This is a genomic window from Methanosarcina horonobensis HB-1 = JCM 15518 (genome assembly GCF_000970285.1).
Classification (GTDB): Archaea; Halobacteriota; Methanosarcinia; order Methanosarcinales; family Methanosarcinaceae; genus Methanosarcina; species Methanosarcina horonobensis.
Window position 1 is genome coordinate 3,687,335 of the sequence record NZ_CP009516.1, and the last position, 115,343, is coordinate 3,802,677.

Sequence of the window (115,343 nt, forward strand, 5' to 3'; positions counted from 1 at the left end):
AATTTAATTTCACAGCAAAGAACATAAAAAAGCATAATATTCCTATGAAACTATGAAACAGTCAAAATTAAGCAGCTATTCCGAATAACTTGTTTATAAAATTGGCTTCAGCAAGAACACATCGATTTAAAGTATCAATCTGTCCTTTTTATCATATGCATGATTTCAATTCCTTTTAAAATCTTAATAGCCGTATAAAAGACTGAAAGCCTAACATTGGACGAACTATCTGTTTTATAGATCTATAATCCTGTTCAACAATATTATTCAAATACTTAATTTGCCGAAGGCTTACGTTTTTACAGACCTTCCGCAGATCTCTCCTCAAAGATAATATCTTTCACAATTTTTCCCCATTAACCTTACTATCTTGTTCTTAACTTCATTCATATTTGCAATTTCAATTATTACTTTTGAGTCCATTTCAGTTTTGATTTCTGTAATCTCCCTAATTAGCGTGAAAACCCATTTCAACGTGGGCTTCTGAGTTTGTTTTTTAAGCTGGTCCGGTATTATTTCCCCTTTTTCTTTTAACTTCTCTCTTAGCTTCCATTCAGCTACCGAATAAATCATTAGGGTTAAGACCATTATCATTGACAGTTCTTCAACTTGACATTGTCACATTATAAATATACTTTTATATCATTTCGTGAAATCGGTGATGCTCTATGGGAATCCATAGAACCCTATCTTCCTCCACAGAAACCACATACAGGAAAGTCACGTACAGATAGTTAATGAACGGTATTTTGTACGTCGTTATGGCAGGTTGTACGTGGAAAGATGTTACCTGCCGCTATGGCTCTAACAGTAGTTCCGATTGCTTGTGGTTCAGAATGGCTGAAATAGCTTATTAGTCCGCACTTTTTATCCATATATGAAATGTTACGAAATTACCTGGCAAAAATAATAATTCTTGAACGATTCCTCGTACAGATAATTAAAAACTACATCTATTCCAAAAAACCTCGTTAGCTTCCGCTAGCCATTTTATGGTTAACAGACTCCTTAATTGAATACAAATGAAAATGAATTATAAAATATTGGGAAAAAAATAGTAAATTGATCAGGGTAGTTACTTATGACTGCAACTGTTGCTAAAACGTGAGAATTAAATTTTTAGTACTATTTTAAATGTGGTATAAACCCCGGAACTTCTGCCATATAGCGGGAATATGCTTCACCAAACTCCTCCAATGCCTCTTTTTCCTCACTTTTGCCAGCCTTTTGTACATATATACGAAGATTGGAAACATAATCAGAGTCAATATTGTGGGCCATTGTATCAGAAATCCTATCATCACAAGTATGAAGCCGTCATATTGAGGATGACAGACATAGGCATAAGGCCCGGTAGTTGCCAATTCATGATTCTTCCGTGCCTTGTATAGCACATCCCAGGCTGAGGAGAGGAGATATAGCCCTCCTAGAATGAAAATATAGCTGATGAAATGAATCAGATTTAGATGAGGATCTCCTTCCATGCCCAGAAGGTCACTCCATAGATGTCCGGCATTGTGAGAGTATATATCCAGCTCTGGATATGACTTGCCAGCCACCCTGATAGCAGGTAGATGGTCAGAGGAAAACCGTACATTTCGGTAAATAACGCAACTGTGAAGGCTGCAAATCCTCCAAGGGAGCGCCAGTCACGCGATGTTTTAGGATGTGTGAAGCTAAAGGCAAACATAATGAATATAAGGGAATTGATGATAACCAAGGACCAGAGACCATATGCAGGTGCATAGCTCATATTAACTTCTCCTGATTGTGTTCATGCTGACCTGAACCTTGCTGCTCTCCTGCGCCCTGTCTGTTCCTTTTCTTCTCCCTCTCCTTCATGCTCATGCTTTTCCTGACCGTGCCCTCCATGTCCTCCTCCACACCCTCCATGTCCTTCGTGTCCTGAGTGCATGAAAAGGTGCATCAGAATGAAGACACCGAATATTATGTAACTAGAATATGCCAGAAGGTGCGCCCTATGCTCGGTAACCAAGTAGAATGCAATAATAACTAAACTGAAGAACGCGATTACCTTTATGATGAGATTATCTCTTGAACTGGAATTCACCCCATTCACCCGGAAAATTCCCATTTTTATTATTTTAAATAATCTTTAATAAAAATTACTTTTGTGACAAAAACTGAAACTCTTAATCGAGCTCTGTTCTATTTAGAAGCAAGGCATTGATCGTCACTAGCAAAGTACTTCCAGCCATGGTAAGGGCTGCAATCTCAGGCCTCAACAGCAGCCCAATTGAAGGATATAAAGCTCCACCGGCGATCGGAAAAGCTATGAGGTTGTAACCTGCCGCATACCAGAGGTTCTCAATCATCTTCCGCCTGGTAGCTTTGCTTATGGCTATCACCTTTATCACATCCAGGGGATCGCTATGCATAAGCACAACATCTGCAGACTCCAGGGCCACATCCGTTCCCGCACCAATGGCTATACCCACATCAGCCTGTACCAGCGCTGGGGCATCATTAATGCCGTCTCCTACCATAGCCACCAGCTTGCCCTCCTGCTGGATCTCTTTCACCTTGTCAACCTTTTGGTCTGGCCGAACCTCGGCAAATACCTTCTCTATCCCTAAATCTGTGGTAATGCGTCTCGCTGTAGCCCAGTTATCCCCGGTGAGCATGATACTTTCGATACCGAGAGCCTTGAGCTGCTGTACGGTTTCCCGTGAGGTGGGTCTAGGGGCATCGGCCACGGCGATAAGTCCTACCAATCTGCCATCCTTGCTGATGTAAATCACTGTTTTACCCTGTTTTCCTAACTCCTCGGCCTTGGTCTTTATTCCCCCCATAGCTATTTTCTGATCCTCCATCAGGCTGAGATTACCCATGAGAATTGTACTACCCTCAACTTGGGCCTTTATACCCTGGCCGGTTACCGCTTCAAAACTGCTTGCTGTGAGTGGGGCTGTTCCCTTAGCTTTCTGAAGTATCGCCTTGGCAATGGGATGTTCCGAACCTTGTTCCACAGAAGCTGCAATCATAATCAGTTCGGATTCGGTCACTTCAGGAGCAGTTACCACATCCGTCGCCTCAGGCTCACCTTTAGTGAGCGTTCCTGTCTTATCAAAGATTACGGCCTGCAGCCGGGCAGAGTCCTCTAAAGCTACAGCACTTTTGAAAAGGATACCTCGCTGGGCAGTCATTGTAGTAGCTACCTGAATAGCCATAGGAGTGGCAAGACCAAGGGCATCGGGACAGGCTATTACTACTACTGTAACAGCGAGAGTGAAGGCAAAGACCAGAGACGCATTGGCGAAGAAGTACCAGATTATGAAGGTAAGGGGCCCAAAGATTATAGCTGCCACAGTGAGCCATATAGCTGCTCTGTCGGCCAATACCTGCGCTGGAGGCTTCGATGCCTGGGCAGCAGCTACTAATTGAACGATCTGAGCCAAAGCGGTGTCAGCTCCCACTTTCGTGGCCTTGAACTTGAAGGAGCCTGTCTGGTTGATAGTTGCGCCTATAACCTCGCTTCCTGAAATCTTATGAACAGGTACGCTTTCTCCCGTAACCATGGCTTCGTTCACTGAAGACTCTCCTTCGATGACTATACCGTCTACGGGTATCTTGTCGCCTGGCCTGACCACGACAGTATCGCCAACTTTGACTTCAGCAGTTGAAATTTCCATCTCTTTCCCATCCCTGATAACCTTGGCCATGGAAGGTGAAAGTTCCAATAGGGCACGGATAGCTGAGGATGCGCTGCCTCTGGCTCTGAGGTCGAGCCAGTGACCTCCCAGGATAAAGACCATTAGCACAGTCGCAGCCTCGTAGAAGGTCTCGGCCTTAAAGAAGAATGTAGCACCAACACTGAACACATAAGCAGAGAGCACAGAGATCGTGACCAGGACCGCCAGGTTTGGAATGCGATTCTTTATAGCATGCATCGCGTCCACGTAAAACATCCATCCACCATAGAAGACGACGGGCGTGGCCAACAGAAGCATGAAGACGTTAGGATTCAGCCAAAAGGGAACGGGCAACTCTATTCCGGTCAATTCTCGCACTAACATCGAGTAAGGTAGAATGAGCAGGGTCAAGGGTATTGAAACCAACAACCTGCGATACATATCCTCGGCCATGGATTCGATATCGCCATGTATTCCCTTGTCTCTTCCTGGTATGGGTTGAGACGTACCATTTCCCGGAGCGCCGTGTTCCTCGTGAGCGCTCTTTCCATGATCAGGTTTCATGCTCTCCTCTAATATCATGAGGCCTGAAGACACGGCAGTGATAACCGCATTCAGCCACTATATGCTGAATTCCTCCTACGGTGATGAGGCTTTCATCGTACTCTACAATAGCCACTCCGCTTACAGGGCTGACCTCGACATGTTTGATGCCCGGATGCATACGGAGATGTTTTTCAACTGCCAGTGCATCCCCTGGATGAAGGAGCCAATCAACCTTGACCACAGCTTTTTTCAATCGTTAAACCCCCTTCTGCTACAAAAATTCGAAAAACATTCAATAGAGATAAGCTCTGCTAACGAGCCGCCCTGCCAATTAAATTGTTAGCTGATCTTCATTACTTTGCAAAATAGTTGTAGATATAAGCAAACAGCGCTCCCACAATTAAACCGTAAATCAGCATCCAAATGGCGCTAATCACTGCACCCAATACTGTAGGCGTATATCCGGGGTGGAAGGGTGCGATTATCTCTAAGAATTGAAGCCCCCGCCCAGTTAATACTACAAAGAGAGCGAATATCAGGCTGATTACACCCGACGCAATGCCACTTGCCAGAGTAAATGCTTTTACATCTAACTTCACAGATTTTCCCCCTCTTTTATTTAATAATTATTAATTTGATATAATATATATTCATCAATTTTAAAACTTGGAATTTTGTCTTAAAACACAAGTCAATAATCCAATATAATTATAGAAACCGAATTCTGAGGAATAGTATGGCCTGGAGAGATTATGGAGAACTGTTTGTAAGGTATAAGGAAAATCCTATACTTACTATTGAAGATTGGCCTTATCGGGCTCACTCGGTATTTAACCCTGCAGTAACTATGGTTAATGGTACAACTCTATTAATGGTGCGTGTAGAAGACCACAGGGGTTTTTCTCACTTAACAGCAGCCAGGAGCAAAAACGGAATTGGAGACTGGGATATTGATAGCGAACCAACCTATCGTCCAGACCCTTTAGGCTACCCTGAAGAAATATATGGTATTGAAGATCCGCGTATAACTTACATAAATGAGATGGAAAAATGGGCTGTAGCATACACGGCTTTTTCGGATTCAGGTCCTTTAACATCTCTTGCCTTTACAGAGGATTTCTACAATTTTGAACGGATAGGAGCTATACTGCCGCCCGGGAGTACAGACGCTTCTATTTTCCCTGTGAGGTTTAATGGCAAATGGGCAATACTACACAGACAAGTATCTAGTGTGATGGGTGCGAAAGCAAATATCTGGATCTCCTTTTCTCCGGATATGAAATACTGGGGAGATCATCAGGTTCTTATGCATACTCGGGAAGGCGGATGGTGGGATGCACATAATATAGGTACATGCCCGCAGCCAATCCGTGTACCTGACGGGTGGCTAATCATGTACCATGGAATACGTCAGACAACACCTAAACTGAGTTATCGGGTTGGACTGGCTCTTCTTGACCTTGAAGATCCCAGAAAAGTGCTTCGCAGGTCAGAAGGATGGGTTTTTGGACCTCGTGAGATGTACGAACGCATTGGAGACGTTAGCGATGTAGTTTTCCCCTGCGGATGGGTCCTGGTGGATGATGAGATTCGTATCTATTATGGAAGTGCGGATACCTCCGTATCAATGGCCAGCGCAAAAGTGAGCGATATTCTTGAGTATATCCTGATGCCCTGATGAACAATGTCCTGAAGAATAATGATGGTTCGAAGAAAACAAAGGAAAATCCATTGATCCTGAAAAAATTATTTGAATATTCCATAAAAACTGAAAATCTGTTTCTTTGGGTTCTGTGTTAAAGGACTTAAGCACCTGAGGTACAATGATAAGTACAATAGCTGTAAGTACAATAGCTGTTGAGACAAAATTCTGTTTTAGGCAATTAAAAGTTTAATTTTTATTTATCTCTCAATTCAACCGAATAATCTAAATATAATTATTCAGTTTCAAAACAGAATGGATAACTCAAAAAACAGTGCAATATTTTTCTTAGAACTTTACGTATACGTGGGGAGCTAGATAGAGCTATTCAGTAAAATAGGAGCTCAAGCAGGTAGAGAATACTCACTTGAAAATAGAATTTATCCCTACCTAATGCTAAGAAAGTCGAAGGCTTTTATGTCAACCGCCTTTTTATTTCTTCAAATTCTTCCTCAGTAATTTCGCCTTTTGCATACCTTTCCTTTGCAATATCCAGTGCCGACTTCTCTTCGCCCCGGGACTTATTCTGTTCAAGAAGTCGTTTGATTAGTAGATAAGCTAGCACAATTATAAGAATCCAGAAAAGGAGTCCGAACAACATACCTCCAAACCCCATCATACCGTAACCGTAATCACTCATATATCCATCTATTGTAACCACTCCCCAAATTTCTCTGTCTCAATATTGGAATTTTCTGTGATCTTAAGGACATATCTGCCTGAAAAAACTAGAAATCAGAACGATTATTCAGGCTTGCTTAAGGGGGGTAAAGCACACTGCTACTCCTTTAAGGAGCTTGCCAATATCTGCTGCTTTAGCGCTCTCAACAAAAACTCCTCTTGTTCCAGATATAATTACAGTCCATTCGCCACCGCTGTATATCCAGTAATGCTGAGGTGTCCATTTCATCTTATAGAGCTCCGCGTAAGCACTTGCCAGAGCATCAAATATCATATTTACGGCTCCGCAGAACTTGGCTGTCATCTCAGCCATTTCTTTGGGCATCTCAGTGTTGGCCTTATAATCCACAAGTTTTCCATCGGGACTGAAAATCCCAGCTGCCATTACGCCCTCAAATCTCAGAAGCTCATCTAGCGATAGATCGCACTCTTTTGTATCCATACATTAATCCCCCAATTAAATGGTATATTTGCAAATTACTTGCTAAATCTTAGATTTAGAGGAAAGTCTGCTTTATTCCTCTGATGCTGATCATAAGCCCGCTGGTTCTTCGCTTTTTTGTACAAAATTATTTAGCGGGCTTAATAGTCCTTTAAACTTAGTTTTTGCATAAATGAATAAATGATTGACAATATTATTATATAATAATATCAAATTAAAAAAAAGAAAATTAAAATCTTGGGTCACGAGGATGGGTTACTGAAAATATAAGCACAAGATCCTCTAAATTTTTCTTAAACAAAAGTAATGCGCTCTTTTTTCAGATTCGATCAATAACTCACGGACATTACCAATTAAAGATGCGTCAGTTTATTTCTATTTCGTCACCCAGGGCTTAAAATATATAGTTAGAATTTTGCGGATCATCCAAGGCTTGGTATAAATCCCGGAACTTTTGCCATATAGCGAGAATATTCTTCGCCAAATTCCGCTAATGTATCCCGCTCCTCCCGTTTTGCCAGCTTTTTATACACCAACACCAGGATAGGGAACATCACTAGAGTCAATATTGTGGGCCATTGTACAAGAAATCCCAGCATAACAAGCACGAAAGCAACATATTGAGGGTGGCGCACATAGGCATACGGCCCGGTGATTGCAAGTTCGTGGTTCTTTTGTGCCTTATACAGCACACTCCAGGATGAAGATAGAAGATATAGTCCTCCAAGGATTAGAACGTAGCTGAATAAATGAATCGGACTGAGGTGAGGGTCCCCTGTCATGCCCAGAAGGTCGCTCCAGAGATGTCCAGAATTGTGAGAGTAAATATCCAGCCCCGGGTAGCGGTCTGTCAGCCATCCTGATAGCAGGTAAATGGTGAGAGGGAAACCGTACATTTCTGTGAAAAGTGCAACTATAAACGCTGCAAATCCTCCAAGAGAACGCCAGTCGCGCGATGTTTTAGGTTGCATGAAACTTAAGGCGAAGATAATAAAGATTAAAGAGTTAACTATGACCAGAGGCCAGAGACCATATGCTTGAATAGTACTCATTTTAGACTCTCCTTGTCGTGTTCATGCTCCCCGTGTCCGTGCTGACCTGTATATTCATGCACTTCGGCATCCCGTTCAACTCCTTTTTCTGTGTCACTAAGTTTGTGTTTTCCACTTCCATGCCCAGAATGTCCTCCATGTTCTCCATGTCCCCCATGCCTTCCACACATGAAAAAGTGAAGAAGGATGTAAGCAAGGAAGAATATGTAGCTGGAATATGCCAGCAGGTGAACTTTATGCTCTATCAGCAGATAGAATGCAATAGTAGCTAAACCGAAAAGCACTATTGCCTTTACGATGAAATTATTTCTTGAATTGCAGCTTGCTCCATTCATTTGGAGTTTCTCCTTTTTTCAGTTGTAAGAATGATCGTTTAATAAGAACCACAAGTAAGAGAGTTTCTGGACAATTTTTTCTAGAAACTAGAGTTATATTCATATCATTAAGATCAATAACTCGTCTTGAGGTTCTTTTGCCCACAACCGAAAAATGATTATATAATAATTATAAAAATACCACTATTAAATTTTATTCATAGCGGCAAAAATTGAACCTTTCAATTGAGTTTTGCTTTGCTATTCACGAAAGCTTTAACAGTATATTGAGGTAAAAGCATGGAGGAAAAATTAACCGATGAAGAGAAAGAATACTACTCACTCACTAGAAAGGCGTTTGCTGCATTGGCTCCTTTTTATGATATTATCGCTGCACCTTTTTCCGGAGTGAGAGATAGAGTTGTGAGTCTTACAAATGCTCAAGAAGGTGCTAAAATATTAGATGTTGCCACAGGAACGGGAAAACAGGCTTTTGCGTTTGCAGAGAAGGGGTATGAAACTGTTGGAATTGATCTTTCTAATGCCATGCTTAACGTGGCCAAAAAGAAAAGTAAATTTAAAAATGCGAGATTTGAAGTTGCTGATGCAACAAATCTGCCATTTGAGGATAATAGTTTTGATGTTTCTTGTGTGTCGTTTGCTTTACACGATATGCCTTTGAGTATAAGAAAAAAGGTATTGAGAGAGATGGTCAGGGTAACCAGAACTAAAGGAATTATAGTAGTTGCTGATTATGGTTTACCAGAAAGCAAAATCAGTAAATTTTTAATTTACCATTTCACTGTTCTATTTGAAGCCGAATACTACAAAGATTTCGTTAGATCGGACCTTGAACCGCTGCTTAACAGAAATAGAATTAAGATAATAGAAAAAGTTACTGTATTACATGGAGCTGGAAGAATATTGAAAGGGATAAATAATAAATTATAAGGACTCACAAAGTTGAAATAAGAAATCAACGTTGACAAATAATTATCTGTTTAAAAGACATATTTAACGATCAGGCCCCGAAACTCAAAACGACTTGTCTTAATCTCAAACTTCGGATGACCTTTTCACTTTTGGTCAAGAGAATAGTTCTTAAACGTTTATTGATGTGAAGATAAAATTGGTTTTAGAATAAACTCAATAATTGATCAAGAATGAATAACTGAATATATCCCAACCAGAAGCCCACCTGCAAACCCAAAAATACCCAGTAAAGAAATGTTTCCTTCTCCCCTGATTATCAGGTATGCGGAAGCAATAATTACTACAGCTAAAAACAGATTTTTTGACATTTCATCAAGCAAGCGATATTTTTTAATAACATCGCCCTTGCCCTGTAGCTTCTCTATTCTGTATCCGCGTATGGTTTTGATAACATCATCAATACCGATAGGGATATTTTTAAGCGTATTTAAATATTCGTCAGCTTCAAACTGGATACCTTCCACTATCTTTCCCGGAGAATAACGCTCTTTCATTGCTTCAGATATCAACGATTTTGCTTCATTCATAATACTATAGTTGAGATCGAGTTTAAGGCATACACCTTCGATAAGCAAAACAGCACGTTCCAGCGTGGAAAACTCCGCCGGCAGAGAGATATCGTGTTTTAACGCAAGTATTGCATATCTATCGCTTTTTCGCCCCTGGGCTCCGTAGTGCTGGTCTGCTATCAGATCGTCCATGTCTCGTTTAAGGTTACGAATGTCAACATCTTCTTCGGTAAGGTTACCAATTCTTAAAAACATATCAGTTGCCATATCAACTTTCTTTTTGTATACGGCATAAAAAAAGTCCAACATATTCCGCTTTAATTCACCATCAATCGTTCCAACCGCTCCAAAATCAATAAATGCGACGGAACTATTCCGGGCTATAATATTTCCGCTATGCGGGTCAGCATGATAAAATCCGTCTAAATATACCTGTTTTAAATAACTTGAACCTATGATCCTTGCATACCTTGACTTTGTTTCCTGATCAACACCAGTTAAATCTTTAATTTGAATGCCTTCTATGTAATCCATGACCAGGATATTTTCGCGGCAATAATCCATATATGCATCCGGAATTATCACATCTCTGACATCTTTGAAGTTTTCCTTCATCCTTTTCATGTTTATGGCTTCAAACCTGTAGTCAAGCTCTCGATGCAGCATTTCTCTAAACTCGTACAGGAATGCATCAAAATTGAAATTTTTACCCGTTCCGATTATTTTAACCAGAATCGGTTTCATGTCCTCGATAATAGCAAGGTCAAGATTGATTGTATCTATAAGGTTCGGGCGTTCAATCTTTACGGCAACTTTCTTGCCTTTCAAAAAAGCTTCGTAAACCTGCCCAATTGATGCACTTGCAATGGGTTTCGTGTCAAAATCATCAAATATGTCCAGTATATCACCACAGTGGTAACAAACAGGACTATGTACGTGTCCTCCTTCCGACATTCCACATATGCATTCGGTTTCGAAGGATTTTCGCATTATATTAAAATCAAGAGGTTTGACCCTATCCTGTAGCTTTTCCAGTTCCTGTACATAGGTAGGGGGAAGCAGATCGGAACGTTTGCTCAATGTCTGGCCAAGTTTGATAAAAGTGGGACCGAGTTCTTCAAAAGCGAGCCTGAGTTTTACAGCATTACTGCGGTTTTTCAAATCAACGGAGCATGTACATTCTTTGTTTGATATGTAATCCCTGTGGATATCTTTGTACAAAAGTGAGAATAAATTGTACTTTAAGAACACTTTTGTAATAGTAAGGTATCTTTTTGCTTTTTCAAGCATAAACATATATTAAGAACTTTAGGTAAATATAAATTCGACTTAATAATTCTCATTTAATGTCTTATCTTATGAAGGACTGCAAAAGAAATAAAACACTGGAATAACTAAAATTTGGCTCCAAGTATAGATTTCAATCTGCGAGAAAACGGGCAGTTAACTCAGAGAGAATCCCCAGAATCATTACCAGGGTCACAGCCAGCAGGGCGGTAGACCATAACCTGGCATCATATACTTTCAGTAACTTTCTTGCATTTTTTGAGCTCAGTAGAATCCCGGAAGAGAGCGCAAATAATATTATTGTTATCAAGCTCACAGTTATCCAGTGATGGCCCGTAATTTCTACCAAAAACTGTCTGAAATCAGTTGATAAATCGTGAGCTATAATGATGCAACCGGTTAAAAAGATAGTAATTGAGGCTGATGCGATGAATGTTCCCGATTCCTTCATGTCAGACCTCCGCTCCAATTTTTCCGGTATTTGATATGATCGCTCCCATAAGGAACATGAGCAGCACCATAAAGAGTGCCAGATAAGCAGTTGTTCCCAGAGCACGCCTGAAACTGACATCATTCAGAAAAGTGTCTCTATCAAGAACATAGAGTGTAAGTGATAGAGCAAGAGCGATTACAGGCAGAAAGACAAAAACATGCTCTTTTGCCTCCATTATAATTTCATGTGCCCAGGGATAAGGACCTTCCAGGATTACAGGTTTTATCCTGGAGCCGTAGACCGTCAGGTAATTGTAACCACCTGCAAGCCAGCATCCTGCAATCACTAGAAGTGTAGCAAAATAGCTTGCTATCCTGACTCTTGTGAGTGACCTGTCTGCCGGATACCTGACTTCCAGAAGTACCCAGACCAGAGCAAGAGCAACCAGACCTCCGGATATCGAGTGCAGGAGAACCAGACTCTTTGTTCCTTGAGTTACTCCGTTATATAGACCCCAGCTGGCATCAACGAATAGAATTGGAGCCAGGGAGTATCCCATTATTTTGTGCAATCCTCTGTAGCTGGCCCGGTTCTTTAAAACCAGACTTGGAATTATCTGTAGAATTACAATAAGAACGATGATCAGACCCAGCTTTCCGTGGACAGATGATAGTACGGGCTCTCCATGCTGCAGCCTCATCAGCAGACCATAGATAAACGATCCCAGGATAAAGGCTCCAAAATAAATGCCGCTCCTTCTATGAAGCCTGAAGACGTTCCCAGGGATTCTCTTTATCCTTCCTTTGAGCATAGCTCCGGTTGTAAGAGCATAAGTAATCAGCAAAAGACTGATGATAGCTATCAGAGCGTGGCCTATCCAGCTTTCGTACAGAAAGGCAATGCCACTAATAACTAAAAGTAAAATCAGACCTATGTATATATCTGATGCCTTTTTATCTGATATCTTTTGTCTTGGTTTCGGTTCTTTGGAAATCTAATCCCCCCGGTAATACCTTTTCCAAAGATTTTCAAATATATCGGTTACCTTACTGAACTTGGAGTCACATATAACTCACTTAAAGAATGCCTCAGAGCATCACTGTCCTAACGAACTCTTTTGTGGACATTCTTTTAGGACAAAAAATATAGTCATAATTAAGTATGGTTATAATAAATAAGATAATTCATATAATATTACTTGCCTATGTCATTTTAAAATCCTTTGACATCTGTTTTAAAAAAGTCTTGAATCTCAGCAGGTATATCTTTCAGATCTGGATTTGATCCCAAAAGTATAATGCCGTGATGAGACCAATACAATAAAAATATGATTGCATATGAGGAAATTATTTTTGTAGCTCTCCTCACACTGCTGGCAAGCCTGATCGGGACTCTGGCCGGATTCGGAATATCCACAATTATGGTGCCTGTTCTCCTGACAGTCCTTCCTCTGCCTCAGACCCTGCTTTTTGTAGGCATAATTCACTGGTTTAATGATATCTGGAAAATGCTCTTATTCCGGAAAGGCATAAGATGGAAACTCTTTCTTGCCTTTGGACTTCCCGGTATCTTCACGAGTTTCATTGGATCATCTTTGTCCCTGAGAATTTCCCAGGAGATTCTCTCAAGAGCTTTAGGAGTATTTCTTCTGGTCTATGTTCTTTTTATCACCTTCAACCGAACCTTTAAACTTAGCCAGCGGTTATCAGTAGCAGTATCCGGTGGAGCCCTGACAGGATTTTTTGCAGGCATTTTCGGCATAGGAGGGGAAATAAATGCAGTAGCCCTGAGTGCTTTCAATCTGGAGAAAGCCATCTATATTGCAACCGCAGGTGCCATATCATTTATGATCGATTCTACAAGGATAGCAACCTATATAGGAGGCGGCATAAGGCTGAACCCTGCCATTTTATCAGGCTTTTTTGTCTTCATACCCATGTCTTTAATCGGGGCAATGATCGGAAGAAAGGGAGTTGAAAAAATACCTCAGGAAAAATTCAGGAACTTTGTTGCAGTTTTCATATTCTTATTCGGGATGAAACTGGTGCTGTTTCCATAGTTTGATGGGAACCTTTGCTCTATAACTTTTTACACGATCTTTGTGCTCTATACCGAGTTTTCCAGGAAATTTTTGCCTCTAAATTAACGTTTAAATATTAACAGCGAGTTTGGTGTTTTACCAGTTCACAATTGTGAACTTAAAAACGTGAAGCTATTGCACAAGACAGATGTAAGCTAGAAAATTTTTAGCAGTCTTAGATATGTGGGAGGAAACTACCCGGAAATAAAGGTGCCCGCAATTGAATTTAGTAAAACTTGCAAATAGAGGTCTTTGAACAATGAAGTTACCTGAGATTTACCATCATGATGATCATTCTCATAAAGATGATCACGATCATCACAACCATAGTCATGACGGGGGAGACTTCACTGATTATACGGAAGCCGTGTCTGAATACAAAAAAAGTTTTCCGACGAAGGCAGAAGTGTTAGAGCATACACCTGATCCAGCGGTTAAAAAGATGTTATTGCAGATGGAGAAGGTCGGCTGTGAAACTCCTTTTGATCGTTTTGATCAGCAGAAGCCACATTGTAACTTCGGTATGGCGGGGATATGCTGCCGCAATTGTAATAACGGACCGTGCAGGATCACCAGAAAAAGCCCTAGAGGGGTATGTGGAGCGAACGCAGACCTCATTGTCGCAAGAAACCTGTTAAGATGGGTTGCTGCAGGCGTGGCTGCCCATGGTGCCAGAGGGCGAGAAATTATGCTTGCCTTAAAAGCTTCCGCAGAGGGTAGCCTGAGACTACCGATTGCAGGCGAGGAGAAATTAAGAAAATCCGCTGTTCAGTTAGGCATCGATATTGAAGGAAAAACAACAGACGCAGTCGCTTTGAAGGTTGCCGCCGCTCTCCTTGAGGATTTATCCAGAGCAGTGCCCGAAAAACATAAAACATTAAGTGCTTTTGCAACGCCGGAGCGAATAGAGGTATGGAAAGATCTGGATATTCTCCCGGTTGGCGCTTATCACGAAGTGTTTGAAGCTCTCCATCGGACAACCACGGGGACCGATGGGGATTGGAAGAACGTTATGCAGCAGTTCCTGCGATGCGGTCTCGCCTTTGCCTGGACCAGCGCCCTTGGATCTTCAATTGCCATGGACAGTCTTTTCGGCCTGCCTGAGAGAAGCACGGTCAGGGTGAATGTCGGAGCTCTAAAGGAAGGATATGTGAATATCGCAATTCACGGTCACTCCCCTCTTCTTGTAAGCGAGATTATAAAGCAGGGGAGAAGTGAGGAGTTTGTATGTCTTGCAAAAGAAAATGGTGCTGAAGGAATTCAGTTTTACGGCATATGCTGTTCTGGGCTCTCTGCAATGTACCGCTATGGCGGGGTAATACCGTTATCAAATGCAATTGGAGCAGAGCTTATACTCGGGACCGGTGCGCTTGACCTCTGGGTGGCCGATGTTCAGGACGTCTTCCCGACAATCATTGATGTGGCAAAATGCTTTAAAACAACGGTAGTTACGACCAGTGATTCGGCAAAGCTGCCAGGGGCAGAACATTACGGCTATGACCATATTCATTCAAACCTGAAAGAAACGGAAAATTTGGCGAAAAAAATAATCCGAAGGGCAATTGAAAGTTTCGCAGCAAGAAGGGATGTCCCGGTTTTCATTCCCGATTACGAGGTTAACGCAGAAATAGGCTTTTCACTGGAGTACGCTGTAAGCCGTTTTGGAAGTATAGATGTTATCGCAGATGCATTGAAAGAAGGCAAGGTCGCCGGTGTGGTAAATCTGGTAGGATGCAGTAATACAAGAGTTGTTTATGAAAAAGCAGTTGCTGATGTAGCCACCAAATTAATCGAAAATAACATTCTGGTTCTCACCAACGGCTGTGCCTCATTCCCCTTAATGAAACTGGGTTTCTGCAACCAGGAGGCTCTTGACAGAACCGGAAGAGAGTTGAGAGGATTTTTAGAGCCTGACCTTCCTCCGGTATGGCATATGGGAGAGTGCATTGACAATGCCAGAGCGTCTGCGTTATTCAGGGCTTTATCTGACGCTTCAGGTAAAGATATCAAAGACATGCCGTTTGCACTTGCAAGCCCGGAGTGGTCAAACGAAAAAGGTCTGGGTGCTGCCCTTGGTTTCAGATTACTGGGCGTAAATTCATACCACTGTGTGCATCCTCCTGTACAGGGCTCGGAAAACGTCATGAAATACCTGTATGAAGATACCGGAGAGACCCTGGGCTCAGTAATGGTAGTGGAGTTAGATCCTTCGAAGCTCGCCGACAGGATAGTATCGGATATTCAGGAGAAAAGAAAAGCTCTCGGATGGAAGTAAGGACGATATTGAATATATAAAACCAATAAAATTTTAATCGGAGTAGTTAGGATGAAAAAAGCAATTGTTGCAGTTGTGTCGGCTGTCATAATAGCGTCCTTGTTGTTCAGCCTGGTCGGTTGGGGCAATGATAAAGAAGAAAACTCTGCACAAAATGAAATCAAGACTGTGAAGATCGGTTATCTTCCAATCACCCATGCCCTTCCATTATTTGTTGAAAATGATCTTCCAGCAAATGATTCCAGGAACTTCAAAGTGGAACTGGTAAAGTTTGGTTCCTGGACTGAGCTCAGTGATGCGGTAAATAGCGGGCAGGTTGACGGTGCTTCTATGTTGATTGAACTTGCTATGAAATCAAAGGAGCAGGGAATCGATCTGAAAACCGTTGCCCTGGGACATAGAGACGGTAATGTGGTGGTCGTATCTAAGGATATCAATGAGGTTGCTGATTTGAAAGGAAAAACTTTTGCAATTCCTCACAGGCTTTCAACTCACAACGTTCTTCTATACAAGATGCTGAAGGAAAATGACCTTACAGTCAATGATCTGAATATTGTAGAGCTCCCACCACCGGAAATGCCAGCTGCTCTTTCCGAAGGAAGAATTTCAGGCTACGTAGTTGCAGAGCCTTTTGGAGCAGTAGCGGTAGCAAGCGGCAACGGGAAGGTATTGTTCGAATCCCGGGATTTATGGAGTGGTTCCGTGTGCTGTGGTCTTGTACTTAGAAACGATTTCATTGAAAACAACCCCACAGTTGCAGCGGAATTTGTAAAGGAATACGTCAGAGCGGGTGAAAGAGCCGAGTCCAAAGACCCCGAAGTTCTGGATGCTGCGAGCAGGTATATGAAAGTCGAACCTGAAGTACTCGACCTATCACTCCAGTGGATTTCCTACAATAACCTGAAGCTGGAAGAGAAGGATTACAATGAACTATCCCAGTATCTTGTGGAAATGGAGCAAATGAAAAATCCTCCCAAATACTCGGAATTTGTGGATAATTCATTTATTGAAACGGTAAAGTGAGAACAATGGAAAGACTAAAAAAGGCAGGTACCGTCATTGTAAGCCTCACTTTGCTGGTTTTACTCTGGGAAATTGTGATTCTTACCGGAAGGTATGAATCATCCCTCCTTCCTTCCCCCTTTAAGGTTCTGGAAGGCATAGCTGAACTGATCAACGATGGAACCCTCGCTACTCATTTCCAGGTCAGCCTGTTAAGGTTCCTGACCGGGTATTTGACGGCATCAGTTACAGGGATTTTCCTGGGTCTGACTCTTGGATATTACGGAAAAATGTGGGCTTTTATCGATCCTGTGGTGCAGGTGTTAAGACCTGTTTCGCCAATTGCATGGTTCCCGTTTATAGTTCTCTGGTTTGGCATTGGGGATTTGCCCGCTGTCGTGATCATTTTTATAGCGGCTTTTTATCCGGTTCTCCTATCAACCATTTCCGGAGTTAAAAAAGTAGATCCGATATACCTTAAAGTAGCTCAGAATTTCGGTATCAAACAACCAGATTTGTTGTCAAAAATTATCTTTCCGGCAGCTTTTCCAATGATTACAAATGGTCTGTATATGGCATTGGGGTCAGCCTGGGTATTTCTGGTTGCCGGAGAAATGGTTGGAGCTCAATCAGGACTGGGATACTTGATAATTGATGCAAGAAATTCAATTCGGTCAGACCTTGTACTTGCCGGGATTATCTGCATAGGAGTGACAGGGTTTTTACTGGATAAAACGATCAGGCTTCTGGAAAACCGGGTGCAAAAGCAATGGGGAATGTCCCCAGAAAGGGTGAGTTGATATGTTTATTTCTGTTGAAGGAGTATCAAAAACATACGAGCTAAAGGACAAAAGTAACTCCGTAGCTCTGGAAAAAGTCGATTTATCAATTGAAGAAGGGAAATTCATCTGCCTGCTTGGTCCGAGTGGATGTGGAAAAACAACGCTCTTGAATATGATAGCAGGTTTTGATAAACCTTCTACTGGAGTTATTAAGATTAACGGAGGTGATGTTAACCAGCCTTCAATTGATAGAATTGCTATATTTCAGAATTTTGGACTGCTGCCCTGGAGAACAGTAATCAAAAACGTAGAGTTGGGGCTGGAATCAAAAGGATTCGATGAGAAGAAGCGTCGTGAGATAGCTGAAGAATATCTCGAACTGGTAGGATTGTCGAATTACAAAAAACATCACCCTAACCAGCTTTCAGGTGGTATGCAGCAGAGAATTGCTATCGCAAGGGCTCTCGCGGTTGACCCGGAAATTCTTTTTATGGATGAGCCCTTCGGCGCCCTGGATGCAATGACAAAAATGACCATGCAGGATGAAATCGAAAGAATCTGGCAGGAGAAGAAAAAAACAATCATATTTGTTACACATGATATTGAAGAAGCAGTATTTTTAGCGGATAAAATTGTTGTTATGACAGCTGGTCCCGGAAAAGTGAAAAAAATCATTGATGTGCCGTTAGTCAGGAAAAGGGACAGAACCAGTCCTGATTTCCTGGCTATACGCGATAAGGTGTTTACGGAATTATGAGGGCTCGGAATTATAAAGGCTCGTACCCTGCCTCCCGAACAGCAGCTCTAATTTGTTCAAGGTCGGTTCTGGTCTCCTCGAATTCCACAACTGCTTCTTTTGTTTCCAGATTTACATCAACCTCAGTTACGCCCTTTACGGAAGCAATAGCTCTCCCCACTTTAATTACACAATGATTGCATTCCATGCCTTCAATTCTTATGATTTCCTGTGCCAGAGAAACTGCCCCCTTTCTCTTAATAAACGTAAGTTTTGATTCGGCCGGTTTTGCCGAGTTATATAAAAGTAAAACGGATATTGTAAAATGTCATTCTGTACTGTATTAATTTAAATTCCTCTTTATTAGAGCCTTTGCATTGAAAAACTTACTTTCGTTCTCAGTCTCTGCGCAATAGAGCAATGAGAGTTATAAGGATTGATCCTCCAAACCCGATAAGTCCTACCCAGGAAAGAGCACCTCCGTTCAGTAATATAAAAGTCGAGACAACGAGCAGGACAACAAGGAAAAACTCAGTAGAGAAAACACTGCGTTTGCTTTCTTTTTGTTTTCCTTCAAGGAATCTGTCCCCCATGTCTTCCATTTTGTCGACAAGCTCCCTGATCGCGGCCCTCAGTTCGGCTTTTTCATTCACTGGCTCGGCGGAGAATTCGATGTGCAGAGCAGGTCCTTTTGTGGCATTGAGTTTCTTGTAGGCATCCATAAGGACAGGGATTGCAATGCTTTTAATATTGTACCTCGGGTCAAGTTCGAGGCAGACTCCTTCTATAAGCAGGATTGCCCTCTGAAGAGTTGAGAATTCGCCGGGGAGTCGGATATCGTATTTCAGGCCCAGCTTTGCATAATTGTCGCTCTGGCGGCCTTCAAGCCCGTAGTTCTGGTTTGCAATCAATTCATCCATGTCCTTTCTGAGCCTGCGGACATCCACATCTCTTGCGTCCGCACCTCCTATTTTCAGGAAGCTCTGTGTTGCCTCTTCTACATCCCTGTTATTGATGGCGTAATAAAATTCAAGCATGTTCTTTTTGAGCTCGTCATCTATACTGCCAACAGCCCCGAAATCGATGAAAGCAATGGTGTCGTTCTCCTCAACCAGCATATTGCCGCCGTGGGGATCTGCATGGTAAAAGCCGTCAATATAAACCTGCTTCAGGTAACTCTTGGTAATCGTGCGAGTATATTCGGACTTTTTGCTTTGAGGCACCTGCATGTCAATTATGTCTTTAATCTGGGTTCCCTGAATAAATTCCATTGTAAGGACATTTGCCGAACAGAAATCCGGATAAATTTTAGGTACAGCAACATTTTTCACATTCTTAAAATTATCTTCAAAACGTCTCATATTAACAGCTTCAATCCTGAGGTCAACTTCCCGTGTAAGCATTTCCCGGATTTCCAGCAAAAAAGCGTCAATGTCAAAGTTCTTTCCTATTCCCAGGACCCTTTTCACTACAGGCTTGAAGTCGTCAAGAATCGAAAGGTCAATATTTATAATGTCAATCAGGTTCGGACGGAGAATCTTGACAGCTACGGGCTTGCCTTCAAGGACGCCTTTATAGACCTGAGCAATAGACCCGCATGCAATCGGATCAGGGTCAAAGCTGTCGAAAATCTTAATAAAGGCTCTGGCTTTTCTTTCCCTTGCAGCTTTCAGCTGCTCTTCACTTTTTTTCCTGTTTCTTTCCTCAGGTATCTGATACTCACACACGCATGCAAGATCAAGAGATTCAGCCATCTCTTCAAAAGGCACAGGCTTAACCTTATCCTGCAAATTCGACATTTCAATGACATATGGCTGGGGCACAAGGTCAGGCCGCTTGCTCATAGTTTGACCCATCTTGATAAAAGTGGGTCCGAGCTCTTCAAAAGCTTGCCTGAGTTTTACTGCTGTCTGCCTGTTTTCAAGGTCAAAATCACAGGTACAATCGGTATTTGAAATATAATCGGTGCGCAGATCCCGGTAGAGTTCGGGAATAAGATTGTACTTCAAAAGAACTCTTGTAACCTCAAGATAGCGCTTTGTTTTCTCCAGCATTCCTTTATGAATTAGTTTTTATTGTTTAATAGAGTTTCTTTGGAATATTTCTTGGGAGCACATCGATTTTGGGCTTTTGAAGAGCTGGATAAATTGATTATATGTATTATCGGATGTTTTATTGATTGAAAAGACAATTATGAATTAAATTGGATAATTGCGAATTATATTAGATAAATTAATAAAGTTTGATACAACAATAACAGTGAATGTTACTCGCACCCATGTTGCTTACTATCCTCACACAATCGGCCGAGTATCTTTTAAAAACAGGTCCTTCAATAGTCCTGGGAGTTGTCCTTGCCGAATTTCTTGTAAGCTTCGGCTGGTTCTACAAATTTGATTTTCTGGTAAAACCGGTCACAAACTACGCCCATCTCAAAAAAGAATGTGGAGTAAGTTTCCTTACGGCTTTTGCATCCACCTCCTCGGCTAATGCTTCACTTAAAAGTATGTATGACGGAGGAATCATAAAGGAAGATGAACTGATCATAGCCTCGGTTTTGAACTCCTTTCCTGCAATTGTCATGCACTGGAGAACCCTGCTTCCGGTACTTGTACCCCTGCTCGGGACAACAGGGATAATCTATGTCGGACTGATAACGCTCGTAGGTTTTGTAAAAACTCTAATCGTAATTATTGCCGGACATTTCCTGCTTGAAGAAAAAGATGTACATTTTGAAGACTTTGAAAAGAAAGATTCTCCTACATTGAAGACGGCTTTTAAAGAAAGCCTGGGGACTTCGAAGAAAACCGTAGTCAGGATTTTCAAAGTGATGGTGCCGGTAACAATCCTCGTTTTTGCTCTGACAGACCTGGGAGTCTTTGATTCCTTTGGCTCGTATCTCAAACCCATCTCGGAATACCTACCCGTACCTGTGGAAGGACTCCCTGTAATTGCAGCCCTTTTTGCAAGTCATCTTGCAGCCTATACCCTTTCGGCAAACCTTATGGAACAGGGAATCTTAAACGGCATTGAAGTAATAATCGTCCTCCTAATAGGCAATATAGTAACAAGCCTCGGGACGCTGAGAATTTATATTCCGCATTATGTAGGGATCTTCGGTCCCAAAATAGGGATGAAAACCATTCTGATTTCCCAGACCCTAAGAATATTTGTTATGGTTGGAATCACAGGATTCATTTTAGTAGTTTTTTAAAAAATGAAAATCAGTTAACGAAGGAGAAAGCTGCCTGATGTTACAGCTCTTCCTGAGATTATCTCTTTGTTTCGGAATTATATTGCGGTAATCGAAAACGATTTAACATATTCATCACAAAGCATTTTGCAGAGAAAATGACACATTTTGAAGCGACATGTTTTGAAACTCTTGATTATATTAAAAACTCATATAGTGCCCGGATCTGCCAGCTAGAAGAGGAAAAGAAAGCCGGAAAGAAGATAGTTGGCACTTTATGCCTGTTCGTACCTGATGAGATAATCTTTGCGGCAGGAGCAGACCGCGTTATACTCTGCGGGGGTAAGAATGATGCTGTGTCCATAGCTGAGCAGTACTTGCCAAGGAACATATGTCCACTTATCAAGTCTTCCTTTGGCTCGATCGTAAATAACGGTTATTCAGGTGTAAAATCCTGCTCTCACTTTGGTCTTGTAGATATGGTCGTCGCCGAGAATACATGCGATAGCAAAAAAAAGACTTATGAATTAATGGGAGACTATGTCCCGACTTATGTACTCGACCTCCCTCAGAAACCTGAGGGCCCTGCTGCCGTAAAATATTTTCTGGAAGAGCTTAACAAATTCAAAGGCATCATGGAAGAGCTGACAGGCAATAAGGTCACAGTCGAACAATTAAAGAAAGAAATAATCTCCTCGAACGAGACAAGAAAGCTGCTACACAGGCTCTATGACCTGCGAAAAAGAGAGTATCCCCCAATCAGCGGTTTAGATATGATAAAGGTCATGCAAAAGCAGTATGTTTTATCGGCAGAAGATTTTAAAGAAGCACTTCGGACCCTCATTAACGAAGCAGAGCAGACCAGGGCTGATTCCATTGCTGGTTCTAAGGATGAGTTTACTCACAGGCCCAGAATAATGATCTCAGGCTGCCCGATGCCGGGCGGGAGTACCAAAGTTCCGGAAATTATAGAGAACAGAGGTGGTTTAATTGTCGTGGAGGAAAGCTGTACGGGCACAAGATCGTTCTGGGACCTGGTAGACGAAAACAAAGATCCCATGACTGCGCTTGCCGAACGCTACATCAAAATACCATGTTCCTGCATGACTCCGAACGACAGGCGTATCGATAACATTCTGGAACTTGCAAGAGAGTTTAAAGTCGATGGTGTGGTGAACTATACCCTGCAGTTCTGCCACGGTTACAATATCGAGCGGTACAAGGTACAGCAAGCTCTGAAAAATGCCGGAATACCCGTACTTTCAATAGAAACGGACTACAGCGACTCGGATGTTGAGCAGATAGGACTTCGCGTGGATGCTTTTATGGAGATGCTTTCATGATCTCAGTGGGAATAGATTCGGGTTCTGCCACTACAAAAGCTGTCCTGGTAATTGACGGCAGGATCGCCGCTAATAATATACGTCCAACAGGGTTCGATTTTTTATCAGCCGCAAAAAATGGGTACGAAGACGCACTCACCAATGCCGGAATCGACAAAAAAGATGTAAACGGCATATACGCAACCGGATATGGTAGAAACAGCATAAAGTTTGCCGATAAAGCAGTAAGCGAGATCACAGCCCATACAATGGGCGTCTATCACCTCTATCCGGCTGTCAACGGGATTATTGACATCGGAGGCCAGGACAGTAAGATTATCTCGGTAAGTGACGGTAAGGTAACTGATTTTCTAATGAACGACAAATGTGCGGCTGGAACGGGTAAATTCCTTGAATATACCGCAAAGGCGCTTGAAGTACCGATAGAGGAACTGGGTAGCCTGGCTCTTGTTTCAAAAGAACCTGCCAGCATTACAAGCATGTGTACCGTATTTGCCGAATCTGAGGTTATATCTCTCAGGGCAAGAGGATTTAAAAAAGAGGATATAGCGGCAGGGCTCATTGAAAGCATCGCCAGAAGGGTTGCGGTTATGGTCCGGCAGGTAGGATTAAAACAAAACGTGGCTTTTGTAGGTGGTGTTGCAAAAAATGCGGGCATTAAGGTGTTTCTGGAAAAAGAACTGAATATTTCGCTCTACGTACCTCCTGAGCCACAAATTACAGGAGCGCTTGGAGCTGCACTGTACGGCGTTAGTAAAAAAGTTAAGTAAACCCATTTTGCTTAATTTTGATAAGATCTATAATTTCCTTACTACCCAACTAATAAATTTAAGAAATAACCGATTTTGTAATGATGCTTGAATAGGGGTTTATAAAAAAGTTTAATAAGCAATAAATCTATGTTACAAGCTGTGTTACTTGATATAGCCTATTCATAATTCATAGATTATTCCTTTTAATTAATTTACGTCATCAACTTTTGGGATAAAAGAAAAATTTGGCTTAAATAAAAAAAGAAGAGAGAGTTAACAATTAACCTCAAAAACAAGTTTGGACGTGAAGTTATCCTTCATTATTTCCCATTTAGTTGTCGGGTATCCTTGAAATAAGACTGCGTTTCTGATGAGTTTAGTCCGGTAACAAAAAATGCTTTCCTGAAATTAAGGTAATAATCATCATATCTATCGCGTTTATGCGAGTCGTTGAAAATTGCCTGCTGAGAATTGGGATACGAATCGCTGATCCATTTACCCATCTGCGTGCTAAAGTCCTGGTCTTCCGTGCCAGACCACACCATGACCTCACCGGTATAATTTGACCGGTTCAGACTAAAATGTGGAGTTGGGATTGTACCATCAACGTTAGCTTTTAAAAAGTCAGCAAGGACAACCCCCGTCCATTCACACATTAAATTTACTTCCTGAGAAGAAGCAGGATTATACTCCTGTAGATCTGCACCTATCAACTCATACATCCTTACCTTTACCTCCAGTTCGGAGGGAATACTAATTATGAAACTAACGAAAGGAAAGTTATAGGGAGGATTAATCCATTTTTTAAAATACAGATATTTGTCTTTTAACTTAGATCCTTCAACCTGGCTTTCAACGACTCTGGTTTGTGATTCTTTATCACCTTCCAGACCTAATTTGAACATAGTAAATGCTAGAGATGTCCTTGTCTCATTCCGGGATAAAACAAAGTAGACTTTTGCTGCTTCTGGATTCTGCTCATACAAATTATTAGCAAAAGTTACGTTATGTTGCTGTGCGATATCTGGAGCTCCGCTGAACTCGATAAGTGCACGGGAAACATGAGAACCGTATTTGTCCAGGTATTGCTGAACTAAAAATCCTCCACCTGATCCACCATAGAGCATTATTCTTCCATCATGGGGAAGAAGTCCCTTTTTTTGCATATCCTGCCTTACAGCTTCTAGATCTTCAATTTGCTGGGATGAGCCATATAACTTTAAAGCAAGATTATAGTTGACTGTCCCGTTTTTATAGTAAACCTCCGGAAACAGTGTTGGATTAACTCCACGGTTGCCTATGAGTACATACGAAAGCCCTTCCAGGTTATTTTCAAAGTACTCAAAATCATCGGGAGAATTAATCATCCCCACCGCTTCCTGCTGGTTATCAAAAAGCCAGAAAATGACTTCTTCACCCTGCTTGAAGTTAGGGCTCAGGATATAAAAGTCCGTAAAATTTCCTTTGGAAGGGTTATTATGATCGATTGGTAACTGTAAATAGTAATGATGGCTATCTGGTGGCATCTCTGGATAGTAACTTCCAGTAGCAAGTCTCGTAGTAGGTACAGAAGTAAATTCTTTATATTCATAATATCCATATACAAGGCTTCCCACAAAGATAACTAACGTTATGAATTTGAAAAACTTAAGACCTTTCATTTTATACTTCAACTGGATAACCTCGTCCATTATTGATTTCATACAGAAATTGCACGTCCCACCTTCAATTTATGTGATAATCCAAAGTCCAGATTTTAGATGATATATTCTGAAAAACTCCATTCCAGTGACTGTTACCATTTTAATATTTCAATTACTACGATTTAGTATACTCTGATTATAGTACAAACATCTGCAGAATGCCCTCGATTAATTGACAACATTTCTTAATGAACGTGGAGTTCAAAAAACTTTTGAAATTATAATAAATGTCAATTGATAGCAGCATTAAATCCATGTGTAAATAAGAAAACCTTAAGTTTAGACAGATAACATGAACTAAAGTGAAGTAAGTCGTAAAACCAGATTACCAGTAAAATTTAAAAATTTTTTACGGTTTTGCCCTAATCTTCCTGAAAACATCCTTAAAAGCCAGATTTTTTTCTTCTATGATAGTAAACCCAGCCTTTTTGATATTCTCCAATGTATCCCGGGTCGTTTCATCCCCTATAAGGAAATACATAAGCGGGTTGATCAAATCTTCAAACCACGCAATAAGGCGGTTGCTGCTGCGCATATGTTCAAGGGCAATCAGCTCCCCTGAAGGCTTGAGGACTCGCCTCATTTCTTTTAAAGCCTTCACCGGATCAGGAACCGAACAGAGGACAAAGGTTGTGATAACATAATCAAAGGTATTATCCGGAAACTCCATATGTTCGGCATCCATAAGGAGAAGAGTGAGGTTTTGCATGCCTCCGGCTTTTTCTCGAGCTTTTTCAAGCATCCCTTCACTGTTATCGATTCCAATCACGTGAGCGGCCGCAGGATAGTGTTCCAGATTCCTTCCGGTTCCCACTCCTACTTCCAGGACTCTGCCTTTGAGGTTTGAAAGCGCTTCTTCCCTCCACCTTCCGTATAAGAAAATCTCTATCGGCGCCTCTATCAAGTCATAGATCCTAGAGATTCGGTTATATTTTGAGACTACGGACATTACATGAATTTACGCTTTCATGCCTGATATATTGCCCGGGAAAATTCCCGAAAACCGATTCGTATTTAAGTATTTGAAATAATACCACGCTTCGGATTTCACGTTAAAGACCAACAAAGACCTGATAAAGGAAAATAAAGATTACTCGAGATTCAGGGCTGGCTCACAATATCATCTCACAATACCATCTCACAATATCATTTATCTCACAGGAGTCATTATTACATAGAGATTCTTACAATACGGATCTATTCCATAATCTCATAACACAGATCTATTTCAAAATTATACAGAGGAAACCCGATGAGCAATATTTTACGCAGAGGCAGGCTTGAAGCTGCCCAGGATGAGGAAATTTTACGTTACACCTCCTCAATGGAGGCTGACAGATGGATTTTTAATGCTGATATAGTGGTGGATCTTGCCCATACGGTAATGCTGAGAGAGCAGGGGATTATAAAAGAAGAAGACTGCAGCAAAATCCTCACCGGGCTTTTGAAGATAAGGGAAGAAGGCATGGAAAAGCTCGACTTCAGCTACGAAGACATACACATTTCACTTGAATCCAGGCTCATCGATATGGTCGGAGAGGATGTGGGAGGCAGGATGCATTCGGGGCGTTCGAGAAATGATGAGGTCGCAACCTGTATCAGGCTGGCTCTCAGAGAAGAACTTCTCGACCTGCTCGAAGAAATCTTTGCCCTCAGAAAAACTCTTGTCGCCCTTGCAGGAAAACATACAGAAACCCTAATGCCCGGCTTTACTCACCTTCAGCATGCCCAGCCGACTACCCTTGCTCACCACCTCTGTGCACACGAATCTGCTCTCGGCAGAGACTTTGACAGGGTGCAGGACGCTTTTTCCAGGGTTAACCTCTGCCCGCTCGGAGCTGCCGCGTTTGCATCTACTGGCTTTAACCTGGACAGGAAAAGGACACAGGAACTCCTTGGCTTTGAAGGTCTGCTGGAAAATTCAATGGATGCGGTCAGCAGCAGGGATTTCCTTATCGAATGCGCATCTGTGTTTTCTAACCTTATGATTAACCTGAGTCGGATGGCTGAAGAACTTGTAATCTGGTCTTCGTCCGAGTTCAATTTCATTGAGCTGGATGATATATATGCCTCCACTTCTTCGATCATGCCCCAGAAGAAAAACCCGGATACTGCGGAATTAATGCGCGGAAAAACAGGAGTTGCTGTAGGTGCCCTTATGTCCCTGCTTACAATCTGCAAAGGCCTGCCACTCAGTTATAACCGAGACCTGCAGGAAGCAACTCCCAATATCTGGCGCTCGGTTGAAACCGTAAGGGCTTCGGTCAGAGTAATGGGAGGGATGACCGGGACTATGAAAGTCCACTCCGAAGTGCTTGCAGCCGAATCAATCACTGGTTTTACGACAGCTACCGAACTTGCTGATACTTTTGTTCGGGAAACGGGAATTCCTTTCAGGACTGCTCACCAGATTGTCGGGATGCTTGCAAAGGAAAGGGAAAAGCCCACAATGGAAAAAATAGATTCTGCGGCTGAAGTTGTTCTCGGAGAATCGCTTTCGAGCAGGGGGTTGACGGAAAAGATGGTAAAGGAAGCTCTCAACCCGGTCTCCAATGTAAAGAGAAGAAAGATTGTGGGAGGTCCTGCTCCTGAAGAGATGCAGCATTACTTATCAAAGAGGCAAACTGAACTTGAACTGAATGAGCAGGAGATTGCAACCCTGAAAGATATAACAGACTCGGCTTTTGAAAACCTGCTTGCGGTAGTTGATGAATACAGGAAAATCTAAGCGCGGCGATTTTAAGTACGAAAAAAAACGTTTAAAAAAACACGTTTAATTTTAATATTATTTAGACCTCTTAGTATCACACACATTCTTAGTATCGAACACATTTACCGTGTTACATCACTTTTACAGCATTACAGCACATCAAAAACTCAGCAGAAAAGGGATTATTCATGGAATTCAAACAGGGCGATCGGGTACGCATTGAAAAGAACGGCACTGTCTACGAAGGCAAAGTAATGCCGTCCATGGAAGGGTATATTACTATAAAAATGAAGAGCGGTTACAACGCCGGTTTTTCTATAGATAAGGTAAGGATAACCCCTCTGGAAAATAACGGAGAAACTGTAAACGGAGGCAATGGACAGAGAAATGGGCTAATAGAGACCGGAATGACAAAAGAGAAAGTCTCCAGGCCCGGACTCCCGAAGATTGCAATCCTTTCCACAGGCGGGACAATTGCCAGCAAAATCGATTACAGGACAGGTGCAGTTACATCCCAGTTTACTGCTGACGATATTCTTGCCGCAATCCCTGAACTGAAGGAAATTGCAGACTTTAAAGGCAGGGTGATCTCAAGCATCCTCTCCGAAAACATGGACTCCGATTCCTGGCAGAACCTTGCAAAAGCAGTTGTTGAAGAAATCGAAGCCGGGGCTGATGGAATAATCGTTACTCACGGAACAGATACAATGATGTACTCTGCTGCAGCCCTTTCCTTTATGATAGAAACTCCGGTACCTATCGTTTTTGTGGGTTCCCAGAGAAGCGCAGACCGTCCCAGCAGCGATAATGCCATGAATGCGATCTGCGCAGCAAAAGTTGCCATAAGCGATATTGCCGAAGTCGTGGTAGTTATGCACGGCACAACCTCGGATGACTTCTGTGAGATCCACCGCGGAACGAAAGTCAGAAAAATGCATACCTCCCGCAGGGACGCTTTCAAGTCCGTGAATTCTTTTTCGATAGGAACTGTGGATTACGGCACAGGAGAAATAAAGACATTTATTGACTATACCAGACGCGGAGAAAAGTCCCTCAAATTCAAACCCGGAATGGAACCGAAGTGCGCCCTTGTCAAGTTCACTCCCGGAGCAGATCCCTCAGTTCTCGACTGTTATATTGATGGCGGCTACAGGGGGCTTGTTCTCGAAGGTACCGGTCTCGGGCACGTCTCTACGAAATGGATTCCTTTTATCCGGAAGGCTGTGGACGCAAAAATGCCTGTAGTAGTTACATCCCAGTGCCTTAACGGCAGAATTTGCGACCGTGTTTACGATACAGGCCGTGATATGCTGAAAGCCGGTGCAATCGAAGGAGAAGACACTCTTCCCGAAACTGCTCTTGTCAAGCTCATGTGGGTACTTGGTCAGACCAATGATTTTGAAAAAGCTGGCAGTATGCTCAGAGAGAATATGAGCGGAAAAATCAGTCAGTGTACTGAAAGATAAAAGTCTAAAAGTCTGAGAAAATGGTTTTAAGATTAGATAATGAGCCCCTAAAGGGGTTCATCTGTAACTTCTTCTTCCGCGATAACTTTTCTTCTTATCTGCGATAACTTTTCTTCTTATCTTTATTTACCCTGAGTTTTGCTTCCCAGGTGAATGAACTATAAAAGATTTGACTCGTACAAATTTATTCGCTATAAAATGGAAGGAGAGAGAAGTCAAAAAACTAGTCCGGCTACTGTGATAGCCTAATCATAGTTTTTCCGGATTGACAGGCTGACAATAACCGCATGCATGTGGAACAAACCTCTAATTTTTAAAAAATCACTTCAATGTGAACGTTATCACGCTCAACATATTTAAATAACAAAAAGCTATACTGTAGTGTGCTAACAGGTGTCATGTTAGCTGATAGCAGGAAATTATAGGCAGGTGTGTAGTAGATGTTAGTGTTAGGAATTCAGGATCCACAGATCTGGCTTGCATACGTTCTTTGTATCTTAAGCGCGCTCGGATGCATGGTTTACGGGGCATTGAACTGGAGAGGCGGGGAAGAAGAACAGACAGTCAAGAGTGGAGCTCAGAGAACAGCGGTTCAGGATCAGTAAAACCGATCAGGGATTAAGCTTAACTCTTTCTTCAGGCGGTCTTTAGTACGCCTGCGAAAAACAGCAGTTAATACTATTTACTATTCTGGAATGATTCTTATGGCAGTCAGTACTTCAACTCTTATCCTGTTTGTTATTATTTATCTTACGGCCACTTTTTATGTTGCCTACCTGGGATACAGAAAGAATTCCCAGACAGAAGGGTATATGCTCGCCGGTCGAGGTGTGCATCCTGCAATTATGGCTCTTTCCTATGGAGCTGCGTTTATCAGCACTTCTGCAATAATAGGGTTCGGAGGAGTAGCCGCTTCTTTAGGAATGGGACTTCTATGGCTTGTGTTTATGAATATCTTTTTTGGGATCTTCATCGCCTTCGTTATTTTTGGTCCTCCTACCAGACGTATGGGACTGAATCTTGGAGCCATAACTTACCCTGAGTTTATAGGAAAACGCTTCCAGTCAAAGTTCATTCAGGCTTTTTCCGGGCTTCTGATCGGCATTTTCATGCCTCTTTACGCCGCAAGTGTTATCATAGGAGCCGGAAGATTCCTTGAGACAACTCTGGGAGTCAACTATAATATTGCTCTTATAATCTTTACCATTATAATCGCTTCTTATGTGATTAAGGGCGGCCTTCTCTCAGTAATGTATGTTGATGCCATGCAGGCCATCCTTATGCTGCTGGGCATGGGTTTTCTGCTTGTCTTTACTTACATTAAACTCGGAGGGGTAGTTGAAGCCCACCAGGCTCTTACCAGTATGGCAAACCTTGTGCCTCAGGCCCTTGTAGACCAGGGACACAGGGGCTGGACTTCGATGCCTGCATCCGGCTCTCCTATATGGTGGACAATGATTTCCACAATCATAATGGGCGTAGGAATAGGTGTGCTTGCACAGCCTCAGCTCGCAGTCAGGTTCATGACTGTAAAAGACGACCGTTCCCTGAAAAGGGCAGTTGCTGTCGGAGGCCCCTTCATCCTTATGATGGCTGGAGTCGCTTATGTTGTAGGAGCTCTTTCCAATGTATACTTCTACAGGACTACAGGCATGATTTCCCTTCAGGTCGTGCCTGAGGGAAATACGGATCTCATAATGCCCACATTCCTGAACCATGCCATGCCTGAAATGTTTGTAGCACTCTTCATGCTCAGCCTGCTCTCAGCTGCAATGTCTACCGCAGCTGCCCAGTTCCATACAATGGGCACAGCCATTGGGTACGATGTCTACCAGCAGAGCCTTATGAAAGGCAAGTCCACAGCGACAGTCCATGTTACAAGACTGGGAATTGCCTTTACCATCCTGGTCGCGGTTGTTCTGGCATATATCCTGCCAATAAGCATTATTGCCAGAGCCACTGCCATGTTCATGGGCCTGTGTACGGCTGCTTTCCTGCCCCTGTTCATTGGAGCACTTTTCTGGAAGCGCACGACAAAAGCCGGAGCAACTGCAAGCCTTGTAATCGGATCTTTAAGCAGTCTCTTCTGGCTGACTTTCGTCCATGCAAAAGAAGCAGTTCCTCTGGGGATCTGCCAGGCAATTTTCGGAAAGGCAACCTTACTTTCAGGCACCTGGACCGTTGTAGACCCGATCCTGATCGCAACTCCACTCTCTCTCCTTGCACTGGTCGCAGTAAGCCTTATGACACCTCAGTTTTCACCCGAATTCCTGAAAAAGGCTTTCAGGCTCAGGTTTGAGGACGAAGAAGAGGAAATATCAGAATCAGCATCACACAAAGCAGTTGAATCTACAGGCGTTTAAGACTGCTCCCTTAAAATCAGGCGCATTTTTATGCGCTATCTCTTTTTCGATTCATTTTCTATTTAAGTTTATTAAATAAACAAAAAGCAGACCGTCCTGCGGTATGAGTGTTATTCCGGCACCAGAGTTGTCAGGTATCTAACATATTCTTTATACTTACTACGGGCAGGCGAGTTAAAGCGGCGCACGAGCAATAGAGAATAGTAGAAAGTGTATCAGGGAAGAAGAAAAGAAAAAAGAAAAAGATCCTGTTTAAACCGTCCTTAGTAAAACAGTATTTGATGGAGTGTGGCGTAGCGTAAACCATTATTATTTTACATCTTTTTCCCAATATAAAATACATATCCATAATACTGTTTGTATTTTGAATATAGGTCTGCCTCACGCCTCATAAATGCAATCATATCCTCAACGGTTTTATTTCCCGCATGTATTTTCAAAAATTCTTCTTGCCTTGCTTTTTGCGGAATAAGATAATTGTCTATCCAACAATTCTCAGGCAGCGTAAATGCGGCAACAGGAATATAACCTGTTTTTTGCATGATGGAAATATTATGCCCTATTGTGCTAATTTCAGGAACTGCGTCTAACCACCACTTCTCAATTTCAGCGGGGCGCTCATCAGTAAACCATGACTCATATGTTACGGCAACATAACCATCTTTTTTGAGGAACCCCTTCCAGTGATTCAAGCCTTTTTCAAAACCTACATTGGCAATAGCCCCCTCAGACCATATAAGGTCAAATTCGTCATTCTGAAACGGCAAATTATCCATTGAACCGACAATACCTTTTACCCTGTTCTGCAAACCAAGTTTTCCGGCTGTTACGTTAAGTTTATCAATCGAGCCGGCGTAAAGGTCGAGGGCGGTGATGGTTGCTTCTGTATTTTGTGCCAGAACCATTGTTTGAGCGCCTGTGCCGCAACCTAAATCGGCAATTTTTGTTTTGTTTGAAAGATTGTCGATAAAACCTAATGCTCTGATGGTTTCTTCGGGGCTGCCGGGTCCCTGCCGTTCAAGCTCTGTGAAAAATTCATTGATGAGGGCAAAATCAAATTCGTGGATTGTTATTTCTTCCATTGTTCATACTCCTTATCTTCTAAATTATACCTTTGGTTTTACTCCTTTTGTTTCCGTGGGGAGGCGTTTTTATCTATAAAGCGCTCAATGTGTGCCGCTAATAGCTTAGCGGCCTCTTTCTTGTCAGGCGTTGTATCTGAAATGCTTACCAGCAAATAAAACGGCGCGTAAAACTCAAGCGCAAGCTGTTTTGGGTTACTTTTGTTCCAAATGCCTTGTTCCATCATTTCACGGAATAAATCTTCCATATAGCTGACCGGCCCGCTTACAAGGCATTTTTGATACAGTTCCATTATTTCCGGGTTTCTGTATTGCTCCAAAGTCAACATTTTTCGGAAATTACTGAAAAATTCGTCCTCCGTCAAAAAATAAAACTGCGCCTCGATGAAAACCTTGATTTTATCCACAGCAGTATTGCGGTAGGCCGATGGTGATTTATCAAATGTTTCCTCCGGTACTTCATACTTTTTCGCTCTTTCAACATCTATCTGATATATACGCTCCACAATGCTGTCGAATATATCCCGCTTATTCTTATAGTGCTTGTATAAAGCCCCTTTTGTCATGCCAAGCTCTCCGGCAATATCGCTGACCGAAGTAGCCTCATATCCATCCTGCGCAAATAAACGAAGCGCAGTATGCAAAATGTTTTCTTTTGTGGTGGCCATCTAAAAATTCTTCCCATGAAGTAAACTATCGTTCACTATTATTAAACTATCGTTCACTATTATAGAAAACGATAGTTTACTTGTCAATATGGTTCACAAAAAAGGCATAGCAAATTTCGCTTCCGTTTTGGCATACTGCTTTGTCCCCCCATCGACAAATCTGTTTACTCATTCTACTTATTAGGACGAAGAATAAAAAACAGGTGTATCGCTTATTTGAACTATACGCCTGTTTTCAGACATTTTACTTGGCAGTGCCCATAAACAGTTTAAGTTTTTATACTGTCTTATGCAGGACTACCATTTGCTAGACCTTTTTTAATAGATTTTTTGATAGATCTTTTTTGATGTATGGTTTTTCAGGTTTTATTTTCTTTTCTGACAGGCAGGGTCTGCCCCCCATGAGGCATGAGGTGAACCTTTGCGTCGGGATTTTCCGAAAGGACAGCAGACAGTGCGTCCTGTACACTTGCCATAGGGGTAAAGAATGCGGTTCTGGCTTTTTCTTCAGGAAGCTTTGAGACCAGGTAAAGCTTGAATTTCTTTGCGGCTTTTGCAACAATCGCACTCTTGTGGCCTCCGAACTCGAAGCATTGCTTGAAACGTTCTATTGCATCTTCCGGATTTTTACACTCCATGTTCCAGCACTCATAAACCTGATTTCCTATTCCTTCTGCACATTCCGCTACAAGGATAATCGAACCGCCATCCTTCACAGCCTGGGTTGCGTTGTCCAGAGCCTTGTTTGCCTGGTAGAGATTGATGTCTTTAGGATAGCCTCCGCAGGAAACGACTACAGCATCTGCAGGTTCTACGGGAACTTTATACATTGCATCCACAATCTCTACCCCTTTCCTGTGGGCTTCGATAAAATCACCTGCAACTGCAGCAACAATTCCTTTCTTGCTGTCAAGCACAACATTAAGAATAAACTTCAGGCCGAAGACTTTTGCAGCTTCCTCCATATCCTGCCTGACAGGACTGTCTACCCTTCCGGAAACCGCATTTTCATCTATCATCATTTTATGGTTGGTAAGCACAGCTTCCTCGGAGCTGACACCGGGAAGTACGGACTTTGCTCCCCCGCTATATCCTGCATAGTAATGGAACTCTATTCCTCCAGTTCCAATAACGAAATCAGCATCGAGAACTTCCTCAAAGATATCAATGGGAGTGCCACGGCTGGTTGTTCCTATCCTTCTGCATCTGGAAGTATCGTGCTGTATGCAACGGGTTTTTTTGTAGATATCTTCCCCAACCAGTTTCTTTGATTCTTCTTCAGTTTGCTGGCGGTGGAGTCCGAGAGCAAATATAATAGTAATGTTCTCATCCTTTGCTCCACCAAGGTAAAGCTCTTCAAGTAAAGGAGGAAGAATTTTTGCTGTAGGAGTGGGCCTGGTAACATCGCTTACGATAATTGCAATCCTGGACTTTGGGTTTACAATCTCGGAAAGTCTCCTGCTCTTGATAGGATTCTCGAGAGCTTTCCTGATTAAAAGACCTTCATCTTCCTTTTTTTCGGGTTCTGAAGGCAGGATCAGGCTGGAAATATTTTTTTCAGGGATATTCAGCTCAGAAATCCCATTTCCGAAAGCAAGTGGAATCTTTTTTATATTTGTCATCATGTTCATGCCGATGATTTCGTATTGATAATATAAAACCATATAGGTAAACAATATTAAGGATTAAAATTGTGATTTAAACTTCAGTCAAACAAACAGTACAAGCTTTACAGGTCTATTTCTTTTTGCACCTTTGTTTACCTGTTATCTCACTTCCGGACAGGTAGAGTCCACCCTCCATCGGGTACTATGTGAACTTTTGCCTCAGGATTCTCTGCAAGAATATTTTCAAGGGCTTCCTGTACGCTTTTTGCTGGAATGAAGAAAGCTCTTCTGCTTTCCTCTTCGGAAAGTTTTGAAACAATATAGAGTCTGAACTGTTTTGCAGCTTTTGCAACGATTGCGCTTTTATGTCCTCCGAACTCGAAGAACTGCTTAAATCGTTCTATAGAGTCGTCCGGGCTTTTGCATTCTCTGTTCCAGCATTCATAGACCTGGTTTCCAATTCCTTCTGCACACTCAGCTATGAGTACAATCGAGCCTCCTGTTTTCACGGCAGGGACAGCATTTTCCAGGGCTTTTGTTGCCTGATAGAGGTTGATGTCTTTGGGATAGCCACCGCAGGAAACAATTACTGCATCAGCTGGCTCTACGGGCACTTTATACATGGCATCTACATATTCTGCCCCTCTCCTGTGAGCCTGGACAAAGTCCCCGGCAACGGCGGCAATAATTTCTTTTTTGCTGTTAATTACCACGTTCAGGATAAAATCAAGACCTGCAGTTCCTGCAGCTTCTTCAATATCTTTCCTTGCAGGGCTGTCGATTCTACCCGAAAGGGGTTCTCCTTCGAAAAACTTGCTATAGTGACTGTGGAATGAAAGTACGGCTTTTTCCGAACTGACTCCAGGAAGGATGGACTTACCCCCTCCGCCATAACCTGCATAATAATGGAACTCAATTGTTCCGGTGCTGATAATTAGATCTGCATCCAGAACTTCTTCAAAGACCTCAGTCGGAGTCCCAAAACTCGTTTCCCCTATGTGCCTGCACCTGTCTTTATCGTGCTGGATAAATCTAATACTTTTGGAAATATTCTCACCCAGGAGCTTTCTGCACTCCTCTTCAGTCTGCTGGCGGTGAAGTCCGAGAGCAAATACAATAGTGATGTTCTCGTTCTTTGCTCCACCAAGGTAAAGCTCTTCGAGTAAAGGAGGGAGAATTTTTGCTGTAGGAGTGGGCCTGGTAACATCGCTTACGATAATCGCAATCCTGATTTCAGGGGTTACAATCTCCGAGAGTCTCCTGCTCTTGATAGGATTCTCGAGTGCTTTCCTGATTAAAAGAGCCTCGTCTTCTTTTTGTTCAGGTTCTGAAGGCAGGATCAGGCTGGAGATATTTTTCTCAGGGATATTCAGCTCAAAAACCTCATTTCCGAAAGCAAGTGGAATCTTTTTTATATTTGTCGTCATGTTCATGCCGGTGAGTTCATATTGATAATATAAAACCGTATAGGTAAACAATAGCTAAAGTATGTGTTAAATGCGATTTAAATCTGTGCTTTAGAGCCGGAATCAGATCGTTTGAGAATTTAGAAAACACTGTTTTTTAACTTTCACTGGCCATTTTCACTAGTCTTGACCACTCTTCTATTACTTTTTATTATTTCAATAAAATAAAAAAGTTCATTGCAAAAAAATAACGTATCTTTGGAAAATGCCCTGAGATGCTCCCGGGCACACTTATTAAAGAAAATTTCCTCTAAAATCTAGTGCTAATTGAAAACCTCATAGTTGGGGGAGTTTTTTGGGAGATAAAACAATATTAGTTATAAGGATTAGAAATGCTCAAAAAACCGGAAACTAATTCAAATATATCTTTTGAGCAAATAACTGTTTAAGCAGAATAATGCGCTTAAAAACTACTTTACTTAAAATAGATCCCAAAGTCTCTAAAAAAATAAGAGGAAAGCCTACAGGAGCTGTTTCTGAAGACTGTCGAATCAAAAGCTATAAAAGTTCTTAATGAATGTAGAGATAATTATAATTAATTCTGGTGGTTTAGTGAGGAATTTCAGTCGTCTAAAAACGTTCACTTTCATACTGCTTATGTTAATATATCTGTTAACCGGAGAAGCACATGCATCCCTTGATACAGATAGTTCAGAAATGATTGAGAATACTAATCAGGGTAGAATTGTCCTGTTTTCACAGAACTACTCTGAAGTAAACGGTCTTCCAGCCAATGTCTTTATCGCGAAGGTTCATAGAGAAGAGATCTACGATAAATTGTATTCAAGTATATATGCAACGCAAGAATCAGAATTATGTTTTGATAATACTTCAAACGGACTGAAGTATACTAATATAAGAGATTCTCCTTTAATCCCATGCAGTCTGCTGCCAGGTATTGATGTCATTTCTTGTTTTGGAATCAATGAATACCTGGGACATTATAGAAGCGATCTGGATATTTTTACCTTTTGTAAATGTACTGCTGTCCCTATAATTCACTACCTCGAAGAACCAAGACAGGCAGGAGCTCTGTATGTATGCAATCTTACACCAATGGTTAGATGTTCTTATGAAGTTTCAATGGATGTAGACGCTGATGACCCTGAGAGTTTTGTTGAGCTGGACGGTCCGGGTTCAAGGATAATAATTCACGAGATCGATAATCAGATCCTGCTTAAAAGCTATTATAGAGATCCATCTGGAGAGCTCAAACATGAAGAAGTTATTCTTGGTGACGCATCAGAAAGAGTAAACTTCAAAATAATCTTTGATGGTTATAACAAAACAAATGCAATTTACGCAGAAGACGGCAGTTCCATAGTCACCCCATTCTATAATCTCGACAGGCAAAAGCTGCCTTATATCGATTTTTCAAACGGATATATCAAATTCACGACTTTTATCCTTGGAGAAGGGACTTACCTTGATGTTGATTTATACAACATAAACCAGACAGCGGAAAGAAAGTTCATAACTGCAATCGGGAACAGCAGGATAATCCCGTTCGGACTTGACGGACCGATGAATGGAACTGAAGAAGGAATTGATTACCTGAAGAGCAAGGGATATAGAGGTACTCTATGGTTTGATAAGGGACTGCTTGAGAAATCCAACGAAAGAGAGATTAGTTACCTGCGCAGCCTGGTCGCTAACGATTCATGGGAAGTTGGCATACACTATACAAAGGAGTTAAACAACCTTCCTCTTGAAGAAGCATACAGAGTAATGAATGAAGAGTATTCATACGTATACGAAAAAGTGGGCAAAAAACCGACAAACTGGTGCTGCCTTAGAAACCGCGATAACCTTACACATGCAATTTATGCATACGACAACCTGGGAATGACCTGGAGAAACGGAGACGCAGCAATTCACGCAGAAAGGGATGTCGGAAACCTGTACGATGATACATGGGAATGGTGGGAGCCAGCATCAAAAGCAGGCATGTCCTATCCGGTGTTCTCCCATCAACTCGATGTAGAACCTGCAATAAAGTACTCAATCAGCCGCTCAAAGTTCCGGGAATGGGTTGACAACTATTACGCAAACAACATGACCGTAGTGTCGTTTTATGAATACAACCAGATAAGCCGCAACACATACGATGCAAACTTTGGAAATCTGCAGTACGATGAGAACCTGCTTTCATTCGACGCACATACAGATGGGTTCAAAGCTCATGTGAACATAAACATAACTGCAGGAAACGACACACAGGTCTACGATACTACCCTTGAACAGTACCTTGATTACAAAACCGAACAGGACAGGTCAATTACTTTCTGGGTTGAGGACGGCCACAATTATAAGGTGTATATAAACAAATTAGACTAATGTATAAAACCCAACCGCGGGAGGCACGAAATAGCAAAGGAAGGTATAACCTGTTCCCTTCGTATTGAGCTTTCCGGGGTTAACTCTTTTATTATGTAAGTGCATTCTCTGTTAGCCTTTTTTTCTTTTCCTTTATTTTTCTTTATTTTCCTTTATTTTCTTAAATACGATATAAATGAAGTATAACAGCCAGCATATCTCCAGTTATAACAGCCAATAACTTCTAATTCTAAAGGTCAACAAACTTCTACTCCTAACAATTAGCACACTTCGAACTTTAACAGTCAACGTACTTCCCTAACAGCTGCCGTGCTTTTAATAAATTGTAAATAATTCCTGCACTGATACTATTAATGACTGCAAACCTTCTTACCGAAAAATCTATGTCATAATAAAAATATTTATACATAACTGAATGGAGGGGGTTTCCTGACCTGTGAGGTAAGAAGGAGAAAGGAGTAGCAGTTAACCGGGGAGTAATAACAATGGACAAAGAAAGAATTTCCTATCACGAGTCCGTTCAAAAAATGTATGAGCGGATAAAGAAAGATAATATGACAAATGTTTGGGATCGTTATGAGGCTCAGGGAATAGGCGGAGTTCCGGACAGGAGATGCACTTTCTGTATGGCAGGAGCCCGCTGCGACCTTTGTTCCAACGGCCCATGTCGTTCGGACGCTGAAAAGGACAAAAGAGGAGTCTGTGGGATCACCGCTGACGGAATGGCAATGCGGATGATGCTCCTCAGAAACGTAATGGGGGCTTCGACCTATCACTATCATACCGACCAGACTATACGGACTTTGAGAGAAACCGCAAAGGGTAAAACCCCCTACAGTATCAGAGAACCTGAGAAACTGAGGACATTTGCAGGCAGGCTCGGGATAGAAACCCTCGGAAGTGATTCCGAAATTGCCCTTAACCTGTGCGACTTTGTGGAAAAGGACTTCAGCAGGCCTGCATACGAGCCAAGCAGGATTGTTGAGATACTTGCCCCTCCCGAAAGAAAGAAAAGGTGGGAAGAGCTGGGAATATTCCCGGGAGGGATCTACGGGGAGATGATGTTTTCAACGAGCTCCTGCCTGACAAACGTTGACGGATACTACGCGAGCCTGGCCCTGAAAGCTATGCGTCTTGGAATTGCGATGGCATACCAGAGCCAGATCGTAAACGAATACTGCCAGGATATCCTTTTCGGAATCCCAAAACCTCATATGATGAGGGTTGACCTCGGGGTGCTCGACCCAGGGTATGTAAACGTACTTCCGAACGGGCATGAACCTTTCCTGGGCTTTGCCATGGTTCAGCTCGCAAGAAAACCTGAATGGCAGGAAAAAGCAAAAGCAGCCGGAGCAAAAGGACTGAGGATCATTGCCAGCATAGAAACCGGGCAGGAAATGATCCAGAGGTGGGAGGAAGACGATGCTTTCTACGGTTTTACCGGCAACTGGATTTCCCAGGAGGCTGTGCTTGCAAGCGGGAGTGTGGACCTTTTTGCCGCAGACATGAACTGCTCGCTTCCGGTAGCTCCTCTCTATGCTGAGAAATACGGGTTCAAACTCATGCCCGTAAGCGAGCTTATAGCTTTTGAAGGGATTAACGAGCGCCTGAACTATAACCCTGCGGAAGCTGGAAGACAGGCAGCAAAACTCCTGAATATGGCAATCGAAAACTTCAAAAACCGAAAAAGCTCGGTAGAACCCGTATCAAATCTTCCGGTAAAAGAAGCAGTCGTTGGTTTTTCAACCGAGAGTATACTTGATGCCCTGGGAGGTACCCTTGACCCGCTCCTTGATGCTATAAAAAGCGGTGCGATTAAGGGAGTAGTCGGGATGGTCTCCTGCACTACGTTAAGGGACTACGGGCAGGATGTACACAGTGTTGCCGTGGTAAAAGAACTGATTAAAAGGGATATACTTGTCCTGTCCATGGGCTGCGGGAACGGAGCTATGCAGGTGGCAGGCCTCTGCTCCCCCGAAGCCAGGGAGTTTGCAGGAGACAGCCTGAAGGCAGTTTGTGAAGCCCTTGGAGTCCCTCCCGTACTCAGCTACGGGACATGCACCGATACCGGCAGGCTTGCCGACCTTCTCGGAGCCATCTCCGCAGTCCTGGGAGCCCCTGTCCCTGACCTCCCGGTTGCTGCCGCAGCTCCCGAATACATGGAACAAAAAGCCACAATCGATGCCATCTTTGCCCTGGCCCTCGGGCTCTATACCTATGTGAACCCTGTCCCGACCGTCACCGGGGCACCTGATCTGGTCAAACTGCTAACCGAGGACTGCCGGGAAGTTACAGGCGGGATACTGAATGTGGAAAAGGATGCCGTTAAGGCAGCTGACGGGATAGAGCAGCACATAATGGAGAAGAGAAAGAAGCTGGGGATCTGAGAGCGGGACTTGAATACGGGATCTGAGAGCAGATCTTAAGAATTGGAGTCTTGAAAAAAGAGGTTTAAAAAACTCATACTTATCCAACCTCTTTTACTTTCTATTTTTAAGCTAAATGAACCGGAACCTGAGAATCAAAGTTCAATAAATTCTCCCGGTTCCAGGATAACTACTTTCGTGTCAACTTTTGATTCCACAGCTTTCCTGAACTCTTCAGGATCCTGCCTGATGACATCAAAGGTGTTATAGTGCATTGGCACGACAATCTGAGGCTCGATCAGTTCCACGGCTTTTACGGCTTCCTTTATGCCCATGGTAAACCGGCCTCCTATGGGCAGCAGGGCGATTTCGGGTTCGTAAAGTTCCCCGATAAGCTGCATATCCCCGAAAACCCCCGTATCTCCTGCATGATAAATGGAATGCCCGCCAATATCTATCACAAACCCTGCCGGGCTGCCTCCGTCGAAACTGAAACAGGAGGCATCAATTGAGGAGGAATGAAGCGCATGAGTCATGGTAAGGGCAACGCCTTCCACTTCCATTGTACCTCCTTTATTCATGCCTTCGGCAAAGACTCCCTTCGATTTGATATAATTTACAACCTCGTGGATCGAGATGATCCGGCAGCCAGCCCGGGTTCCGATCTCGATGGTATCTCCAAGGTGATCACGGTGTCCATGAGTCACAGCTATGATATCGGGATTCAGTTCTTCAGGAGTGCAGGGAGCTTTCGGGTTTCCGGTAATAAAAGGGTCGATCAGTAATTTCTTTTCGGCTTCGAACAAAAATGCAGCATGCCCAAGCCAGGTAATTTTTAAGTCAGCCATCTCTTTGCCTCTTCTCCTTATGTTTTGTCAGAACGTAACAATGCGTAATGTAATTTTCGATAATAATCGGATAATTATTATACAACACACTGTTCAGGCTACATTGGTCAGGCCGGTATCAGGAGCATGCCGAAAGGCGAGTACAGAATAATATTATACAGAATAATATTAATATCTGCCCTTAAGTGTAATCAGGTAAGAATGTTTGAGTGTAACCGGATGAAAATGAAAATCAGCCTTGTAATTCACGGACCCGAAGTAATCGATTCGGGAGAAGCGAAAATAATTTTAGAAAAACTTTCCTGCCTCGGCGAAGTGAAAGCAGAGCTTGGCGGGACCATGGGGAAGGCGGCTGTCATTGATGCAGGGCTTGAAAAAATCATAGATACAAGCAGGCATCTAAAGCCAAGCGCCTGTATTGAATTGTTTTTTGAGACTGCAGACCTTGTTTGCCTGCTGAACAAAGGAAAAACTTTTGAAACCGGCAGAATCTTCGGATCAAAGGTTGCTTCTCGCCTGAAAGAACCTGAAAAGAAACCCCTGATCCAGATCGAAAGCCCTGGTTGCTCCTTCGGGAAACTCATTCCTCTGAACAAAAGAGCCGACAGCTGCATTGAAAAGCTCTCCAAGACCCTTGAGATTCCTGCAGAAAAACCTCTGCCTTTTCACGACGCAATTTCAATACAAAACTGCTCGAATACCGGAAAAAGCCGCACTATCAGAGAAATTGCAGGAGTTCTTCCCGGAGAAAATATCTTTGTAAACGGAATCGTAATTGGAAAAGCCCTGTCTTCAAAAATAAGAATAATCTCCGAAAACGGTTTCATTACCTCAATCGAAGGCGGAGAAATAAAAGAACACGGGCTTGAAAAGCTCCACAATTATGAGAAAAGGAATCCTGTTGACCTTGCCGGAGCCTGGATAAAAAGCGGGGATATCCGAAGAAGCAGTTCCTTATTCCCGGATGCCCTGAAACAAAACGCCAGTTCCCGAAAATCAGATTCTACTTTCCTGGCAGGAGCAGGAAAAGTTGTGCTTATAGACCACACCGCCGAAAACACTTTTGAACTGGCTGCCGGAGCTAAACTTGCGGTTACGGTTGGAGATGATACTACAGCCATAGCAGGCGATATCCTCTACAGGCTCGGGATTCCGATAATAGGGATCACTGACGGAGACTGCGATAATGTTACCTGTGAGCCAAAAACCTTTCCTGGATCGGTTATTCTCAGGCTGGTGCCCGGAAGCGACGATATAGTGGGTGAGAGGGTGAAGCAGGAGCTCTTGAACGGACAAAACTCAGCTATTTTTGAGAACCTTTTAGCCTTTAAAGAAGATGTGCTGAAACTGGCAGAACCATCAATAGAGGCTGTTTTTGAATATTGAGAACTTCTGACCAAGATAACCTTACTCGCTTTACCGGGTCATTCACTTCTCCTTTTTGTGAGGGGCCGCCAGACAAGCTGGCAGAGGCACACTATAGTCCATAAGAAGAATACGGCTACGTGGGTCAAGAAAATAGTTCTCAGGCAGACAGGCTGCAACCTGTTCGGCTTACGGACAAAATAGATAGATAATGGAGACAACATAGATAGAGACGTTTAAAGGGAAAAAATACTTGGTTAAGATAATTTTCAGATAAAAATATAACAGAAATTATAGGTTCAGGGGGAAGGACTTGAAGCTTAATATCGAAACTTCCAGGCGCATAGAGCTGATAGATATCACCTCGGATATACAGGAAGAAGTCAGAATAAGCGGGGTACAGGAAGGCGTATGCATAATAAGTACAAGGCATACGACTGCAGGCATTATAATTAATGAAAACGAAAGCGGACTCAGGGAAGACATTCTGAATCTGCTGGACAGTCTCGTGCCTCAGGGAGCCGGGTACAGGCACGATAGAATCGACAATAATGCTGATTCACACCTCAAAGCCGTACTGCTCGGATCAAGCGAAGCCCTGCCGGTTGTACAGGGAAAACTGGAACTCGGTACCTGGCAGAGTATCTTTTTTGCCGAGATGGACGGACCCAGGCACAGGACAGTAAATGTGACGATTTTAAAGGCCGAGTAATAGCATAAAAGCTGGTACAAGTTGCGGATAGAACAATAAAAGAGTAAAAAAGTAAGAAAAGTAAAAAGAAAGTCCTTAAAGGTTGTCTGAAGAGACTGCCTGAGAGGGTCTTCCAGCTTTACTGAAATCGTCCAGACGGGTCTGTTTTTTTCTGCATTTCTCGCCAGGGATTTCTACAGGATACTCGCCTGTAAGGCAGCCAATGCACATGTCGTTCTTATCGCACTCAAGAGCTCTCATTAACCCATCAATACTGAGATACCCGAGAGAATCAGCGCTTATTAGCCCTTCGACCTCTTTTATGGTCTTGTACGAGGCGATAAGTTCCTGCCTGGTTGCCATATCGATCCCGAGATAACAGGGAGCAATAATTGCCGGGCTTCCGACCCTTGCATGGACTTCCGAAGCACCTGCTTTCCTGACCATATCTATGATACGTCTGGAGGTTGTGCCACGGACAATGCTGTCATCGACCAGGACCACGCTTTTGTCTTTGACGTTGTCCTGAATGGCGTTCATTTTAAGCCTGACTGCAGTTTCACGCAGGTCCTGTCCCGGAAGAATGAAGGTACGCCCTATATAACGGTTCTTCATAAGCCCTTCTAGGTACATGATTCCGGATTCCCTTGCATAGCCTATTGCCGACGTGATTCCCGAGTCAGGGACAGGAGAAACGATATCTGCATCTACCTGGTGTTCACGGGCAAGTTCCCTTCCGATCCTTTCCCTTACTTTGTAGACAAGTTTGCCGTCTATGACAGAGTCGGGCCTTGCAAAGTAAATGAACTCAAAAACGCAGTGTGCCGGATGGGGCTCGTTTGTGAGCTGGTGGCTCTCAAAACCTGAGCCTGTAAAAACCATAACCTCGCCCGGTTTGACATCCCTGACAAGGGTGCCGTTCAGAGTGTCTATGGCTACGCTTTCGGAAAAGACTCCATATCCGCCGTCAACCTCTCCGAAACAGAGAGGCTTGAAACCGAAGGGGTCCCTGACAGCATAGATAACACCGTTAATGAAGATAACAAGAGAGTAAGAACCGACAAGCTTGCGCATTACATTCCTGATAGACTCGATGGGGTCGTGTTTTATCAGTTCTTTCACAAGCAAATGGCCTATAACTTCGGTATCGGAATCGCTGATAAAAATCCTGCCTTCGTTTTCCAGCTCGTCTTTAAGTTCTCTGGCATTTACCAGGTTCCCGTTGTGAGCAATAGCAACTGTTCCACCCTTAAAGTTCAGGATAAAAGGCTGACAGTTTTCAATTTTTGACCCGCCAGTCGTGGAGTAGCGGACATGCCCGACTCCTGCATTCCCGATCAGACGCCCAAGAGAATCCTTGTTATATACATCAGGTACAAGCCCCATTCCTTTAATAGAAAGCGGACAAGTGCCGTTATGCACCATTATACCTGTTGATTCCTGTCCTCTGTGCTGGAGGGCATAAAGGGCATAGTAAAGCTTGAACGCGACAGCATTTGATATGGGTCTGTCTCCAGGGAGGATTATGCCTGCAACCCCACATTCTTCTTTCAATTTTGACCTCCGGTGCAGGTAAAAAATAGAGAAAATTGAGCAGGCAGGCTTAGTATTTGCACTTTGCCTGCCATTTGTAAGTTCTCATGCGGGATGTTTTTCCAAAGCCGCATGAAGTACACTGTTTTGTATGCACGTTTAATGAAACGCTGCCGCAACGCCTGCATTTGGCGTGGGTGCGCTTCTGCCTTTTTCCCATTGATGCCGTACCTTTACTCATTCCTAAATCTCCTGATAAAAATCAATTATGTGATATTCGATAATTCGAAGCGATTTCGTTTTTCTGAATTCATCTCAGTCATACAGATTATGCTGCTCACCGAGGTTTAACGATAATAGATGAAGTGCTTGATATAGATTACGGAGATACGTATACGACGTTGTCACCGCGAATAACGACACTGCTGAATTTACTTACGACTTCTCCTTCTCTTAGTTCCTCAGCATTGTCAAGCACGAGATTCATGTGAATATCGTATCCTTTCAGCTCGCCCCTAAACTCACGTGCGCCTTTCAATCTAACTATTACAGGTGTGTCCAGTGCGTTGTTCAAAATATCCAGAGGTCGGTTTGCCATCCTTACAATCCCCTTAAAACATTATAAATCAAGTCATTCTCTATATCAATATAAATAGTTAATCCAGACTTAAACTGATCGCCGCGCTTAAGTATTTGATTATTTGCATCAAAGTCGCAAATACAATATATAAATGTATCGAAGAAATATCTTCAATTCAGTTTTCAATTTATAAACGAACGCAAAATATAAGAAAAATGCTATTTCTGAAGAAAAAACACTATATTACTGAAACGCTTTCACTTAGCTCTCTCTGGAAATGGTTCTAAAACTCCGTTAAACAACGCTTTTAGAAAATGAATTTTCATAATATCAAAAAACTTCTCTATAGCCCGGTTTTCCGGAGCAAATCCTTAAAAAGATCATTTTCTTCGAAAGTCAGATGCCTGAAATCTCTTACTTTCCAGATAGTCCAGAAAAGGAATCCAGAAAAGAAAACGAGAATCAAAAAGAGGAATACAATGACAGGAAAACCCCCAGTGCTAAAAACACCTATTGTAATGACTATTGCAGGTTCGGATTCAGGAGGAGGAGCAGGAATTGCTGCTGATCTCAAAACTTTTGCAGCATTAGGAGTCCACGGAACCTGCGCCATTACTTCCGTAACAGCCCAGAATACCACAGGAGTTCTTAAGGCATTTGACCTTGCCCCTGAAGCTGTTGCGAGCCAGATTGAGGCGATCTGTACGGATATGGATATTAAATGGGCAAAGACCGGAATGCTAGCCTCTTCAGAGATAGTAAAGGAGGTTGCAAAGCAGGTAAAAAAATACAGGCTTTCCCTTGTGCTTGACCCTGTAATGGCTGCTGAAGCCGGGGGAGATCTCCTGCGAAAAGAAGCTCTTTCAGTCCTTACTGAAGAACTGTTGCCTCTCTGTAAGGTTACAACCCCAAACGCTTCCGAGGCAGGTACACTTGCGGGAATCCCGGTCAAATCGCATGAAGACGCAAAACTTGCGGCAAGGAAAATTGCAGACCTTGGGGTTGAAGCTGTCATTATTACCGGAGGGCATATCGACGCAACTGATCTCCTCTATGAGTCAGGCACAGATAGCTTTACCCGCGTTCCGGGCACTTTTGTCAAAGGAGGAACACATGGTTCGGGCTGTACTTATTCTGCATCAATAGCTGCCTGCCTTGCATATGGGGACAACCTGGAAACCGCTGCTAAGAAGGCAAAGTTGTTCGTGGAACAGGCGATTGTAAGAAGCGTACCTGTTGGACAGGGAGTGGGACCTGTAAATCCCCTTGGGAAGACCCTTGAGGATAAGGAACGCTACCTTGCTCTGAGAGAGGTAAAAGAGGCAGTTTCAATTCTTGCAGACAACCCTGAGTTTGCAGAGCTCATTCCTGAGGTTGGCTGTAATATAGGAATGGCGATTCCAAGCGCCAGAACTTACGAGGACATAGCGGCTGTAGAAGGCAGGATAGTGAAATATGGGGGAAGGGGGAAGCCTGTCGGCTGCGTTAGTTTTGGAGCCAGCAGATACGTAGCAAGCGTTATTTTTGCAGCGCTTCGCGAGAAGCCTGACATTAGAGCTGCAATTAATGTAAAATACTCGGAAGAAATCCTTGAAGCCTGCAAAGAAATGGAACTTGGTATCTCTTCTTTTGACAGAGCTAAAGAGCCAGGAGATATCAGCGCCATGGATTGGGGGACTTCTGAGGCAATAAGAGAGTACGGAGGAGTGCCTGAAGTGATCTATGATAAAGGAAAAGTAGGCAAAGAGCCTATGGTCAGACTCCTCGGCAAAGATGCTTCAGAGGTGGCAAAGCTTGCAGTGGAGCTTGCCAGAAGGATCGAGTAACAGCCAGTAGAAGGCTGGCAGTTTTTTATTCCCATGATTCCAAGTTTCAATACTGTTTTACTACTTTAGTTTCTATAAGGTATAAAAGAGAGGTTTGTAGATCATATATGAGAAACGGATAACGCTTAAATACATCAAAGTGCGATTTTGTACGGAAACGCTGTGAGGAGATTTTTATGGAGCAGACAAAGATTATTCTTGACGAAAATGAGATGCCGAAGAAATGGTACAATGTCCTTTCCGATCTTCCCTCTCCAATTGACCCGCCTCTGGACCCCAGAACCTGGCAGCCCATAAGCCCGGATGCTCTTGAGCCTATTTTCCCAAAGGCACTGATCAGGCAGGAAATGAGCAGTGACAGGTATATTGATATCCCCGAGGAAATACTCGATGTTTACAGGCTCTGGAGACCAAGCCCTCTATTCAGAGCTCACCAGTTGGAAAAAGTCCTCAAGACCCCTGCAAAGATATATTATAAGTACGAAGGAGTTAGCCCTGCAGGCAGCCACAAAACAAATACCTCCATTGCCCAGGCTTACTACAATATGAAAGAAGGCACAGAAAGGCTCACAACCGAGACAGGAGCAGGGCAGTGGGGAAGCGCACTTTCTCTTGCCTGTAATTACTTTGACCTCGAATGCAAGGTCTATATGGTCCGTTCCAGTTTTTACCAGAAACCTTACAGGAAATCCCTTATGACACTCTGGGGAGGAAATGTTGTGCCTTCCCCAAGCCCGGATACGGAGTTCGGAAGGAAGATCCTGCAGGAACAGCCTGATACCCCCGGAAGCCTAGGGATTGCAATTAGTGAGGCTGTGGAGGATGCAATAGCCCACGATAACACAAAGTATTCCCTTGGAAGCGTGCTCAACCACGTTGTGCTACATCAGACCGTAATAGGAGCCGAATGTAAGAAACAGCTCGAGCAGGTCGAAGAGTACCCTGATGTGGTCATCGGGTGCTGTGGCGGAGGAAGCAACCTGGGAGGAATCGGGCTTGAGTTCATAAAAGACAGGCTTGAAGGAAAGAACAATGCAAGAGTGGTTGCAGTCGAACCCTCAGCCTGCCCTTCCCTGACAAAAGGGGAATACAGGTATGACTTTGGGGACACTGCCGAGATGACGCCTCTTCTTAAGATGTACACCCTCGGGCACAAGCATGTGCCTCCTGCCATTCATGCCGGAGGACTTCGCTATCACGGCGACTCTCCGATCATAAGCAAGCTCTGTGCAGAAGGGCTTATGGAAGCTGTTTCATATGATCAGAAAGAGGTTTTTGATGCAGCTGTTCAGTTTGCCAGGACAGAAGGAATAGTGCCTGCACCTGAATCTTCCCATGCTATCCGCTGTGCAGTTGATGAAGCTCTTGCAGCCAAACAGACAGGGGAAGAAAAAGTTATTCTCTTCAACCTTAGCGGACATGGGCACTTTGACATGACATCCTATGACAAATATTTCAGTGGAGAACTTGACTGACCCATCGTAAGGATAAAGAGATTTTATTAAAAACCCAAAAACACGAAAAAAGTAAAGCCTGAGGTACACAAGCCAAGATAAGAGCTGAGTTTTCAGGCTAAAACACGCAACTGAAGAGTATAGAACAGGGATGCCTTCAGGCATCTCTATATTTCAGATGTTTAAAGAATTTATTTTTTACAAATCAAGAGGTTTCCTGTTCAGGATATAATGGATCATCTTCTGATTGAGTTTGCTTTCTCGGATTATCTTCTCTGTGATTTTGTCGTTGGGAACTCCTTCTGCTTTCATATTTCTTATTTTACTCATAACTGAAGGAGGTACGGTGTAATATTCGTTTATGTCTTTTCTATGACCCCAGACATCTCCTTCAAGCAACTGAATTTTTTGCATTTCCAGAAACATCTCCATAGACTTTGAGATAGTCCGCTGATATGAGTTCGGAAGCTGGACTATTTCGAGCTTGGGACATGTTTCAACAAGCAAAAAGATATCCTTATTCGAAGGCCTGAACGCAAGATGAATTACCTTTTCGTTCGGGTTTAAGGAGAGAATTTCATCTCTTGAACTTACAACTCTTATTTTCATACTATTCCCCCGACCCTAATTAAATAGTGAATGAAGTTTATTAGACTGCAATATTTAAATATTTTTCTATGTTTTTTGGCATTTTTAGAAGCAGTTGTTTTAGAATGTTTAAAGAATAGAAATCAGTAGAAGTAAAGTTAGAATTAAGTAAATAAGTATAAATAAATAAGATCTCTAAAACTAAAATATTTTTTTCATATTGTTGCCATAAATATAAAAAGTAAGTTTTGAATTTATCTCAATTTTTCCAGAAGAATACACAGAGAGTTTTCATTGGGAAAAATACCAAAAAAAGAGAAAAAGTATTTCAAGGCTGGAAATTACAGCCTTGAAATCCATCCTGAAAAGAAGATTTCAAAAATATGGAAAACTTTTTAAGACCAGGTCTTAGAAAGTTAACCGTACCCTTCAACCCAATTAGTCTTCACGGGCACAAAATAATAACCGATTGGTCCCGCAAGTAACGAATAGAAGGGAGGCTAATGTGCTTCAGGACAGTTCGGCGCCTTTTCTGCTGAGAATGTAGAGAATCATGTCTGAATTCAGCTTACTTTCTCTTGAAAGCTTTTCGGCAATCATCTCATTTGAAAACCGGTCGGCTTTTAATTCCTGAATTTTCTCAAGAACATTCTGAGAGACATTATAATATTCGTTTATGTCCTTCCGATGGCCCCATACATCCCCTTCAAGAAGATTTATTTTCTGCATTTCCAGGAACATCTCTATTGACTTTGAAACGGTCCTTCTGTAAGATTTAGGAAGCTGTATGGCTTCGATTTTAGGACATGTTTCAGCAAGCATGAATACATCCTTGTTAGACGGCCTGAAAGCAAGGTGGATAACCTTTTCATTCGGGTTTAGGGTAGGAATTTCCTCCCGTGAACTAACTACTCTTATTTTCATATTTAATCCCCACTCTTTATCTAAGAATCAAATCTTTATTTATTTAAAAATCAAATTTTGTTTACGCATTTACATTTTATATACATATCGATTAGCAGAAATATTATTTAGAGGGTCCGTGCCTGAAACGAGTCCTAATAGCGTCAGCATGTGCCTGTAGACCTTCTTCCTCAGCTAATGCGATTACAGTTTCTTTCAGACTTTCAAGTCCACTCTTGCTGATTTTCTGAATACTGGAATATTTAAGGAAGTGGTTTATGTTCAGACCGGAGTAAAGCTTCGCATATCCTGCTGTGGGGAGCACGTGATTGGTGCCGGAAGCATAGTCTCCGACCGGAACAGGAGCATAGTTCCCTATAAAAATCGATCCGGCATTTTTAATCCTGTCAAGCACGAAATCTGAATCTTCTACCATAATTTCAAGGTGCTCCGGAGCAAAATTGTTACTGAAGTTAATACACTGCTCGAGAGAGTCTGCAGTCAGGACTGCCGCATTTTCAAGAGAAATTTTTACAATCTCACTTCTTGCAGTATTTTCAGCTTGAACAAGCACTTCCTGTTTCACAGCCTCTGCGAGAGTTTCCGAAGTTGTCACAAGCACAGAGACCGCATTTGGGTCATGTTCTGCCTGGGCTATGATATCCGAAGCAGCCATGGCAGCATCTGCAGACTTATCTGCTATAATAAGGACTTCACTCGGACCTGCCGGGAAGTCAATCTCGGCAATATCCCTTACCTGCATTTTGGCAGAGGTTACAAAAACATTTCCGGGACCAACAATTTTGTCCACCTTCGGGACAGTTTCGGTTCCGTAAGCCATTGCTCCTATTGCCTGCACGCCTCCGAGCTTGAAAACCTTATCTGCCCCTGCAACCTTTGAAGCAGCAAGCGTAAGAGGGTGAACAGAGCCGTCAGCCCTCGGAGGAGTGCACACGATAACCTGCTCAACTCCTGCGACCCTGGCAGGAATTACTGTCATCAGCACGGTAGATGGATAGGAAGCCCTTCCTCCAGGAGCATAAGCACCCACACTCTCAAGAGGTGTTGCCTTCTGTCCAAGGACAATCCCTGGCTGAAGTTCCATAAACCAGGTAGTCTCAGGCATCTGCGCCCTGTGGAAAGCCCGAATGTTTTCAGCTGCAATTTTAAGGTGTCCCAGCAGTTCAGGACCGATTCCTGAAAGGGCTTCTTCAAACTCTTCTTCGCTTACTTCGAAATCTGCAAGTTCAACTTTATCAAACTTCTTTGTATATTCCCTGAGAGCGGCATCTCCTTTCATGCGCACATCGGAAAGTACGGCAGAAACGGTTTTTCCCACATCTGCAAGCCCGGATCCCCGGGAAATTAACCTCTGCATTTCAGCTTCCGAAACATCAGACAATTTTTTGAATAACATGTGACCAACTCTGAGATTACCTGGTAAAACTGGATACAAACTGATCCCGATAAGTTTGGAATAAGTCTGGTATAAACTTAGAATCTGATATTATCTGCTCTCATTAAATCCCTGATCTCATTTAATATTTTACCCTGGCCACTGCAGAAATAAGCAGAAAGGTAAGAAAATAATGGTTATTCTGAAAAGAGCAAAGTTCAATAGAATTTAATTAAAACTTCATAACCTGTACAACCATACTCGCTATACCGAGTCATTCTTTTGTGGAGAGCCGCCAGACAAGCTGGCGAAAACGTTTGATTTAATTGTGAATTTAAAACCTTTTCAGCGCGGAGCAGGGCAGGGAGAGAAAACTGAAAGTTTCTTCTCCGAATTCCGGAATAGAGAAAATAATTAATCCAAAAAAGCAAGGAATTAAAAAATAAAAAAGAAAGACCAAAAGAACCTATGTCATAAAGAAAGTCAATAATCACTTATTGTCCTCTGTCTTTCGGGAAAACCTTTTTCCAGGGACTCAATATCAGAGCTTTCAGGCACTGTTTCTTTTCTTCCGATCTGCTTGAAGACCTTTTCAGCAATCTTTGGTCCTACAAGCGTAGCTACCTGTTCAGGAGAAGCCCTTGCAAGGTCTGCTGTGGATTTAAAGCCTGCCTCATAAAGCTTCCTTGCTCTTACACGTCCCACGCTTCTGATATCGAGAAGGTCCATAAGTTCAGGGGCTGCTCCGTACCGGATCCGTTTTTCAAGCTCTGCAGCTTCTTTTGCCCCTTTCAGGTCAAGGAGCCTTGCAAGCTGGGCTGTCACGTGCATAATCCATTCTGCAATATCTGCAGTTGCATGAATGTCTCCTTCCCCTATGCCGAACTTTAAGCAGATCTCGTTTTCAGGTTTTTCATGGATCCAGTCCATCAGAAGGAGAGAAGTTTTTACCTCACTCAGGAACCACTCGTATTCGGCGATGTTGAAGGGGTTTGGAACCTTTGAGAACTCGTCTGCGTGGGCCATTACGTAATCGTTAATATCCTGGTAGTCCTGGCTCCGCATATACATAAGGCGCATATCAGGCGTACTGCAAATCAGGTGCAGCAGGGTAAGCTCGGTAAAGGTTCCGGCTTCCCTTAAGCCCTTTGCAATAAGGGCTGCGGAGAGAGGATCAATATAGAGCTTTGATACAAGTTTTCCGAAAACCGTGGAAACAAGGGCATCTGAATCTTTTTCAAGCATCTCTTCCTGCCGCAAGAAGTTCAGGCATTCGTCCACAACCACCGAGAGCCCGAAATTTGAGTACTGAAACGCGAAAAAGGTTGCCTCAAGAAAATCCATGAGCTCTTCTCTTGTCCGGGCAAACCCGTTCGAGATTGTTGAAAGCACATGCGTCCTGAGTGCATTTTCCGTACCGAGCTTGGACCAGATATCTTCGGCTCCGGCTTCAATGTACTTCTCGAAAAGGAAAACGAATTCCTCGTAAGACTTAGCAAGCAGGACAGCTTCTCCGTAAGGGTCAAGCCTTGGCCTTCCTGCTCTTCCTGCCATCTGCTTGTACTCAAGTACCGGAATAGGCTGCATGCCCGCATCAGAAGAATAACGCCGATAGCTCCTTATGACCACACGCCTGGCAGGCAGGTTCAGCCCTGCTGCAAGAGTAGGGGTACTTGAGATGAGCTTTATCCTCCCTTCCCGGAAGCCAGATTCTACAAGTTCCCTCAGAGGCGTGGTAAGGCCTGCGTGATGAAAGGCAGTCCCTGAAAGGACGCAGGCTTCAAGAACTGATGAGACATCGGTTTCACTATTTTCCATGATCTCATTTGCAATACCTGCCAGAGCTTCCCTATCTTCTGCAGAAAGAGTCTTTTTTACTGCAGATGCGGCTTTTTTTGCAAAGCCCATGCAGTTTTTCCTGCTGCTTTCGAAAACAAGGCACTGCCCGCCTTCCTTAATTGTATCAAGCACAAGGTTTATGGCCTCGTCTTTTGTGGGCTTATAAACAGGTTTCTCTTTGTCCTTGCAGTAAAAAGTTCCGTTAAAAAATACCCCTTCCATAAGGTCGGTAGGTCTCCATTCGCTTAACACAAGCCCGGCATCGAGCCAGGCTGCAAGCTCATCGGCGTTCCCTACCGTTGCCGAAAGTGCAAGGATCTGACAGGAAGGGTTCATTCTCCTGAGCTTTGCAAGAGTGACTTCAAGCGTGGGTCCCCTGTCCGGAGAATCGATAAGGTGGACTTCATCTGCCACGACAACCGAGATCTCCTGCATCCAGGCAGTCTCGTTCCTGAGTAGAGAATCGGTTTTTTCCGAAGTGGCAACAATAATATCATTTATGCCGAGTCCTTCATCCCTTCTGTCGTAATCTCCAGTTGAGATCCCGACCCTGATGCCCAGTTCGGAAAACTCCTGGAACCGCCTGAACTTTTCGGAAGCCAGAGCTCTCAGGGGCACAATATAGAGTGCCTTTCCTCCTGCAAGTATGGACTTCAACATCGCAAGCTCTGCAAGCAGAGTCTTTCCGGAAGCCGTAGGGATTGCAGCAAGCAGGTTTTTCCCTTCAAGTAAGCCCTTTTCAACAGCTTCCGCCTGTGGAGGATAAAGTTCAAGAATCCCGGAATTTTCGTAAAAGCGCTTTATTTCATCAGGCAGGTCGAGACTTTCTATCTTCATTGAAAACCAGAAACTCACACATAAGATAAAAAACTATTTTAAAACAAAACTATTTTGAAACCGCAACGTCAGTGCCAGAACTGTCTTTCTTCAAAAGGTTGAGACTCCCTTTTTAAGGGAAATCCTGAGTTTTTGAGGATATTGAAGAAAAACCAAAAAAACTCTGGATTCTGTGAATCGTTATCTAGTGGATCAGTCCTTAGCTAAGTAATAATAGTTTCCGCTTTCCTTCTGCTCCCGATCAAGTCTTGAGCCAAGGTTGTTTACGCGGGGGCGCCTTGTCTCTTCATCCCTGCGGAAAGTAATACCGAGGTTTTTCAGGAACCTGTTCATGCCGCTTTCCATACTGAAAGGCCCGTGGGCTTCACCGTATATTGAGGGCTTGCCTTCAAAAACAAGGAGTCGCTGGCTGAGCATATCTATCATGTAAATATCATGATCAACCACCATAGCGGTTTTCTGGTTATTTTCGGCAAAACGGTTGATGACCTTGGTGACCATGGAACGCTGCTCAACGTCCAGGTGGGCACTTGGCTCGTCAAGGATATAGAGGTCGGCTTCCTGGGAAAGGCAGGCAGCAATTGCGACCCTCTGCAGTTCTCCACCACTGAGGTCAGTAAGAAGGCTGTCATAGATTTTCTCAAGCTGGAGAGGGTTTGAGATCTCAACCTCATAGTAGCTTGTCCCGAACTGCTTTGAAATACCCCTCAAGAAGTCCTGGACACTCACAGGAGTATCGGCTTTTATGTACTGGGGCTTGTAGGATATTTTGACCTCGATTCCGGGGTCTCCCTCGTCCGGCTTTATTTCTCCTGCAAGGACTTTTACGAAAGTCGATTTTCCTATCCCATTAGGACCGACTATCCCGAGAACCTCTCCTTCGCGCAGGTTTCCTCCTGTGGCTTTGAGTGAGAAACCTTCCCCAAATTTCTTTGAAAAGCCGTTAAAAGAGATCATGGACTTAAACTGGGCGTCTTCCCTTGGAGGATGGATCTCAAACTTGATGGATTCGGGACGGATCCTGATGTTTTCCTCAGGGAGGTAGCCTTTCAGGTACTGATTGATCCCGACACGCACACTTTTCGGAAGAGTAACCACACCAAAACCTGCAGGTTCACCATAAGCTATGTGAATTACATCTGTAAGCATGTCAAGAAGTGCAAGGTCATGCTCGACCACAAGCACTGCCCTGTCCTTTGAAATTTCCTGGATAAGGCGGGCTGCATTAATCCTCTGGTAGATATCAAGGTAAGGGCTTATTTCATCAAAGAAATAGAACTGGGCATCCCTTGCCGCACAGGCAGCAATTGCAACTCTCTGCAATTCCCCACCGCTCAGTTCCGTGATCTTTCTCTCGACAACACTTCTCAGGTCAAGGTAGTCGATAAGCTCATCCAGGACCCCTCTTTCATCGGTTTTCTCAAGCAGTTCCGAGGTCTTGCCTTTGAAAGCTTTGGGGATAAGGTCAACATACTGAGGCTTCTGAGAAACCTTTACCTTTCCGTCCACAACGGCTTTGAAATAGTCATGAAGTGCCGTGCCGGCGTAATGTTCCAGTACCGTATCCCAGTCTCCCTTCCCCTGCCCGAAATTTGGGACCAGGGTTCCTGAGAGGATCTGGACTGAGGTACTTTTCCCTATACCATTTGGCCCCAGAATGCCGGTTACTTTCCCTGTCCTCGGTACAGGAAGCCCGAAAAGGGCAAAGCCATTTGGCCCGTACCTGTGTGTTGGTTCCTGCAGGGCTTCAGGAAGCCCGATAATCATGATAGCATCGAAAGGACATTTATTAATGCATATCCCGCAGCCCACACAGAGTTCTTCTGAAATGACCGGCTTTCCGTCTGCCTCAAAAACAATGGTCTCATCTCCTGTCCTGACTCTGGGACAGTATTTTTCACACTCTTTGCTGCACCTTCTGGGCTGGCACCTGTCTTTGTTAAGTATAGCTATTCTCATATTTGTCCCCGGTTACGTTTTTTTGATTGGATAAAATGTAAACGAATTCAGTAGTATGGAAAATATAAATTAACTTAGTAATGCAGGTTTATTTTCAGTAATGTAGACTCACTCGTGTAAAATCACTGCTGGTTCGATAATATGGCACAATTTCTGATTTCAGTTTTGCGAGTTGCCTTTGTTATTCAATATCGGTTATGAAATACCTGCTCTGGTATATGAACCGTTGGAATGTTGCAGGTGGCAATTATCCCGGTGAAATTCCGGTGAAATTCTTGTGAAAAGCATATAAAAATGAAAATGAAGATTATGAAAAAAAACAGATAGCAAAAGTGCCCGGGTAAAAAGCCCCTTTTTTTAGAGAAGCCTTTTCTGAAGCCCGGGAAAAGATCATTTTTAATTCAGGAGCAGAGTCCAAGTCACAAGGAAAAAGTCCACAACTATAAACTCGACATAAAACCAGTCTTTAAACTTGAATTCTTTGGTATCTATTTTAAGCGGGATATAAATAAGCTTCTGAGCATAATACGTGATTCCGATAACGATCATGAGTATGGCGTACCAGATCCGGTCTTCTCCTGTCCCGTACTGGCTGAACACTATAAACCCGGCAAGTATTCCGAGTATTGAAGCAACAATTGTTTTTATAATACCTTCCCTGTGAGCTTTCTGCTTCTCTTCGGGGGTCTTTTGCTTGGTAAAGCTCTTTTTTTCGGGAACCTCAACGTTTGATGCAGTAGTTTCTACGGAAGTTTCTGTGACTTTTGCGGGTTCCTTTCTGGACTTTGACTTTGGGGACTGTTTACTCAACCTGCATTCTCTCCTGAACGACAATTATCTTTCCCGGAAACATATTGTTAACTGAAGCTGAAAGTTAAAACTCGATTATCAGATTAAAATCATTATATTTAAATTTTTAGAGTTAAATTATTAGGACTGAATTTAAGTGACTTAAATAAATTCATTGCTTAAAACATTACCGATCTGATCTATGGATATCGAATCGATCCCTATTGAATTTAAATGTTTTGAAAATTTTGAAGGTCTGTGCCCTCCTGGATGGTAAACAAGCGTGACTTCAGGGTCGAGTTTTCTGACCATAGCCTCAAGCCCGCAGGCGTCAAGGTGGTCACTTATTTTAATAATTGGATAGGGATAATCCGCACGGCAACTCAACACGTATTTTTTCACATTCCATGGAAGCTTGTCAAGATCCCAGGGAGCCACCACAAAAACCTCATCTTCTCCTCCGGAATCAAGCCCTGCAAGCTCTCCCGCATCTCCAAGCATGCTCCGAGTAAGTGCCCTTGTCCTTGCCTCCATCCGGATTGCGCCATTGTACCCAAAACCCCTCATTAATTCAACCGCACGCTGGGCTTTTCCGAACTCATACGCCCCGAATGCAACAGGCCCGCTTTCAAAAAGGGCGCATTTCATGCTGTCGAGGTCATCAGCAAAGTGACAGGATGGATCTTCAGGGTCACCGTAGTTGGCTTCAGTTATAAGGACATCACAGGGAGGAAGCTTGCTGGCATCTTTAACGTCTCCCGTGACCAGAATTCGTGTCCCGACATCATTTTCCCAGTAAAAAGCAGCTGCTCCGGCAGTGTGTTCTGTAGGGTAAGTTTTTACTTTTGTCCCTTCAACTTCAATCTCATTCCCAAGCCCGCACATGCTGCCCGCATATTTTTTGTCGTGCCTTATTTCAAGGGCAATTGCCGTTTTTTCAGTACAGACTGCCCTCGGTGAGAGCATAGCCGATTTTCCGTGGTGGTCAGAATGGGCATGGGTGATAAGATAAGCATCAGGCTGGGTGTGCTTTCCCGGACTACGAGTAGTATCAATGGAAAAAGTACGTAAGTCTCCTCCGTTGTCCCTGAAACGAACTGAGATATGGGGTTTAAAGTTCCCTCTGGAGTTGCGCTGCCTGAGAGCAAGCACTCCAAGGTCAATTAGTTTTTTAGAAATCACGCCAATCTTTGAGGAGATTACACTTAAGGTATTTAAGCTTAGGGAAAGTGACAGTGCACCTGATGTTTTTACATTCGTAAGAGAAAATTGAAAGACAGGACTTATGGCACTTGAACTGAAAAACGGTAGTATTAAACCATTAAATGTTTAACTTGAAAATTTTAACTATGATATCCAGGTTATTCAATTTCAGGCTCTGTAGCAGAGTGCCTAATAACATAAAAGAAAAAAGATAGCAGTAAGCGTTATTGATGCTACAGGATTTACAAGTCCTTACGCAAGCCACTATTACTCTCAAAGAATTCCCCAAAATAGGCCGAGTTACAGATTAAGATTTCAAATTAACTTTAAAAAAGAGTTTGCTGAAGGTCAGATAAAAAAAATGGTGCGGAATCGATTGCTGTACGATCTGATCTTCAGCAAAGCCTTAGGGTCATACTTCATCTGTGCTGATCAGGCGGTAATTTCCTTATTCAGGATATAAGCGACCATCTCAGGGTTAAGCTTGCTTTCCCTTGCGATCTTTTTCTCAATCTCTTCAGTTGGTTTGCCTTCCATCTTCATTTCTTTAATTTTTTCAATTACTGAGGATGGAATACTGTAGTATTCGTTAATGTCCTTCCTGTGACCCCATACATCTCCTTCGATAAGCTGGACCCTCTGCATCTGAAGGAACATTTCTATGGACTTTGAAACGGTGCGCATATAGGATTTGGGTAACTGGATTACCTCAATCTTTGGACATGTCTCAACCAGTCCAAAGATATCCTTGTTTGAAGGTCTGAAAGCCAGGTGAACAATACGCTCATTCGGATTAAGTGTAAAGATTTCTTCTCTTGAACTAACCACTCTTATTCTCATGTTTTTTCCCCCACTGTAAAATTGCTTGTGTTTTAAGCTGTTTATATTTTAGGTTTTTTTTGTGTTTTTACTTTATTAGAAAGTACTTATACTTATTATAAATAGTTATCTCATTGAACTAATATTATTTAAATAGTTTAACAATGAACCCAGTTATATAACAATCCTGAAAAAGAGCCTTAAAAGCCCTCAAAAAAGAATAAAGGCCTTTTTTTCAAATAGATTTTTTATTTTCCTGAGAATTTTTACCTCTATTCATATCAAAAAACTTTTTAAGCACTATTTTAATTATTCTGATCATTAAACTCCGGATTTCCTATTTTCAGTTCAATATTCAACTGAGATTTTACTGAAAGAAGGAAAAATTAAGCTCCGATCGGAATTAATAAAACGTTATCAAGTATAGTATTCTAGATGTGAAAATTTAAACAAGGCGCAAAGAGAAGTCTCCAGAAGAAATATTCATAGGATAAAAAATCCGGTAATGGAAACTGGAAAAAACCTTCTAAAAAGAGATCGGGAAAAAGTTTGGCGCCCTCAGGTTCCCTGAACCTTGGGCGGCTTTTTCAGAAGAACAGGGATCAAAGCAGTTTATCGAGTTCAGATGCCAGTACACTGCCCTGGGTTACACCCATAAAACGCTTCACTTCAGTCCCATCCTTCTGAATGATCAGGGTCGGGACAGCGTGTATACCGTACTTTGAGGCAAGCTCCTGGTTTTCGTCAACATCGACAACCTTAAACTCAACTTTATCCCCGTACTTTTTCTCGAGCTCTTCAAGAATAGGTTTTTGCATCCTGCAAGGTCCACACCATGTTGCGGAAAAGTCCAATAACATCGGTTTCATAAAATCACCTGCAATACTTGAAACGTCTGAGACTTTTTCTGTTCTTAGCTTATATACTCCGGTCAACGCACAAAGGGATCGTATATATGCGTCCGTACGGCACAGTTACCGAAACCCAATCCTGAATGATAGAAGTCTAAAGGTGGAATTACTAGATACAGGGTCGGGGCTCAATTCGTATATATTATCTTCGAGAATATATAACGCTTATCTCAGTTCTGCGACCCTATATTTAAATATATTCCGAAAAGGGAGGCACAGCAAGCTTTTACCGACTCCCTTCGTACGTACCTTCTTTTCGACCTTTAATAATGTTCCCGAAGTACATACACCCTTCCATTGAGATAGTAGGCATCTCCGGAGACTCGTCAACCATTTCTACTGGGGCTCCTCGAATAAGCACGCAGGGCACTCTTTCTCCGGCTTCACCCATAAGGAGTTCGGCAGCAGAAACCAGGTTATCTGCAGCTGCTTTGTAAGTAAGGCGGAGGGGCTTTCCGTAGATGTCAACAGTTCCCCTCGCATCTTCCACAGGCACAAAACCCGAAACCCCGAGTGCGATTCCCGTGCAGCCAAGCCGAAGAGGCTGGGTCCTGCTATCCCCTATAATGACTCCCAACCTGCAAGAGTAGTGCTGTTCAAGCCCTTTCCGGATGCTCTCGGAACTTTTTCTCGGGTCTTTAGGGAGCAGGACTACGTGACCTTCAGGAGCATTCGAAGCATCTATTCCGGCGTTAGGAGAGAGAATACCTTTTGTGATTGTAAGTGCAGCTCCGGGAACGCCGCCAAAGAGCTCGTCACATTCTTGAAGTACAAGCTCCATTTCCCTTGGGTCTATCCCGTATTTTTCTCCAAGGAACCTGGCCTTCTCCCCTGGTTTGACGCTGGCAAGCTTGACAATTCTGTTTTCCGCGGTACCGACAGCAGATTCAGCTAGCACAAAAATATCCCCGTCAACTGGAACAAGGCCTGCGGCCTGCAGTGAAGCTTCTAGGATCTGCACTATGTCGTCCCCTGCTTTAATGATAGGAGTCGTAATCCCGAACATCTGGATGGAAGTGATTTCTGGACTCATTTTGATGCCTTTAAAAAACTGTGGTTAACTTGATTTTAGAAAAAACAAAACCAATAAGAATGGAATCAAATCGTAAAATACCGAAAGGTATTGATAAATGTATCTCGTCTGGCAGATTGATGAAAAAGAAGAAAGCAGGTCTGAAATAATAAACACATAAACATAAAAAAAGTGCCAGCTTACTTTTTCATATTTATTTGCTGGTTTTCGGTTTTAATCATTCTTGAGAATCCCTGCCATTGAAAGCAATCTTGGAGTGTTTTTATGAGACCCGATTGGCATAATATGGACCCCTCGTGAGAGCTTTGTCAGTTCCCTTATAGTTTCGGAAGCTATCGAAAGACCTTCTTCCAGAGGAGAAGATGCATCTTTCATTCGAAGCATAATTTCTTCAGGCACATGAATTCCTGAGATGTTTTTATTCATAAATTCAGCCATACCCAGGGATTTTAGAGGAATCAGGCCTGCAATTACAGGTACCTCAAGATGGTTTACTGCTTCCATAAACTCTTCGAACGTGCCTATATCATAGACAGCCTGAGTCTGGATAAAATCGGCTCCGCATCTGACTTTCTTTTCGAGCTTTATCAGCTGCATTGTCTTTTCAGGGTCTATTCCTGAGACTGCTCCTGCACAAAAAGAGGTGCCACCGTCCAGTTTGTTTCCGGCAAGATCAATACCTGAATCGAGTTTCCTCACAAGTTCAATGAGCTGTACGGAGTCAAGATCATAAACAGGCTTTGAGCCCGGATGATCTCCGCAGGTGGGGTAGTCTCCGGTCATCAGGCAGATGTTTCTTATTCCAAGCGCATATGCACCCAGAAGATCGGATTGAAGCCCTATTCTGTTCCTGTCCCGGCAGGTAAGCTGCATGATAGGTTCATGCCCTTCATCGAGCAGGAGCTTGCTGAAAGCCAGAGAACTCATGTGCATAATTGAGCACTGGTTATCCGTAACATTCAGAGCATCTGCAATACCTCTTAGCTGGCGGGCATCTTCGAGAGAAGCTGAGAATCTTGTTCCCTTGGGCGGAGAGACTTCAGCAGTAACCAGAAATTTCCTGGAATTCAGTTTTTCACGAAAATTAAAAAGCATTAAATAAGAATATTAGAAATGAAATTATTTAAAACCATGCTCCTCAGGGACATTGATAGTATAAGAAAATCGATCCTCTTGGCTACACTATAAAATACCTTGCCTGGAAACTAACTCGAAATTTAGAAACTAACATATAACTCGTAATTTAGAAACTAACATATAATTTCATCACACTGTTTTTAGGTTGCGGTAATAGAGTTATATTCAAAGGATTTCTCTGTAGTTTTACACATTTTATTTTCAGCTCTTAAAGGTATTATGAGATTACTTAAAAGCATTATGAGATTATTTCTGGAAGAGATGTGCATGGGAAAAAAGAATAGATATTAAGTAAAAATATTAATAAAAAAATTATTTCACATCATGCTCCTGAGGGGCATGGGTAACGTAAAGAAGGTCGAGCCTGTCGATTCTTTTCAGGCGGTCATAAATAAGAGTCCAGACACAGCTTTTTTCCCTGTTGACCTCGCACATCCCATCCACAGCCCCTCCACAGGGCCCATTGAGCAGGGCTTTAGGACACTGAGATTTGGGACAGAGCCCACCATACTTGCTTATGGTACAATCCCCGCACATGACGCACTGGTCAGATAGAAGTTTGCCTCCGCTGGAGCCGCCAAGTGAAAGTGTGTTGTTGGAACCGTATATGGGAAGATCTACTACACTCGCAACAGCAGAAACTCCGCTGCCGCAGCCCATAACGAGAACACAACCAGCTTCGGTTATTTTCTCGTTTTTCTCAACCAGAGATTTATAAGAACGGATGCTACATGCTGCAGTAGGGAGAGCCCAGCCAGCTACATGTTTCCCGCTCTTTTCAAGCTGTCTGCACATCTCAATGACCTCAGGTTCTCCTCCGGTCTTCAGTTTTGCAGCACATACATTGCATCCGATAACAAAAATATCGTCTTCGTCTTTTAACAAATTCAAGATTTCTTCAAGGGGTTTTGCTGAAGTTATGATCATAATTACCTCAAATATCGGTATTCCGGGTTAGTCCGATTCGAAATGCATTCGCGGATCATTTCTGCGATAAGTGGTAGGGAGCGTGCCTGCCCATCCAGTTTCCGGGCAAGGCGTTCAAATTGCAAAAGAGTACCCATAACAAGCACATCGGTAGCTTCCGTTTCGTGGGAAACTGCATCCCTCGCAAGGGCTGCATCTCCCCCTCTAGCAAGCATTTCCTGTTTTATTATCAGAGCTTCTGTGGTCGTAAGGTTTCTTATCTTCAAAACAAGATGGACACTTTTTCCCTGCATTACCTGTGAACCGACTCTCGTAGCTCCGATTTTCCTCATTGCAATGCCTGCATCCAGAGGAGTTTTTACTTCAAGCACTGAAACCTCATACCTTCCTTCCTTTACAACGCTTGTACGGCTTCTCAGGGCTCCTGAAAGCTTAACAACATCAGAAGTCTCGGGAACATCATGAGTACGGATAATATGTGCGCCTTTGTAAACAGCAATTGCAGTTGCAGCCAGGCTGCCGTAAAGCCTTTCACTTGCCGGTTTCCCAAGAACTTCTCCTATGAAGGACTTTCTTGAGAGAGCTGCAAGCAGAGGTTTTTCAAAAATCTTCAGGCGCTCGAAGTCGTCAAGAGTTTCAAAATCGTACATTGGATGCTTTTCGTCCATCCATCTGCCTATTGCAGGGTCAAGAATAAGACTGTCAGGAGCTATACCTCCGGCCTCGGCAGCCTGTATGATGGAATCAAGAGCCTCAATAATAGAATCCATGCCCAGAGGGTCTCCGGGAGTCTTTTCAGAAGCCATGACCACAGCCGGGCAGCCATAGTCTGCTACAACCTCTATCATTCTGGGGTCTGCTGTAAAACCGGAGACATCGTTTATGACCTGTGCCCCTCTTTTAAGGGCTTCTTCTGCGATTTCGGAAAACATAGTATCAACGGAGATTACCGCATCTACATTGCCTTCAAGAGCTTCGAGTACAGGGAGCAAACGCTCAAGCTCTTGTTTTCTGCTAATATGTTCTGCAAAGCGCCATGTTGACCTGGCACCAATGTCAAGGAAAGTTGCTCCATCCTCAACCATTTTCCGGGCAACTTCAAGTGCAGATTCCGGACTTATAATCGAACCTTCGTAAAAAGACTCAGGGCTCAGGTTAATAACGCCCATTACATGGGCAGGATACTGGTCTCCCACCTTTAAACCGCAGATATCAGTATTAACTACCATTTTTGACAACCAGGCTTATAAGTTTAAATCGATTAACGCCAGCAGGCGTTTGATAAGTTTGACAGGACAACACAGGCAATAACATACGTACACAGTTTCAGTCATCCGTGAATAACCCTCAAAGCCTTCCATTCCACCATCTGAAAGACTTCCTGCGAGCAAGGAAAATAATTTTCCGGCTACGAAACTGGGCACTGGAGGATTTAAAGGAGTGGAAACTCATGTTCAGTTAAGATTGAGAACTTAAAGAGTTCAGGACTTCCAGAGACCTTATATATGGAAACCTAGAGATTTGGAGATATTGACATTCTCCCAGGTTAGATGCAGATAATGTGAAACAGGGGAAGACTGCCAATAGAACCGGTATGCCACCAACATATCAGGTAGATTTGTTTAGGGTTAACAAATAATCCACTTTAGCGCCCGAATATTTTATTGGAGCAAGATTATCAATCTGGATTTCATAATTTATTTTGATTATTTATTGATGGCAAGCAGAACTATAGTAAAATAGGCTTCAATGATAGATAAAAATATTGATGTGTAAAATTACTCTATCACAATAAGGGAATCCTTATCAAAAAGCAATAAAAAGAATATATAGCATTTTAAGGAAATAACCTGAGACGACATATCATAAATAATAAGATTAAATTCTGAATGTGAAGCAATCAAAAACAAATTTACTTGCTTTGGTGTGACAGAATAAAATGACTTAAACCCGGCCAAGAGAATAAAGAAAAATGAAATAAGGAAAAGCCTTAAAGTAAAGAATTAAAGGCTTTTCTCTGCACACATAAGCACATGCTTCATAAGCATCGCAACTGTGAGGGGACCTACACCGCCAGGGACCGGAGTAATAAGAGAAGCTTTTTTGATTACGTTTTTGAAATCCACATCTCCGTATACGCCGTCTTCTTCTTTGTTAATTCCCACATCAAAGATTACCACTCCTTCTTTAACCATATCCGCTTTAATAAGGTGTTTGACTCCTGCTGCAACCACAAGAATATCGGCACCAAGACTGTATTTTTTCAGGTCATCTGTAAAGATGTGACAGACAGAAACGGTTGCGTTTCTGTTAAGAAGCATGGCAGCCATTGGTTTTCCTACAACATTGCTGTGTCCGACAATAACTACATTTTTGCCCTTAACAGGCACGTTGTATTCTTCAAGTGCTCTGATTATTCCGTGTGGAGTGCATGGGACAAGTCCTTCGTCTCCGATCATGAGCTTTCCCATATTATAGGGATGAAAACCATCGGCATCCTTCGAAGGAGATATGGCTTCCATTGCTTCCTGCGGGAAGAGGTGTTTCGGCAGCGGAAGTTGAAGTAGAATTGCATGCACGTCTTTGTTTTTGTTAAGGGAATCAATCAGGGCAAGCAGCTCTTCCTGAGTAGTTTCTGCCGGAAGAAAGTGGTCTTCTGCTCTGATGCCCACACGTTCGCAGGCTCTGTGTTTCAGGCGGACGTATATCTTTGATGCAGGGTCATCTCCTACAAGAATTGTAGCAAGCCCGGGAGAGACTCCCCTGTTGCTTTCAAGATCCTCTACTCCTGACCTCACTTCTTCTTCAACCTGCTGTGCAAGGACTTTTCCATCTATGATGCGTGACTCATAGCTTTCATCTGACAACTGGTAAACCCCCTATCTCCTCAATTAGCTGTAAACAGGGAACTTTGAACAGAGATCCCTTACTTTAATATTGATTTCCGACAGCAGAACATCATTTCCTGCGTTCTTTATTGCAGTCTCGATATAGTCGGCAACAAGTTCCATTTCCTTTTCTTTCATACCCCTTGTGGTGCAGGCAGGGGTTCCGAGCCTTACCCCGCTGGTTACGAAGGGACTGCGGGTCTCGAAAGGAACAGTGTTTTTGTTGGCAATGATTCCGGCTTTGCTCAGTGCAGCTTCCGCATCTTTGCCCGTAATATTCATATTATTAAGGTTTACAAGCATAAGGTGGTTGTCAGTGCCGCCTGAGACAATATCAAATCCTTTCTGCTTCAGACAGGAACAGAGAACCTTTGCGTTCTTTATGGTCTGAGCCTGGTCCTGCATGAACTCTTCGCTCATGGCTTCTTTGAAGGCAACTGCTTTTGCGGCTATGATATGCATGAGAGGTCCGCCCTGGATACCCGGGAAGACAGCCTTATTTACGCCTGTTGCAAGCTCTTCAGTTTTTGAGATGATCATTCCGCCCCTTGGACCGCGCAGGGTCTTGTGGGTGGTTGTAGTAACAAAATCCGCATAAGGAACAGGGCTCGGGTGTACGCCTGCGACTACAAGCCCTGCGATGTGGGCGATATCTGCAAGAAGGTAGGCTCCGACTTCATCGGCAATTTCCCTGAACTTTTTAAAGTCAATCACACGGGGATAGGCTGAAGCTCCGCATACGATCATTTTGGGCTTGCATTCTTTTGCCATTTTCATGAGCTCGTCATAGTCAAGGGCTTCAGTCTCTTCGCTGACCCCATAGGGCACGATGTTGTAGAGCTTTCCTGAGAAACTTACAGGGCTGCCGTGAGAAAGGTGTCCGCCGTGAGAGAGGTCCATAGACATGATGGTGTCTCCGGGCTGGAGTACAGAGAAATAGACAGCCATGTTGGCGCCTGAACCTGAGTGAGGCTGGACATTTACATACTTTGCTCCGAAGAGTTCCTTTGCCCTGGCAATTGCGAGGTTTTCGGCGACATCAACGAAATCACAGCCGCCGTAATAGCGTTTGCCGGAATATCCTTCGGCATACTTGTTGGTCATGATTGAGCCCTGGGCTTCCATAACAGCCCTGCTCGCATAGTTTTCTGATGCGATCAGGTTCAGTTTGTGTTCCTGACGATCGGCTTCCTTTTCAATAGCCTCGAACAATTCCGGGTCGATTTTTTCAATATAAGACATTACTGTCACCTTATAATCTATGAATTAAAACTTGTTCGAATCAAGGGTTTCTTGCTAGCGTGAATTGATTAAGCGTAGTTCACTTACGATTCTGAAACTTTTAGTGACATTATTAGTGACATCAGTTTGTTGAAACCTGCAAGAACTGCCTTGCGCACTGGAAAGTCGGGGGACTGAAAGTTTCGGACAGTTCCTGGATTTCTCGATAAGGGGGATTTATCAGGCAGTTTTACAACCTTCCGGATTTAAAAGAGCTCTAAAAGGGGCTCTAGTTTAAAGATGCTCTAATTGAAGGGTTCTAATTAAAGGAAGTTTTCATATCGAGATTTCGGGGTCTCCTTTAGAGATCTAATTTATTTAGAGATTTCATGAAAAATTTACTGAGTATCCTTAGACTCAGAAATTCAGTAATATTGAAAGTTTTCGGTTGGGAGAGTAGTTTCGTGTGAGTAATATAATTTCGTATACTTATAACCATCAGAGTATTAATGAAGATACTAATGGGTAAAAGCTATTCCGTTTTGGTCGCCTTCTCACTTCTCAAAGAAATTTGCCAGACCAATCCAGCTTGAGATTACCGAATATTAAATATTTTACTTTCCGGTCTGAACTTCGACGTTTCTTTACTCAGCCCTGCCTGATAAAACTAATGCAGTCCGAGGTTCCTGCGTGTGCCTGTTTGTTTAAAGATCTTAAGCAAGGGTAATTACGTTCCTGCCCTCAACTTTAAGTTTATCCTCGACAAAAAGCCTGACAGCTTCGGGATAAATAATATGCTCCTGCTCGAGAATCCTGTCAGTAAGAGTCTCTTCGGTATCCTCCGGAAGCACAGGCACGCATTTCTGGATGATGATCGGACCTGAATCGAGCCCTTCATCTACAAAATGCACGGTGCAGCCTGCAACCTTTACTCCATATTCAAAAGCCTGTTTCTGGGCATGGAGCCCTTTGAAAGCCGGAAGAAGAGAGGGGTGAATATTCAGGATCCTGTGCCTGTATGCCTCAATTATCTCACTTCCCAGAAGCCGGAAATAGCCTGCAAGCAGAAGAAGGTCCGTATCATACTTTTTAAGGACATTCAGAATTTCCCTATCATATTCAGCTCTGTCCCGCCCTTTGGGGTCAAGAAAGACAGCACTGATTCCGTGTTTTTTTGCACGTTCGAGCGCATAAGCATCGGCTTTGTTAGAGATAACCGCATTAACTACCGCGTTTTTTATGTAGCCCTTTTCAATGCTATCTATGATCGCCTGGAGATTTGAACCCCGTCCAGAGACCAGCACTGCAATCTTTACCGTCATCGAGGCTTTTAGATTGAAACAGTGATATATTAGGTTTTTGGAGCTTTATAATGCCCGTAAAAACTGAAGTAAAGAAAAAGTTTATCTCAGGCTTTCCTCCGATCCAGAAAAAAGAAAGAAGCAATTTATGTTCCACTGTGAGTATCCTTACGCTCCTCTATGAAATCAAGAAGTTCCTGAGAATCACTTATCGTGTCGAGTTCTTTCTTTTCAATCAGCACCGTGTTTTCAACGGATTTCAATTTGGAACGCCCGTTAATTATGAATACGGACTGTGTTTCCGTAACGCAGGAAATACTGCTCATCAGGTGAGCCCGTTTGATTACGGTTGTATTGAATTCGCTTACACCTGTAAGGATGACCGAAGACTTGTCCCTGGAAATCGCTTTGAAAGGTGCCTGCGCTGTAGGGAGGACATCATATCCGAGCATTGAAATCGTATTGAGAATAAGATCTTCAGGCAAAAGCATGCCGGACTTTGCCTTTGGCTCTTCCGTTTCAGGTTCTGTTTTCTTCCTCGGCTTTCTGCTTCCGCAGGATTTCAGGATATCTATTGGTTTTGCCAGTTCGACCCCGAAAATATCTTCAAGCTGGATTACGACATCAATGGAAGCATCCATGCCCTCTTCTTCATACTTGCTGATAGTCCTTCTTGAGACCCCTACCATGGTAGCCAGGGCTCCAAGGGACATGGACTGGTCTGTCCTTGCCTTTTTCAACAGATCTCCTTCTATTGAGACATAAAGCCCTCCGGGAGCTGCTGAGACGAGAGGCCTGATGTTTTCAACAAAGTAATCGTGGAGGGTCTGGACGTTCAGGGCAAGGATATCATAGCGCATGTAGACAACACTGTCTTCAAGCATCTGATCCCTTGTCTTGGCTCCTACAACAATAGCCGAACCTCCGAGATATTCAGCAAGATATTTCATCTCCCTTGCTGTTTCTTCGTTCAGGCCGTCAATATTAAATAAGACTTTGCAAAGTAATAGTGTGTCATCTTTCCGTGCGGCAACGTCAAAGCTCCTCGGGCGTATATTACAGCGGTCAGAGAGTGCAAAACCCGCACGTGACAATACATCAATAATTTGATGTATGAGAACTTCTTTTGTCATTCCGGTATTAAATTCTATTTGAACATCTATATATATATTTCTCTGACATTGCCAGTGCCCACAGGGAGAAAATAAGCCGGAGAAACCCGAAAACGAAAATATATTCGGAGTGGAATTGCTGAAATATTAAGCTAGAAAACTGGATACGGAAAAATGATAATCGGAATTGACGATACGGACTCAAACGAAGGCATGTGCACCACATATCTGGGAGCCCTGATGCTGGAAGAACTGCAAGAGTACGGAACTGTAGACTCCCTGCCCCTGCTTGTGCGCCTGAACCCTACCATTCCTTATAAAACGAGAGGGAATGCGGCAGTAGCCCTGAAAATTAAAACCGACTGCCCTGAGAAGGTAGTCACACATGTAATATCCAGAATAGAAGAACTTGCACGCATGGAGTGCGAAAAGACCAACCCTGGAGCAGTATTTATTCAGGAAAATGATTACGAAAGGCTCAAGCCTGTCCTTATGAGTTTTCTGGAAGAGGCTGTAAAGGACGTAATAGAAATAGGGAAGGCAAAGGACATTATCTCTGAGCTCGGGATCGCCTCAAAGAGTTTTAAAAACGGAAGAGGACTTATAGGTGCCCTTGCAGCCTGCGGGGCAATGCTCAACCCTGAAGGGTGGGACTTCACTTTCGAACATCTGACATACAGGCAGAAGGAAAGATGGGGAACCCCACGCGATATTGATAAAGAAAGTTTCTTTGAAGCTGATCAGGAGACCTATCCCGAAACCTGGGATACTGTGGATCTTACAAACAGGCTTGTAGTCTGCGTGCCTCATTCGGCAGACCCGGTATTATTCGGGATAAGAGGAGAGAGCCCTGAGATAGTAAATAAAGCTGCATCTCTCATCCGAGCAGAGTCTGTCGAGCGCTTTGCCGTGTACAGGACTAACCAGGGAACAGATATGCACCTCCTGCCAGCACAGAGTATTGCTGAGATCAGAGACATGCATTCTTACAGGCTTGAAGGTACGGTTTCGGTAGCCCCGAAAACCCTTGAAGGAGGTCACGTTATTTTTGCTGTAAGGGATAGGGAAGGAGCCGAAATCGACTGTGCAGCCTTCGAACCGACAAAAAATTTCAGAGCGCTTATCCGAAAACTGGTTCCTGGAGATCTGGTTCTCCTTTCGGGAAGTGTTACTTCCGGAACCCTGAATATCGAAAAAATCGAAATTAAAGCTCTCGTCCCTGTCTGCAGAGAAGAAAACCCTAAGTGTCCTGAGTGCGGAAAACACATGAAATCCGCAGGGCAGGGGCAGGGATTCCGCTGTAAAAAGTGCGGGACGCAATCTCTTTCAAAAGTCAGATCTGAAACCGGAAGAGACCTTGAAACAGGGCTTTATGAAGTCCCTCCCTGCGCCAGAAGACACCTCGCAAAGCCGCTGGCAAGAGAAAAGCGTCAGGATATAATGCTTTATCCTTCCCGGTAAGAGGAAAAAACTGCAACTTAAGCTGCTCGACGCTATATACTTAAATTTTCAGAATAATTCCGGCACAGGGGGAGCTTTTCTTTTATGCTCATTTCTCTCAATGCGTCCGATAACAGATTTTAGTTGTTCGGCAGAAATCCCGGTCTTATTCTGAATTGTCTCCGGCGCTGCGCCATCTTCATGCATTCTAAGCACTTCATCGACCTTCACATACGAAATGCCAAGCTCTGCTTCATCGGTCTGACCCACCCATAGCCCAGCAGACGGTTTTTTGGTAATGAGAGACCCCGGAATTCCGAGTCTGCGGGAAAGCTCCCATACCTCAGTTTTGTAAAGCCCGCCTATAGGTTCAAGGTCAACACCTCCATCCCCGTATTTCGTGTAGTAACCAAGAAGAATTTCGGTCTTGTTTCCTGTTCCGATGACCATACAGTTCAGCTGGTTTGCGTGGAAATAAAGAAGGGACATTCTGGTTCTTGCTTTCAGGTTGCCTCTCGTGAGCCTGTCCGCAGATTCGCTTTCCGGAACAGCAGCCATAAAAGCTGAGACAATTCCTGATATGTCAATTGTCCGGTACTCTATCCCAAGCCAGTCTGCAAGAATTTTGGCGTCTTCACTGTCAGCAGCAGGGGTAAGGCTGCTTTCGGGCATATGAATGCCAAGAACCCTGTCCTTTCCGAGAGCTTTTACTGCAAGAGTTGCGGTAAGGGCAGAATCAATTCCCCCGCTTATGCCTACAACTGCCCCATTTATACCTGCTTTGCCAGTCTCATGCCGGATAAAATCAATAATCCTGTTCTGTGCTTTTTCAAAGTCCATACTCTTAAGTTCCTGGAATTTATGTGAATTATATGAATTTGACTATCTCAAACTCGAGATTAAATTAAAGGCTGCTTTTCCGGAAGATCTGAATAATATCAGAAAGTTTGATTCAGACCCTGTTAAACAGTTTTATACACAGAAGCTGTAAATATATTAACCTTCCAGAGAAAAGAGAGTGAAAGGTAAACTTATTTAATAAATGGAGAATATAGGAGATTCGTCTTCCGGACATTATAATATAAATACTTGAGTGTTAAAATGTACTAGGCTATTTCCCGATCTTGAGCATCAAGGAATTTAATGCTTAAGGCGCCTGATACACAGGAAATATATACAGGAAATATGTACAGGACAAATTTTCCGGATGACAGGCATTAAAATAAAAAGAGCATCTAATATAGAAAACAGATAGTTAAGAACTACTCGATCTATAAAAACAGACAGCTAGGAATTACTCGATCCGGAAAATTCGGGAAAAATCTATATCCTTTAATTTTATGTCATTACCAGATAGAATTACAATCAAAAAGACAACTATTTTCGGGATGATCCATGGAAGAAATACAGTTAAAGGTTGAAAAGGCATATCCTATTGACCTTGGAAGAGGAATTATCCGGCTTGACCCTACAGCGCTACTGAAACTTCAGCTCTCTCCCGGCGACATTGTGGAGATAAGGGGGAAGAAAAAGACCACAGCGAAGGTATGGAGGGCAGACAGGCAGGATTGGGAACAGGGGATTGTGCGCATTGATAATTTCATTAGGCAAAACGCCGGGGTCTCTATAGGGGAGAAAGTGACCATTAAAAAGGTCGAAGCCCCGGAAGCAAAAAAGCTGATTCTGGCGCTTCCGGAAAGCATGACTCAGGGCGGACCCGAACTGCAGTTTGGGGAACATGCAAATGAGATCATAAAACGGCATATCCTGAAAAGACCTGTGTTCAGAGGAGACATAATTCCTATTATAAATTCGATGTCTCAGCCAATGACAGAGTCCCTGACAACAAGCCAGGTAATCCCCCTGGTTGCTGTTGAGACAGACCCTGCAAACACAATTGTCCTGATTACGGAAGCCACAAACATTGAACTCCGGAAAAAGCCGGTACAGGGCTACGAAAAAGCAACAAGAGGCGTCACCACCTATGAAGACATAGGAGGGCTGGGCGACGAGATCATGCGCGTCCGCGAAATGATAGAGATGCCTATGAAACATCCTGAGCTCTTTGCTCACCTTAATATAGAGCCTCCAAAGGGGGTTATCCTGTACGGCCCCCCAGGAACCGGAAAGACCCTGATTGCAAAAGCCGTGGCAAACGAATCAGGAGCGAGCTTCCATTATATTGCCGGCCCTGAAATTGTGGGAAAGTTCTACGGGGAAAGTGAAGAAAGGTTAAGAAAGATCTTCGAAGAGGCAACCCAGGACGCTCCTTCAGTTATCTTCATTGATGAGATTGATTCCATTGCCCCAAAAAGGGAAAACGTGACAGGGGAAGTTGAAAGAAGAGTAGTTGCCCAGCTCCTCACCCTTCTTGACGGGATGGAGGAAAGAGGACAGGTCGTGGTTATCGGGGCCACTAACCGTGTGGACGCAATTGACCCCGCACTCAGGAGACCCGGACGCTTTGACAGGGAAATCCATATCGGAGTGCCGGATACCAAAGACAGGTACGAGATCCTGCAGATTCACACAAGGGGAATGCCAATCGAGAAAGACGAGGCTGAGCCACAGATTGAAGTTGAAATTGAAGCTGCAGCTAAAATCGCAGATGAAATCGGAACCGAATCTGTGATGGGGGTGGAGGCTGATGAAGCTGCTCTGGAAAGAGAAAAGAAAGAGAAGACGAACCTGTATCTCATGTCCCTGGCTGAGAGGACTCAGGGCTTTGTGGGAGCAGACCTTCTGGCTCTCGTGCAGGAAGCAGCAATGCGTTGCCTCAGGGAAAATCTGCCTGACCTCGACCTGGAAAGAGAAACAATTCCTCCAGAAAGACTGGAGAAAATCGTTGTCACCAAAAGGAATTTTGAAGATGCCCTGATGGAAGCCGAACCCTCGGCTCTGAGAGAGATCTTTGTCGAGATGCCTTCGGTTGGCTGGGACGATGTGGGAGGTCTTGATGAAGCAAAGCATGCTATCATCGAAGCTGTTGAGTGGCCTATTAAAAACCCGGAAAAGTTTGTCAGGATGGGCATAAAAGCTCCGAAGGGAATCCTGCTTTACGGCCCTCCCGGGACTGGAAAGACCCTGATAGCCCAGGCTGTTGCCAAAGAGTCAAATGCCAATTTCATAAGCGTCAAGGGCCCGGAGATGTTCTCGAAGTGGCTCGGAGAGTCGGAAAAGGCAATTCGGGAAACCTTCAAGAAAGCAAGGCAGGTTTCTCCATGTGTTATCTTCTTTGACGAGATCGACTCCATTGCTGGAATGCAGGGTATGGAATCTACGGACAGCCGGACTTCGGAAAGAGTGCTCAACCAGTTGCTGACTGAGATGGACGGGCTTGAGACCCTTAAAGATGTGGTCATAATTGCCGCAACTAACAGGCCTAACCTGCTTGACCCTGCAATCCTGCGCCCTGGCCGCTTTGACAGGCTGGTTTATGTCGGGTCACCTGACCGCAGGGGCAGGCTGAAGATCTTTAAGATCCACACACAGAATACACCTCTTGCAGAGGACGTGGACCTTGAGAACCTTGCCGGTATAACAGAAGGGTATGTAGGCGCGGATATCGAAGCAGTATGCAGAGAGGCTGTAATGTTTGCTCTCAGAGAGAACTTCGATGTTGAAGCGATTGAGATGAGGCACTTCAGAGAAGCTCTTAAGAAAGTGAAACCCACAATTACCGAAAACATTGCTCAGTTCTATGAGAAGATAGAGGAGCAGTTTAAAGGAGGTCAGAGACCGGTCGAGACAGCTGGATTAGTGGGATACAGGTAAGAATTTAAATGAGTAACTCTTAAAAAGGAAGAATTTATAAAGAATATAGTTTCAAATTAAATAAAATACCGGAAGTAAAGGTATTTAAACTGAAAGCCAGCTTTACCCAAGTCCCGCATAACACTGAGCATGGAGACAAGATAAGAATGTCTAAAGTATTTGCAAGAAACCTCCTCTTCAACAAACAAGTGATGGCTACCGACGGAACGGAGATAGGAACGCTGAGCAATATTGTAATTGAAATCAAGGGAGGACGTATCATTGACCTTATGGTCAGCCCAAACCCCACCTTTGATGTATCAAGATACAAAAAAGAGGACAATTATATCCTGATTCCTTTCGACTCCGTAAGCGCCATCAAAGACTATATTATCATAGACAAAATGAAAGCAAGGGCATAATTGAAAAAACAAGGGAAGGGAAAAATCTCCTTTCCTTTAAGATCTTGTTTTCACTCTTTTTGCTCTATTTTCTTTTGGCCCATAACTGTTTAGAGGAACTCTTCTTTTAAGGCGGGAAGTCTCCTTCCTCGACAGGTCAGATTTATCCGAGCTGGCAGGTGAGAGATGAAAGCCGTCAACTTCCCAACCTTTTCTTGAGGAACTGAGACTCTTCAAGAGTTGAAGCTGATGATTGAAGTACTCGAAGGAAGCTCATCCCTCAAAACTGAGCCGTAAGGCGAAGATTTTAGGGAGGGGTAGTTCACCCCGAAAAGAATCTTCTGATCATTACCTTATTTTGCTGAAAGAAACGAAAAAAGGTTTGTTAAAAAAGAGTTTTTGTTCGAAAACAAGTTAAAAATAAATTAAATAATTCTCATCGCATACAATCAATGTTTACGTTCCAAAAAAGATTTAGAAAGCCGTTCTCTCTGTTTTGATTCCCAGACCTTCTTTTCAATATCCATACTTTCTCGATAGGTTTTTTCAATTGACTTGACGTAGTTTTTCCCATTTTCACTGATCTCATATGTACCGTGCTGTATTTTGTCCACGAGATTGCTATCTTTTAATTCGGCTAAATCGTTGGCTAATGCAGACTTTTTAATATCCATCTGTTCCAACAGCATTTGAAATGTTAAAGGTCCTTTTAAAAGAAGAATCAGAATCCTGAAGCGGTTAATATGAGCGATTGTTTTCAAGATAGAAACAATATCCTCCAATGAATTCATTAAAAACTCTTGTGATGGGTCCATATCACTTTTTTTATCCATAATAAAGTTGTTTTTTTGATTGAATAAATATCTTTTCTACAATATTATCCCGAAATATTTTATACTCGAACCCTTAGTTCATAAAAATATGGAATATTATTCCATAAAATAGTAAATATTTAATAAAATGAAACCCAACGTATATAGGAGACGATCAGGTGACTTACGCACTTTAAGCGCAAATCAAGCACAATAAGCACTATGATTTGATACATATTCCGGATCATCTCCGGTCTTATTTTATTGGTTTTTCAGTTCAACTGCGTAAGTCCAGAATGAAAGGAGAATTAGATATGGAAATCAAACTAAAAACCGTAGAAGAAAGTCAGGTGGCCAGCATTTCTCATACAGGTCCGGTAGAAGAAATGGGAGGAATAATAGAAGAATTGGCAGGATGGATCACGCAAAAAGAACTCCGAGTTACCCAACCTCCTTTTGCAGTATATTACACCAGGCCGGTAGAAGTACCGCCAGATAAAATGCAGTATGAAATTGGCATACCTTTTCAGGGAGATACAAACGGCGATAAGCGAGTAAGAATAAAAATTATGCCAAAACACAAAATTCTATCAGCTATCCATAAAGGTCCTTATGAAGAAATAGGCTCGGTTTATGCTGAGGTGATGCAATACATTACCGAAGGTAATTATGAGATGATAGGAGCTCCAAGAGAGGTTTATATTACCATTTCAGGAGAAGTACCTGATAACGAACTTTTGACAGAAGTCATATTTCCTGTTATAAGCCCAGAAAATTTTGAAGACTCAGGCAATGACTCAAATTTAACAGGACAATCCGAAAAACTCATAAAACAGGAAAAAACTTATGAAATTTCACCAGTTGGATATGTAAGGAAAAACGGTACGGAAGCATCTCTGGAAATTATTGACAAATATATCCCCGGTTTAAAAGAATTGAAAAATTTCAGCCATGTAATCATACTCTGGTGGGCAAATAGACTGGAGAACAGTGAAAACCGAAATGTACTCCAGGTCTATCCCCCATACTCGCTGGATAGGCTAACAGGAATATTTGCAACACGTGCAGAATACCGTCCAAATCCCATATCAATAACGACCTGCAAAATAGAAGATATTGACGAGAAAGACGGGATAGTACGTGTATCCAATCTTGATGCTTGTGATGGAACTCCTATTATAGATTTAAAAGCTTATTTCCCCTCATTTGACAGAGTAGAGAAACCGGAAATTCCGAGGTGGCTTTCTTTTCTCTGGCCAGAATGGGCGTATGGGCAATAAGGGTAAAAAGCAAGTAATTAAGTGGTTAACTTAAAGTATACTATTAAAAAGTATATTCTCATTTCCTTTTTTTCGAGAGAATGCATATGGCCACAGATACCTCCCCAAAACCCCTCAAAATAGAGATTATTGATGAAAAACCCCTGGTGCTAACAGGTTGCGCATATTATGGCGATCCATTTTATTCAAAAGGAGAATGGAACATAGAAAACGAAATTGGACTACTCTGGAAGCGCTTTTATAACCTTTATGAAAAGTATGGTGAAAAGCTTGAAAAGGATGCAGTAAATGAAGTTACTTATGAGGTGCATATCCAGCCAGATGACTACCATGAAACTGGAAAATTTTATGTGTACGTAGGCCTTGAGGTTAAAAAAACTGATGAAATGCCTCTTGAGATGTTCTGTAAGATTTTACCGTCCACCAAATATGCCGTATTTACCTTCAAGGGAAAAGAAATGTTCAGAGGAGGAGAATTCATCTGGCAGGAGTGGCTGCCTAACTCCGAATACGAAGAAGCTTATCCCTATTTAATATTAGCTTATCACAAAAACCGCTATCATGGGTTGGATAATGAAAATTCTGAAGTCGATTACTATGTTCCTTTAAAGCTAAAAGATGGCTGATTTCAGGAGACTAATTTATTATATCTGGATTGTCAGTTTCTTTTTTAATAATTTAATTCAGAGAAGCTTATAATTAACTGGACTTGAAGAAGTTGAATGGAATGCAAGAGAAAGAAAAGTCGAAAGTATTGAAAGAGTTACAGCAAATTCCCAGCGTTGGCAAAAGTATTTCGGAAGACTTATGGGATTTGGGGATTCGCTCAGTTAAGGATTTATCCGGAAGAGATCCAGAAGACCTGTATGAGAGACATTCGATTATAAAAGGTATGCCAGTTGACAAATGCGTATTGTATTCATTCCGCTGTGCTGTTTATTATGCTTCAAATGAAAAACATGACCCGGAATTACTGAAATGGTGGAACTGGAAGGAGAGAAAATAAGCCAATTGCATAAAACTGCCTTCCCATGAAGGTTCAGTAACAGGTAACGGATCTAACAGAAACTGGATCTGGGATCTGGCTAGAGTCGGGCATGTCACATTTTCTGAACCTTATCGAGGCAGTATCTGACTCGTCCGACCCTATGACTGCAGATTACTCTGCGGTTCAAAGACTTCGTAAACCATCCCAATTTTAGGCAGAACCTAGAACTGTTAAGAAAACCGGTATACATCAGATTTTTTGAATTTCAATGGAGTTGGATAATTATTTTTCATTGGCTGACTATTTTTATCGTACATTTACAAAATTAATGCAAACTATTCTTGATGAATTGAGAAATAAGGAAGTTAAATCAGTTTCTTTAAATGGTGATCCTAATAATTCAGCGATAATATGCTGCATCGTATTCGTGGTTGAAAGAGATGGAGTGACTGATAGATGAAATTATTCCAAGTTGATGCATTCACAAATAAGTTATTTAAAGGGAATCCTGCAGGCGTCTGCATTTTACCTGAGAACTTTGAAGACAATGATATGCTAATGCAAAACATTGCTATGGAAATGAATGTATCAGAGACAGCTTTTGTCGTGAAGAAAAATGATGAGTATAATCTAAGATGGTTTACTCCCGAAACTGAAGTTGAGTTTTGCGGACATGCAACGCTATCGAGCGCTCATATTCTCTGGGAAATTGGAATAGTTAAAAGTGAAGATAAGATAATTTTTAACACAAAATCCGGTAAATTATTTGCAGGAAAAAGCGATAACAAAATTGAATTAGATTTCCCGGTAATAGAGGTAATAGAAGTATCCTCAAATGAAATGATAAATAGTGCTTTAGGAGTAGAACCATTATTTACAGGAACTGATGGGAAACGATACTTGTTAGAGATAAATGACTATAACGAATTAATCAACATGAAACCCAATTTCGAAAAGCTAAAAGAGATAGGAAAGACTGCATTTATGGTCACCTGCAAATCAAACAATGATAAATATGATTTTTATTCAAGATTCTTTGCACCCGCTGTAGGAATAAACGAAGATCCGGTAACAGGTTCTGCACATTCATACTTAGCACCGTACTGGTCAAGAAAACTGCATAAAAATGTGTTATATACATTTCAGGCCTCAAAACAAGGTGGTGAAATTGAATGTGAACTTAACAAAGAACGAGTCTTGTTAAGGGGAAACGCAAAAACAGTTTTTGAGATTACGTTTGAATGCAGGTTGCCTGGAAAACGAATTATAGAGTAACGAATACTGCTCGCGAGAACCTAAATTTTCAAGCAAAAATAAGGCCCGGCCGTGCATTAAAACCGAGAAAAAGCTGAGAAGATAGGAAATGCAAGATTATTTTCAACATTCCCTACAAAAAGCGTGAAATCATCTCGTGCGTTAATAGAGCTATTCCCGTTAAGATTGTTTGAATAAGCTAAGTAAAAAAGTAAGAGGGTAGATCCATATGTCTATCGAAGCGATCGGTTGTTGCGGTGCATATTGCAGAACATGCAAACAATTAAAAGCAGGAACCTGTAAAGGCTGCAAACTTGGCTATTTAAACGGTGAAAGAGACATAAATAAGGCCAAGTGTAAAATGAAAGTATGCTGTATTAAAAAGAACTATAACATGTGCAGATTGTCATGACTTTCTTTCATGTGCAGTTATCTATGATTTCTATAGAAAAAATGGATACAGATATAAAAAATACAAGCAAGCTATTGAATACATTAAAGATAATGGGTATGACAGTTTCTTGAAAATAGCTGATAGTTGGAAAAATGCCTATGGCAAATATAAATGAATGTTTATGAGGACGGATAGCATAAACCACTGGGATATTGTTGCTGAAAAATATTGTGCGGAAAACCGTCAGGAAAAAAATTTTCATTCGCAAATATACCTGGCTGCTGTCAATGAGTTATTAGGGAGCGTAAACGGGAAACGTATTCTTGATGCCGGATGTGGTGACGGCTTTTTTTCATTAGAACTTGCACAAAAAGGAGCTCTGGTTACAGCTATTGACGGTTCTGATGCTATGTTAAACATAGCAAAACGCAAGCATGCCCATGATAACCTTCAATACCTTAATATGGATTTAACCAAGAAGTTAACTTTTGAAGATAAGTTCTTTGATATTGTCGTGGCGAATATGTCACTGATGGATATTCCTGAAATCGAATTGTTTATTTTTGAAGTATCACGGGTGTTGAAAAAGCCTGGCATTTTTGTTTTCTCAATAACACATCCATGCTTCTTTTTGAGTGATTGGGAAGAGGATGAAAACAAAACAAAAATGTATAAAAAAATTGAGAACTACCTGGATGAAAGAGTAGAAGAACTAAACTTTTGGGGCAAAACGCTACACTATCATAGACCTTTATCAAAATATATGGCTGCTATTGAAAGAGCTAAGATGTGCGTAAACTCATTTAGAGAACCGGTTCCTTCAAAGGAATTAATAGATTTATACCCGGAACAGGAGTATCATTACAGAATTCCGTCATTTTTAGTAATCAGGGCAAAGTCAATTTAAGAAAGATGCTCCAAAATTTGTATAACAACGACTTTCAGTGCAAGGTTTCGAGATTTGAAGTATTATTGTTTTATTTTTAGGAGCAGTAAGTATGGATGCAAAAATGAAAGGCATCGTAAGAGTTATACCATATAATCCTGAGTGGAAAACCGAGTTTTTGAAAATAAAAGCAATGATTGTTGATTGTGCTGGTGACCTTATAATTGGTGTTGAGCATGTAGGAAGCACAGCAGTTGAAGGTCTTGCTTCAAAACCCGTTATTGATATTGACGTAGTTATTGATTCGTACGACATTTTTCCAGCTGTAAAAGACAGGCTTTCTGAAATTGGATTTGAACACGAAGGAAATCTGGGTGTTGAAGGTAGAGAAGCTTTTAAAAGAACCTCTATAGATGACTTTATGCCCTACCACCTTTATGTATGTCCGAAGGATGGCAAAGGTTATCTTGAGCATATTTCTTTTCGTGATTATTTAAGGGATCATCCGGAAGCTGTGAAAGCTTATGGAGAACTCAAAATGAGATTAGCTGAACAGTTCAGGACTGATATTACGGCTTATGTAAACGCTAAGCGCGAATTTGTACAAAATGTTCTTAAAAAAATTAATAGTCTCGAATAAAAATTTGCTTGTTGGTTAAATAAATTCATGTATTTTTTAACTTTAATTCGTAACATAATGTTTATTTAGGCCTTTTACTTTCATCGGGTTCCTCTTCTATATTTATTTGTTCTGCCGTATCTTCTCTTTTTTCTTCTATCGATTCTAGTTTTTCCATTAGTTCTTTTTCTTTATTATCATTCTTTACTTTTCTCGCTGGCATTTGTTTACCTCAATAGTTTGATGTCTGCTAAAGTAATAAATATACTGAAACGCTTACTGATACTGAATTGTTTTTGTTAATACAAACCTGCGTTTATGTTAAATAGAAAATCAATAGCATAAAATATTACGATATTCTTGCAATTACTGCTTTATGTTGTCTCAACTTACGAACAAGGAATACAAGTTCTCTATGAGTTGTTTTTTGATTTGACGTTACAATTCATGCATTGATTTTATATTATGTAGATTACTTAAATGCAGGGAGGTTTCAGGCGTGAAAGATTTTCCGGAGTTCATGAAAAATAAAAGCAATCACATCAGCAGTAAAGAGCAAAACACCGAAGACATTGACGGCTATTTTTACGAAGGAGCAGACGGTAGCCAGATGGCGTTCTGGACATGTTATTCTGACAGGTTTTCCAAAAAGCATACTCATGAGTTTGATGAGTACATGGTTTGCGTTAGCGGGCAATATACAGCAGTGTTAAATGACGAGGAATTTGTTCTAAATCCGGGGGACGAATTATTCATTTCGAAAGGGACAGAACAGTGGGGAAAGTGTATTGCCGGGACAAGAACTATTCATGCGTTTGGGGGAAAAAGGATTCGTAGGGTTGAAAAATGATGAATTTTTAAGAGTAAAAAACGTAAGACTCATTAAAATATCTATAAGAACTTTTTCTTCATCTTTATCCTCAGAAATAAACTAAGGTATTCTTGCTTACTATTGAAGTATATTTTAGGTTAAAAGGTAACATCTTATACTTTTATAGCAACAATTGAAAGAAAGAGAATCATTCTCGAATAGATAAGCTTAAAAGCTGTTGATTTTGAGAATTTCTATATCGAAACTGTTTTTATCTAATGCCTCGAAAAAGAGGAATCCATTGTCAGTAGCCATAGAAATGAAAAATCGGGCAAAAGATTTCAAATTCGATAAAATCGATACTATTTTAAAAACTAAATTCTAAAAACAGAAGATATTTTCCCATCACGAGAATTTTCATTTTAAAATATTAACAACAAATAAGATAGTGAAAACGTGAAATATCACATGTTTATTGATGAAAGTGGTGACTTAGGTAAGCAGTCAAATTACTTTATTTTAGCAGCTTTGACTGTAAAAGATCCGCTTCCTTTAGATCGTGTTATAAAAAATATAAGAAGAAATAAATTTAAAAAGCAATTAAAAAATGCAAGTGAAATTAAAGCAAATAGATCTAGTCCTGAATTAATTAAATTTATGTTAAAACAACTGAATACTATTCCTGACGCAAAAGTTTGTTATATTGTTTTAAAAAAAGAAAGATGTTATAGTTCGTATTTATTAAGTGACAAACATAAACTTTACAACTTTGTTGCTGGTAAACTCGCAGAGCATACTATCTTAGAGGATGTAGATCTTTTAGTAAGAATAGATAAGTCCAAAGGAAAACAAATTCTAAGAGATGATTTTAACAACTATGTTGAAAAGAAAATTAATGAAAAATCTACATTAAGAAAAATAGAAATATATCACAGTTATTCACATGCTTGGGCTGGACTTCAATTCGCAGATGTACTTGCATGGTCTAAATTTCAAAAAGTCGAGCATAAAAACGAAGAGTTCATAGACTTGCTGGAAATAAAGAAAGAAGTGCATCCCGTTTGGTATTAAAATATGATTAACAGCACCAATAAGGACTCTTTGTCGTGCATCTCAAGGTACACTGCCTCATTGGTTTTACCTGTTGTATTAACTACAACACAATTCTATAAATAACTATTTTCTTAAAAACTGGACAGATTTGAAGGAAAACCTCGAAAAAATGGCAAAATAATTCAAGCATTAGAATGGATACATCAATCAGGAAAGATATCTACGAGAATTGCGTATCAGCAACAGTACGATCATAACAAATCCGGTAGTAAGCGCAATGGATATGACACGATGCTGTGAAAAATGATTAATGAAGGATGTAAGTCCAAGTCCAATAAGAGTAATTGTGATTACATAGTAATTTTTTTGCCTTGCAATAGAACGATATAATTTCAAATTATTGCTTACCAGTTCATTACCTTCTCTATATACTATCGTGTCACCTTTTCTTACTAGCTTTCTGTGGTGAAATATTGCCAGCACATTAATAATTGAGATTAAAAAAGCGGCAGTGTGCCTGAATTTCTGTAAAATTCTCTATACCTTTTTCCTCTTCTTTTTTGATTACTGTTCCATTATTAAATACTTATTTCCTGTAATCCACTCTTCATTAATATCAATCAGTATTGAGACTCCGAGTCTCAATACTGATTCCTGACTCGGGAATGCCCCTACTACCTTAGTTCTTCTTTTTATCTCCTTGTTAGTTCTCTCCATGATATTTGTTGTCCTTATTCTTCTCCAATGACTCTGTGGAAACTGCATATAATTCATTACATCATACTGGAAACTTTCAAGTGTATCAGCTGCGCTTTTATATCCCATTTTATCCAGTTCTCTAATCAATTCCTGTAACTTCTGACGGTCTACCAATGCTTCTTTTATTTTATCTGCTACTTCTTTTTGCTTCTTTTTTGGAACCTTTTTTAGGGCTTGTCTTATCAGATGGACATGACACATTTGCCAGCTTGATCCAACAAAGGACTCTCTAACTGCTTTTTGTATTCCTTTATGACCATCAGAAACAATTAACTTGACACCTCTTAACCCTCTTACTTTAAGGTCTTCGAATAGATCTTGCCAGAATAGAGAGTCTTCACTGTCTGCTAATCTTGCTCCAAGAATCTCACGATAACCGTCGTCCCTGACTCCGGCAACTATGAAAAGAGCTTTATTTTCATAGTGAAGTCCATCTCTCACTTTGAGATAAGTCGCATCGATAAACAGATAAGGAATTTCGTGTTCTATTGGCTTTGATAAGAACTCTTCAACCTTTTGATCAAGTTCTTTAGTAATCCTGGAAACAGAAGAGGCTGAGATTCCCTCTACTCCTAAAGCAGTCATGATCTTATCCACCCTTCGGGTGGAAACACCTTGGAGATAAGATTCACTCACGGCAGCTAAAATGGCCTTTTCAACTCTTGAATACTTCTCAAAAACCTCTGTTTCAAAGGGAAACTCACGGAACTGAGGTTTTAATAATTCAAGTTCTCCATACTTGGTCAGGAGAGTACGGGGTTTGTAACCGTTTCTACTGGCTTTGCGAGAATCAGTCCTCTCATAACGTTTTGCACCAGATTGGAGGAGGGCTTCCTCCTCCATTACAAGGTTTAAAAACCAGGTAATTAACTGGCGAATTCCATCTTCCTGATCGAAAAGATAATCTTTTATAAATGAGACGACATTAACCATTGACTCTGCATCCTGTTTTTTTTGTGGTGAAAGGAAAAGGATATAGAGTCAATCATATTTTACAGAACTTTCGGTACACTGCCAAAAAACCGTAAATATACAAAGAAAAGAAAAAGTGATATGATAAGAACGAAGAGCTTCACGGAGGTCAGGGATTTCTCTACCGAAAAAAACTGTAAGAGCTGTAATAGAGAAACCAAACACCGTAAATGTCAGAGTTATCAGTGAATAAAATCTGTCCAGAACTTTGTTTTGTTCATAGAATAAATCTTTTTCGACATTTCTTTGTATATTTTGGATTTCATCTTCTACCTATTTATCCTCTACTATCTCTTCTTCTACCATATTGTTGCCCCCACTCTCAATTTTGGAATCTACTTTAGTCGGATTTGGTTAATGCACCCTGAAAAATGAATCATGGAGAGCATTTATCAAACAATGAACCCTTCAATGCTGTTTATTTTCTGTTCGGCAAATCTTTTTGAATTGATATTTATGAGTATTTATACATATACATCAATAAAAATGTAGTTCCTATATGATTAAATTTCATAGAGAAGAATTTTTGAAGCAGTTATTGATAGGTAAGTAAGATGCATACTGAAAGCGACAATATTCAGGATTACCTCAAAAAGAGCGACGTCATAGATTATGATCATAAACTGATTGTTGCTAAGTGCCGTGAATTAGAGAAAGGCATGGAAGAGAAAGACGAAACCAGCCTGATCAAGAAAATCTATGAATTTGTTCGGGACGACATTGATCACTCAGGGGATATAGATGCACAGGAAGTTACTTGCAAGGCATCAGAAGTTTTGGAAACTGGGCATGGGATCTGCTGTGCTAAATCTCATCTTCTTGCAGCCATGTTAAGATGTCTTGGGATACCAGCCGGATTCTGCTATCAGAAACTTTGTTCAGGTCAGGAGGGTATTAACAGGAAAGTTCTTCACGGCCTGAACGCTGTATATCTGAAAGACTTAGACAGATGGGTAAGGCTGGACGCAAGAGGAAATAAGCCGGGTGTGGATGCCCAGTTCTCCGTATATGAAGAAAAAATTGCCTGGCCGGTTAATAAAGAGCGTGGGGAAGAAGATCATCCGGTAATATTCAAAGAACCCAATCATGTCGTTGTTGAAATATTAAAGAAAAGTAACGATAGGAAAGAGATGTGGGCACAGTGGGAACTTGGGCTGAAAGATTTGTTTCGTAATTAAGAGTTAATTCAAAGTTGGAAAATCACCTTCCAACCATCAAATTTAACTCCGGCTTCGAAAACTCCCACGCGTTGTAAAGGATAGCATCACACTTTCGGGCTCCTGAGAATAAATCATCAAAACCGAACACGCTACACCGATTTACAGGATGCAAATGCCACCAATTAGAAGGTTCTGGACAACTCAACTTTTAATAAGAAAAAGATAAAAGTGTAGTATGAAACTTGAAATTCAATTTTGCCAGCTGAATGAAAAATATGTGAATGCAGCAGCGGACCTAGTTATGTCTGCATACATGGAAGAAAAGACAGAGATTCCATTTTTGCCTTACGAAAAAGAACAATTGTACTTTTTGAGGAAATTAATCAAGAATTTATTTGACGACGGAACAGGCATTGCTGCTGTCAGGGATGAAGAATTAATTGGGTTTATAGCCGGATTTAAGGTAAAGGAACTATTTGGGAAATGTAAAGGCATTTACAGTCCTCTATATGGGCACGGCGGGGAAAAAGAATATAGACGCGTATTGTATCAGGAATTATATACGCGTACAGCTGAAATATGGGTAAGAAATGCTTGCTTTACTCATGCGTTAACATTTTTCGCACATGACACGGAAACTATTGATTTATGGTTTAGGCAGGGGTTCGGTCTGCGCTGTGTAGACTCTATTTGCGAATCAAAAAGAATTCCTGCAAATAATCCTTCCGATATTATAATTAGAAAAGTAGACGTGCTTGATATACCCGCTTTAGCAGACATTCATAGACAGCATAATATGTATTATGAGAATTCACCTGTTTTCATGCCAAGAAGAAATGAAGACCCGGTTCAGTATTTAACTGATTGGCTTAAAAAAGACAATCATCATTTATGGGCAGCTTATCAGGGTGGAAAAACGCTTGGATATATGAGAATTCAACCGGAAGCCGAAACTTTTGTTTCGGAACACAGGGACGTTATGAACATAACAGGTGCATATGTCCTGGAGAGTGAAAGAAAAGCGGGCACAGGAACTATGTTATTGGGAGCAGTAAAGGAATGGCTTTTACAAAACGGGTATACTCTTTGCGGAGTGGATTTTGAATCCATAAATATTACGGGAGGCAGATTCTGGAATAAGCATTTCGTTCCGTATGCGTACAGCATGGTTAGACGGATTGATGAGAGAATTTCAATATGAACAGGTTAATCTGAAAAGCCCCTCATACAGCAGTTTCGGCTTTAAATTAAAACAGAGGGACCTGAGGGAATTAACTATTTTTCATAAGTTACTTTATTTTCATGAGTCACTTTAAATCCAGCCGTTTAATTCAAGAAATTCAATGGCTTCTATAGCCCCGTCCCCAAAAGATGCCTCTGTCACGTAATTGGCAACTTCCTTTATTCTTTCGTCTCCATTCGCAACGGCGATTCCGAAGCCTGCAGCCTCAAACATTTCAGCGTCGTTTGCTGAGTCTCCTATTGCTACAAAATCTTCGGCTTCAAGGCTCATCATTCCTGCAAGCTTCTGGAGTCCTATCCCTTTGTTGATTTTGATGCTTTTGATATGGATTGCGTATTTGGTGTCGACAAGTTCTATATCATAGGGCTGAGTTTGCAGGAGGGCTCTGGCTTCTTCAAGGTCAAAGTCACGCCTGAGGGCAATTTCGGTCTTGCGGTACATGGGGTCCAGTTTTGTGAGCTTAAAGTGCCTGGAAAGGAAAGAAAAGGCTTTTTCACATTCTTCGATACTTCCTTCAAAAATGCCGTTCAGGTCATAACGGACAGTAACGGCTCCCCCATTTTCAGCAATTACAGCCCCGTCTAGGCCGATAAGCCTTGATGTTGTCCTTGCATAACATAGAATGTTGCCTGTGGCAAGAACTACCGGAACTTTAAGGGTACGGATTTTTTTGACGGCTCCCAGATGGAGTTCCCTGTTTTCGCAGGTAATTGTCCCGTCAATGTCAACGACAAGAGCTTTGAATTTCATTAAAAAGAGATGGGAACTGGGAGATAAAATGCTTCCCCCATTAATTGTTCCTTAAATGTATCTGGATGCATTTCTGGACGTAAAGATGCATTTCTGGACGAAAGGTTCTATGCCCTTACCTTCACTGATCAGTAAGTCCGGCCATGGTAACTGCAACAACAGCTTCTCCTTCCGGGAGGCTGGGAGAGTCCACGAGACGGATAATTCTCTTCTCTCCTTTGGACTTCCGCAGGTAAAGCCTGAAGGTTGCCGTGTGCCCGACTATGTGCCCTCCGACTGGCCTTGTGGGGTCGCCAAAGAAGGCGTCAGGTTTTGCCATAACCTGGTTGGTAACAACAACACAGGCGTTGAACAGGTCTCCGAAGCGGAGCAGACCATGCATATGTTTGTTGAGCTTCTGCTGCCTGTCTGCAAGGGTTCCTCGCCCTACATATTCAGCCCTGAAATGAGCCATAAGAGAGTCAACGATCAGGAGGCGAACGGGTTTGCCCATTTCCTTGAGCTCGTTTGCCAGGTCTGTTGCAGAGTCCACAAGAAGTATCTGGTGATTTGAATTGTATGCCCTGGCAACATGAATGTTCTGCAGGAATTCTTCAGGATTAAGTTCCATTCCGTACTTCTCGGAAAGCCCCTTTACCATCTGGGTGATCCTTTCCGGCCTGAAGGTATTTTCAGTGTCGATTATAATGACGGACCCGCCAAGACCCCCATGTTCTTTGTCCATCTGGACATTCACTGCGAGCTGGTGAGCCACCTGGGTCTTTCCTGAACCGAATTCTCCGTACAATTCGGTAATAGCCTGGGTTTCTATGCCCCCGCCCATCATTTCATCAAACTCGGCACAACCGGTGGTAAGTTTGCCTACCAATTTCCTTCTTTCAAGGACGAGATCTCCGGTCTCAAATCCCCCTATATCAGCAGCCTGTCTTGCGGCATTGATGATTTTTGCAGCAGTCGATTCCCCAATTTCGGCTGTAGTTGCAAGTTCAGAAGGAGACGCTACAGCGACTGCTTCAATTGTGTTAAATCCGGCTTCTTTGAGTTTTTCTGCAGTAGCAGGGCCAACTCCTGGCAGTTCTTCGAGTGCTATTTCGCTCATTACAAATTCTCCTTGATGCACATGTTTGTATAAGGTGCATAACGGTGGCTCCACTATGGTTTTGCACGTATATATAACTAGAGGAGGCAGGGTGAAAGTATTCTGAACCGCTTGAAAACGCGTCAATTTATTCGAAAGAACATGACAAAAAAGAGAATATTAGAGACCTTTTAAGGCATTTAAACTTACAAAAGAAAAGAAGAAAAGAGAGAAAAAAAATAGAGAAAGCCCTCAAAAAGCTGAGAAAAACCAAAACTTCTTTTTACTTAGTGGATTATCACCCATCATGCCAAAGGTCGCCGTAGGCGGTACGTTTCAGTATCTTCATGACGGACACGCCAGATTAATCGAAAAAGCATTTGAGATCGCAGGCAGCGGAAAGGTCCACATAGGGCTAACTTCAGACGAGATGCTGCAAAAAAACCACAGCGTCGATAGCTATGAAAACAGGAGGAGCCGGCTACTTGAGTATATAAAAAATATGGGAGTTCCGGAAGATAAGTACGAGGTTACCAGGCTGAACGATCCCTACGGTCCAACTCTGGAAGAAGACTTCGACTACATAATTGTCTCCCCTGAGACCTATCCGGTTGCCCTGAAAATTAACAGCATCAGAAAGGAAAAGGGAAAGAAACCTCTAGAAATCGTGTACGTTGAGTATGTTATGGCTGAAGATGGGATCCCAATTTCTTCTACAAGGATTTCAAAAGGAGAAATTGACAGGCACGGCAGGTTAAAAAAAGAGGCTTAAAAAATTAAGAAACAAGTTCAAGAAAGAAACTTGAAAAAGGCTTAAACTCCTATGAAATTCCAGCTTTTTTGGAAATTTTTCTCTACAACAGGTATAAATCAGGACAGAATAATAAAGTGATAACATGCCCAGAGAATTTACACAAAAAGACATTGATATCTTCAACAAGCTCGCCCCGGAAGCTGGAGGAAAAACGATCTCAAGGGAAGCGGGTCATCATTTCCCGTTTATCCTGCGCCCGGTCTCACACAAATTTGCCGAATCCCCGGAAGACTTCAAGGAAAGGCTTGAAAGACTGGACGCTGACGAACTTGACTACCTTGTAGGGCTTGCCCTTGAAGGAAAGGAAGATGTTCAGTCTCTTGATGAGGACCTTGAAGAGCTGGTGGCAGTAGTCGAGGAGAAAGTATCTCCTGAAAGGGCAAAACAGCTAAAGGATTTTGTAGGAATTTTCTGAAAAGGGAAATAGTTTAAAAAACAATTTAAAAAATTCTAAAAAGAAAGTTCTGAAAAACACTCTAAAAAGAAATACTTTAAAAACATGTCACCAGAAAAACTTATTTTTGGAACTGCCGGAGTTCCCAGAAGCACAAAAGCCAGCAATAGCACTGCAGGAATTGAGAGGGTCAGGGAACTGGGGCTCGACTGCATGGAACTTGAGTTCGTGCAGGGAGTGCGCATGAGCGAGAAAGGGGCAGGGAATGTGCTGGAAACAGCCAGAAGAGAAAACATAGCCCTGAGCGTACATGCACCTTATTACATCAACCTGAACTCTTCGGAAGAAGAGAAATTAAAAGCCAGCATGGAAAGGATCTATCAATCTGCAAGGATAGGTAGCCTCTGCGGAGCAGAGTCAATCGTGCTACATGCAGCCTTTTATCAGAAGAGCAGCAGAGAGGCAGTCTATGAGAATGTCTCAAAAGCTCTCAAGGAGCTTGCAGAACAGTTAAGGGATGAAGATATTCCTGCAGTCCTTCGTCCTGAGACAATGGGCAAACGTACACAGTTTGGGACCCTTGAAGAAGTGCTTTCCTTAAGCGAAGAAATAGAAGGGGTCATGCCCTGCCTGGACTTTTCCCACATGCATGCAAGGGAAGGAAAAGAAAACTCTTATCCCGAGTTTATGGCAATCCTTTCGAAAGTAGAGGATGCCCTTGGGAAGGAAGGGCTTACAAACATGCATATGCATGTCTCGGGAATAGAATACGACAGGAATGGGGAAAAGAAGCACCTTATTCTTAAAGAATCCGATTTTAACTATCCTGAACTCCTGAAGGCTCTTAAAGAATTCGAAGTTAAAGGGCTTGTCATCTGCGAAAGCCCTATCATGGAAGAAGATGCACTTCTGTTAAAGGAGACTTACATTGGGTTGTAATCTTATAATTCTTTTTTAAGGTTACCTGGGTGCCCATAATCCAGACTAAGCCGTATTATACGGCTCAGAACCGTGTACTCTACGGCTTAGGTAAAAATAAAATCCACAGCAGGTCACAATACTTTCCAGATAGGCTCTTAGCCTAACCTGTTCACCGATCCTTTTTTTCTGCATTAAATTGATTGATACCTTTTGCTGTATTCTCAAGCAGCTTGAAAGCAAGGTCCTGATCCGGCCAGAACGCCAGCCCACAGTCCGGACTCGCATACTTTATTCGATCCCCAAGAATGGAAAAAGTCGTTTCAAGCCTGTTTTTTATAACATCTGGAGTCTCGAGCTCGGTTACGATTTTTTGCATGTACTCTTTTTCCTTCCAAGCATTAACTCCGTACTTCTCATTGACAATACTTATAAGGCTGAAAATATCGGTTCTTGATACTCCGACTCCCACATAAGTATTTGAATCCTCCAGTACCTTTCTGTCAAGAAGGTCAATATAGGAAGGATTTCCCGCATACTCAAATCCTATGACATTGATAGGAGTCTCGCATATAAGCTTATACTTCAGTGGGGAATATACATGAATTTCCATATCCGCTCCCTGTTGCCGGGCATAGTTAGACGCAACGGTAAGAGCCGATATGATATCAGCGTCAGAAAACTGAATCTTATCGGTTAATCCCAGGCTGATTTCATCCAGGGCTATAACTTTAATTTTAAAATTTTTTGCTGTTTTAAATGCCTGTTTAATGAATTTCTCAATATCCAGTGCAAGAATATGGTACGCATCCACAAAAGCTGTTGCCCCGAAAGCCTGAAGATACATATCTGTAGGGCCTGCAATACAGACCCTGACTTCAAGAGTCTTCCCGATCTCTTTTTTGTACTGTTTCGCAATTTCATCGATTATTTCCAGCTCAAGGATCTTTGCACTTTCCTCTTTCAATACATAAGGCTCATAGCAGTTTTTTTCGTCTTTTATGATATCAAGAAACTGACCTATCATATCCCTGAACTGAGGATATGTGGGAACATGCACTCCCACATCAATTTTTCTCTGGAAGGCATCCCTTATTATTGAAAAGAGTTTTTCATCTTCATTTCTATTTTCAGCTGCAACCGTTACCCATTCCCTTGTGACACCTTCAGGTGTGGGAAGGCTGCCTTCATCGATAAAAACAATCTCCTGCATGTCTGATATTAAGAGAGACGAAATCTTAAAGATACTGGAATTGTTCTGGCATTACAGCATGAATGTTCTAAGTTTTGCGCTGATCGCTAAAGAAAGAAGCTGAAAAATGTTTATGTTTATGTTTATTTGGGTATGATACACCTTTAAGGAGGATCTGCATTTATAAAATTATCTAGAAGTAAGTCGATTAATTTTTAATTGATTTTTAGTCCTGTTTTATGGTCAATTTGTAAAAACGACTTACTGTCTAGATTTTCTAATAGGAAAAGATAAAATATCTGTTATATTCAAAACACTTTTCAGGAAGTACTGCAAGCAAATCCCGTTGAAAAAGCAGTTCCCGTACTTATGGAATTCCGCTCCAGCTGTACTGCTTGCCGCTGTACTTCTTCTCACCCGGACGCCAGTGTTTTTTCAGGTACGAATATTTTTCCTTATAAATCGTTATTAGATAGACTCCAGACAGACCCACAAAAATGTAAACCAGTTTCGAGATAATTGACTTCTTCCCAAAAAGAGTCGCTACCAGATCGAAGTTCAGGAGCCCTACAAGACCCCAGTTCAAAGCACCTATTAGTACTAACAATTTGGATAGACCCTTCAGTTTAGACTTCTCCTTCCTTACCAGACCTTTAGCATGCATGTTTACCAAACCTCCCAAAGATAAAGCATCGAGAAAGGACAGATCGTTTTTTGACTGGAAATTTTTGACTGGAAAACTTCGGTCTTTTAAATGCCCAATTCCCTGCTCCCTGAAACAATGTTGGAGCTAAGATATTATTAATTTATTCCTCAACCGGCCAGAATTGTTCTCTGAGGAGAAATACACTCAAAAGGACTTGCCGAACGTTCAAAAGAAGTCAACGAGCACCTAAAAGAATCTAACGAAAAATAAATAAACAGGAAATGGTTGAAAAAAGAAAAAAATTATATTTTAAGCGCTTCAGAGTTTTTATCGACCTCTTCAAGCCATTTGCACCCGCCTTCCCTATTAACCACGCCCACGGTAAACTCTATCCCGCTTTTATCCACATACTCCTTTGTCCTTTTCAGGGCATGGTCAACCATTCCGCCTGCTGTAAGGATAAGGCAGCGTTTCCCACAAAGTGCCATCAGGATTGACTTGTCTATAACACCTGAAGTAACATCAAGTCGGATTCCGTCCTGCTCGGCAAGAGTCTTGCTTTTCTTGCCCATCGCCCCAACAAAGGCAATTTCTCCTTCTTTAATGATCTGCCTGACCTCTGGAAGTGAATACTTATCCGTATCGTAAAGCAGCACTCCACCGGCTTTAATGCCTTTACGTTTGAGCTCAACAATAGCCCTGCCGTCAGGATAGATGTGCAGGACAGTGGCATTAATCGCTTCGTAAGGAGACTGGGTCGCATATTCCCCGTACATGACCCCGAGGTTAAGGTTGTCCCCTTCCCGGACTCCGGGAGGAACCTCGACCCACATAAGGTCAAGCGGCTTTAAAGTGTTGACAAGGTCAGGGACGGTCTTTGGGGAGTTTTTGCCGTATGCAAGCCCCCTTCTCTCAATTTCATGATAAATCTCAAGGGTAGTGGGCTGGCGCAGACCCGCTTTTTTAAGAAGATCCTGTTCTTTGAAGACCTCTGCGGGTGTCCCCTGCCCTATAAGTTTGCTGTTTGACATGAGGTATACATAGTCAGACCATCGGTATGCCAGGTCCACATCGTGAGTGGAGATGATGATCGTACTCCCGAAATGGTTGAACTCGTTGAGCAAATCCATGATTTCATCTGCCCCTACAGGATCGAGGTTTGATAGGGGCTCGTCAAGGATGATCACTTCGGGTTCCATAGCCATCACCCCTGCAATTGCAACCCTCTTTTTCTGCCCTCCACTCAGATGATGCGGAGGCTTGTCCTTCAGGCGGGTAAGCCCGACATGCTCAAGGGCATGCTGAACGCTGGCATCGACCCTTTCTTTTGAATAACCCAGGTTTGCCGGCCCGAAAGCCACATCCTGGTATACAGTGGGGGCAAAGATCTGGTCATCGGAGTTCTGAAAGACGATCCCTACGGATTTTCGGATTTCCCGGAGGGACTTTGAATCGTACTTAAAAGGGGCCCCATGAAAGAGGATTTCACCTTCCTGGGGTTTTAAGGTCCCGTTCAGGAGCAGGAAAAGCGTTGACTTCCCGGAGCCGTTCTGCCCTACAAAGGCGATTTTTTTTCCTTTTTTAATCTCGATATTTATGTCCTGAACGGCTGCAGTCCCGTCCGGGTAGGTGTATTTAAGGCTCCTGGTCTCAAGAATGATCATGATCTGTTCCTCAAATAATGGATATGTTTTTTGTAAAATAAAAAAGTGCAAGAGCTGAAAGGAAATAGGCAGAGGTCAGTAACAGTTCCGCTGCCCTTACAGGTCTGTGCACTTCGAAGAGAGTCATTTTTCCGTCATAACACCTGGAATTCATGGCAAGGAAGAGTTTGTCTCCCTGCTCCCAGGAACGGACGAAGAGAGTACTTGCCAGCATACCCAGAGAATGAATCGAACGCCTGAAGTTCGAATATCCGAGTCTTACAGTCTGAGCATACCTTATTGAAAGGGCCATGTCCAGGAAAACGAAAATGTACCGGTAAATCAGCATGGAAAGCTCGATAAGCGATTCCGGAAGCCTGGAGGCTTTAAGCACGGCAAAGAGTTCTATCATAGGGGTTGTGAGCGCAAGGAAGTAAAGGCAGCACATCCCGCTTAAGGACCGTGAAAGCACCAGCAAGGCAAGTTCAAGCCCGTCTGCCCTTACCGAGAGAGGATAACTTGCAAGTTCAAAAGACAGAAGCTCCTGCCCCGATCCAGAGAAAAAAGCAATTATAATCACACCTGTGAGTGCAAAGCCCAGAGGTGCGAGCAGGAGTTTCAGATATAATTTAAGGGAAGCCCTGCCGAGAGCAACGGTTGTGAAGCTCATGCAGAGGGCTATAAAAAGAGGAGTTATGGGGGACGTGGATGAAACTCCTACAAGCAGCCCGAAAAAGACTATTGCCAGCTTCAACCAGTTATTTATGTGCCTGAGGGGGCTCATAAGCGCATAATCGTCAAGGATGTTGGTCATAGGGGAACCCGCATATTGGATTTAAGCAAAAATCAAAGGCTAAAAATAAAAGGCAAAAGATAAAAACTTTCCTCCCGGACGGGAAGGAAAGCAAACATGGAAGAAGAAGAGATTATAGGGAATGCTTGTCGCCTTCGGACTTGTTTTTTTCTTTGTACCCAAGTTCGTTTTCATAGTTTTTTTTGGCTTTGTAATAGCCAAAGAAGTAACCGATGATCCCTGCGCCTATAGCTGCCTGAAGACCAAAGAGAAGGCTTTCTATTTCCCCGCTTGGAGGCTCCCAGATAGGGTTTGCAATTGGTTCGTAGCCGTCGGTGATCTCGTTTATCATATCTTTAGCTTCTCCGTCAGCTCCTCCGTATTCAGCGTCCGTTGTGGATGACATATAAATGAACTGCACTGCAAAGATTAAGACAATTGCTAGTACGATAAGTTCCAGTTTTCTACTCATGCGGAAATCCCTCTTAGTTTTCTTACGACCGCATCTTCAAGGACTTTCATTTCAATCAGGATATCACTCTTGACGTTGACCACATACTTAAAGAGCAGGGCACTGACAGCTCCTTCCATGATCGCAATAGGCACCTGGGTAAATGCAAAGATACCGGCAAATTTGCCGAACATACTCATAAAGCCTGCAAAGGTAAGCACATTTCCCGCAGGATATGCAAGAGCAAGTTGAACAGAGGTAGTCACATAAGTTGCCCAGTCCCCAAAAGCAGTAGCAAGGAAAACCACAAGATAGAAATTGAGATTTGCTTTCATCCCTGCCTTATATATCAGGTATGCCACCACAGGGCCTATTATACCCATGGAAAAGACATTTGCTCCAAGGGTTGTGAGTCCTCCGTGTGCAAGGAAAAGTGCCTGATAGATGAGTACGATGGTCCCAAGAACTGCGGAGATTGCCGGCCCGAATATGATTGCTGCAATCCCTGTACCTGTGGGGTGAGAACAGCTTCCGTTTACTGAGGGCAATTTAAGGGAAGATAGCACAAAAATAAACGCACCTGCTACAGCAAGGAGAGGTAAAATTTCACGTTTTTCGTTCACCAGCTTATTCATTTTATAGATGCCGTACAGTATCATGGGGATTGACACTGCAAACCAGGCAAGACACCAGAAAGTCGGTAAATAACCTTCCATTATATGCATGAGATCACCGCAAGATTATCAAGTAAAGATTATTGGGATTAAGTAAAGTTAAATTGAGTTAATAGATACATAAATGTTACGGTGAGAGAGAAACGGGCGCGCGAGAACTCATAAAATTAGTTTGGAGGTAACGCAACTCTAAAAATTTGAGATATAATGGAACAGAACAAGCAAACTTGAGTAATATAGAGTATAAAGCAGTAGAGAAATTATATCCCATAAAGAATAATTTAAAAAGAAATCATCATTTATGGACATTGTTAAGATAACACGAAGAAACGGACAATCAATTTCATTAGCAGGAAACGTAAAATGTAGCAGAAAGAAAGTAAAATTGCTTAAGGTTAAGAAAAATTGAAGTAAAAAAGAAAAAATAGAAAAAAATAAAAATGGAGGTTATAACAGTAGATAGTTTCCGTTTTGATAACCTGGAAGACAGGTCAGAATGGCAAGCAAAGCAAATAAAAATCAACTAAAATTGCTTTAGCAAAAAAGTATTGTACCCCTAAATATATAAGTGTATCTATTTGCTTCTTTTAGAAAAGAAGTCTTGAAATAAGATCGCCAGACAGGGTGTACTGTAGAAGAAAAATAAGAAGATTTAAAAGGAAGATCTACCGGAATGATGAAAAATCCGTTTGAAAATGAGAAAAAAAATAGCAGTCTAAAGAGGAAAAATCAAAAATTACTAAAAAATACTACAGAATAGGCAATTGCAAAATAACGCCCGAATTTCCCAAGAAAAACCAGGACTGAAAAAGACCTGAAAGAAAGCTGCATAAGTCCTGCGACCATGGTAATTACATCCCCTATACCCGGAACCCAGGTAAAAAGCAGGGTATAGAGCCCATATTTATTAAAAAGCCTCTCACTTTTCTTAAGCTTCTCCGGAGAAGGGGAAAGATATCTTTCAAGCACATGCCTCCCTTTTAAACCCAGGTAGTAAGTGGTGCATGATCCAAGAAAGTTGCCGGTAGTGGCTACCATAACTACAGTAAAAGGACTGAACCCCTGATAAACAAGAGCGATTACCAGAGCCTCCGACCCGAAAGGCAAAACCGTCGAAGCCAGGAAACTCAGGATAAAAAGATTCAGATAACCGTAATCTGCAATAAAGCCACTCAGGGATTCAAGCATGATACTCCTTCTTTTACCTTACACTCCTGCTTATTATTCTATTTATAATATTTCATGAAGGGCCGCCAGGCAAGCTGGCGGAGGCATCCTATAAAAATTAGATTAAAAAAGTTTCCGGGGCTATAGGAGATGTTCTCAGACTAGTCGCGGATTTTCACCCTCAAATATACCCGCATTTCTCAAGCCATGTGAGAGACCTTATCCATTCCCCTTTCGGCTCCCTCGAAGTGCCCACGACAAGTCGTTTAATGTTCCCGACTTCTTCTACTACACCGCGGGCTTCTATAATTTCACCGGGCAGGGCCTGACCTGCATAGGTGTGCGTGTAGGAGAGCACATGGTCAATTTCATCATGTTCCACTTTGTAGTAAGCAGGGCTGTCAAAGGCAAAGTCAGCATTTTTGACCTCGGCTTCTATTTTCATTTTGACGGTATCTTTTCCCCGCAATAGAGGCTCTTTAATCTGGTCCCATTCCCGCACGAAGAGGAGATCGAAATACGTGCCTTCTACCATGCCGCGGTTGCCTTTCCTGGCCTCATGTAGCATGAATTCGTCAAAAGAAATCTCAGGAATTCTTTTTCTGTAGATTTTCTGCCACATATCTTCGTCAAGCTCTTCTATGGGCCCCTTCTGATGTTTTGCAATGGATACGGCATCTCTTGCCCTGAACCACATGGGACCGTAGACAACAAAATCAATATCTGAACTCTCGTTCTGCAGGCCTGCAAGCATCGAGCCCGTTACTCCCATACTTGTCCTGGGGATTTCTGCCAGATCAAGAACCTTTACGATTGCCCTTACACGGCTGTCGGAGTTCACAAGTTCGGGGATCACGTCAGAAGGACGAAGCACCTTTTTTACTTCGGACTCCGGGACAACGTGGACATCCTGAACCCAGTCAGGTCTGTTTTTTTTCATGAACTCAAAAGCCGGACCAAAATCGTATTTTTTGTACCTTTTTCCGTTTAATTCCCTCTCCCCGGTTTCATCCGGAACATAGCGGAGTGTGGCTCTTATTCCATCGCTACGGAAGTAGTCAGAAACCGCAAAAAGCCAGTCATCGTTCGTAAGAAGAAAATCTCTGAGGCGTGTTTTAAGCATTTGTATCATCCCTGGAACCTGTGAAAAGTGTTCAGTCTGCAGAACTTAACTGCTGCAGACTGGTTTTCAGTTAAGAACTTTCAATTAAGAACTTATAATGGCTTATAATAACCTGATAGTGGACCTTAGTAATAATCTTAAAAATGGCAGGTAGTATACGGTTTTAAATGCCGGCCTTTAAGTAATTAACAGAATAAGATCTATTGTACCATTCATGTATTTAACTATCAGTATTTTAATTCTTAAGTGCAGGTAAGAAAATGGAATAATATACCCGGAGTAATATATACTAAAGGAGTAAAATAAAAAATACTGAACATTATCAAAAAATAAACGGAATAACCTGCGTGTGCAGAAGATCCGAGGGAATATTTTTGAGAAATGATCCAATTTCAGAAGATCTTGAAGCCTGGATTATACGACTGAGGCGAGAATTCCACCAGTACCCCGAACTAAGCTTCGAAGAATACGAGACTCAGAAGCGAATTCTGAAAACTCTTGAAGAACTGGGAATAGAAGCCAGGAAAATTGCTGACACTGGTGTGCTTGCAAGTATCCGGGGAACAATGCCTGGTCCCTGCATTGCCCTGAGAACGGATACTGACGGGCTGCAGGTTCAGGAAGAACTTACGGAAAGAAACCGGGACTATATTTCCAGAAATAATGGAGTAATGCACGCCTGCGGGCACGATGGGCATATGGCAATGCTCTTTGGGGCTTCAAGGCTCTTTTTAGAAAACAGAGACTTTCCCGGAGAAGTCCGTCTGATCTTCCAGCCCGCAGAAGAGATCCCTCCTGGCGGTTCGGAGAGAGTTATTGCCGAAGGCGGGCTCGAAGGCGTGGATGCGGTTATGGGCATGCACATCTTTACCAACCACGAATCCGGAAGCGTGGGTTTTCGCCCCGGACCTTTTATGGCAAGTACAAACCGTTTTGAAGTAATCTTTGAAGGAAAAGGCGGGCATATCTCAAAGCCTGAAAGCTGCATTGACCCTGTAAGGATGGCAACAGACTTTATAAGCAGCCTCTATCCTGCCCTGGAAAAGCAGCTCGAACCTGATAAGTATGTCCTTGGAATTGGAAGAATTCAGGGAGGAGCCCAGTTTAACAGGACCCCGGACAGTGTAGGAATCCTCGGGAGTTATCGGACCTTTGACAGTGAGACTACGGATGTTATCGACCTGACGATAAAAGAGTGCCTTGAGAGGATAAAGGAAAAGTACGTAAAACCCGGGGAGGAGTTTGCAGGGCTGCCTGACTATGAACTTGACATCCTGCACGGTTATCCTGTTCTTGTAAATGACCCTGCTTTTACAGATGCGGTTAACCTGAAACTTCAGGAAAGCTTTCCTGAGCTTACAATCTATCCCGAAATAGAAAAGACCTTTGCTGCCGAAGATTTTGCAAGTTATCTGCAGGTAGTGCCAGGCATCTTCATTTCACTCGGCACCCGAAATCAGGAAAAAGGAATTGTGGAGATCAACCACTCGTGCACTTTTGATATTGATGAAGACATCCTGCTCACAGGCACTGAAATATTCTATACAATTTCTCTGGATTTCCTGAAGCACCCTGAAAAATACCTGAACTTTCAGAAGTATAACGGTCCCCAGAAATACCCAGAAAAAGCCTGAACTGGAAAGACCTGATTTAAAGATTGAATTAAAAAAATCTGAATTGAAAAAAGTCTGAAAAATCAGAAAGAGCAAGAAGGAAAGAGCAGATAGACACAGGGCATTGTAATTTCAATAAGGAGAGAGAAAAATGATAATCCAGAGATATGATGATTCCAGGCAGGAAGAAGTCCGGGACGTCATCCTGGAAGTTCTCCTGGAACATGGCTTTGAGTATGACAGACTTAAAGATGCTGACCTGAAGGACATTAACGGCTACTATTTTACAAAAGGAGGCACCTTTTTTGTAGGACTTGCCGACGGCAGGGTTGTGGGCACTGCCGGAGTCCGGAAACTTGATGAAAACCTTTGCGAAATCAGACGGATTTATCTCAAAAAGGGTTTCAGAGGCAAAGGAAATGGAGAAAAGCTTTTTCTGGCTGCTCTGGATTTTGCCGGAAAAAATTGTGCGGGTGCTGTGCTTAAAACCGATTCAACCCTTAAAAAAGCAATAAGCATGTATCTCAAGCACGGCTTTTCTTTCGTAAAAGAAAAAGAAGGGTATCTGTACTATGAAAAATGGTTTTAAATGGTTTTAAAAAAACCGTTTTACGTTTTCCGTAAATACCTCTGTTTTTATTATTTCGGAAGACTATTTTACTTTTCCGGCAGGCTGCATTATTTTTCCTGTAAAACACAGACCCCGCCCTCTTTTTTTTCAAGAGCCTGAAGATATTCAAGTACGGCGAGCACGAAGGCTGAATGGGACCAGGCTAGCGGGAGGACAGAAAGGGGTCTGCCTCTATCATCCACCTGCTCGGGCATAAGGCCTGAAGGGTGGGCGTGAGCGGTACACCAGTCAATGAGTTCAAGAGCCCTTTCCAGGTTCCCCATTGCCGAATGCCACTGAGAGAGCCAGAGAGTACAGATAATCCAGCTGTTCATGTAGCCATAATAGCTGTCATGAAGATACCTGGCAATCCCGCCTGAAGGACGCAAAAGTTCTCGCTCGATTGCTTCCATTGTCCGGACAACCCTGGGGTCATCAGGAGGAAGGATTCCGAAATACCAGACTGCAAAGACCGAGGAGTCAAGAGTAGACTCTTCGAGGGAACGCCGGAAACGTTTGAGTTTATTATCGTAAAGTCTCTCGATAATAGCCTCTTTTACACGATCTGCAGCCTCTTTCCAGATATCTGCGTTGCCGTAATCTCCAAGGGAGCGTGCGAGTTCGCAGGCACCTCTCAGCCCTGCATACACCGTGCAGGCACTGTAGGTATGCACGCCTTTTCGCTCTTCCCAGAGGTCAAAACTTGAGATTGGGAGTCCGGTTTTCCTGTCAATTGCTTTTATGAGATAATTGGCTGAAGGGATTACAAGGTTTCTGTAGTACCTGCCCGTTGTCCATACACTCCTTGCAATCTCCCAGTTATTATAGAGGGCATAAAGGGGAAGTCCTGTCTCATCAATCTGAATCATAGGCACAGGGTGCCAGGTGCTACCGAAGTCTCCGGCAGGTGTGTATTTATGGAGGAAATTGCCCCTGGGAGTAATGGTTTTTGAGAAAAACTCAAAAGTCTCGGCACTCAGATGGTGATACCGCGCCCTGTCAAGGGCAAGGCAAACCCAGGCAGCATCTCTTGGCCAGCAGTAGGTGTAAAGGTCCGCCCCGAACTGTTTGATATCCGAATCACAGGATGCGATCACCGAACCCGTAATATCCATATGGGCTACTGATGCAAGAAGACTCCTGTAGAAGCTTTTCACAACCCTTTCCGGAAGCTGCGGCATCCATACATACTCAGGAAGAACGGATATCCGCTCGGTAAAGGAATTCCAGAAATTGAAATTATGGTGGAAAAGGTCACTTTTTCCGGCTTCCTTTACCCTTTTATGGACTTTAAGGACACTGCAGTAATTCTTCCCGAGAACGATCCAGAAGTGCACCCTTGTTGTTTCTCCCGGTTTTAACTCCGGAAGAGTCCAGCCAAGTGTTGAGTCTACCGAACCGTGAGCTACCGGATTTCCACTCAGGGTTGCATCATTTTCCATGTCTCTCCATGTACCTTCAAGCCCTTTCCATTCTGCAGTCCCTACAGCGTACTGGTCAAAGGCAGGTTCACTGGCGTGCAGGAAATAGCGGTCGCGCTTGTAATGAATAAGAGAGTGTTTATCAATTACAGCTGTTTCTCCGATCTTGGTCTCAAGAATTCTGTAATTCTGGTTGGAAAAAAGACGGAGCCGCCTTGAGGAATTAGAGGTATTCCTGACCTCAAATGTCCTGTAAAAAATGTTCGTAGACGGATGAACTGTCTCCCAGACAGTGACTTTGAGCCCGAGTTCCGGATTTTCAAAAATTGTTTCCCCGATGTTTGAGATTATCTCTCTGCAAGCTTCAGGTACTTTCTTACTACCGGTTCCTTTTGCGCCTTCTGCCTTTTTTCCTGAAGAGTTTTCCTTTGGGCTTCCTGAGATATCAAAAATCCGGTTACAGAACTCCGTCTCAAACTCAGACTTGTACCGCTGCCGGATACTCCAGTTTTCAAGCCAGCTGCAGTAGAGGGAATCCAGGTCACATACACCGACCCTTATTGAGTTCCCGTGATTCTCAAGCCCAACATAAGGGAAATAGATATCCCTTATAGTCCCTCTCTCATCTTCACAAATCAGGATTTTTCCGTTTCCGAAAATCAGCGGCCTAATTCCGGACACCTCCGACTCCATTTTTCTATTTCATCTTTTATTCTGTGCTTTTTTTGCCTTTAATTATATTCTACAGTGAAAATCTAGCTCTGAGTCCGAATTAGGTTCCAGTTAATCGGATTATTATATCTTGTTTTAGAGCTTAATTTTCTTTTTAGATTAAGAACTATAAATAAACCTTTATCATCCTCAGGATCTTGAATTCATTAAAGCTCAACTATTTTATAGATTATCTCTTCAAAGTTGAATCTCTTGGTTAAATCATTTTTTCAGTTCATCCAGGATATTTGGTGCATGCTTTGAGCTCAGGTTTGAAGATTGAAGAGTTTTCCTCCAGATCACTAAAAAAGATAGACTTATTTTTTGAGATTAAATGTTACAAAAATTTATTATGCAACCTGGAATACTCAGGGAAAAAAGTTCTACTATTCAGGAAAAAAAGTTTTATTACTTAAAGAAAAAAGTTCTATAGGAGTGTCCATAAAAGGTGGCGACTTTAGTCTAAAAAACTATTATCCTCAGGAACTATTTTTAAAACAAATGCAGATTTAGGACATTAGGTACGAAGATATATAAGTTTTCAGAATACGATTTTTTAGAGTAATTAATGACCAGCCTATTGAGATGAATTTAATTTCTTGCTAAGGATATATATAAAATTCATACGAAAGTTTATATTTAGTCGCGTTCTTGTTAGTATGACTTATAAAAACGAAGTCTCTAAAGAAAGTATCCACATACAAAAAATGTGCGTGTCTACTATGGTTTACGTAAAAAAAATATGTCCCGTTTGCGGGAAAGAATTCTTTGTCCTTAAGAGTGCCGAAGAAAAGGCAGTATACTGTACTCTGGCGTGCCTGGCAACAGCTCAGGATAAGTTCGAACGCAGAGGCAGGACCTTACCGAGTTTTAGCTGAGCACTCTTATTTCAGACAAAAGAACTCAAAAAATGAAAGGGAAAACATCCAGGGGTAGGGAATGTTTTTCCGCCCTTTTTATTTTTAAAGTTCTTATTTTCCGGCAAGTTTTTTTGCTATTTGAGTTACGTGCCTTCCCTGGTAACGTGCCATCTCAAGTTCATTTTCTGACGGCTGGCGGCTTCCGTCTCCTCCGGCAATCGTTGAAGCCCCATACGGGCTACCACCTGTAATTTCATCCATTCTTGTCTGCCGCTTTTCTGCATAAGGAAGCCCGACAATGATCATGCCGAGATGAAGCAGGGTAACATGAAATGTGAGGATTGTGGATTCCTGCCCTCCGTGCTGTGTTCCGCTGGAAGTAAAAACGCTTCCTGCCTTTCCTACAAAAGCATCCTCGTTCCACAGCCTTCCAAGCCCGTCAAGGACTGCACGCATCTGAGCAGTCATGTTTCCGTAGCGTGTAGGAGTCCCGAATATTAGTGCATCAGCTCCAGCCAGAACCTCTCCATACATGTCCCGGGTCAGGACTGGTATATGAGCAAAAAGCTTTTTAGTTTCTATTGCTCCCATTTTCTCCAGAATTTCCTGCGATAGAGTCTCAGGCACCTGGTAGATCCCAACCTCTGCGCCTTCAACTTCCCTTGCTCCTGCAGCGACAGCTTCCGCCATCTTATAAATGTGCGCGTGGACACTGTGAAATATCACATTTACCTTAACCATCCAATCCCCTTCAAAAAGCCGTTAGAAATGTACTGAAATACTGTCTGGGTCCCGAAAATAAAATAACCTGATATAAGCCCCGGGAAACTCCAAGATCCTCCTTAAAGGTAGTTTTCTGATGCCTTATATAGCTTGTTAACAGAAGTCAGATCTCTTTACCGGATCTATATTATTCGGTCTGATCTTGCTGAAGTATCAAAATAGTTATTAAGAAATATGATGTATAAGCTGGACATGCCCTCTCTTTCTATCGTAATGCCTTCAATGAATGAGGAAGAAACTATCCGTATTTGCATACAGAAAGCTCAGACTATATTCAAAAAATATGGTATAGAGGGGGAAATTATAGTTGCGGATAATTCTTCGGACAGAACAGCAGAGATTGCAGCATCCATGGGTGCAAAAGTAATAGGTCCGATAAAAGGGTACGGAAATGCCTACCTCAAAGGGCTGGCAGAAGCTAAGGGGGATTATATTGCTATTGCAGATGCAGACAACACTTACGATCTCCTTGAGCTTGACAGATTTCTGGATCCCCTTGTGGCAGGAGAAGCCGATTTTATAATGGGCACACGGCTTAAGGGCGAAATCAAAGCAGGGGCTATGCCCTGGCTGCATCAGTATATAGGAAATCCCATTCTGACAGGAATGCTTAATTTCCTGTTCGGGACAAACATCTCAGACGCACACTGCGGGATGAGGGCTTTTACTAAAGAAGCCCTTGAGAAAATGAATCTTAAAACTCATGGCATGGAACTTGCTTCCGAGATGGTAATCGAAGCTGCAAGATGTAGGCTTCGGATTAAAGAAGTTCCCATAACATATTATTCACGCAAAGCTCCCTCCAAACTGCGCTCTTTTCAGGATGGCTGGCGGCACGTAAGGTTCATGATGCTGTACAGACCGGTCCCTTTCCTCTATCTTCCCGGAGCTTTCGTATTTATTCTGGGTTTTCTTATAACCGCCTCCCTTATTCTCACGGAAAGTGCTGCATATAACCGGTTACACTCATTTATTCTGGGCAGCATGCTCCTGATTATTGGCGGGCAAATCCTGGCTACTGGCGGATATATGAAAACATACGGTCTTATTCACGGCATATATCGGGACAGCAGAGCAGGCAGGAAGTTGCTGGACTACCATTCCCTTGAAAAAGAACTGCTAGCAGGTTCCCTTATCCTGGGCTCAGGCTTCATACTCGGGCTGAAAGTTGCTTATACATGGGTCAGTTCTGGATATGGCTCTCTTGAAGAAGTGGAATCTGCAGTTGTTTCAATGGTGCTTGCAGCAGTAGGGCTTCAGCTCATTTTTTCTGCAATCTTCGTAAGTGTAATGCTCCTTGAAGTTGATACAGACTGGTAAAGTGATGCAATGAAAATTGCCTTCGTATACGATGCTGTCTATCCCTGGATCAAAGGAGGCGCAGAAGTGCGCATTCATGAGCTGGGGAAGCGGCTTTCTTTACAGGGACATGAAGTGCATCTTTTCGGGATTAAATGGTGGGAAGGAGAAGATGTTTTTCAGTATGAAGGCATGACCCTTCACGGCGTCTGTAAAGCCAGGAACCTGTACGTAAACGGCAGACGTTCGATTTCTGAGGCTCTTGTGTTCGCTGTAAGGCTTTTCCCGGCTCTCATGAGAGAAAGGTTCGACATTATTGATGTAAGCGTATTTCCCTATTTTTCCTGTTTTACCGTAAAAGCAATTTCAATTCTGAAAAAGGCTCCTGCAGTATTCACATGGCATGAAGTATGGGGGGATTACTGGTATGAGTATCTTGGAAAAAGGCAGGGCTTTTTCGGGATTGTGATAGAAACAGCAGTTGCAAAAATATCTAAAAATAATATTGCAGTCTCTGACTGGACAAAAAGAAGACTTGAAGCCATTGTGGAGACGGGTGGAGAGATAGCAGTTCTGCCCAATGGGGTCGACCTGAAATTAATCTCTGAAATCAAACCAGCTGGTCAGGTTTTCGCGGGCAACCAGGGAGATAAAATTTATGATATTATCTTTGCAGGCAGGCTCATAAAAGAAAAAAATGTTAATGTTTTGATAAAAGCAGTCTCCCTGTTAAAAGAAGGTTTTCCTGAGATCTGCTGCTGCATCGTTGGAGACGGTCCAGAAAGGAAATCTCTCGAGAAACTTGCCCAGGAGCTCGAGGTGCAGGAAAATATGAAATTTGAAGGGTTTCAGGAGTACAGAGCACTAATTGGAAAAATTAAGGCTTCAAAGGTGCTTGTGCTTCCTTCTTCACGGGAAGGCTTCGGAATGGTTGTAATTGAGGCTTTTGCCTGTGGAGTGCCTGTAGTGACTGTGAGAGAAAAATATAACGCAGCACAGGGGCTTGTTGAAGATGGGGTTGATGGATTTGTTGTGAGGCTTGATGAGAGGGAAATTGCGGAGGCTGTGAAAAAAATATTTGAAAAAAACTCGGAAAACAAAAAGACCTCAGAAGCGGCATTTAATAAAGCTAAGAAGTATGACTGGAATGAAATAGTTGAGAATATCCTTTTGAAATATGAAAATGGATAAGAAGAGATTAAATGTAAACTTTTCCCAAAGGCTGTTTAATTTATATTGATTATCAATTCTTCATAATTATTTTCAAGGTTAAGAACTTAATCGATGATTTGGCAAAAAATTCAAGAAATGAATTTTACCGACTTTCTACAGCATATCCTTTCAATTTTCACAATTTTTCTGCTATCGTTTTTTCTGAAAAACTGCATGTTTACTCAAAAATGTGCTTTTGAGATTTTCCAAAACTTTCGGCTTTTTGCCTTCATTGAAAACTTCCAGCAACCATTTCCCTAGGCTTCAATTAAGATGATTACTGCAAATTTTCGAATAATTCTCCAAAAACGATAACAGGAAAAATGTTACTTTTTTGAAGACATCTATGGAAAGTCAGATTCTAAATTTTGTGGAAATTTTGTGAGAACTTAGTGATTAATTGAAATCGATATTTATTTGGTCTTTAAATTTTGACTTTAACAAAAAGGATTAAGTCATAACTTTTATAAGAAAAGTAGTTAAATTCCTACTTACATTATTTAGTGGGGTATGTAAAGTAGGGTTAGGATTACTATCTATATGTTTGTGCTTGAATATTGATAGCTTTGAATACTTTGTCATACAGTTAGAGCTACTAAAAATATCTTCCCTACTCGGATTTAGTTCGTAAGAGACAACTAAGCATAGTTATGGCACTAAAGTCAATTGATGTTTTTAAGCCGACATCAAAACTAAATATTATGTTTAAGATATAAATTTTGCGCCATCTACTCTGTGAAATCGATAATATTTAGAGAAAATCATAGAATATTACCTTCTGCTCAGAAATCAAATACAAAAGAACCTAGTGTCGCGCCAATCCTCAAAGATCGAATGATTCTGATTAGTTGTAATCGATTTCATGCGACATTTTACTGCTGATGCGACACTAGTTCAGATCTAAGGATGGTAATGAATGGGATTTTGTATATTGTTACGACATCAGTACTTATTAAAATATTTACCACAGTATATCTCCAAGTCAATAGTGCACGGACTCTATCTATGTTTGTACGAACATAACACTTAATGATGAATGTTATTCAAGGTTCCTTTAAATAATACTATGACAAAGAAATAGCTCTTTCTCTCGCTTTATTCAAAAATGTTCCTAAAGAAAGAGGATAAAGTCCAATATATCAGTAAAAATAATAACTAGAAAAGATAAAGACCGATAAAAGTAATTAGAATAAATTCAAAAAGAAGAGTGCACTGTAAAGGTTCTTTAGCTGGATAGAAGCATACAAGAAGATATTTCTGTGATATTTCATCCAAAACTTAAAATTATTTCTTGAATCTTGTATCTCAAGTAACGAATCAAGCTCCAGATTATAAAAATAATCCTGTAAGATCTTAATAATTAAGGAAAAAGTAGCTTTTGGAATTAACTCATTAAAAAAGGAAAATATCTAAACAGGGGTATCAATCATAAATATCTTGGTTACTGGTGGGGCAGGTTTTATTGGTTCCCACATAATAGAGAAATTGCTTAGCAAAGGCAACGAAGTCATGTGTTTGGATAACTTTGATGACTACTACGATCCTCAAATAAAAAGAAAGAATATTGAACCTTTTCTAGAGAACGAAAGCTTCCAGCTAATCGAAGGCGATGTTCGGGATAAAGTTCTTTTGAAAAACATCTTTGAGGGAGTTGATTATGTTTTTCATGAAGCAGCCCAGGCAGGCATAAGAATATCAGTTAAAGATCCCATGAAACCTCATGAAGTTAACACAACAGGAACTCTAAATCTGCTGGAGGCAGCCCTCGATTCCGATATTAAGAAGATAATTAATGCCTCTTCATCCTCAGTTTATGGAAAAGTGGAATATCTTCCTTTTGATGAAAATCACCCCAACCAGCCGGTATCTCCTTATGGAGTTTCGAAACTGCTGGCTGAACACTACTGCAGAGTTTTTGAGGAACTCTATGGCTTAAAAAGTGTATCTCTGCGCTATTTTACTGTTTACGGGCCAAGAATGAGACCAGACCTTGCAATAAGCATTTTTATGAAAGCTGCTCTGAAGAATGAAACGATCACCATTTTCGGAGACGGAGAAAAAACCAGGGATTTCACCTGCATTGATGACATTGTGAGAGCGAACCTGATCTGCATGAAAAAAGGCAGCGGAGTATACAATATTGGTAGTGGGCATTCTGTCGCCATCAATGAACTTGTCTCGAAAATTATTGAGATTAGCGAAAGTGAGTCAGAAATTGTTTACACAGACTCTGTAATAGGAGATGCAGAACACACTCTGTCAAGTTATGAAAAAGCATGGAAGGAGATTGGGTGGAAGCCTGAAATATCAATAGATAAGGGGCTTGAGAGGTATGCAGAATGGATATTGAGCTCTCAATTGTGATTCCCACTTATAACGAAGAAGAAAATGTTGAGCTCTGCTACCAGGAAATTAAAGCTGCTCTTAAATCTCTGGGGAGTAATTATGAGATGATTTTTGTGGACGATGGTTCTACTGATCTTACTTTCAAAAAACTTAGTGACCTCAGTAAAAATGATGAAAAACTGAAAGTGGTGAAATTAAGGAAAAACTTCGGGCAGAGTGCAGCCTTAAGAGCTGGTCTTGACTATGCCACCGGTAAAACCGTTATTACAATGGATGCAGATCTTCAAAATGACCCGAGAGATATCCCGAAGTTTCTGGAAAAACTCAAAAAAGAAGATCTTGATGTCGTCTGTGGATGGAGATTTGACCGAAAGGACCCTCTCTCAAAAAAGTTATTTTCAAAGTTCGCAAATCGGTTAAGAAAGAGATTTACAGGAGAAACTATTCATGACTCCGGTTGTACTCTACGAGCTTATGTAAAAGAAAGTACTGAAGACCTTGAACTATACGGAGAACTGCATAGATACATCCCTGCTATGCTTTCCTGGAAAGGATATAGAATAGGAGAAATAAAAACAAACCACAGGGAACGAAAGTACGGGAAAACAAAGTATAACTGGAAAAGGATTATTAAAGGTTTCCTTGACCTTCTGGTTGTAACTTTCTGGCAGAAATACTCCATGAGACCAATCCATATTTTCGGGAGCATGGGAATTATTTTAATCCTTTTTGGTGGAATAGTTTCCATATATCTGGTTATTTTAAGATTACTTTATGAAACCGGGATTGACAGGCCATTATTTACAGTTAGTGTTATGTCCCTGGTTATAGGTATCCAGTTTTTCACCATTGGAATCCTTGCAGATATTTTAATAAAGATATACTATGGTCAGAATGGGAGGAAGAATTACCTGGTTGAGAGGATCATTGGATGAAGGTTTTGATGTTAAATTACGAGTTTCCCCCACTAGGGGGTGGAGGAGGGGTTGCAGCCAAAAAACTTGCAGAAGGCTTCATCAAACTGGGTTATCAGGTAGATTATGTTACAACCGGATATGCGGGCTTAAAAAAGTATGAAAACGTTGATGGAATTAATGTTTATAGAGTTAATGTCATAGGGCGGAAAGAACTCTCTACTGCTACAATCCCATCTATGGTCAGTTTCCCTTTTTTAGCTTATAAAAAGGCTTCTGAACTGTGCAAAATAAATAAATATTCATTTATCAACACTCATTTTGCTATTCCGACTGGACCTTTGGGAATTTGGATATCCCGTAAGTTTAGTTTACCGAATATTCTATCCATATATGGGGGAGATATCTATGATCCTTCTAAAAACTATTCTCCTCATAAAAAATGGTATTTAAAAAAAGTAGTAGAATGGGTATTGAGCAACTCAAGACACATTGTCGCTGAATCGTCGGACATTAAAGATAATGCATTAAAACACTACAGTATTGAAAAAGACATAAATACTATTCCCTTAGCTTACGAGCCTGTTGGATTTGAAAAAATCAACCGCAAAGATTTGGATTTAGATGAGAATTTATTTTATACTATAAGTATTGGAAGATTGGTGAAACGAAAAGGCTTTGATTTTTTGATTAAAGCAATTAAAAACACTTCTGATAACGTCCATGCACTGATAATTGGCGAAGGACCTGAAATAAACAATTTGGAAAGTTTAACCAAAGAATTGAATATTTCAGATAGAATTCATTTTTTAGGATTTGTTTCAGAAACTAAAAAGTTTCAATATCTTCAAAATTCTGATGTTTACGTGCTTTCTTCTCTACATGAAGGATTTGGTATCGTTCTACAGGAAGCTATGCAGGTTGGCCTTCCAATAATCTCAACTGATAGCGGTGGTCAGGTTGATTTTATAAAAGAAGGAAAGAATGGGTATCTTGTTAACTTCGGAGATGTTGAAACTTTGACTGATAGGATAAATAGATTTGAAAAAGACTGTAGACTTAAGATAAATTTTTCAGAGTATAACAGAGAAGAAATTAAGAAGTTTGAGGATAAGAATATATGTGAAGAGTACTTGGAGATATTGACATATGGATAATAACCTCAATAATTATAAAGCTAATTTAACTAACAAGTTCATTCCCATTAACAGGCAATACGAAGTATATGAGAATTATTATAGAAAAAACGTATTAAAACATTTACCATTAAACAAAAGTGCGAAAATTATTGATCTGGGTTGTGGATTAGGCCATTTTTTATATTTTTTAAAAAGTAATAACTATACTAACATTTCAGGCATTGATTTACTAAAAGAAAATGTGGAATTTTGTAGATTAAAGGAATTTAAAGTTAAACAAGAAAATATAATTGATCATGTATCATCAAGCAATGAAAAGGCTGATACTTTTATTTTGAGCAATGTACTAGAACATTTTTCTTATCAAGAAATAATATACATCATAAATTCACTGTACAAGTTACTAAACAAAAATGGCAGAATCATAATAATTGTACCCAATTGCAATAACATTCATGGGTTAGCTACGTATTTCTCAGATATTACTCACAAAAGCCCTCTTACAGAAAAGTCATTTGAGGATTTAATATTAAATACAGAAATAACGAAGTTTTCATTTGAAAATTTGGTCGTTTACCCAAACATCGTGTTTCTGGACACAGTATCTAAGATTTATAATAGTTTAATCTTTAATATACGAAAAATTAACAATTTGATGAATGGTCAAAAGCCATATAAAGTCCAATCCAAAAACTTATTATTAATCATCTATAAATAAAAAGTTGAATTATGTTCTACTATTTAAGGCTCATTTCTAAATAATTTAAGAACTTTCTGGATTACTGACTTTAAGTTATCAATAAGGAAAAAATTATCTAGTTTTTCAGAAATAAAAAAATTTCCAATAATCAAATAGATCTAATTGATTCTTTGAATTGATGTATTATTTTTTACATAAATATTGATAGCCATAGAACCCGAGTAACACGTAATAAACAATCCCGATAATATGAACAACTATTCCAGAATTGATTGCAAGTTCCTTAGACAAGCCGATTCCGACAAAGCCAATTGCCCATCCAACCTCGTAGGTTCCAAATCCTCCCATCCCTTGAATAGGAAGAATAGACATAAAAACTACAAAAGTAGAAGCTAATAAAACCTCAAAAAAACCAATATTTATAGATAAAGATTTAATTAAAGTATAGTTCAGAAAATATAAAGTAATCCAGATGGTAAATGAGATTATAAATAGTTCTATCATTTTACCGCTGTTCTTTATATTTTTAAAGCTGTCAACGATCTCTATTGCTTTTCTTGAAAAGAAATTAACTAAACCGTGTTTGTTCAGTTTAAGAGTTTTGAAAACCGCGTTAGCAAACTTCAAAAAGATGTCACCTGCATAAAGCAAAATTATCAAAAAAACAGCCAGCAAAGCGGTAAATAAAACGACTAACCAGATGATGCTAGAAAATGTTTCAGGAAAATCATGTACAAATAAAGAAGACATAAAAAACAATAATGAAATTGTAATGAAATCTAACACTCTTGCAACCATCAATGTTGCAACTCCTTCTCCAGTAGACTTATCATGATACTTTTTTAAAATATAAATATAAGAGAGTTCACCAGATCTTGCTGGAAGAATACTATTTACCATATTATGAACGCATACAATATGAAAAAGATCGGTGAGAGATATTTTCTTGTCTAAAAGAATATGAAATCTTAATCCCCGAAGAAGATAACTTAAAACATACAAAAAAAAACCCAGGACCAGATAAGTTTTGTCAATGTTTTTAATTGTTGCTATGAGGTCCTCTATTCTGATCTGAGATAATATTATTCCAAGAAGCAAAAAAGTTGCAAGCACAGTTATAAATTTTTTTCCTGTAATATATTTCATAAGTAGTTGCCCATTTTCGCCTAGACCAGATGGATATTGAGAGTAAAACCTTGAGTAACAATCGAAATGATATATATCTATTTTACGCCTGATATAAATTAGTTCCATTAAAATGGTTAAAGCTAATGTTTCATTGAGTTATTCCCTTTATTCACACTGACAGTATTAAACGTTAATCAAATAACTTAAGAGAGTTTCAGTTGAAGTAAAATTATGATTCTTTTTGATAAATATATATAATATATAATTACGCTTTACATGCATTTATGTATATTAATTCGTTCTACATATAAATCACTGGAAAGTGGTTGTAATACCCTGAATTCAAACAATTGGTTTTCCCCAGACTTCTCAACATTTAATGTTAAATTCTGAGAGCTGTACTTTCCCTCAATTAAATCACTTGCATATATATCCT

At 41.8% G+C, this 115,343-nt stretch carries 104 protein-coding genes and 3 pseudogenes (1 of these 107 cut by a window edge); 45 read left to right on the plus strand and 62 right to left on the minus strand.

The features are described 5' to 3' along the window. Positions 1-175: 175 nt before the first annotated feature. From MSHOH_RS26080 to MSHOH_RS16135, 8 genes and pseudogenes are all read right to left on the minus strand, one after another. On the minus strand, positions 176-328 hold the full coding sequence (locus tag MSHOH_RS26080; protein ID WP_394297755.1) for a DDE-type integrase/transposase/recombinase: 153 nt from the start codon (positions 326-328) through the stop codon (positions 176-178). Next, positions 325-612, minus strand: a pseudogene (locus tag MSHOH_RS16115) (IS1634 family transposase); the annotation flags it as partial. The pseudogene MSHOH_RS16115 and the gene MSHOH_RS26080, both read right to left, overlap by 4 nt. Before the next feature lie 518 nt (positions 613-1,130). Next, positions 1,131-1,484 carry an isoprenylcysteine carboxylmethyltransferase family protein gene (locus tag MSHOH_RS26145; protein WP_204245339.1) on the minus strand — a complete coding sequence of 118 codons (354 nt, stop codon included), beginning with the start codon at positions 1,482-1,484 and terminating at the stop codon, positions 1,131-1,133. Beyond that, positions 1,463-1,753 carry a hypothetical protein gene (locus tag MSHOH_RS26150; protein WP_204245340.1) on the minus strand — a complete coding sequence of 97 codons (291 nt, stop codon included), beginning with the start codon at positions 1,751-1,753 and terminating at the stop codon, positions 1,463-1,465. Before MSHOH_RS26150 ends, MSHOH_RS26145 begins: the two co-directional genes overlap by 22 nt. 21 nt (positions 1,754-1,774) lie before the next feature. After that, on the minus strand, positions 1,775-2,071 hold the full coding sequence (locus MSHOH_RS16125; protein ID WP_204245341.1) for a DUF2933 domain-containing protein: 297 nt from the start codon (positions 2,069-2,071) through the stop codon (positions 1,775-1,777). Positions 2,072-2,153: 82 nt separating this feature from the next. Then, positions 2,154-4,235 (minus strand): heavy metal translocating P-type ATPase, encoded by a 2,082-nt coding sequence (locus MSHOH_RS16130; RefSeq protein ID WP_204245342.1) that lies wholly within the window; start codon positions 4,233-4,235, stop codon positions 2,154-2,156. Continuing rightward, complete coding sequence (locus tag MSHOH_RS24050; RefSeq protein ID WP_052730897.1) at positions 4,207-4,452, minus strand: heavy-metal-associated domain-containing protein; 246 nt, start codon at positions 4,450-4,452, stop codon at positions 4,207-4,209. Before MSHOH_RS24050 ends, MSHOH_RS16130 begins: the two co-directional genes overlap by 29 nt. A gap of 100 nt (positions 4,453-4,552) precedes the next feature. Continuing rightward, the gene (locus MSHOH_RS16135) at positions 4,553-4,798 is read right to left on the minus strand and encodes a hypothetical protein (protein ID WP_048141172.1); all 246 of its coding nucleotides are present in this window, start codon (positions 4,796-4,798) and stop codon (positions 4,553-4,555) included. Between the two features lie 137 nt (positions 4,799-4,935). Here MSHOH_RS16135 and MSHOH_RS16140 point away from each other — a divergent pair. Next, positions 4,936-5,899, plus strand: a pseudogene (locus tag MSHOH_RS16140) (glycoside hydrolase family 130 protein). Between the two features lie 417 nt (positions 5,900-6,316). On the opposite strand, the gene MSHOH_RS16145 reads toward MSHOH_RS16140, so the two are convergent. The 4 genes from MSHOH_RS16145 to MSHOH_RS16160 form a co-directional block, all read right to left on the minus strand. After that, positions 6,317-6,562, minus strand: a complete 246-nt coding sequence (locus MSHOH_RS16145; protein WP_239451018.1) for an SHOCT domain-containing protein — start codon at positions 6,560-6,562, stop codon at positions 6,317-6,319. Positions 6,563-6,649: 87 nt separating this feature from the next. Beyond that, positions 6,650-7,024, minus strand: coding sequence for a DUF2173 family protein (locus tag MSHOH_RS16150; protein WP_048141175.1), 375 nt, complete (start codon positions 7,022-7,024; stop codon positions 6,650-6,652). Between the two features lie 422 nt (positions 7,025-7,446). Beyond that, positions 7,447-8,076, minus strand: coding sequence for a methyltransferase family protein (locus MSHOH_RS16155; RefSeq protein WP_048141177.1), 630 nt, complete (start codon positions 8,074-8,076; stop codon positions 7,447-7,449). Then, complete coding sequence (locus MSHOH_RS16160) at positions 8,073-8,411, minus strand: DUF2933 domain-containing protein (RefSeq protein WP_048141180.1); 339 nt, start codon at positions 8,409-8,411, stop codon at positions 8,073-8,075. Before MSHOH_RS16160 ends, MSHOH_RS16155 begins: the two co-directional genes overlap by 4 nt. 279 nt (positions 8,412-8,690) lie before the next feature. Here MSHOH_RS16160 and MSHOH_RS22330 point away from each other — a divergent pair, with 279 nt between their 5' ends. Beyond that, positions 8,691-9,341 (plus strand): class I SAM-dependent methyltransferase, encoded by a 651-nt coding sequence (locus MSHOH_RS22330; protein ID WP_052730898.1) that lies wholly within the window; start codon positions 8,691-8,693, stop codon positions 9,339-9,341. Positions 9,342-9,547: 206 nt separating this feature from the next. Here the strand turns inward: MSHOH_RS22330 and MSHOH_RS16170 are convergent, their stop codons facing one another. From MSHOH_RS16170 to MSHOH_RS22335, 3 genes are all read right to left on the minus strand, one after another. Next, complete coding sequence (locus MSHOH_RS16170) at positions 9,548-11,182, minus strand: ABC1 kinase family protein (protein ID WP_048143567.1); 1,635 nt, start codon at positions 11,180-11,182, stop codon at positions 9,548-9,550. Between the two features lie 130 nt (positions 11,183-11,312). Further along, complete coding sequence (locus MSHOH_RS16175; protein WP_048141181.1) at positions 11,313-11,630, minus strand: hypothetical protein; 318 nt, start codon at positions 11,628-11,630, stop codon at positions 11,313-11,315. Between the two features lies 1 nt (position 11,631). Further along, the gene (locus tag MSHOH_RS22335; protein ID WP_052730899.1) at positions 11,632-12,456 is read right to left on the minus strand and encodes a hypothetical protein; all 825 of its coding nucleotides are present in this window, start codon (positions 12,454-12,456) and stop codon (positions 11,632-11,634) included. Positions 12,457-12,939: 483 nt separating this feature from the next. On the opposite strand from MSHOH_RS22335, the gene MSHOH_RS16185 reads away from it, so the two are divergent. From MSHOH_RS16185 to MSHOH_RS16205, 5 genes are all read left to right on the plus strand, one after another. Continuing rightward, positions 12,940-13,671 carry a sulfite exporter TauE/SafE family protein gene (locus MSHOH_RS16185; protein ID WP_048141183.1) on the plus strand — a complete coding sequence of 244 codons (732 nt, stop codon included), beginning with the start codon at positions 12,940-12,942 and terminating at the stop codon, positions 13,669-13,671. A 280-nt stretch (positions 13,672-13,951) separates the two neighbouring features. Then, on the plus strand, positions 13,952-15,967 hold the full coding sequence (cooS, locus tag MSHOH_RS16190; protein ID WP_048141185.1) for an anaerobic carbon-monoxide dehydrogenase catalytic subunit: 2,016 nt from the start codon (positions 13,952-13,954) through the stop codon (positions 15,965-15,967). 51 nt (positions 15,968-16,018) lie between these two features. Continuing rightward, positions 16,019-16,990, plus strand: a complete 972-nt coding sequence (locus tag MSHOH_RS16195; RefSeq protein ID WP_048141187.1) for an ABC transporter substrate-binding protein — start codon at positions 16,019-16,021, stop codon at positions 16,988-16,990. A 5-nt stretch (positions 16,991-16,995) separates the two neighbouring features. Continuing rightward, entirely contained in the window at positions 16,996-17,769 is a 774-nt protein-coding gene (locus tag MSHOH_RS16200) for an ABC transporter permease (RefSeq protein ID WP_048141189.1), read from the plus strand. Position 17,770: 1 nt separating this feature from the next. Continuing rightward, positions 17,771-18,508, plus strand: coding sequence for an ABC transporter ATP-binding protein (locus tag MSHOH_RS16205; protein WP_048141191.1), 738 nt, complete (start codon positions 17,771-17,773; stop codon positions 18,506-18,508). A 10-nt stretch (positions 18,509-18,518) separates the two neighbouring features. Here MSHOH_RS16205 and MSHOH_RS23045 read toward each other — a convergent pair whose 3' ends face one another. Together MSHOH_RS23045 and MSHOH_RS16215 are read right to left on the minus strand one after the other, a co-directional pair. Continuing rightward, positions 18,519-18,749 (minus strand): heavy-metal-associated domain-containing protein, encoded by a 231-nt coding sequence (locus MSHOH_RS23045; RefSeq protein WP_275425591.1) that lies wholly within the window; start codon positions 18,747-18,749, stop codon positions 18,519-18,521. Between the two features lie 136 nt (positions 18,750-18,885). After that, the gene (locus MSHOH_RS16215) at positions 18,886-20,541 is read right to left on the minus strand and encodes an ABC1 kinase family protein (protein WP_048141193.1); all 1,656 of its coding nucleotides are present in this window, start codon (positions 20,539-20,541) and stop codon (positions 18,886-18,888) included. Between the two features lie 209 nt (positions 20,542-20,750). On the opposite strand from MSHOH_RS16215, the gene MSHOH_RS16220 reads away from it, so the two are divergent. From MSHOH_RS16220 to MSHOH_RS16230, 3 genes are all read left to right on the plus strand, one after another. Next, the gene (locus MSHOH_RS16220) at positions 20,751-21,701 is read left to right on the plus strand and encodes a nucleoside recognition domain-containing protein (RefSeq protein WP_239451019.1); all 951 of its coding nucleotides are present in this window, start codon (positions 20,751-20,753) and stop codon (positions 21,699-21,701) included. Between the two features lie 137 nt (positions 21,702-21,838). Next, a complete protein-coding gene (locus MSHOH_RS16225; protein WP_048141197.1) occupies positions 21,839-23,023 on the plus strand; it encodes a double-cubane-cluster-containing anaerobic reductase in 1,185 nt (394 codons plus the stop codon). Beyond that, positions 23,020-23,793, plus strand: coding sequence for an acyl-CoA dehydratase activase (locus tag MSHOH_RS16230; protein WP_048141198.1), 774 nt, complete (start codon positions 23,020-23,022; stop codon positions 23,791-23,793). The genes MSHOH_RS16225 and MSHOH_RS16230 overlap by 4 nt, the downstream gene beginning before the upstream one ends. 302 nt (positions 23,794-24,095) lie before the next feature. On the opposite strand, the gene MSHOH_RS16235 is transcribed toward MSHOH_RS16230, so the two are convergent. Together MSHOH_RS16235 and MSHOH_RS16240 are read right to left on the minus strand one after the other, a co-directional pair. After that, positions 24,096-25,478: a hypothetical protein gene (locus MSHOH_RS16235; RefSeq protein WP_052730900.1), complete on the minus strand. Its 1,383-nt coding sequence runs from the start codon at positions 25,476-25,478 to the stop codon at positions 24,096-24,098. Between the two features lie 349 nt (positions 25,479-25,827). Continuing rightward, on the minus strand, positions 25,828-26,427 hold the full coding sequence (locus tag MSHOH_RS16240; protein WP_048141200.1) for a class I SAM-dependent methyltransferase: 600 nt from the start codon (positions 26,425-26,427) through the stop codon (positions 25,828-25,830). Positions 26,428-26,730: 303 nt separating this feature from the next. Between MSHOH_RS16240 and argH the strand changes: the two genes are divergently transcribed. The 4 genes from argH to MSHOH_RS16255 all read left to right on the plus strand — a co-directional run bounded on the left by argH (position 26,731) and on the right by MSHOH_RS16255 (position 32,017). Next, complete coding sequence (gene argH / locus MSHOH_RS16245) at positions 26,731-28,206, plus strand: argininosuccinate lyase (RefSeq protein ID WP_048141202.1); 1,476 nt, start codon at positions 26,731-26,733, stop codon at positions 28,204-28,206. A 170-nt stretch (positions 28,207-28,376) separates the two neighbouring features. Continuing rightward, positions 28,377-29,654, plus strand: coding sequence for a Glu-tRNA(Gln) amidotransferase subunit GatD (gene gatD, locus MSHOH_RS16250; RefSeq protein ID WP_048141204.1), 1,278 nt, complete (start codon positions 28,377-28,379; stop codon positions 29,652-29,654). A 440-nt stretch (positions 29,655-30,094) separates the two neighbouring features. Continuing rightward, positions 30,095-30,259, plus strand: a complete 165-nt coding sequence (locus MSHOH_RS24765; protein WP_204245474.1) for a symporter small accessory protein — start codon at positions 30,095-30,097, stop codon at positions 30,257-30,259. Positions 30,260-30,358: 99 nt separating this feature from the next. Continuing rightward, complete coding sequence (locus tag MSHOH_RS16255) at positions 30,359-32,017, plus strand: sodium:solute symporter family protein (RefSeq protein ID WP_048141206.1); 1,659 nt, start codon at positions 30,359-30,361, stop codon at positions 32,015-32,017. 314 nt (positions 32,018-32,331) lie between these two features. Here MSHOH_RS16255 and MSHOH_RS16260 read toward each other — a convergent pair whose 3' ends face one another. The 4 genes from MSHOH_RS16260 to larA (MSHOH_RS16275) all read right to left on the minus strand — a co-directional run bounded on the left by MSHOH_RS16260 (position 32,332) and on the right by larA (MSHOH_RS16275) (position 36,801). Continuing rightward, the gene (locus MSHOH_RS16260; RefSeq protein ID WP_048141207.1) at positions 32,332-33,099 is read right to left on the minus strand and encodes a class I SAM-dependent methyltransferase; all 768 of its coding nucleotides are present in this window, start codon (positions 33,097-33,099) and stop codon (positions 32,332-32,334) included. Positions 33,100-33,137: 38 nt separating this feature from the next. Then, positions 33,138-33,767: a TetR/AcrR family transcriptional regulator gene (locus MSHOH_RS16265; RefSeq protein ID WP_048141209.1), complete on the minus strand. Its 630-nt coding sequence runs from the start codon at positions 33,765-33,767 to the stop codon at positions 33,138-33,140. 359 nt (positions 33,768-34,126) lie between these two features. After that, a complete protein-coding gene (gene larA, locus MSHOH_RS16270; protein WP_048143571.1) occupies positions 34,127-35,392 on the minus strand; it encodes a nickel-dependent lactate racemase in 1,266 nt (421 codons plus the stop codon). A 146-nt stretch (positions 35,393-35,538) separates the two neighbouring features. Then, positions 35,539-36,801, minus strand: a complete 1,263-nt coding sequence (larA, locus tag MSHOH_RS16275) for a nickel-dependent lactate racemase (protein ID WP_048141211.1) — start codon at positions 36,799-36,801, stop codon at positions 35,539-35,541. A 696-nt stretch (positions 36,802-37,497) separates the two neighbouring features. Between larA (MSHOH_RS16275) and MSHOH_RS16280 the strand changes: the two genes are divergently transcribed. Beyond that, positions 37,498-39,177: a hypothetical protein gene (locus MSHOH_RS16280; protein ID WP_239451020.1), complete on the plus strand. Its 1,680-nt coding sequence runs from the start codon at positions 37,498-37,500 to the stop codon at positions 39,175-39,177. 485 nt (positions 39,178-39,662) lie between these two features. Continuing rightward, entirely contained in the window at positions 39,663-41,564 is a 1,902-nt protein-coding gene (gene cooS, locus MSHOH_RS16285; RefSeq protein ID WP_048141214.1) for an anaerobic carbon-monoxide dehydrogenase catalytic subunit, read from the plus strand. A 134-nt stretch (positions 41,565-41,698) separates the two neighbouring features. Here cooS (MSHOH_RS16285) and MSHOH_RS16290 read toward each other — a convergent pair whose 3' ends face one another. Beyond that, positions 41,699-42,391: a metal-dependent hydrolase gene (locus MSHOH_RS16290; protein ID WP_048141216.1), complete on the minus strand. Its 693-nt coding sequence runs from the start codon at positions 42,389-42,391 to the stop codon at positions 41,699-41,701. 219 nt (positions 42,392-42,610) lie between these two features. On the opposite strand from MSHOH_RS16290, the gene MSHOH_RS16295 reads away from it, so the two are divergent. Together MSHOH_RS16295 and MSHOH_RS16300 are read left to right on the plus strand one after the other, a co-directional pair. Then, positions 42,611-43,777, plus strand: a complete 1,167-nt coding sequence (locus MSHOH_RS16295; protein WP_239451021.1) for a DUF2117 family protein — start codon at positions 42,611-42,613, stop codon at positions 43,775-43,777. A gap of 292 nt (positions 43,778-44,069) precedes the next feature. Next, positions 44,070-44,468: a secondary thiamine-phosphate synthase enzyme YjbQ gene (locus MSHOH_RS16300; protein WP_048141218.1), complete on the plus strand. Its 399-nt coding sequence runs from the start codon at positions 44,070-44,072 to the stop codon at positions 44,466-44,468. 75 nt (positions 44,469-44,543) lie between these two features. Here the strand turns inward: MSHOH_RS16300 and purF are convergent, their stop codons facing one another. The 3 genes from purF to MSHOH_RS16310 all read right to left on the minus strand — a co-directional run bounded on the left by purF (position 44,544) and on the right by MSHOH_RS16310 (position 46,578). Then, the gene (gene purF / locus MSHOH_RS16305; RefSeq protein WP_048141220.1) at positions 44,544-46,001 is read right to left on the minus strand and encodes an amidophosphoribosyltransferase; all 1,458 of its coding nucleotides are present in this window, start codon (positions 45,999-46,001) and stop codon (positions 44,544-44,546) included. A gap of 49 nt (positions 46,002-46,050) precedes the next feature. Further along, on the minus strand, positions 46,051-46,221 hold the full coding sequence (locus MSHOH_RS23050; protein WP_011032294.1) for a 50S ribosomal protein L37e: 171 nt from the start codon (positions 46,219-46,221) through the stop codon (positions 46,051-46,053). A 138-nt stretch (positions 46,222-46,359) separates the two neighbouring features. Beyond that, positions 46,360-46,578 (minus strand): LSm family protein, encoded by a 219-nt coding sequence (locus MSHOH_RS16310; RefSeq protein ID WP_011032293.1) that lies wholly within the window; start codon positions 46,576-46,578, stop codon positions 46,360-46,362. A gap of 461 nt (positions 46,579-47,039) precedes the next feature. Between MSHOH_RS16310 and thiD the strand changes: the two genes are divergently transcribed. Then, positions 47,040-48,386, plus strand: coding sequence for a bifunctional hydroxymethylpyrimidine kinase/phosphomethylpyrimidine kinase (thiD, locus tag MSHOH_RS16315; protein WP_048143573.1), 1,347 nt, complete (start codon positions 47,040-47,042; stop codon positions 48,384-48,386). Positions 48,387-48,562: 176 nt separating this feature from the next. After that, positions 48,563-49,861 carry a TrpB-like pyridoxal phosphate-dependent enzyme gene (locus tag MSHOH_RS16320; protein ID WP_048141222.1) on the plus strand — a complete coding sequence of 433 codons (1,299 nt, stop codon included), beginning with the start codon at positions 48,563-48,565 and terminating at the stop codon, positions 49,859-49,861. A 177-nt stretch (positions 49,862-50,038) separates the two neighbouring features. Here the strand turns inward: MSHOH_RS16320 and MSHOH_RS16325 are convergent, their stop codons facing one another. The 17 genes from MSHOH_RS16325 to MSHOH_RS16410 form a co-directional block, all read right to left on the minus strand. Then, the gene (locus MSHOH_RS16325) at positions 50,039-50,449 is read right to left on the minus strand and encodes a DUF1699 family protein (RefSeq protein WP_048141224.1); all 411 of its coding nucleotides are present in this window, start codon (positions 50,447-50,449) and stop codon (positions 50,039-50,041) included. 489 nt (positions 50,450-50,938) lie between these two features. Beyond that, positions 50,939-51,352, minus strand: a complete 414-nt coding sequence (locus tag MSHOH_RS16330; protein ID WP_048141225.1) for a DUF1699 family protein — start codon at positions 51,350-51,352, stop codon at positions 50,939-50,941. A gap of 103 nt (positions 51,353-51,455) precedes the next feature. Then, entirely contained in the window at positions 51,456-52,748 is a 1,293-nt protein-coding gene (gene hisD / locus MSHOH_RS16335; protein ID WP_048141228.1) for a histidinol dehydrogenase, read from the minus strand. Positions 52,749-53,210: 462 nt separating this feature from the next. After that, complete coding sequence (locus MSHOH_RS16345) at positions 53,211-55,403, minus strand: ATP-dependent DNA helicase (protein ID WP_048141232.1); 2,193 nt, start codon at positions 55,401-55,403, stop codon at positions 53,211-53,213. A 192-nt stretch (positions 55,404-55,595) separates the two neighbouring features. Further along, positions 55,596-57,362: a ribosome biogenesis/translation initiation ATPase RLI gene (locus tag MSHOH_RS16350; RefSeq protein WP_048141233.1), complete on the minus strand. Its 1,767-nt coding sequence runs from the start codon at positions 57,360-57,362 to the stop codon at positions 55,596-55,598. 396 nt (positions 57,363-57,758) lie between these two features. Continuing rightward, a complete protein-coding gene (locus tag MSHOH_RS16355) occupies positions 57,759-58,172 on the minus strand; it encodes an EMC6-like membrane protein (protein WP_048141235.1) in 414 nt (137 codons plus the stop codon). A 141-nt stretch (positions 58,173-58,313) separates the two neighbouring features. Beyond that, positions 58,314-59,333, minus strand: coding sequence for an MBL fold metallo-hydrolase (locus MSHOH_RS16360; protein WP_048141238.1), 1,020 nt, complete (start codon positions 59,331-59,333; stop codon positions 58,314-58,316). A 453-nt stretch (positions 59,334-59,786) separates the two neighbouring features. Further along, on the minus strand, positions 59,787-60,194 hold the full coding sequence (locus tag MSHOH_RS16365) for a DUF1699 family protein (RefSeq protein ID WP_048141240.1): 408 nt from the start codon (positions 60,192-60,194) through the stop codon (positions 59,787-59,789). A gap of 581 nt (positions 60,195-60,775) precedes the next feature. Then, a complete protein-coding gene (trxA, locus tag MSHOH_RS16370) occupies positions 60,776-61,042 on the minus strand; it encodes a thioredoxin (protein ID WP_048141242.1) in 267 nt (88 codons plus the stop codon). Between the two features lie 268 nt (positions 61,043-61,310). Next, complete coding sequence (gene cofE, locus MSHOH_RS16375) at positions 61,311-62,117, minus strand: coenzyme F420-0:L-glutamate ligase (protein ID WP_204245343.1); 807 nt, start codon at positions 62,115-62,117, stop codon at positions 61,311-61,313. Positions 62,118-62,330: 213 nt separating this feature from the next. After that, positions 62,331-63,212, minus strand: coding sequence for a methylenetetrahydrofolate reductase (locus tag MSHOH_RS16380; protein WP_048141246.1), 882 nt, complete (start codon positions 63,210-63,212; stop codon positions 62,331-62,333). 354 nt (positions 63,213-63,566) lie between these two features. Next, the gene (locus MSHOH_RS16385; RefSeq protein WP_048141248.1) at positions 63,567-64,181 is read right to left on the minus strand and encodes a methylenetetrahydrofolate reductase C-terminal domain-containing protein; all 615 of its coding nucleotides are present in this window, start codon (positions 64,179-64,181) and stop codon (positions 63,567-63,569) included. 2 nt (positions 64,182-64,183) lie between these two features. Beyond that, complete coding sequence (gene folP / locus MSHOH_RS16390; protein ID WP_048141250.1) at positions 64,184-65,410, minus strand: dihydropteroate synthase; 1,227 nt, start codon at positions 65,408-65,410, stop codon at positions 64,184-64,186. 774 nt (positions 65,411-66,184) lie between these two features. Then, positions 66,185-67,048 carry a bifunctional methylenetetrahydrofolate dehydrogenase/methenyltetrahydrofolate cyclohydrolase gene (locus MSHOH_RS16395; protein ID WP_048141252.1) on the minus strand — a complete coding sequence of 288 codons (864 nt, stop codon included), beginning with the start codon at positions 67,046-67,048 and terminating at the stop codon, positions 66,185-66,187. Between the two features lie 24 nt (positions 67,049-67,072). Further along, complete coding sequence (glyA, locus tag MSHOH_RS16400; RefSeq protein ID WP_048141254.1) at positions 67,073-68,311, minus strand: bifunctional serine hydroxymethyltransferase/L-allo-threonine aldolase; 1,239 nt, start codon at positions 68,309-68,311, stop codon at positions 67,073-67,075. Between the two features lie 692 nt (positions 68,312-69,003). Beyond that, positions 69,004-69,612, minus strand: coding sequence for a phosphoribosylglycinamide formyltransferase (gene purN, locus MSHOH_RS16405; protein WP_048141255.1), 609 nt, complete (start codon positions 69,610-69,612; stop codon positions 69,004-69,006). 125 nt (positions 69,613-69,737) lie between these two features. Then, positions 69,738-70,724: a transcriptional regulator gene (locus MSHOH_RS16410; RefSeq protein WP_048141257.1), complete on the minus strand. Its 987-nt coding sequence runs from the start codon at positions 70,722-70,724 to the stop codon at positions 69,738-69,740. A gap of 153 nt (positions 70,725-70,877) precedes the next feature. Here MSHOH_RS16410 and MSHOH_RS16415 point away from each other — a divergent pair, with 153 nt between their 5' ends. After that, positions 70,878-72,164 (plus strand): tRNA(Ile)(2)-agmatinylcytidine synthase, encoded by a 1,287-nt coding sequence (locus MSHOH_RS16415; RefSeq protein WP_048141259.1) that lies wholly within the window; start codon positions 70,878-70,880, stop codon positions 72,162-72,164. Between the two features lie 48 nt (positions 72,165-72,212). Here MSHOH_RS16415 and MSHOH_RS16420 read toward each other — a convergent pair whose 3' ends face one another. Further along, positions 72,213-72,983 (minus strand): NAD+ synthase, encoded by a 771-nt coding sequence (locus tag MSHOH_RS16420; protein WP_048141261.1) that lies wholly within the window; start codon positions 72,981-72,983, stop codon positions 72,213-72,215. Between the two features lie 555 nt (positions 72,984-73,538). On the opposite strand from MSHOH_RS16420, the gene MSHOH_RS16425 reads away from it, so the two are divergent. Both MSHOH_RS16425 and MSHOH_RS16430 read left to right on the plus strand, forming a co-directional pair. Then, positions 73,539-75,917, plus strand: coding sequence for a CDC48 family AAA ATPase (locus MSHOH_RS16425; protein WP_048141263.1), 2,379 nt, complete (start codon positions 73,539-73,541; stop codon positions 75,915-75,917). 146 nt (positions 75,918-76,063) lie between these two features. After that, entirely contained in the window at positions 76,064-76,318 is a 255-nt protein-coding gene (locus MSHOH_RS16430; protein WP_048141265.1) for a PRC-barrel domain-containing protein, read from the plus strand. A gap of 428 nt (positions 76,319-76,746) precedes the next feature. Here the strand turns inward: MSHOH_RS16430 and MSHOH_RS16435 are convergent, their stop codons facing one another. Further along, a complete protein-coding gene (locus MSHOH_RS16435; RefSeq protein ID WP_048141267.1) occupies positions 76,747-77,130 on the minus strand; it encodes an ArsR/SmtB family transcription factor in 384 nt (127 codons plus the stop codon). A 293-nt stretch (positions 77,131-77,423) separates the two neighbouring features. Here MSHOH_RS16435 and tsaA point away from each other — a divergent pair, with 293 nt between their 5' ends. The 6 genes from tsaA to MSHOH_RS16475 all read left to right on the plus strand — a co-directional run bounded on the left by tsaA (position 77,424) and on the right by MSHOH_RS16475 (position 82,551). Beyond that, complete coding sequence (gene tsaA, locus MSHOH_RS22340; RefSeq protein WP_052730902.1) at positions 77,424-78,389, plus strand: tRNA (N6-threonylcarbamoyladenosine(37)-N6)-methyltransferase TrmO; 966 nt, start codon at positions 77,424-77,426, stop codon at positions 78,387-78,389. A gap of 86 nt (positions 78,390-78,475) precedes the next feature. Continuing rightward, a complete protein-coding gene (locus tag MSHOH_RS16450; RefSeq protein ID WP_048141269.1) occupies positions 78,476-79,015 on the plus strand; it encodes a GyrI-like domain-containing protein in 540 nt (179 codons plus the stop codon). 101 nt (positions 79,016-79,116) lie between these two features. Then, positions 79,117-79,395: a helix-hairpin-helix domain-containing protein gene (locus MSHOH_RS16455; RefSeq protein WP_048143576.1), complete on the plus strand. Its 279-nt coding sequence runs from the start codon at positions 79,117-79,119 to the stop codon at positions 79,393-79,395. 438 nt (positions 79,396-79,833) lie between these two features. After that, positions 79,834-80,652: a PhzF family phenazine biosynthesis protein gene (locus MSHOH_RS16465; protein WP_048141274.1), complete on the plus strand. Its 819-nt coding sequence runs from the start codon at positions 79,834-79,836 to the stop codon at positions 80,650-80,652. 554 nt (positions 80,653-81,206) lie between these two features. Then, positions 81,207-81,932, plus strand: a complete 726-nt coding sequence (locus tag MSHOH_RS16470) for a class I SAM-dependent methyltransferase (RefSeq protein WP_048143577.1) — start codon at positions 81,207-81,209, stop codon at positions 81,930-81,932. 91 nt (positions 81,933-82,023) lie between these two features. Continuing rightward, positions 82,024-82,551 (plus strand): GrpB family protein, encoded by a 528-nt coding sequence (locus MSHOH_RS16475; protein ID WP_048141276.1) that lies wholly within the window; start codon positions 82,024-82,026, stop codon positions 82,549-82,551. Positions 82,552-82,612: 61 nt separating this feature from the next. Here MSHOH_RS16475 and MSHOH_RS24055 read toward each other — a convergent pair whose 3' ends face one another. Then, the gene (locus tag MSHOH_RS24055) at positions 82,613-82,753 is read right to left on the minus strand and encodes a hypothetical protein (protein ID WP_015411109.1); all 141 of its coding nucleotides are present in this window, start codon (positions 82,751-82,753) and stop codon (positions 82,613-82,615) included. Positions 82,754-83,029: 276 nt separating this feature from the next. Between MSHOH_RS24055 and MSHOH_RS16480 the strand changes: the two genes are divergently transcribed. Then, positions 83,030-83,380, plus strand: a complete 351-nt coding sequence (locus tag MSHOH_RS16480; RefSeq protein WP_048141278.1) for a cupin domain-containing protein — start codon at positions 83,030-83,032, stop codon at positions 83,378-83,380. Between the two features lie 429 nt (positions 83,381-83,809). Beyond that, a complete protein-coding gene (locus MSHOH_RS16485; protein ID WP_048141280.1) occupies positions 83,810-84,412 on the plus strand; it encodes a DUF3800 domain-containing protein in 603 nt (200 codons plus the stop codon). A gap of 546 nt (positions 84,413-84,958) precedes the next feature. Here MSHOH_RS16485 and MSHOH_RS16490 read toward each other — a convergent pair. Continuing rightward, positions 84,959-86,138 (minus strand): annotated as a pseudogene (locus MSHOH_RS16490) (IS256 family transposase). A gap of 541 nt (positions 86,139-86,679) precedes the next feature. On the opposite strand from MSHOH_RS16490, the gene MSHOH_RS16495 reads away from it, so the two are divergent. Together MSHOH_RS16495 and MSHOH_RS16500 are read left to right on the plus strand one after the other, a co-directional pair. Beyond that, positions 86,680-87,303, plus strand: coding sequence for a transglutaminase-like domain-containing protein (locus MSHOH_RS16495; RefSeq protein WP_048141282.1), 624 nt, complete (start codon positions 86,680-86,682; stop codon positions 87,301-87,303). Between the two features lie 217 nt (positions 87,304-87,520). Beyond that, the gene (locus tag MSHOH_RS16500; RefSeq protein WP_048141284.1) at positions 87,521-88,486 is read left to right on the plus strand and encodes a GNAT family N-acetyltransferase; all 966 of its coding nucleotides are present in this window, start codon (positions 87,521-87,523) and stop codon (positions 88,484-88,486) included. A gap of 111 nt (positions 88,487-88,597) precedes the next feature. Here MSHOH_RS16500 and MSHOH_RS16505 read toward each other — a convergent pair whose 3' ends face one another. Both MSHOH_RS16505 and radA read right to left on the minus strand, forming a co-directional pair. Further along, positions 88,598-89,278 carry a phosphoglycolate phosphatase gene (locus tag MSHOH_RS16505; RefSeq protein ID WP_048141289.1) on the minus strand — a complete coding sequence of 227 codons (681 nt, stop codon included), beginning with the start codon at positions 89,276-89,278 and terminating at the stop codon, positions 88,598-88,600. Between the two features lie 121 nt (positions 89,279-89,399). Continuing rightward, positions 89,400-90,377 (minus strand): DNA repair and recombination protein RadA, encoded by a 978-nt coding sequence (gene radA, locus MSHOH_RS16510; RefSeq protein ID WP_048141291.1) that lies wholly within the window; start codon positions 90,375-90,377, stop codon positions 89,400-89,402. A 286-nt stretch (positions 90,378-90,663) separates the two neighbouring features. Between radA and MSHOH_RS16515 the strand changes: the two genes are divergently transcribed. The 3 genes from MSHOH_RS16515 to MSHOH_RS16525 all read left to right on the plus strand — a co-directional run bounded on the left by MSHOH_RS16515 (position 90,664) and on the right by MSHOH_RS16525 (position 92,503). Then, positions 90,664-91,128 (plus strand): phosphopantetheine adenylyltransferase, encoded by a 465-nt coding sequence (locus MSHOH_RS16515; protein ID WP_048141293.1) that lies wholly within the window; start codon positions 90,664-90,666, stop codon positions 91,126-91,128. Positions 91,129-91,252: 124 nt separating this feature from the next. Then, entirely contained in the window at positions 91,253-91,585 is a 333-nt protein-coding gene (locus MSHOH_RS16520; protein ID WP_048141295.1) for a hypothetical protein, read from the plus strand. 84 nt (positions 91,586-91,669) lie between these two features. After that, positions 91,670-92,503 carry a TIM barrel protein gene (locus tag MSHOH_RS16525; RefSeq protein WP_048141297.1) on the plus strand — a complete coding sequence of 278 codons (834 nt, stop codon included), beginning with the start codon at positions 91,670-91,672 and terminating at the stop codon, positions 92,501-92,503. Positions 92,504-92,654: 151 nt separating this feature from the next. On the opposite strand, the gene MSHOH_RS16530 is transcribed toward MSHOH_RS16525, so the two are convergent. From MSHOH_RS16530 to MSHOH_RS16565, 8 genes are all read right to left on the minus strand, one after another. Continuing rightward, a complete protein-coding gene (locus MSHOH_RS16530; protein ID WP_048141299.1) occupies positions 92,655-93,695 on the minus strand; it encodes a methionine synthase in 1,041 nt (346 codons plus the stop codon). Positions 93,696-94,041: 346 nt separating this feature from the next. Next, on the minus strand, positions 94,042-94,338 hold the full coding sequence (locus MSHOH_RS16535) for a DUF378 domain-containing protein (protein ID WP_048141301.1): 297 nt from the start codon (positions 94,336-94,338) through the stop codon (positions 94,042-94,044). Between the two features lie 284 nt (positions 94,339-94,622). Continuing rightward, positions 94,623-95,984 (minus strand): energy-coupling factor ABC transporter ATP-binding protein, encoded by a 1,362-nt coding sequence (locus MSHOH_RS16540; protein WP_048141303.1) that lies wholly within the window; start codon positions 95,982-95,984, stop codon positions 94,623-94,625. Between the two features lie 10 nt (positions 95,985-95,994). Beyond that, on the minus strand, positions 95,995-96,777 hold the full coding sequence (gene cbiQ, locus MSHOH_RS16545; protein ID WP_048141305.1) for a cobalt ECF transporter T component CbiQ: 783 nt from the start codon (positions 96,775-96,777) through the stop codon (positions 95,995-95,997). Between the two features lie 112 nt (positions 96,778-96,889). Next, complete coding sequence (locus tag MSHOH_RS16550; protein WP_048141306.1) at positions 96,890-97,228, minus strand: energy-coupling factor ABC transporter substrate-binding protein; 339 nt, start codon at positions 97,226-97,228, stop codon at positions 96,890-96,892. Continuing rightward, entirely contained in the window at positions 97,225-97,932 is a 708-nt protein-coding gene (locus tag MSHOH_RS16555) for an energy-coupling factor ABC transporter permease (RefSeq protein WP_048141308.1), read from the minus strand. The genes MSHOH_RS16550 and MSHOH_RS16555 overlap by 4 nt, the downstream gene beginning before the upstream one ends. A 678-nt stretch (positions 97,933-98,610) precedes the next feature. After that, positions 98,611-99,069, minus strand: coding sequence for a YqaA family protein (locus MSHOH_RS16560; protein ID WP_048141310.1), 459 nt, complete (start codon positions 99,067-99,069; stop codon positions 98,611-98,613). Between the two features lie 160 nt (positions 99,070-99,229). Continuing rightward, a complete protein-coding gene (locus tag MSHOH_RS16565; protein ID WP_048143578.1) occupies positions 99,230-100,171 on the minus strand; it encodes a nucleotidyltransferase domain-containing protein in 942 nt (313 codons plus the stop codon). A gap of 374 nt (positions 100,172-100,545) precedes the next feature. Between MSHOH_RS16565 and MSHOH_RS16570 the strand changes: the two genes are divergently transcribed. Further along, the gene (locus MSHOH_RS16570; RefSeq protein ID WP_239451022.1) at positions 100,546-101,805 is read left to right on the plus strand and encodes a M20 metallopeptidase family protein; all 1,260 of its coding nucleotides are present in this window, start codon (positions 100,546-100,548) and stop codon (positions 101,803-101,805) included. Positions 101,806-101,935: 130 nt separating this feature from the next. After that, on the plus strand, positions 101,936-102,373 hold the full coding sequence (locus MSHOH_RS16575) for a GNAT family N-acetyltransferase (RefSeq protein WP_048141314.1): 438 nt from the start codon (positions 101,936-101,938) through the stop codon (positions 102,371-102,373). An 89-nt stretch (positions 102,374-102,462) separates the two neighbouring features. On the opposite strand, the gene MSHOH_RS16580 is transcribed toward MSHOH_RS16575, so the two are convergent. Then, positions 102,463-104,496 (minus strand): glycoside hydrolase family 15 protein, encoded by a 2,034-nt coding sequence (locus MSHOH_RS16580; RefSeq protein WP_082089504.1) that lies wholly within the window; start codon positions 104,494-104,496, stop codon positions 102,463-102,465. A gap of 689 nt (positions 104,497-105,185) precedes the next feature. On the opposite strand from MSHOH_RS16580, the gene MSHOH_RS24405 reads away from it, so the two are divergent. Continuing rightward, positions 105,186-105,404, plus strand: coding sequence for a hypothetical protein (locus tag MSHOH_RS24405; RefSeq protein ID WP_162197589.1), 219 nt, complete (start codon positions 105,186-105,188; stop codon positions 105,402-105,404). Between the two features lie 93 nt (positions 105,405-105,497). On the opposite strand, the gene wrbA is transcribed toward MSHOH_RS24405, so the two are convergent. Beyond that, positions 105,498-106,127 carry an NAD(P)H:quinone oxidoreductase type IV gene (gene wrbA / locus MSHOH_RS16585; protein ID WP_048141317.1) on the minus strand — a complete coding sequence of 210 codons (630 nt, stop codon included), beginning with the start codon at positions 106,125-106,127 and terminating at the stop codon, positions 105,498-105,500. A gap of 234 nt (positions 106,128-106,361) precedes the next feature. Between wrbA and MSHOH_RS16590 the strand changes: the two genes are divergently transcribed. The 6 genes from MSHOH_RS16590 (at position 106,362) to MSHOH_RS16620 (ending at position 113,797) form a co-directional block, all read left to right on the plus strand. Next, positions 106,362-107,489: a glycosyltransferase family 2 protein gene (locus MSHOH_RS16590; RefSeq protein WP_239451023.1), complete on the plus strand. Its 1,128-nt coding sequence runs from the start codon at positions 106,362-106,364 to the stop codon at positions 107,487-107,489. Between the two features lie 9 nt (positions 107,490-107,498). Next, positions 107,499-108,659 carry a glycosyltransferase family 4 protein gene (locus MSHOH_RS16595; RefSeq protein WP_048141321.1) on the plus strand — a complete coding sequence of 387 codons (1,161 nt, stop codon included), beginning with the start codon at positions 107,499-107,501 and terminating at the stop codon, positions 108,657-108,659. 1,458 nt (positions 108,660-110,117) lie between these two features. After that, positions 110,118-111,044, plus strand: coding sequence for an SDR family oxidoreductase (locus tag MSHOH_RS16605; protein WP_239451024.1), 927 nt, complete (start codon positions 110,118-110,120; stop codon positions 111,042-111,044). Beyond that, positions 111,020-111,961: a glycosyltransferase family 2 protein gene (locus tag MSHOH_RS16610; RefSeq protein WP_048141328.1), complete on the plus strand. Its 942-nt coding sequence runs from the start codon at positions 111,020-111,022 to the stop codon at positions 111,959-111,961. Before MSHOH_RS16605 ends, MSHOH_RS16610 begins: the two co-directional genes overlap by 25 nt. Beyond that, positions 111,958-113,097, plus strand: a complete 1,140-nt coding sequence (locus MSHOH_RS16615; RefSeq protein WP_048141331.1) for a glycosyltransferase family 4 protein — start codon at positions 111,958-111,960, stop codon at positions 113,095-113,097. The genes MSHOH_RS16610 and MSHOH_RS16615 overlap by 4 nt, the downstream gene beginning before the upstream one ends. Further along, positions 113,090-113,797, plus strand: a complete 708-nt coding sequence (locus MSHOH_RS16620; RefSeq protein WP_048141333.1) for a class I SAM-dependent methyltransferase — start codon at positions 113,090-113,092, stop codon at positions 113,795-113,797. The genes MSHOH_RS16615 and MSHOH_RS16620 overlap by 8 nt, the downstream gene beginning before the upstream one ends. Positions 113,798-113,962: 165 nt before the next feature. Here MSHOH_RS16620 and MSHOH_RS16625 read toward each other — a convergent pair whose 3' ends face one another. Next, positions 113,963-114,925 carry a lysylphosphatidylglycerol synthase transmembrane domain-containing protein gene (locus MSHOH_RS16625; protein WP_158024221.1) on the minus strand — a complete coding sequence of 321 codons (963 nt, stop codon included), beginning with the start codon at positions 114,923-114,925 and terminating at the stop codon, positions 113,963-113,965. A gap of 254 nt (positions 114,926-115,179) precedes the next feature. After that, positions 115,180-115,343: the 3' portion of a DUF2079 domain-containing protein gene (locus MSHOH_RS16630; RefSeq protein WP_048141337.1), read on the minus strand. 1,897 nt of this gene lie beyond the right edge of the window; the window shows 164 of its 2,061 coding nt (coding positions 1,898-2,061); its start codon lies beyond the right edge, outside the window — the gene reads right to left on this strand; the stop codon is at positions 115,180-115,182.

Coding starts and splice junctions, on each gene's coding strand:
- MSHOH_RS16155 (WP_048141177.1), bottom strand. CDS start 8,076: ATGAGTACTATTCAAGCATATGGTCTCTGGCCTCTGGTCATAGTTAAC.
- MSHOH_RS16535 (WP_048141301.1), bottom strand. CDS start 94,338: ATGCATGCTAAAGGTCTGGTAAGGAAGGAGAAGTCTAAACTGAAGGGT.
- MSHOH_RS16520 (WP_048141295.1), top strand. CDS start 91,253: ATGCCCAGAGAATTTACACAAAAAGACATTGATATCTTCAACAAGCTC.
- MSHOH_RS16465 (WP_048141274.1), top strand. CDS start 79,834: ATGAAATTATTCCAAGTTGATGCATTCACAAATAAGTTATTTAAAGGG.
- MSHOH_RS16625 (WP_158024221.1), bottom strand. CDS start 114,925: ATGAAATATATTACAGGAAAAAAATTTATAACTGTGCTTGCAACTTTT.
- cbiQ (WP_048141305.1), bottom strand. CDS start 96,777: ATGACCAACATCCTTGACGATTATGCGCTTATGAGCCCCCTCAGGCAC.
- folP (WP_048141250.1), bottom strand. CDS start 65,410: ATGGTAGTTAATACTGATATCTGCGGTTTAAAGGTGGGAGACCAGTAT.
- MSHOH_RS16475 (WP_048141276.1), top strand. CDS start 82,024: ATGGATGCAAAAATGAAAGGCATCGTAAGAGTTATACCATATAATCCT.
- hisD (WP_048141228.1), bottom strand. CDS start 52,748: ATGTTATTCAAAAAATTGTCTGATGTTTCGGAAGCTGAAATGCAGAGG.
- MSHOH_RS16325 (WP_048141224.1), bottom strand. CDS start 50,449: ATGAAAATAAGAGTTGTAAGTTCAAGAGATGAAATTCTCTCCTTAAAC.
- MSHOH_RS16410 (WP_048141257.1), bottom strand. CDS start 70,724: ATGACAAAAGAAGTTCTCATACATCAAATTATTGATGTATTGTCACGT.
- MSHOH_RS16485 (WP_048141280.1), top strand. CDS start 83,810: ATGTTTATTGATGAAAGTGGTGACTTAGGTAAGCAGTCAAATTACTTT.
- larA (WP_048143571.1), bottom strand. CDS start 35,392: ATGATGACAAATATAAAAAAGATTCCACTTGCTTTCGGAAATGGGATT.
- MSHOH_RS16195 (WP_048141187.1), top strand. CDS start 16,019: ATGAAAAAAGCAATTGTTGCAGTTGTGTCGGCTGTCATAATAGCGTCC.
- radA (WP_048141291.1), bottom strand. CDS start 90,377: ATGAGCGAAATAGCACTCGAAGAACTGCCAGGAGTTGGCCCTGCTACT.
- MSHOH_RS16420 (WP_048141261.1), bottom strand. CDS start 72,983: ATGGACTTTGAAAAAGCACAGAACAGGATTATTGATTTTATCCGGCAT.
- MSHOH_RS16385 (WP_048141248.1), bottom strand. CDS start 64,181: ATGATCATAACTTCAGCAAAACCCCTTGAAGAAATCTTGAATTTGTTA.
- MSHOH_RS22330 (WP_052730898.1), top strand. CDS start 8,691: ATGGAGGAAAAATTAACCGATGAAGAGAAAGAATACTACTCACTCACT.
- trxA (WP_048141242.1), bottom strand. CDS start 61,042: ATGAAACCGATGTTATTGGACTTTTCCGCAACATGGTGTGGACCTTGC.
- MSHOH_RS16515 (WP_048141293.1), top strand. CDS start 90,664: ATGCCAAAGGTCGCCGTAGGCGGTACGTTTCAGTATCTTCATGACGGA.
- argH (WP_048141202.1), top strand. CDS start 26,731: ATGAGCAATATTTTACGCAGAGGCAGGCTTGAAGCTGCCCAGGATGAG.
- MSHOH_RS16550 (WP_048141306.1), bottom strand. CDS start 97,228: ATGAGTAGAAAACTGGAACTTATCGTACTAGCAATTGTCTTAATCTTT.
- MSHOH_RS16170 (WP_048143567.1), bottom strand. CDS start 11,182: ATGCTTGAAAAAGCAAAAAGATACCTTACTATTACAAAAGTGTTCTTA.
- MSHOH_RS16540 (WP_048141303.1), bottom strand. CDS start 95,984: ATGATCATTCTTGAGACCAGGAGCCTTAAATACACCTACCCGGACGGG.
- MSHOH_RS16230 (WP_048141198.1), top strand. CDS start 23,020: ATGATCTCAGTGGGAATAGATTCGGGTTCTGCCACTACAAAAGCTGTC.
- MSHOH_RS16260 (WP_048141207.1), bottom strand. CDS start 33,099: ATGGAAGAAATAACAATCCACGAATTTGATTTTGCCCTCATCAATGAA.
- larA (WP_048141211.1), bottom strand. CDS start 36,801: ATGACGACAAATATAAAAAAGATTCCACTTGCTTTCGGAAATGAGGTT.
- MSHOH_RS26150 (WP_204245340.1), bottom strand. CDS start 1,753: ATGAGCTATGCACCTGCATATGGTCTCTGGTCCTTGGTTATCATCAAT.
- MSHOH_RS24405 (WP_162197589.1), top strand. CDS start 105,186: ATGACTTATAAAAACGAAGTCTCTAAAGAAAGTATCCACATACAAAAA.
- MSHOH_RS16425 (WP_048141263.1), top strand. CDS start 73,539: ATGGAAGAAATACAGTTAAAGGTTGAAAAGGCATATCCTATTGACCTT.
- MSHOH_RS16455 (WP_048143576.1), top strand. CDS start 79,117: ATGCAAGAGAAAGAAAAGTCGAAAGTATTGAAAGAGTTACAGCAAATT.
- glyA (WP_048141254.1), bottom strand. CDS start 68,311: ATGTCTTATATTGAAAAAATCGACCCGGAATTGTTCGAGGCTATTGAA.
- MSHOH_RS16255 (WP_048141206.1), top strand. CDS start 30,359: ATGGCAGTCAGTACTTCAACTCTTATCCTGTTTGTTATTATTTATCTT.
- MSHOH_RS16200 (WP_048141189.1), top strand. CDS start 16,996: ATGGAAAGACTAAAAAAGGCAGGTACCGTCATTGTAAGCCTCACTTTG.
- MSHOH_RS16430 (WP_048141265.1), top strand. CDS start 76,064: ATGTCTAAAGTATTTGCAAGAAACCTCCTCTTCAACAAACAAGTGATG.
- MSHOH_RS16610 (WP_048141328.1), top strand. CDS start 111,020: ATGGATATTGAGCTCTCAATTGTGATTCCCACTTATAACGAAGAAGAA.
- MSHOH_RS16620 (WP_048141333.1), top strand. CDS start 113,090: ATGGATAATAACCTCAATAATTATAAAGCTAATTTAACTAACAAGTTC.
- MSHOH_RS16175 (WP_048141181.1), bottom strand. CDS start 11,630: ATGAAGGAATCGGGAACATTCATCGCATCAGCCTCAATTACTATCTTT.
- MSHOH_RS16435 (WP_048141267.1), bottom strand. CDS start 77,130: ATGGATAAAAAAAGTGATATGGACCCATCACAAGAGTTTTTAATGAAT.
- MSHOH_RS16185 (WP_048141183.1), top strand. CDS start 12,940: ATGATTGCATATGAGGAAATTATTTTTGTAGCTCTCCTCACACTGCTG.
- cofE (WP_204245343.1), bottom strand. CDS start 62,117: ATGAGTCCAGAAATCACTTCCATCCAGATGTTCGGGATTACGACTCCT.
- MSHOH_RS16330 (WP_048141225.1), bottom strand. CDS start 51,352: ATGAAAATAAGAGTAGTTAGTTCACGGGAGGAAATTCCTACCCTAAAC.
- wrbA (WP_048141317.1), bottom strand. CDS start 106,127: ATGGTTAAGGTAAATGTGATATTTCACAGTGTCCACGCGCACATTTAT.
- MSHOH_RS16615 (WP_048141331.1), top strand. CDS start 111,958: ATGAAGGTTTTGATGTTAAATTACGAGTTTCCCCCACTAGGGGGTGGA.
- tsaA (WP_052730902.1), top strand. CDS start 77,424: ATGGAAATCAAACTAAAAACCGTAGAAGAAAGTCAGGTGGCCAGCATT.
- MSHOH_RS16220 (WP_239451019.1), top strand. CDS start 20,751: ATGTTACTCGCACCCATGTTGCTTACTATCCTCACACAATCGGCCGAG.
- gatD (WP_048141204.1), top strand. CDS start 28,377: ATGGAATTCAAACAGGGCGATCGGGTACGCATTGAAAAGAACGGCACT.
- MSHOH_RS16560 (WP_048141310.1), bottom strand. CDS start 99,069: ATGCTTGAATCCCTGAGTGGCTTTATTGCAGATTACGGTTATCTGAAT.
- cooS (WP_048141185.1), top strand. CDS start 13,952: ATGAAGTTACCTGAGATTTACCATCATGATGATCATTCTCATAAAGAT.
- MSHOH_RS16470 (WP_048143577.1), top strand. CDS start 81,207: ATGAGGACGGATAGCATAAACCACTGGGATATTGTTGCTGAAAAATAT.
- MSHOH_RS16265 (WP_048141209.1), bottom strand. CDS start 33,767: ATGGCCACCACAAAAGAAAACATTTTGCATACTGCGCTTCGTTTATTT.
- MSHOH_RS16565 (WP_048143578.1), bottom strand. CDS start 100,171: ATGCTTAAAACACGCCTCAGAGATTTTCTTCTTACGAACGATGACTGG.
- MSHOH_RS16150 (WP_048141175.1), bottom strand. CDS start 7,024: ATGGATACAAAAGAGTGCGATCTATCGCTAGATGAGCTTCTGAGATTT.
- MSHOH_RS16415 (WP_048141259.1), top strand. CDS start 70,878: ATGATAATCGGAATTGACGATACGGACTCAAACGAAGGCATGTGCACC.
- MSHOH_RS23050 (WP_011032294.1), bottom strand. CDS start 46,221: ATGAGTAAAGGTACGGCATCAATGGGAAAAAGGCAGAAGCGCACCCAC.
- MSHOH_RS16450 (WP_048141269.1), top strand. CDS start 78,476: ATGGCCACAGATACCTCCCCAAAACCCCTCAAAATAGAGATTATTGAT.
- MSHOH_RS16590 (WP_239451023.1), top strand. CDS start 106,362: ATGCCCTCTCTTTCTATCGTAATGCCTTCAATGAATGAGGAAGAAACT.
- MSHOH_RS16505 (WP_048141289.1), bottom strand. CDS start 89,278: ATGAAATTCAAAGCTCTTGTCGTTGACATTGACGGGACAATTACCTGC.
- MSHOH_RS16295 (WP_239451021.1), top strand. CDS start 42,611: ATGAAAATGAAAATCAGCCTTGTAATTCACGGACCCGAAGTAATCGAT.
- MSHOH_RS16130 (WP_204245342.1), bottom strand. CDS start 4,235: ATGATATTAGAGGAGAGCATGAAACCTGATCATGGAAAGAGCGCTCAC.
- MSHOH_RS24055 (WP_015411109.1), bottom strand. CDS start 82,753: ATGCCAGCGAGAAAAGTAAAGAATGATAATAAAGAAAAAGAACTAATG.
- MSHOH_RS16380 (WP_048141246.1), bottom strand. CDS start 63,212: ATGCTTTTTAATTTTCGTGAAAAACTGAATTCCAGGAAATTTCTGGTT.
- MSHOH_RS16310 (WP_011032293.1), bottom strand. CDS start 46,578: ATGGCAAACCGACCTCTGGATATTTTGAACAACGCACTGGACACACCT.
- MSHOH_RS16345 (WP_048141232.1), bottom strand. CDS start 55,403: ATGAAGATAGAAAGTCTCGACCTGCCTGATGAAATAAAGCGCTTTTAC.
- MSHOH_RS16160 (WP_048141180.1), bottom strand. CDS start 8,411: ATGAATGGAGCAAGCTGCAATTCAAGAAATAATTTCATCGTAAAGGCA.
- MSHOH_RS16240 (WP_048141200.1), bottom strand. CDS start 26,427: ATGTCCGTAGTCTCAAAATATAACCGAATCTCTAGGATCTATGACTTG.
- MSHOH_RS16205 (WP_048141191.1), top strand. CDS start 17,771: ATGTTTATTTCTGTTGAAGGAGTATCAAAAACATACGAGCTAAAGGAC.
- MSHOH_RS16320 (WP_048141222.1), top strand. CDS start 48,563: ATGGAGCAGACAAAGATTATTCTTGACGAAAATGAGATGCCGAAGAAA.
- MSHOH_RS16365 (WP_048141240.1), bottom strand. CDS start 60,194: ATGAGAATAAGAGTGGTTAGTTCAAGAGAAGAAATCTTTACACTTAAT.
- MSHOH_RS26145 (WP_204245339.1), bottom strand. CDS start 1,484: ATGGAAGGAGATCCTCATCTAAATCTGATTCATTTCATCAGCTATATT.
- cooS (WP_048141214.1), top strand. CDS start 39,663: ATGGACAAAGAAAGAATTTCCTATCACGAGTCCGTTCAAAAAATGTAT.
- MSHOH_RS16225 (WP_048141197.1), top strand. CDS start 21,839: ATGACACATTTTGAAGCGACATGTTTTGAAACTCTTGATTATATTAAA.
- MSHOH_RS24765 (WP_204245474.1), top strand. CDS start 30,095: ATGTTAGTGTTAGGAATTCAGGATCCACAGATCTGGCTTGCATACGTT.
- thiD (WP_048143573.1), top strand. CDS start 47,040: ATGACAGGAAAACCCCCAGTGCTAAAAACACCTATTGTAATGACTATT.
- purN (WP_048141255.1), bottom strand. CDS start 69,612: ATGACGGTAAAGATTGCAGTGCTGGTCTCTGGACGGGGTTCAAATCTC.
- MSHOH_RS16350 (WP_048141233.1), bottom strand. CDS start 57,362: ATGAGAATAGCTATACTTAACAAAGACAGGTGCCAGCCCAGAAGGTGC.
- MSHOH_RS16500 (WP_048141284.1), top strand. CDS start 87,521: ATGAAACTTGAAATTCAATTTTGCCAGCTGAATGAAAAATATGTGAAT.
- MSHOH_RS16235 (WP_052730900.1), bottom strand. CDS start 25,478: ATGAAATCAATAATGGACGAGGTTATCCAGTTGAAGTATAAAATGAAA.
- MSHOH_RS16575 (WP_048141314.1), top strand. CDS start 101,936: ATGATAATCCAGAGATATGATGATTCCAGGCAGGAAGAAGTCCGGGAC.
- MSHOH_RS16290 (WP_048141216.1), bottom strand. CDS start 42,391: ATGGCTGACTTAAAAATTACCTGGCTTGGGCATGCTGCATTTTTGTTC.
- MSHOH_RS16595 (WP_048141321.1), top strand. CDS start 107,499: ATGAAAATTGCCTTCGTATACGATGCTGTCTATCCCTGGATCAAAGGA.
- MSHOH_RS16555 (WP_048141308.1), bottom strand. CDS start 97,932: ATGCATATAATGGAAGGTTATTTACCGACTTTCTGGTGTCTTGCCTGG.
- MSHOH_RS16280 (WP_239451020.1), top strand. CDS start 37,498: ATGATTGAGAATACTAATCAGGGTAGAATTGTCCTGTTTTCACAGAAC.
- MSHOH_RS16495 (WP_048141282.1), top strand. CDS start 86,680: ATGCATACTGAAAGCGACAATATTCAGGATTACCTCAAAAAGAGCGAC.
- MSHOH_RS16525 (WP_048141297.1), top strand. CDS start 91,670: ATGTCACCAGAAAAACTTATTTTTGGAACTGCCGGAGTTCCCAGAAGC.
- MSHOH_RS16215 (WP_048141193.1), bottom strand. CDS start 20,541: ATGCTGGAGAAAACAAAGCGCTATCTTGAGGTTACAAGAGTTCTTTTG.
- MSHOH_RS16530 (WP_048141299.1), bottom strand. CDS start 93,695: ATGCAGGAGATTGTTTTTATCGATGAAGGCAGCCTTCCCACACCTGAA.